The 102,647-nt window shown below is 68.4% G+C and carries 102 protein-coding genes and 1 pseudogene; 40 read left to right on the top strand and 63 right to left on the bottom strand.

Annotated elements, in window-relative coordinates; translation table 11 throughout:
- Together AC1DF3_RS24870 and AC1DF3_RS24865 are read right to left on the bottom strand one after the other, a co-directional pair.
- Window positions 1-530 (bottom strand): tripartite tricarboxylate transporter permease (locus AC1DF3_RS24870; protein ID WP_478141176.1); only part of this gene is annotated, 530 nt, incomplete at its 3' end.
- Between the two features lie 2 nt (window positions 531-532).
- Complete coding sequence (locus AC1DF3_RS24865; RefSeq protein WP_286527107.1) at window positions 533-955, bottom strand: tripartite tricarboxylate transporter TctB family protein; 423 nt, start codon at window positions 953-955, stop codon at window positions 533-535.
- A gap of 196 nt (window positions 956-1,151) precedes the next feature.
- Here AC1DF3_RS24865 and gltS point away from each other — a divergent pair, with 196 nt between their 5' ends.
- Genes gltS through AC1DF3_RS24840 form a run of 5 tightly spaced genes read left to right on the top strand, consistent with a single transcriptional unit; the run spans window position 1,152 to window position 6,440 of the window.
- A complete protein-coding gene (gltS, locus tag AC1DF3_RS24860) occupies window positions 1,152-2,366 on the top strand; it encodes a sodium/glutamate symporter (protein ID WP_286536392.1) in 1,215 nt (404 codons plus the stop codon).
- Between the two features lie 53 nt (window positions 2,367-2,419).
- The gene (locus tag AC1DF3_RS24855) at window positions 2,420-3,085 is read left to right on the top strand and encodes a DUF3348 domain-containing protein (protein WP_286536391.1); all 666 of its coding nucleotides are present in this window, start codon (window positions 2,420-2,422) and stop codon (window positions 3,083-3,085) included.
- Window positions 3,086-3,101: 16 nt separating this feature from the next.
- Window positions 3,102-5,192 (top strand): DUF802 domain-containing protein, encoded by a 2,091-nt coding sequence (locus AC1DF3_RS24850; protein ID WP_478141175.1) that lies wholly within the window; start codon window positions 3,102-3,104, stop codon window positions 5,190-5,192.
- A gap of 23 nt (window positions 5,193-5,215) precedes the next feature.
- Window positions 5,216-5,839, top strand: a complete 624-nt coding sequence (locus AC1DF3_RS24845; RefSeq protein ID WP_478141177.1) for an OmpA family protein — start codon at window positions 5,216-5,218, stop codon at window positions 5,837-5,839.
- Window positions 5,832-6,440, top strand: a complete 609-nt coding sequence (locus AC1DF3_RS24840; RefSeq protein ID WP_286536389.1) for a DUF2894 domain-containing protein — start codon at window positions 5,832-5,834, stop codon at window positions 6,438-6,440. Before AC1DF3_RS24845 ends, AC1DF3_RS24840 begins: the two co-directional genes overlap by 8 nt.
- A 9-nt stretch (window positions 6,441-6,449) precedes the next feature.
- On the opposite strand, the gene AC1DF3_RS24835 is transcribed toward AC1DF3_RS24840, so the two are convergent.
- The 8 genes and pseudogenes from AC1DF3_RS24835 to AC1DF3_RS24800 all read right to left on the bottom strand — a co-directional run bounded on the left by AC1DF3_RS24835 (window position 6,450) and on the right by AC1DF3_RS24800 (window position 13,020).
- On the bottom strand, window positions 6,450-6,776 hold the full coding sequence (locus tag AC1DF3_RS24835) for a GYD domain-containing protein (protein WP_478141174.1): 327 nt from the start codon (window positions 6,774-6,776) through the stop codon (window positions 6,450-6,452).
- Window positions 6,777-6,927: 151 nt separating this feature from the next.
- Window positions 6,928-7,077, bottom strand: a complete 150-nt coding sequence (locus AC1DF3_RS24830; RefSeq protein WP_286536386.1) for a hypothetical protein — start codon at window positions 7,075-7,077, stop codon at window positions 6,928-6,930.
- Between the two features lie 26 nt (window positions 7,078-7,103).
- The gene (locus tag AC1DF3_RS24825; protein ID WP_478141173.1) at window positions 7,104-7,715 is read right to left on the bottom strand and encodes a methyltransferase domain-containing protein; all 612 of its coding nucleotides are present in this window, start codon (window positions 7,713-7,715) and stop codon (window positions 7,104-7,106) included.
- Window position 7,716: 1 nt separating this feature from the next.
- Window positions 7,717-7,983: a hypothetical protein gene (locus AC1DF3_RS24820; protein ID WP_478141172.1), complete on the bottom strand. Its 267-nt coding sequence runs from the start codon at window positions 7,981-7,983 to the stop codon at window positions 7,717-7,719.
- A complete protein-coding gene (locus AC1DF3_RS24815; RefSeq protein WP_478141171.1) occupies window positions 7,968-8,750 on the bottom strand; it encodes an enoyl-CoA hydratase/isomerase family protein in 783 nt (260 codons plus the stop codon). Before AC1DF3_RS24815 ends, AC1DF3_RS24820 begins: the two co-directional genes overlap by 16 nt.
- A gap of 511 nt (window positions 8,751-9,261) precedes the next feature.
- Window positions 9,262-11,265 (bottom strand): acetyl/propionyl/methylcrotonyl-CoA carboxylase subunit alpha, encoded by a 2,004-nt coding sequence (locus AC1DF3_RS24810; RefSeq protein ID WP_478141170.1) that lies wholly within the window; start codon window positions 11,263-11,265, stop codon window positions 9,262-9,264.
- Window positions 11,266-11,279: 14 nt separating this feature from the next.
- Window positions 11,280-11,390 (bottom strand): annotated as a pseudogene (locus AC1DF3_RS24805) (acyl-CoA dehydrogenase family protein); the annotation flags it as partial.
- Window positions 11,391-11,400: 10 nt separating this feature from the next.
- Window positions 11,401-13,020 carry an acyl-CoA carboxylase subunit beta gene (locus tag AC1DF3_RS24800; protein WP_478141169.1) on the bottom strand — a complete coding sequence of 540 codons (1,620 nt, stop codon included), beginning with the start codon at window positions 13,018-13,020 and terminating at the stop codon, window positions 11,401-11,403.
- Window positions 13,021-13,363: 343 nt separating this feature from the next.
- Here AC1DF3_RS24800 and AC1DF3_RS24795 point away from each other — a divergent pair, with 343 nt between their 5' ends.
- Complete coding sequence (locus AC1DF3_RS24795) at window positions 13,364-13,636, top strand: type II toxin-antitoxin system Phd/YefM family antitoxin (protein ID WP_478141168.1); 273 nt, start codon at window positions 13,364-13,366, stop codon at window positions 13,634-13,636.
- Entirely contained in the window at window positions 13,633-14,004 is a 372-nt protein-coding gene (locus AC1DF3_RS24790; RefSeq protein ID WP_478141167.1) for a type II toxin-antitoxin system RelE/ParE family toxin, read from the top strand. Before AC1DF3_RS24795 ends, AC1DF3_RS24790 begins: the two co-directional genes overlap by 4 nt.
- A gap of 245 nt (window positions 14,005-14,249) precedes the next feature.
- Here the strand turns inward: AC1DF3_RS24790 and AC1DF3_RS24785 are convergent, their stop codons facing one another.
- Window positions 14,250-15,425 carry an acyl-CoA dehydrogenase family protein gene (locus tag AC1DF3_RS24785; protein ID WP_478141166.1) on the bottom strand — a complete coding sequence of 392 codons (1,176 nt, stop codon included), beginning with the start codon at window positions 15,423-15,425 and terminating at the stop codon, window positions 14,250-14,252.
- Between the two features lie 156 nt (window positions 15,426-15,581).
- Between AC1DF3_RS24785 and relB the strand changes: the two genes are divergently transcribed.
- From relB to AC1DF3_RS24765, 4 genes are all read left to right on the top strand, one after another.
- Window positions 15,582-15,809 carry a type II toxin-antitoxin system RelB family antitoxin gene (relB, locus tag AC1DF3_RS24780; RefSeq protein ID WP_286537933.1) on the top strand — a complete coding sequence of 76 codons (228 nt, stop codon included), beginning with the start codon at window positions 15,582-15,584 and terminating at the stop codon, window positions 15,807-15,809.
- On the top strand, window positions 15,793-16,062 hold the full coding sequence (locus AC1DF3_RS24775) for a type II toxin-antitoxin system RelE family toxin (protein ID WP_286537932.1): 270 nt from the start codon (window positions 15,793-15,795) through the stop codon (window positions 16,060-16,062). Before relB ends, AC1DF3_RS24775 begins: the two co-directional genes overlap by 17 nt.
- Window positions 16,063-16,112: 50 nt before the next feature.
- Entirely contained in the window at window positions 16,113-16,661 is a 549-nt protein-coding gene (locus tag AC1DF3_RS24770; protein WP_286537931.1) for a hypothetical protein, read from the top strand.
- Between the two features lie 235 nt (window positions 16,662-16,896).
- Window positions 16,897-17,187 (top strand): hypothetical protein, encoded by a 291-nt coding sequence (locus AC1DF3_RS24765; RefSeq protein WP_286537930.1) that lies wholly within the window; start codon window positions 16,897-16,899, stop codon window positions 17,185-17,187.
- Window positions 17,188-17,193: 6 nt separating this feature from the next.
- Here the strand turns inward: AC1DF3_RS24765 and AC1DF3_RS24760 are convergent, their stop codons facing one another.
- Window positions 17,194-17,754 carry a DUF2889 domain-containing protein gene (locus AC1DF3_RS24760; protein WP_286537929.1) on the bottom strand — a complete coding sequence of 187 codons (561 nt, stop codon included), beginning with the start codon at window positions 17,752-17,754 and terminating at the stop codon, window positions 17,194-17,196.
- A gap of 152 nt (window positions 17,755-17,906) precedes the next feature.
- Between AC1DF3_RS24760 and AC1DF3_RS24755 the strand changes: the two genes are divergently transcribed.
- The 10 genes from AC1DF3_RS24755 to AC1DF3_RS24710 all read left to right on the top strand — a co-directional run bounded on the left by AC1DF3_RS24755 (window position 17,907) and on the right by AC1DF3_RS24710 (window position 30,835).
- The gene (locus AC1DF3_RS24755) at window positions 17,907-19,718 is read left to right on the top strand and encodes an acyclic terpene utilization AtuA family protein (protein WP_478141165.1); all 1,812 of its coding nucleotides are present in this window, start codon (window positions 17,907-17,909) and stop codon (window positions 19,716-19,718) included.
- A gap of 119 nt (window positions 19,719-19,837) precedes the next feature.
- Complete coding sequence (locus AC1DF3_RS24750) at window positions 19,838-22,000, top strand: thiamine pyrophosphate-dependent enzyme (RefSeq protein WP_478141164.1); 2,163 nt, start codon at window positions 19,838-19,840, stop codon at window positions 21,998-22,000.
- Window positions 21,997-23,562, top strand: a complete 1,566-nt coding sequence (locus AC1DF3_RS24745) for an indolepyruvate oxidoreductase subunit beta family protein (RefSeq protein WP_478141163.1) — start codon at window positions 21,997-21,999, stop codon at window positions 23,560-23,562. Before AC1DF3_RS24750 ends, AC1DF3_RS24745 begins: the two co-directional genes overlap by 4 nt.
- Window positions 23,563-23,603: 41 nt before the next feature.
- Window positions 23,604-24,785, top strand: coding sequence for an ABC transporter substrate-binding protein (locus AC1DF3_RS24740; protein WP_478141162.1), 1,182 nt, complete (start codon window positions 23,604-23,606; stop codon window positions 24,783-24,785).
- A gap of 31 nt (window positions 24,786-24,816) precedes the next feature.
- A complete protein-coding gene (locus AC1DF3_RS24735; protein WP_478141161.1) occupies window positions 24,817-25,995 on the top strand; it encodes an alpha-hydroxy acid oxidase in 1,179 nt (392 codons plus the stop codon).
- On the top strand, window positions 25,988-26,860 hold the full coding sequence (locus AC1DF3_RS24730; protein ID WP_478141160.1) for a branched-chain amino acid ABC transporter permease: 873 nt from the start codon (window positions 25,988-25,990) through the stop codon (window positions 26,858-26,860). Before AC1DF3_RS24735 ends, AC1DF3_RS24730 begins: the two co-directional genes overlap by 8 nt.
- Complete coding sequence (locus AC1DF3_RS24725) at window positions 26,857-27,789, top strand: branched-chain amino acid ABC transporter permease (protein WP_301813601.1); 933 nt, start codon at window positions 26,857-26,859, stop codon at window positions 27,787-27,789. Before AC1DF3_RS24730 ends, AC1DF3_RS24725 begins: the two co-directional genes overlap by 4 nt.
- A 311-nt stretch (window positions 27,790-28,100) precedes the next feature.
- Window positions 28,101-28,871 (top strand): ABC transporter ATP-binding protein, encoded by a 771-nt coding sequence (locus AC1DF3_RS24720; RefSeq protein ID WP_286537915.1) that lies wholly within the window; start codon window positions 28,101-28,103, stop codon window positions 28,869-28,871.
- On the top strand, window positions 28,868-29,587 hold the full coding sequence (locus AC1DF3_RS24715) for an ABC transporter ATP-binding protein (RefSeq protein WP_286537913.1): 720 nt from the start codon (window positions 28,868-28,870) through the stop codon (window positions 29,585-29,587). Before AC1DF3_RS24720 ends, AC1DF3_RS24715 begins: the two co-directional genes overlap by 4 nt.
- A 144-nt stretch (window positions 29,588-29,731) precedes the next feature.
- Window positions 29,732-30,835 (top strand): enolase C-terminal domain-like protein, encoded by a 1,104-nt coding sequence (locus tag AC1DF3_RS24710; protein WP_286537912.1) that lies wholly within the window; start codon window positions 29,732-29,734, stop codon window positions 30,833-30,835.
- Here the strand turns inward: AC1DF3_RS24710 and AC1DF3_RS24705 are convergent.
- From AC1DF3_RS24705 to iaaH, 6 genes are read right to left on the bottom strand one after another with little or no spacing between them, the layout of a single operon-like run.
- The gene (locus AC1DF3_RS24705) at window positions 30,822-31,718 is read right to left on the bottom strand and encodes a LysR family transcriptional regulator (protein WP_286537911.1); all 897 of its coding nucleotides are present in this window, start codon (window positions 31,716-31,718) and stop codon (window positions 30,822-30,824) included. The genes AC1DF3_RS24710 and AC1DF3_RS24705 overlap by 14 nt on opposite strands.
- A 37-nt stretch (window positions 31,719-31,755) precedes the next feature.
- Window positions 31,756-32,451, bottom strand: coding sequence for an ABC transporter ATP-binding protein (locus AC1DF3_RS24700; protein ID WP_286537909.1), 696 nt, complete (start codon window positions 32,449-32,451; stop codon window positions 31,756-31,758).
- The gene (locus AC1DF3_RS24695) at window positions 32,448-34,238 is read right to left on the bottom strand and encodes a branched-chain amino acid ABC transporter ATP-binding protein/permease (protein ID WP_478141159.1); all 1,791 of its coding nucleotides are present in this window, start codon (window positions 34,236-34,238) and stop codon (window positions 32,448-32,450) included. The genes AC1DF3_RS24700 and AC1DF3_RS24695 overlap by 4 nt, the downstream gene beginning before the upstream one ends.
- Window positions 34,225-35,079 carry a branched-chain amino acid ABC transporter permease gene (locus tag AC1DF3_RS24690; protein WP_286537907.1) on the bottom strand — a complete coding sequence of 285 codons (855 nt, stop codon included), beginning with the start codon at window positions 35,077-35,079 and terminating at the stop codon, window positions 34,225-34,227. Before AC1DF3_RS24690 ends, AC1DF3_RS24695 begins: the two co-directional genes overlap by 14 nt.
- A gap of 7 nt (window positions 35,080-35,086) precedes the next feature.
- A complete protein-coding gene (locus AC1DF3_RS24685) occupies window positions 35,087-36,235 on the bottom strand; it encodes a substrate-binding domain-containing protein (RefSeq protein ID WP_286527035.1) in 1,149 nt (382 codons plus the stop codon).
- A gap of 43 nt (window positions 36,236-36,278) precedes the next feature.
- The gene (iaaH, locus tag AC1DF3_RS24680) at window positions 36,279-37,685 is read right to left on the bottom strand and encodes an indoleacetamide hydrolase (protein ID WP_478141158.1); all 1,407 of its coding nucleotides are present in this window, start codon (window positions 37,683-37,685) and stop codon (window positions 36,279-36,281) included.
- Between the two features lie 162 nt (window positions 37,686-37,847).
- Here iaaH and AC1DF3_RS24675 point away from each other — a divergent pair, with 162 nt between their 5' ends.
- A complete protein-coding gene (locus AC1DF3_RS24675) occupies window positions 37,848-38,636 on the top strand; it encodes a helix-turn-helix transcriptional regulator (protein ID WP_286537902.1) in 789 nt (262 codons plus the stop codon).
- Between the two features lie 17 nt (window positions 38,637-38,653).
- Here AC1DF3_RS24675 and AC1DF3_RS24670 read toward each other — a convergent pair whose 3' ends face one another.
- Entirely contained in the window at window positions 38,654-38,953 is a 300-nt protein-coding gene (locus AC1DF3_RS24670) for a hypothetical protein (RefSeq protein WP_286537900.1), read from the bottom strand.
- A gap of 223 nt (window positions 38,954-39,176) precedes the next feature.
- On the opposite strand from AC1DF3_RS24670, the gene AC1DF3_RS24665 reads away from it, so the two are divergent.
- On the top strand, window positions 39,177-40,709 hold the full coding sequence (locus AC1DF3_RS24665; RefSeq protein WP_478141157.1) for an alpha/beta hydrolase family protein: 1,533 nt from the start codon (window positions 39,177-39,179) through the stop codon (window positions 40,707-40,709).
- A gap of 39 nt (window positions 40,710-40,748) precedes the next feature.
- Here AC1DF3_RS24665 and AC1DF3_RS24660 read toward each other — a convergent pair whose 3' ends face one another.
- Window positions 40,749-41,633 carry a LysR family transcriptional regulator gene (locus tag AC1DF3_RS24660; RefSeq protein WP_286537897.1) on the bottom strand — a complete coding sequence of 295 codons (885 nt, stop codon included), beginning with the start codon at window positions 41,631-41,633 and terminating at the stop codon, window positions 40,749-40,751.
- A 144-nt stretch (window positions 41,634-41,777) separates the two neighbouring features.
- Between AC1DF3_RS24660 and AC1DF3_RS24655 the strand changes: the two genes are divergently transcribed.
- Together AC1DF3_RS24655 and AC1DF3_RS24650 are read left to right on the top strand one after the other, a co-directional pair.
- The gene (locus AC1DF3_RS24655) at window positions 41,778-42,755 is read left to right on the top strand and encodes a tripartite tricarboxylate transporter substrate binding protein (RefSeq protein ID WP_286527026.1); all 978 of its coding nucleotides are present in this window, start codon (window positions 41,778-41,780) and stop codon (window positions 42,753-42,755) included.
- A gap of 7 nt (window positions 42,756-42,762) precedes the next feature.
- On the top strand, window positions 42,763-43,938 hold the full coding sequence (locus AC1DF3_RS24650; RefSeq protein ID WP_478141156.1) for a M20 aminoacylase family protein: 1,176 nt from the start codon (window positions 42,763-42,765) through the stop codon (window positions 43,936-43,938).
- A 23-nt stretch (window positions 43,939-43,961) separates the two neighbouring features.
- Here AC1DF3_RS24650 and AC1DF3_RS24645 read toward each other — a convergent pair whose 3' ends face one another.
- Genes AC1DF3_RS24645 through AC1DF3_RS24635 form a run of 3 tightly spaced genes read right to left on the bottom strand, consistent with a single transcriptional unit; the run spans window position 43,962 to window position 47,276 of the window.
- Entirely contained in the window at window positions 43,962-45,293 is a 1,332-nt protein-coding gene (locus AC1DF3_RS24645) for an MFS transporter (protein WP_478141155.1), read from the bottom strand.
- 48 nt (window positions 45,294-45,341) lie between these two features.
- Window positions 45,342-46,457, bottom strand: a complete 1,116-nt coding sequence (locus AC1DF3_RS24640) for a M14 family metallopeptidase (protein ID WP_478141154.1) — start codon at window positions 46,455-46,457, stop codon at window positions 45,342-45,344.
- A 24-nt stretch (window positions 46,458-46,481) separates the two neighbouring features.
- Window positions 46,482-47,276 carry a gamma-glutamyl-gamma-aminobutyrate hydrolase family protein gene (locus tag AC1DF3_RS24635; RefSeq protein WP_478141153.1) on the bottom strand — a complete coding sequence of 265 codons (795 nt, stop codon included), beginning with the start codon at window positions 47,274-47,276 and terminating at the stop codon, window positions 46,482-46,484.
- Between AC1DF3_RS24635 and AC1DF3_RS24630 the strand changes: the two genes are divergently transcribed.
- Complete coding sequence (locus AC1DF3_RS24630) at window positions 47,275-48,357, top strand: LysR family transcriptional regulator (protein ID WP_478141152.1); 1,083 nt, start codon at window positions 47,275-47,277, stop codon at window positions 48,355-48,357. The two genes, AC1DF3_RS24635 and AC1DF3_RS24630, sit on opposite strands and share 2 nt — an antisense overlap.
- A gap of 19 nt (window positions 48,358-48,376) precedes the next feature.
- Here the strand turns inward: AC1DF3_RS24630 and AC1DF3_RS24625 are convergent, their stop codons facing one another.
- The 26 genes from AC1DF3_RS24625 to fliE form a co-directional block, all read right to left on the bottom strand.
- The gene (locus AC1DF3_RS24625; protein WP_478141151.1) at window positions 48,377-49,744 is read right to left on the bottom strand and encodes a hypothetical protein; all 1,368 of its coding nucleotides are present in this window, start codon (window positions 49,742-49,744) and stop codon (window positions 48,377-48,379) included.
- 117 nt (window positions 49,745-49,861) lie between these two features.
- Window positions 49,862-50,965 (bottom strand): porin, encoded by a 1,104-nt coding sequence (locus AC1DF3_RS24620; protein WP_478141150.1) that lies wholly within the window; start codon window positions 50,963-50,965, stop codon window positions 49,862-49,864.
- 83 nt (window positions 50,966-51,048) lie between these two features.
- Window positions 51,049-51,783 (bottom strand): RNA polymerase sigma factor FliA, encoded by a 735-nt coding sequence (locus AC1DF3_RS24615; RefSeq protein ID WP_286537886.1) that lies wholly within the window; start codon window positions 51,781-51,783, stop codon window positions 51,049-51,051.
- Between the two features lie 41 nt (window positions 51,784-51,824).
- Window positions 51,825-52,706: a MinD/ParA family ATP-binding protein gene (locus AC1DF3_RS24610; protein ID WP_478141149.1), complete on the bottom strand. Its 882-nt coding sequence runs from the start codon at window positions 52,704-52,706 to the stop codon at window positions 51,825-51,827.
- A gap of 10 nt (window positions 52,707-52,716) precedes the next feature.
- Complete coding sequence (gene flhF, locus AC1DF3_RS24605; RefSeq protein ID WP_478141148.1) at window positions 52,717-55,218, bottom strand: flagellar biosynthesis protein FlhF; 2,502 nt, start codon at window positions 55,216-55,218, stop codon at window positions 52,717-52,719.
- Between the two features lie 2 nt (window positions 55,219-55,220).
- Window positions 55,221-57,317, bottom strand: coding sequence for a flagellar biosynthesis protein FlhA (gene flhA / locus AC1DF3_RS24600; protein ID WP_286537882.1), 2,097 nt, complete (start codon window positions 57,315-57,317; stop codon window positions 55,221-55,223).
- Window positions 57,314-58,453, bottom strand: coding sequence for a flagellar biosynthesis protein FlhB (gene flhB / locus AC1DF3_RS24595; RefSeq protein WP_478141147.1), 1,140 nt, complete (start codon window positions 58,451-58,453; stop codon window positions 57,314-57,316). The genes flhA and flhB overlap by 4 nt, the downstream gene beginning before the upstream one ends.
- Window positions 58,454-58,572: 119 nt before the next feature.
- Window positions 58,573-59,214 (bottom strand): protein phosphatase CheZ, encoded by a 642-nt coding sequence (gene cheZ / locus AC1DF3_RS24590; protein WP_286537879.1) that lies wholly within the window; start codon window positions 59,212-59,214, stop codon window positions 58,573-58,575.
- Window positions 59,215-59,218: 4 nt separating this feature from the next.
- Window positions 59,219-59,608, bottom strand: coding sequence for a chemotaxis response regulator CheY (cheY, locus tag AC1DF3_RS24585; RefSeq protein ID WP_286371658.1), 390 nt, complete (start codon window positions 59,606-59,608; stop codon window positions 59,219-59,221).
- Between the two features lie 30 nt (window positions 59,609-59,638).
- On the bottom strand, window positions 59,639-60,724 hold the full coding sequence (locus tag AC1DF3_RS24580; RefSeq protein WP_478141146.1) for a protein-glutamate methylesterase/protein-glutamine glutaminase: 1,086 nt from the start codon (window positions 60,722-60,724) through the stop codon (window positions 59,639-59,641).
- Window positions 60,721-61,380, bottom strand: coding sequence for a chemoreceptor glutamine deamidase CheD (gene cheD, locus AC1DF3_RS24575; RefSeq protein WP_286537878.1), 660 nt, complete (start codon window positions 61,378-61,380; stop codon window positions 60,721-60,723). The genes AC1DF3_RS24580 and cheD overlap by 4 nt, the downstream gene beginning before the upstream one ends.
- The gene (locus AC1DF3_RS24570) at window positions 61,377-62,246 is read right to left on the bottom strand and encodes a CheR family methyltransferase (RefSeq protein ID WP_286537877.1); all 870 of its coding nucleotides are present in this window, start codon (window positions 62,244-62,246) and stop codon (window positions 61,377-61,379) included. Before AC1DF3_RS24570 ends, cheD begins: the two co-directional genes overlap by 4 nt.
- A gap of 60 nt (window positions 62,247-62,306) precedes the next feature.
- Window positions 62,307-63,644 (bottom strand): EAL and HDOD domain-containing protein, encoded by a 1,338-nt coding sequence (locus tag AC1DF3_RS24565; protein ID WP_478141145.1) that lies wholly within the window; start codon window positions 63,642-63,644, stop codon window positions 62,307-62,309.
- Window positions 63,645-63,719: 75 nt separating this feature from the next.
- Complete coding sequence (gene cheA, locus AC1DF3_RS24560; protein ID WP_478141144.1) at window positions 63,720-65,756, bottom strand: chemotaxis protein CheA; 2,037 nt, start codon at window positions 65,754-65,756, stop codon at window positions 63,720-63,722.
- Window positions 65,757-65,808: 52 nt separating this feature from the next.
- Window positions 65,809-66,753: a flagellar motor protein MotB gene (motB, locus tag AC1DF3_RS24555; protein WP_478141143.1), complete on the bottom strand. Its 945-nt coding sequence runs from the start codon at window positions 66,751-66,753 to the stop codon at window positions 65,809-65,811.
- Window positions 66,754-66,770: 17 nt separating this feature from the next.
- A complete protein-coding gene (motA, locus tag AC1DF3_RS24550) occupies window positions 66,771-67,631 on the bottom strand; it encodes a flagellar motor stator protein MotA (protein ID WP_286503669.1) in 861 nt (286 codons plus the stop codon).
- Between the two features lie 66 nt (window positions 67,632-67,697).
- A complete protein-coding gene (flhC, locus tag AC1DF3_RS24545) occupies window positions 67,698-68,306 on the bottom strand; it encodes a flagellar transcriptional regulator FlhC (protein WP_478141142.1) in 609 nt (202 codons plus the stop codon).
- A complete protein-coding gene (flhD, locus tag AC1DF3_RS24540) occupies window positions 68,303-68,650 on the bottom strand; it encodes a flagellar transcriptional regulator FlhD (protein ID WP_286504516.1) in 348 nt (115 codons plus the stop codon). The genes flhC and flhD overlap by 4 nt, the downstream gene beginning before the upstream one ends.
- Window positions 68,651-68,974: 324 nt before the next feature.
- Window positions 68,975-69,268, bottom strand: coding sequence for an EscU/YscU/HrcU family type III secretion system export apparatus switch protein (locus AC1DF3_RS24535; RefSeq protein WP_478141141.1), 294 nt, complete (start codon window positions 69,266-69,268; stop codon window positions 68,975-68,977).
- Window positions 69,265-70,554 (bottom strand): flagellar hook-length control protein FliK, encoded by a 1,290-nt coding sequence (fliK, locus tag AC1DF3_RS24530; protein WP_478141140.1) that lies wholly within the window; start codon window positions 70,552-70,554, stop codon window positions 69,265-69,267. The genes AC1DF3_RS24535 and fliK overlap by 4 nt, the downstream gene beginning before the upstream one ends.
- 18 nt (window positions 70,555-70,572) lie before the next feature.
- Complete coding sequence (locus AC1DF3_RS24525; protein WP_286537863.1) at window positions 70,573-70,905, bottom strand: flagellar protein FliT; 333 nt, start codon at window positions 70,903-70,905, stop codon at window positions 70,573-70,575.
- 29 nt (window positions 70,906-70,934) lie between these two features.
- Complete coding sequence (gene fliS / locus AC1DF3_RS24520; protein ID WP_286537862.1) at window positions 70,935-71,357, bottom strand: flagellar export chaperone FliS; 423 nt, start codon at window positions 71,355-71,357, stop codon at window positions 70,935-70,937.
- A gap of 21 nt (window positions 71,358-71,378) precedes the next feature.
- Window positions 71,379-72,827, bottom strand: a complete 1,449-nt coding sequence (gene fliD, locus AC1DF3_RS24515; RefSeq protein WP_478141139.1) for a flagellar filament capping protein FliD — start codon at window positions 72,825-72,827, stop codon at window positions 71,379-71,381.
- A gap of 40 nt (window positions 72,828-72,867) precedes the next feature.
- Window positions 72,868-73,209 carry a flagellar protein FlaG gene (locus AC1DF3_RS24510; RefSeq protein WP_478141138.1) on the bottom strand — a complete coding sequence of 114 codons (342 nt, stop codon included), beginning with the start codon at window positions 73,207-73,209 and terminating at the stop codon, window positions 72,868-72,870.
- A 150-nt stretch (window positions 73,210-73,359) separates the two neighbouring features.
- Window positions 73,360-75,006 (bottom strand): flagellin N-terminal helical domain-containing protein, encoded by a 1,647-nt coding sequence (locus AC1DF3_RS24505; RefSeq protein ID WP_478141137.1) that lies wholly within the window; start codon window positions 75,004-75,006, stop codon window positions 73,360-73,362.
- 172 nt (window positions 75,007-75,178) lie between these two features.
- On the bottom strand, window positions 75,179-75,496 hold the full coding sequence (gene fliE, locus AC1DF3_RS24500) for a flagellar hook-basal body complex protein FliE (protein WP_478141136.1): 318 nt from the start codon (window positions 75,494-75,496) through the stop codon (window positions 75,179-75,181).
- On the opposite strand from fliE, the gene AC1DF3_RS24495 reads away from it, so the two are divergent.
- The 14 genes from AC1DF3_RS24495 (at window position 75,480) to fliR (ending at window position 87,278) form a co-directional block, all read left to right on the top strand.
- Window positions 75,480-75,779: a hypothetical protein gene (locus AC1DF3_RS24495; RefSeq protein WP_478141135.1), complete on the top strand. Its 300-nt coding sequence runs from the start codon at window positions 75,480-75,482 to the stop codon at window positions 75,777-75,779. The two genes, fliE and AC1DF3_RS24495, sit on opposite strands and share 17 nt — an antisense overlap.
- A complete protein-coding gene (fliF, locus tag AC1DF3_RS24490; protein ID WP_478141134.1) occupies window positions 75,776-77,515 on the top strand; it encodes a flagellar basal-body MS-ring/collar protein FliF in 1,740 nt (579 codons plus the stop codon). The genes AC1DF3_RS24495 and fliF overlap by 4 nt, the downstream gene beginning before the upstream one ends.
- Window positions 77,505-78,503 carry a flagellar motor switch protein FliG gene (fliG, locus tag AC1DF3_RS24485; protein WP_286526989.1) on the top strand — a complete coding sequence of 333 codons (999 nt, stop codon included), beginning with the start codon at window positions 77,505-77,507 and terminating at the stop codon, window positions 78,501-78,503. The genes fliF and fliG overlap by 11 nt, the downstream gene beginning before the upstream one ends.
- Complete coding sequence (gene fliH, locus AC1DF3_RS24480; RefSeq protein WP_478141133.1) at window positions 78,490-79,308, top strand: flagellar assembly protein FliH; 819 nt, start codon at window positions 78,490-78,492, stop codon at window positions 79,306-79,308. The genes fliG and fliH overlap by 14 nt, the downstream gene beginning before the upstream one ends.
- A 152-nt stretch (window positions 79,309-79,460) precedes the next feature.
- Window positions 79,461-80,891 carry a flagellar protein export ATPase FliI gene (gene fliI / locus AC1DF3_RS24475; protein ID WP_286537854.1) on the top strand — a complete coding sequence of 477 codons (1,431 nt, stop codon included), beginning with the start codon at window positions 79,461-79,463 and terminating at the stop codon, window positions 80,889-80,891.
- A gap of 16 nt (window positions 80,892-80,907) precedes the next feature.
- On the top strand, window positions 80,908-81,363 hold the full coding sequence (gene fliJ, locus AC1DF3_RS24470) for a flagellar export protein FliJ (protein WP_301813654.1): 456 nt from the start codon (window positions 80,908-80,910) through the stop codon (window positions 81,361-81,363).
- A 20-nt stretch (window positions 81,364-81,383) separates the two neighbouring features.
- The gene (locus AC1DF3_RS24465) at window positions 81,384-82,745 is read left to right on the top strand and encodes a flagellar hook-length control protein FliK (RefSeq protein ID WP_478141132.1); all 1,362 of its coding nucleotides are present in this window, start codon (window positions 81,384-81,386) and stop codon (window positions 82,743-82,745) included.
- 234 nt (window positions 82,746-82,979) lie between these two features.
- Window positions 82,980-83,465, top strand: coding sequence for a flagellar basal body-associated protein FliL (gene fliL, locus AC1DF3_RS24460; RefSeq protein ID WP_286537851.1), 486 nt, complete (start codon window positions 82,980-82,982; stop codon window positions 83,463-83,465).
- Window positions 83,466-83,486: 21 nt separating this feature from the next.
- A complete protein-coding gene (gene fliM / locus AC1DF3_RS24455) occupies window positions 83,487-84,488 on the top strand; it encodes a flagellar motor switch protein FliM (RefSeq protein WP_286537850.1) in 1,002 nt (333 codons plus the stop codon).
- Window positions 84,481-84,915 (top strand): flagellar motor switch protein FliN, encoded by a 435-nt coding sequence (gene fliN, locus AC1DF3_RS24450; protein WP_286537849.1) that lies wholly within the window; start codon window positions 84,481-84,483, stop codon window positions 84,913-84,915. The genes fliM and fliN overlap by 8 nt, the downstream gene beginning before the upstream one ends.
- 55 nt (window positions 84,916-84,970) lie before the next feature.
- Entirely contained in the window at window positions 84,971-85,384 is a 414-nt protein-coding gene (gene fliO, locus AC1DF3_RS24445) for a flagellar biosynthetic protein FliO (RefSeq protein WP_286537848.1), read from the top strand.
- Window positions 85,385-85,443: 59 nt separating this feature from the next.
- The gene (fliP, locus tag AC1DF3_RS24440; RefSeq protein WP_286527148.1) at window positions 85,444-86,136 is read left to right on the top strand and encodes a flagellar type III secretion system pore protein FliP; all 693 of its coding nucleotides are present in this window, start codon (window positions 85,444-85,446) and stop codon (window positions 86,134-86,136) included.
- Between the two features lie 10 nt (window positions 86,137-86,146).
- Window positions 86,147-86,416, top strand: coding sequence for a flagellar biosynthesis protein FliQ (fliQ, locus tag AC1DF3_RS24435; protein WP_286537847.1), 270 nt, complete (start codon window positions 86,147-86,149; stop codon window positions 86,414-86,416).
- Between the two features lie 67 nt (window positions 86,417-86,483).
- Complete coding sequence (gene fliR, locus AC1DF3_RS24430) at window positions 86,484-87,278, top strand: flagellar biosynthetic protein FliR (RefSeq protein WP_478141131.1); 795 nt, start codon at window positions 86,484-86,486, stop codon at window positions 87,276-87,278.
- Between the two features lie 48 nt (window positions 87,279-87,326).
- Here fliR and AC1DF3_RS24425 read toward each other — a convergent pair whose 3' ends face one another.
- From AC1DF3_RS24425 to AC1DF3_RS24360, 14 genes are all read right to left on the bottom strand, one after another.
- Window positions 87,327-88,109 carry an FkbM family methyltransferase gene (locus tag AC1DF3_RS24425; protein WP_478141130.1) on the bottom strand — a complete coding sequence of 261 codons (783 nt, stop codon included), beginning with the start codon at window positions 88,107-88,109 and terminating at the stop codon, window positions 87,327-87,329.
- Window positions 88,106-88,993, bottom strand: a complete 888-nt coding sequence (locus AC1DF3_RS24420; RefSeq protein ID WP_478141129.1) for a phytanoyl-CoA dioxygenase family protein — start codon at window positions 88,991-88,993, stop codon at window positions 88,106-88,108. The genes AC1DF3_RS24425 and AC1DF3_RS24420 overlap by 4 nt, the downstream gene beginning before the upstream one ends.
- Before the next feature lie 38 nt (window positions 88,994-89,031).
- The gene (locus AC1DF3_RS24415; protein WP_478141128.1) at window positions 89,032-89,739 is read right to left on the bottom strand and encodes a phytanoyl-CoA dioxygenase family protein; all 708 of its coding nucleotides are present in this window, start codon (window positions 89,737-89,739) and stop codon (window positions 89,032-89,034) included.
- A 12-nt stretch (window positions 89,740-89,751) separates the two neighbouring features.
- On the bottom strand, window positions 89,752-90,702 hold the full coding sequence (locus AC1DF3_RS24410) for a glycoside hydrolase family protein (protein ID WP_478141127.1): 951 nt from the start codon (window positions 90,700-90,702) through the stop codon (window positions 89,752-89,754).
- A gap of 8 nt (window positions 90,703-90,710) precedes the next feature.
- Complete coding sequence (locus AC1DF3_RS24405; protein WP_478141126.1) at window positions 90,711-91,370, bottom strand: acetyltransferase; 660 nt, start codon at window positions 91,368-91,370, stop codon at window positions 90,711-90,713.
- Complete coding sequence (locus tag AC1DF3_RS24400) at window positions 91,355-92,002, bottom strand: class I SAM-dependent methyltransferase (protein WP_478141125.1); 648 nt, start codon at window positions 92,000-92,002, stop codon at window positions 91,355-91,357. The genes AC1DF3_RS24405 and AC1DF3_RS24400 overlap by 16 nt, the downstream gene beginning before the upstream one ends.
- A complete protein-coding gene (locus AC1DF3_RS24395) occupies window positions 91,999-92,709 on the bottom strand; it encodes a WbqC family protein (protein WP_478141124.1) in 711 nt (236 codons plus the stop codon). Before AC1DF3_RS24395 ends, AC1DF3_RS24400 begins: the two co-directional genes overlap by 4 nt.
- Before the next feature lie 11 nt (window positions 92,710-92,720).
- The gene (locus AC1DF3_RS24390) at window positions 92,721-93,884 is read right to left on the bottom strand and encodes a DegT/DnrJ/EryC1/StrS family aminotransferase (RefSeq protein ID WP_478141123.1); all 1,164 of its coding nucleotides are present in this window, start codon (window positions 93,882-93,884) and stop codon (window positions 92,721-92,723) included.
- The gene (locus AC1DF3_RS24385) at window positions 93,881-96,409 is read right to left on the bottom strand and encodes a tetratricopeptide repeat protein (RefSeq protein WP_478141122.1); all 2,529 of its coding nucleotides are present in this window, start codon (window positions 96,407-96,409) and stop codon (window positions 93,881-93,883) included. Before AC1DF3_RS24385 ends, AC1DF3_RS24390 begins: the two co-directional genes overlap by 4 nt.
- Before the next feature lie 174 nt (window positions 96,410-96,583).
- The gene (locus AC1DF3_RS24380; RefSeq protein ID WP_478141121.1) at window positions 96,584-97,657 is read right to left on the bottom strand and encodes a TAXI family TRAP transporter solute-binding subunit; all 1,074 of its coding nucleotides are present in this window, start codon (window positions 97,655-97,657) and stop codon (window positions 96,584-96,586) included.
- 64 nt (window positions 97,658-97,721) lie between these two features.
- Window positions 97,722-98,543 (bottom strand): hypothetical protein, encoded by an 822-nt coding sequence (locus AC1DF3_RS24375; protein WP_478141120.1) that lies wholly within the window; start codon window positions 98,541-98,543, stop codon window positions 97,722-97,724.
- 204 nt (window positions 98,544-98,747) lie between these two features.
- The gene (gene flgL / locus AC1DF3_RS24370; protein ID WP_286537843.1) at window positions 98,748-99,959 is read right to left on the bottom strand and encodes a flagellar hook-associated protein FlgL; all 1,212 of its coding nucleotides are present in this window, start codon (window positions 99,957-99,959) and stop codon (window positions 98,748-98,750) included.
- A gap of 34 nt (window positions 99,960-99,993) precedes the next feature.
- Window positions 99,994-101,958 (bottom strand): flagellar hook-associated protein FlgK, encoded by a 1,965-nt coding sequence (gene flgK / locus AC1DF3_RS24365; RefSeq protein WP_478141119.1) that lies wholly within the window; start codon window positions 101,956-101,958, stop codon window positions 99,994-99,996.
- An 83-nt stretch (window positions 101,959-102,041) separates the two neighbouring features.
- Window positions 102,042-102,647 (bottom strand): methyl-accepting chemotaxis protein (locus AC1DF3_RS24360; RefSeq protein ID WP_478141118.1); only part of this gene is annotated, 606 nt, incomplete at its 5' end.

The raw sequence follows: 102,647 nt of genomic DNA, 5'->3' as shown, positions 1-102,647 counted from the left end.
AGCACGCCGATCATGCACATGGCCAGCCCGTTGAGCAGGCTGCCGGTGGTGACGAAGCTCACGCACACGAAGCCGACCAGCATCATGGCGACGTAGTCGGCGGGCCCGAACAGGAAGGCCACCTCGCCCAGCATGGGCGCCAGGAAGGTCAGCACCAGGATGGCGACTGTGCCGCCGATGAAGCTGGAGAAGCCCGCCGTGAACAGCGCCAGGCCGGTCTGACCCTTGAGCGTCATCGCATAGCCGTCGATACAGGCCACGATACTGCTGGCGTGCGGGATCTTCATCGTGATCGCGCTCACGCTGTCGCCGTACTGCGCCCCGTAGTAGATGCCGGCCAGCATGATGAGCGCACCGGTGGTCGGGATCGAATAGGTCAGCGGCAGCAGCAGGCTGATGGTGGCCAGCGGCCCCAGGCCGGGCAGCAGGCCGACCAGCGTGCCCACCGTGCAGCCGATGGCGCAGTACATCAGGTTCGAGAGGGTCAGGGCGTGGGAAAACCCAAACGCCAGGTTGTTCAAGGCATCCATGGTCAGTAGAGCGGCAGGTTCAGGCCGAGAAGTTTCTGGAGAGCCAGGGCCATCGCGACCAGCCCGAGGGACACCTTGACGTTGCGCACCCACGAATAACCGGAACTGCTGGCCAAGGCGGAGAAGAACACCATGAAGACGATCCCGGCGATCATGTTCACGTAGGTCGAGATCAGCGCCAGGCCGCAGAGGCTGCCCAGGATGATCGCGATGTTCCTGAAGTTGATGCTGAGCCGCACGCGCTCGACGAAGAACGAGCGGACCACGGTCGCCGCGCCGATCACGAGCAGGATGCCGCTCACCATGGCGGGAAACAATCCCGGCCCCGCGCGGCTGAAGTCACCAATGGGATATCGCAGCGCCTGCAGGCCGAAGGCCAGCGAGATCGCCACGAGGAACAGGCCTCGGACTAGATTTCTATTCATACGCGCAAGATGGTTTGTTTCCGGTCGTGAAAGCGGCCCGCTGCCGGACCGCCTTCCGCCCCATGCAGGGTTGCTGGGACAACCCGATGTTGTTTCCTGCTCGCTGATCGGAATCTGACGCCCGGGTGAGGGGAATTACGTAACCGGGCCGTTATGCTCTGGCCGGCGCCCCCTCCCCATCACCGGAACCACCGCCTTGCTGCAACACGACCTGCACCTCGACGCCTACGTCAGCTTCACGCTGGCGATCCTGTTGTTGTTCGTCGGCAAGGCCTGCACTCGCCGCTTCGAGCTGCTGCGCCGCTACAGCATTCCCGAGCCGGTCATCGGCGGGCTGGTCAGCATCGTGGTGGTCAGCACGCTCTACCTGGTGCTCGGGCTCAAGGTGGACTTCCAGCTCGGGGTGCGCGACGTGCTGCTGCTCTATTTCTTCGCCGCCATCGGGCTCGGCTCCGACGTACGGACCTTGCGCCAGGGCGGCCGGCCGCTGGTGATCCTGGTCGCGCTGGCCACCGGCTTCATGGTGCTGCAGAACCTGGCCGGCATGGCGGTGGCCAGCGGCTTCGGGCTCGACCGCCGCGCCGGGCTGCTGACCGGCTCGGTGTCGCTCACCGGCGGCGTCGGCACGACGCTGGCCTGGGCGCCGCATTTCGTGCAGCTGGGCATCGCCAACGCCGAGGCCATCGGCCTGGCCAGCAACATGGCGGGCCTGATCTCGGCCTGCGCGATCGGCGGCCCGATCGCCGCCTGGCTGATGCGCCGACACCGGCTCAAGTCGTCGGCCGAAGCGGCGCTGCCGGCCGGCGCCCACTACGAGGACGAGAACCGCAGCCGCCTGGACTACAACAGCGTGCTGCTGGCGCTGCTCTGGCTCAACCTGGCGCTGATCCTGGGCCGCATCGTCAGCGACGCCATCGCGCTGACCCGCCTGCGGCTGCCGGGCTTCGTCGGCGCCCTGATCGCCGGCATCGTGCTGCGCAACGTCAGCGCGCTGTTCACCAAGCAGAAGGGCCAGCTGTGGCACTGGGAGCGCATGCAGGCCGGCGTGGCGCTGCTCTCGGACATCTGCCTCGGCGTCTTCCTGACCATGGCCCTGATGGGGCTGCAGCTGTGGCAGATGCATGGCGTGGCGGTCTTCGTGCTGACGGCCGTGTCGCTGCAGATCCTGATGGCGATCGCCTTCGCCGTGTTCGTGGTCTTTCTCTGCATGGGGCGCGACTACGAGGCGGCGGTGGTCTCGGCCGGCTTCGGCGGCATCGCGCTCGGCTCCACCGCCACGGCCATCGCCAACATGAGCGCCGTGACCCGCGAACACGGCGCCGCGCCGCGCGCCTTCATCGTGGTGCCGCTGGTCTGCGGCTTCTTCATCGACCTGGTCAACGCCGTCGTCATCGGGCTCATGGCGGGCTGATGTGGGGACCCGCTTTGCGGGCACCGATGTAAAATCGGCGGTTTTTCCAGTAGGTGCAAGTGTCAAGGCGCACAGGTTTCACCGACTCGGCGCTGGTTCGCTTGCTCGCTCGACTGACCGACATCACGCATCCCGAATCCCGCCAGGGCTTCGCGGACCGCTTGAGTCAGTGGTTCGGCTGGACCGACGCGATTTCGCTCTCGGCGGCGCTGGATGGCAGTCCGGCGGCGACGCCAAGGCGCGCGCGCGGCCCGGCCGACGCCGAACGACCCGAAGTCGATGGCGTGCGGGCGGCATTGGCGAAAGCCATCGCCGAACGCGGCGCCTTTGCGTCCGACTTCGCATCGCACCGTCGACGCTACCTCGCCCGGCAACAGGCCATGGAGACCGCCATCGGTCCCCTGCGCGGCCGGCTGCGCGCCAAGCTCGCGTCCGCGTCGCCCGAGATGGCCCGGCTGGCCGCGCTGGACGTGGTCATGGAGCAGGTGCTCGGGTCGCAGGAGCACCGCCTGCTGGCGACCGTGCCCGGGCTGCTCGAAAAGCACTTCGAGCGCCTGCGCCAGGCGGCCGAGCGGCCGGCCGACGAAAGCGACGGCGGCGCCGCACCCGGCGCCTGGCTGGACGTTTTCTGCCGCGACATGCAGGGCGTGCTGCTGGCCGAACTGGATATTCGATTGCAACCGATCGAAGGGCTGCTCGACGCCCTTCGCAAGAGCTGACCGCTGACAGGCCTTCATGACCAGATTTCTTCACTACGCCGCCTTCTTCGTCGGCCTCGCCGCCGTGTGCTGGGTGGGTGCCGGCTACATCGGCTCGAACCCGCTGGCGCTGGCGATCACGCTGCTGATCGGCGCCTTCTATGTGATCGGCGCGCTGGAGCTGCGCCGCTACCACCAGGCCACCGCCACCCTGGCGAACGCCGTGGCGGGCCTGTCGGCGCCGCCGGCGAGCCTGGGGCCGTGGCTGGACACGCTCCACCCTTCGCTGCAGAACGCGGTGCGCCTGCGGGTCGAAGGCGAACGCGCCGCCCTGCCCGGCCCGGCCCTGACGCCCTACCTCACGGGCCTGCTGGTGCTGCTCGGCATGCTCGGCACCTTCCTCGGCATGGTGGTGACCCTGAGCGGCACCGGGACGGCGCTGGAGAGTGCGTCGGACCTGCAGGCCATCCGCTCCTCGCTGGCGGCCCCGGTGAAGGGCCTGGGACTGGCCTTCGGCACCTCGCTCGCGGGTGTGGCGGCGTCGGCGATGCTGGGCCTCCTGTCTGCCTTGTGCCGCCGCGACCGGCTGCAGGCCGGCCAGCGGCTCGACACGCGGATCGCGACCAGCCTGCGGGTCTTCTCGCAGGTCCATCAGCGCGAGCAATCCTTCCAGCTGCTGCAGCGGCAGAGCGAGGCGATGCCCCAGCTGGTCGACCGGCTGCAGGCCATGATGGCGACGATGGAGCGCCAGAGCCAGGCCCTGCATGAACGGCTCGCCGCCAGCCAGGACACATTCCACGGCAAGGCCGAGACCGCCTATGCCGGCCTCGCCGCCACGGTCGGCCGCTCGCTGGAGCAGAGCCTGATCGAAAGCGCGCGCGCCGCCAGCGCCACGATCCAGCCGGTGGTCGAGGCCACCATGGCCGGGATCGCCCGCGAGGCGGCCGCGCTGCACCAGACGGTCGAGCACAGCGTGCAGCGGCAGCTCGACGGGCTGTCGACCCGTTTCGAGGCCAGCACCGCCACCGTGGCCGAACTCTGGCAGGGCGCACTCGCCGGGCAGCAGCGCACCAGCGAGGCGCAGTCCCAAGACCTGCGCGCTGCGCTCGACCGCTTCGCCCAGACCTTCGAACAACGCTCGGCCGCGCTCGTCAACAGCGTCTCCGGCCGGCTGGAAAGCACGGTCGGCCAGTTGTCGGAGGGCTGGAGCGGCGCCCTGGCGCAACAGCAGCGCGTGAGCGAAAAGCTGTCGGACGACACGCAGGGCGCGCTCGCAGCGGCGTCGGCCACCTTCGAGCAGCACGCGGCTTCGCTGCTGGGCACGGTCGCCCAGGCGCATGCAGGGCTGCAGGCGGAGATCGCCTCGCGCGACCAGCAGCGGCTCGCGGCCTGGACCCAGGCGCTGGAGGCCATGGCCGCCGCGCTGCAGCAGGAATGGCAGCAGGCCGGCGCCCGCAGCGAGCACCAGCAGCAGGCCATCTGCCGGACCCTGGCCGAGACCGCGCGCGAGATCTCGGCGCAGACCGAAGCGCACGCGAAGGGCACGATCGCCGAGATCGCCGGGCTCATGCAGACCGCCGCCGAAGCCCCTCGCGCCGCCGCCGAAGTGATCGCCGAGCTGCGCCAGAAGCTGTCCGACAGCATGGCGCGCGACAACGCGATGCTCGACGAACGCAGCCGCATCCTGGCGACGCTCGACACGCTGCTGGGTGCGGTGAACCATGCGTCCACCGAACAGCGCGGCGCGATCGACGCCCTGGTCGCCACCTCGGCCGACCTGCTGGAGCGCGTCGGCACGCGCTTCGCCGAAACGGTCGACGCCGAAGCCGGCAAGATGGCCGGCGTCGCCGCCCAGGTCACCGGCAGCGCGGTCGAGGTGGCGAGCCTGGGCGAGGCCTTCGGCGCCGGGGTGCAGCTGTTCAGCCAGTCGAACGACAAGCTGGCGTCCCACCTGCAGCGCGTCGAAGGCGCGCTCAGCAAGTCGATCGCACGCAGCGACGAGCAGCTGGAGTACTACGTGGCACAGGCGCGCGAGGTCATCGACCTGAGCATCATGTCGCAGAAGCAGATCGTCGAAGACCTGCAGCGCATCGCCAGCCAGCGCGCCACCGAAGGCAGCGAAGCGTGACGACCGAAGAGCTCGACGGCGGCATGGAGCCGACGGTGCCGGTGTGGGCCGTCTTCGGCGACCTGATGTCGGGGCTGCTGGGCGCCTTCGTGCTGATCCTGGTCTGCGTGCTCGGCATGCAGATCGATCTCGCGAGCCAGCTCGAAGCCGAGGTCAAGCAGCGGCAGGAAGCCGCGCAACGGCTGCAGACGCTCGAACAGGCCCTGGCCGGCCCCCTGGCCGCTGGCCGCGTGACGTTGAACAACGGGCGCATCGGCATCAGCGGCAGCGTGCTGTTCGCCTTCAACTCGGCCGAGCTGCAGCCCGAGGGCCGGCAGCTGCTGCGCAGCCTGACCGCCCCGCTGGCCGCCTACCTGCGGGCCCGCGACGAGATCCTGATGGTGAGCGGCTTCACCGACGACCGCCAGATGCGCGACGGTGCGCGCCGCTTCGCCGACAACTGGGAGCTGTCGGCCCAGCGCTCCCTGACGGTGACACGGGCGCTGATCGAAGAAGGCCTGCCCTCTTCCTCGGTGTTCGCCGCGGCCTTCGGCTCCGAGCAGGCGGTGGCGTCGAACGCCGATGCCGATGGCCGGTCGAAAAACCGCCGCGTCGAGATGTCGCCCACGCCGAGGCCGTCCAACGCGCAGGCCCGACCCCGTGGCTAGCGACAGCGAAGCCGGCGCCCGGATCGCCGCCTGGCGCGAAAGCGGCGACCACCGCTTCGATCCCGTGCGCTTCCATTTCATCGAGGCGCTGGCCGGACGCTCGGCCGCCCACGACGGCGAGGCGCGCCGCCTCCTCGACGACCGTGTCGCCAGGCTGGTGGCGGACTATGGCGCGGCGCTGGCAGCCGCCCAAGCTGCCGACGGCGACGCGGCGCCGCCGACCGCGAAGCTGCCGGCAGGCCGTGGCCCGCTCGCGCTGCTGGTCGAGCAGGTGGCCCGGCAGGCAACGTCCGCGGGCGACGGCCCGGCGGCCGGCGAGTTGAAGACGCTCGGCTACTTCCGCGGCACCTGGGCGAAGCTCAGCGCCGAGCGGCGGCTGACGCAGTCGCTGGCCAAGATGCCGGAAAACGCCGGTCCCCTCAACTCGCACCATCTCGTGCATCGATCGCTGACCCTGATGCGCGACCTGTCGCCCGAGTACCTCAACCGGTTCATGGCGTATGTCGACACCCTGCTGTGGCTCGAGCAGGCGGGCGCCGGCGCCGCCACGGCGGCACCGGAGAGCCCCAGGAAGGCCGCCCGGGGCAAGACGGCGGGTTGACCGCCGGGCTCAGCCCTTGGGCGCGGGATAGGCCAGCTTGCCGGCGCTGCCCAGCACCTCCATCGTCTCGGCCACGGTGAAGAGCTGCGAGGTCTTGAGGGTGCGGATATGGCCCGCGAGCTCGACCGCGACGATGGCGGTGGCCGCCACCTTGGCGTCGGGCGCCTCGTAGACGATGAAGCCATCGTAGTCGCCCGCCATGTAGTACATGCTGAGCAATTTGCCGCCCAGCTTTTCCATCAGCGCCTTGACCGGCACGCTGCGGTCCTCGGGGTTCTTCGCCAGCTTCTGCCAGCCTTCGGTGTTGTAGCTGAAGCACGTCATGTAGGTCGGCATACGCGTCTCCATTTCCTTGAAATCGAGGCGGAAGCGAGACCGGTCGGAACGGCCGGGCGAACCAGCGCCCCGTCTGGTCCGGAGGGCTCTTGTACTCCGTCAGGCGGGAAATGCAATGGCCTGCGCGAGGACGGACAACGCCGGGCAAGGGTCAGGCGGCCGCCGCTCCCGCCGCTTCCAGCGCCGGCTTGACGCGCTTGGCCTTGAACGCCTGCAGCACCTGCGGCGTGTGGTACGGGTGGCTGCTCTCGCGCACCTCGTCGTAGCAGGCGTTCTCGACCGGGTAGACATGCTGCTGCATGAAGTCTTCGACGCGGGTGTCCTTGCTCAGAGGCGTGTCAGGGCCAGCGCGAGTTCGTGGGCGCCCAGCGGGTGGCCGACGCGCGCGTAGGGCGGCTTGGGCCAGGACCAGCGCGATGACGGAAACAGCGCCCGCATGGCGTGGATGTCGCAGTGGTACGGCGGCCCGGTCACGAAGCCGTCGGGCGCACCCGCCGCGGGGGCCTGCATGAAGAGCGCCAGCAGCCGGCCGCCGGGCTTCAGCCAGGCATGCAGCTGCGCCGCATAGGCGGTCCAGTGGTCGGGATGCAGCGCACACAGGCAGGTCTGCTCGTAGACCGCATCGACCGGCGCCGTCGGCGACCACTGCAGCACGTCGGTCTGCAGCACCTGGGCCTGCAGGCCGCGCTCGGCCAGATGCTGCTTGCTGCGATCGACCGCCGCCGCAGCGTAGTCCAGGCCGGTGACGGCGACACCGGCCGCCGCCAACTCTGCCACTTCCCAGCCGCTGCCGCAGCCGGGCACCAGCACGGTGCTCCCGGCCGTGAAGACACCCTCGTCGCGCCAGCGCAGCAGCTGCGGGCTGGCGGCGCCGCGGTCCCACGGCGTGGTGCCGGTCTCGAAGCGGGCTTGCCAGAAGGCTGCGTCGGGGCCGGCCATGTCAGGTGCCCTCGTTCGCGGGCGTGCGCAGCCTGACCTTGAGCAACTTGCGGGTCGGATTGCGCGGCAGCGCATCCACGAGCCTCAGTTCCCGTGGCAGCGTGTAGATCACCGGCACGTGCTCCTCGCCCGCGACCAGCGTGTGGATGCTGGCGTCGCCGATGTTCCAGACCAGTTCGGGGTCGCTCAGGCGAAAGTTGAGCGGCACGAAGACGCCGACCGCACGGGCGCTGCGGTCGATGGGCGCGCCGATCAGCGCCCGGTCCACGTCGGCCTCCGCTTTTCGTTGAAGGAGGCCAGGCCTTCCTTGGCGTCCTCGGTCATCGCGAGCAGCGCGATCTGGCTCTCGGTGTAGGCGATGCCTTCGTCGAAGGACATGGCTTCGAGGGCGCGCATCGCGTATTTGCCGCGGCGGATCGCGGTCGGGGACTTGTTGGCGAGACGGTCGATCAGCCACTGGGTCTTGGCGTCGAGTTCGGCGGCCGGCACCACGTGGTTGAGCAGGCCGTTGGCCTGGGCTTCGGCGGCGTCGAAGGGTTCGCCCGACAGGCACCATTCGCGCACCGTGCGGCGCGGCGCGATGCGCTGCAGCAGGCTCAGCACCTGCATCGGGAACAGCCCGATCTTGACCTCGGGCAGGCCGAACTGCACATGATCGGCGGCGATCGCCATGTCGGTCATGCAGAGCAGGCCGATTCCGCCGGCCATGCAGACGCCATTGATGCGCGCGATGCTCGGCAAGGTCGAATCCTGCGCCTCGCGCAGCATGTCGGCGTAGTCGATGTTGGGCCGCGACAGGTCGAAGGCGAAGCCCGCGCCGGGCTGCAGGTCGCCTCCGGCGCAGAAGGCCTTGTCGCCGGCGGCCGTGAGCACGATCACGCGCACCTCGGGGTCGGCATGGGCACGGCGGTAGCCCTCGCGGATGCCTTCGATCACGTCCTTGTTGATCGCGTTGCGCTTGTCGGGGCGGTTGATGGTGATCCAGAAGGCTCTGTCTCGCTTCTCGTGAAGCACTGACGGGTTGGGTTCGCTCATCGATGTCTCCTTGATTCTTGTTGCGGACGTTGGCGGCGATGGCGAGCGGTATGCGCCGGGCCGGCCGACGTCACCGGCCCTTCGGGCTTCCCTGCGCTGCTCGCGGTACGCGGGGTCCGCGCAAACTCGCTTCGCTCAAACACGCGCGGCCCTTTTTCCGCGCACCGCTGCGCTGCTCGGCGGTGCCTCAACGGCCGACCCGGCGCATGCCGCCCACCATCGCTGACACGTCGGGGTTGCATCGGCGTTGGAGACGACACGGATCTTTGATCACCCCCTGAGCCCGGCATGCGGTGCGGGACGGGCGATCCCCTCTGCGCCGCTGAGCAGCGCAGCCTTTCGCGGATAAGGGCTCGCGACTGTTTGAGTGGAGCGCAGCGGAGCGAGTTTGAGCGAGACCCCGCGAAAGGCGAGCAGCGCAAGGGAGCCCGAAGGGCCGGCGCAGTGGGGTCGCTCGGCCCGCACCGCTTGCCGGGCGCCTTTCCATGGGAGAACAGCATCACCATCGGGATCACGCAGGCCCAGTCACGAGCACTTCGATCTCAGCCACCACCCGGCTGGCCGCCACCTGCTCCCCGTTCGACACATGCACCGCCGTCAACCGCCCGGCGACGGGCGCCGCATGCACGTGCTCCATCTTCATCGCCTCCAGCGTGACGATCGGCTGCCCCGCCTCCACCATGTCGCCGACCGCCGCGAGCACCGCGACGACACGGCCGTTCATGGAGGCGCGAAGTTTTCCGTCGCCACCCGATTCGCCTTGCCTTGCCGAGGCGGCGCGGGTCTTGTCCTCGACGCGCAGCGCCAGGCCGCGGTACTGCAGCAGCAGGGTCGCACCGTCGCGGAACCAGGTCGCGTGCTCCTGAAGGCCATCGCAGACGAAGCGGACCGTGTCGGAGCCGAGTGCGACCACATCGATCGCGAAACTGCGCTCCCCGAGCGCGACCTCGAAGCGGTGCTGGCGCGGCAAGGTCACGCTCGCGTTCTGCGCCTTGCCGCCGATGTCGAAGCGCAGCGAGATCGGCAGGTTGTGCGACAGGCGCCGGCCCGCCGCGCGCTGCCGGCGCTCGCCCGTGGTCTCGTAGAGCAGCACGGCCGCCAGCGCCGCGGCACGCGCCTGCACGGCTTCATCGGGCGCCAGCAAGGCTTCCTGATGCTGGCCGATGAACGCGGTCGTGGCGCCGCCCGCGGCGAACACCGGATGCGCGAGGCAGCTGCGCAGGAAGGCCTGGTTGGTGGTCACGCCGAGCGCCACCGCGTCTTCCAGGCCAGCCGCGAGCTTGCGCCGCGCTTCGTCGCGGGTGCGGCCATGGCTGATGATCTTGGCGATCATCGAGTCGTAGTACGGCGGGATCTCGGCGCCCGAACGCAGCGCGTCCTCGACCCGCAGCTGGGCCGGCATCTTCCACAGCGCCACCGTTCCGCTCTGCGGCATAAAGCCCTGGTCGGCATCCTCGGCGCACAACCGAACCTCGATCGCATGGCCCTCGAAACGCACCTGCGCCTGGGTCAGCGGCAGGGCCTCGCCGGCCGCCACGCGCAGCTGCAGTTCGACCAGGTCGAGGCCGGTCACGGCCTCGGTTACCGGGTGCTCGACCTGCAGCCGCGTGTTCATCTCCATGAAATAGAAATTGCCTTCGCGGTCGAGCAGGAATTCGAGCGTGCCCGCACCTTCGTAGCGGATCGCCTTCACGGCCGCCACCGCCGTCGCGCCCATGCGTTCGCGCAGGGCCGCATCGACGGCGGGCGACGGCGCTTCCTCGATCAGCTTCTGGTGCCGGCGCTGCACCGAACAGTCGCGCTCGCCGAGATGGATCGCGTTGCCATGGCGGTCGGCGAAGATCTGGATCTCGATGTGGCGCGGCTCGACGATGGCGCGCTCGAGGATCACCTCCGGGTCGCCGAAGGCACTCTGCGCCTCGGACCTCGCGCTGCGCAGCAGCTCGGGAAATTCCTTCGCCGAAGGCACCAGCCGCATGCCGCGGCCGCCGCCGCCGGCGGTGGCCTTGATCATCACGGGGAAGCCGATGCGGGCGGCCTCCTCGGCCAGTCGGCTCTCGCTCTGGTCTTCGCCCTGGTAGCCCGGGATGCACGGCACGCCGGCCGCCTGCATCAGCGTCTTGGCGCCGGCCTTGTTGCCCATCGACACGATGGCTTCAGCCGAAGGGCCGATGAAGACCAGCCCCGCGTCCTTGCAAGCCTGCGCGAAGTCCTCGTTCTCGGCCAGGAAGCCGTAGCCCGGATGCACCGCGTCGGCGCCGCTGAGCTTCGCGGCTTCGACGATGGCCGGGATGCGCAGGTAGGACTGGGCCGGCAGCGGCTCCCCGATGCAGACCGCCTGGTCGGCCTCCTGCACATGGCGGGCGCCGGCATCGGCGGTGGAATACACGGCCACCGTGCGGTAGCCCATGGCGCGCGCGCTGCGGATCACGCGCAGCGCGATCTCGCCGCGGTTGGCGACCAAGATCTTGCGGAATGGCGTGACGTGATGAGTTGGAACAGTCTTTGCAGTCATGACAGTGAATTCGGAGCCGGGAAAATCTCGTCGCGCGCCCACTGGTCGACATGGGGATTGATCTCCTTGTCGATGAAGCGGTTCAGCGTGTCGCGCAGGGCCTCGTGTTCGGGGGTGAGCTGCATGCCGTGAACCTCAGGGACGGGCGACCGAGAACTGCATCTTCTGCGGCTCGCGCAGCTCGGCCTCGCGGCAGATCGACAGCACCTTGGACAGCACGGCGCGGGTGTCGCGCGGGTCGATCACGCCGTCGTCGAGCAGGCGCGCGCTGGTCGTGAAGACGCTCATCTGGCTGTCGAAGCGGTCGATGATGCGGCGCTCCAGATCGTCGAGCTTGGCCTGGTCTACCTCGCCCTTTCGCTTCATTGCGGCCTCTGTCACGATGACCATGGTCTTGGCGGCCTGCTCGCCGCCCATCACGGCCGTCTTGGCATTCGGCCACGAGAAGCAGAAGCGCGGATGGAAGCCGCGGCCGCACATGCCGTAGTTGCCGGCGCCGAAGGAGGCGCCGCAATAGATGGTGATCTGCGGCACCGTGGCGTTGGTCACGGCCTGGATCATCTTGGAGCCGTGCTTGATGATGCCGGCCTCCTCGTAGTCTCGCCCGACCATGAAGCCGGTCGTGTTGTTGAGGTAGAGGATCGGCGTCTTCGACTGGCAGCAGGCCTGGATGAAATGCGTTGCCTTGGCGGCGCCGGCCGGGTCGATCGGGCCGTTGTTGGTGATGATGCCCAGCGGCAGTCCTTCGATCTTGATGTGGCCGACAACGGTGGCCCCGCCGTAGTTCTCGCCGAATTCGAGGAACTCGGAGTCGTCGGCGATGCGGGCTATGACCTGCTTCATGTCGACCGGACGCTTGTGGTCCATCGGCATGATGCCCAGCAGCTCCTCGGCGTCGTAGCGCGGCGGCTTGAAGCGGCGCGGCGCCTCGGCCGGCACATCGCGGTTCCAGTCGATGCTGGCCATGATCTCGCGGGCGATGCGGATCGCGTCGCGGTCGTCCTCGGCCAGGTAGTCGCCCAGGCCCGAGATCGAGGTGTGCATCACGGCGCCGCCGAGTTCCTCCTCGGTCGCGATCTCGCCGGTGGCGGCCTTGAGCAGCGGCGGGCCGGCCAGGAAGGCCCGCGAGCGGCCCCGCACCATCACGATGTAGTCCGACAGCCCGGTCTGGTAGGCTCCACCCGCCGTGGACGAGCCGTGCGTCACGGTGAGCACCGGCAGCCCGGCGGCCGAGATGCGCGCGATATTGCGGAACAGGTTGCCGCCGGTCACGAACTCCTCGACCTTGTAGGTCATGAGGTTGGCGCCCGCGCTCTCGACCAGCTGGATGTAGGGCAGCTTGTTCTCCAGCGCCAGCTCCTGCATGCGCAGCTGCTTGGGGATGCCCATCGGCTGCAGCGCCCCGGCGTCGATGCCCGAGTCGGAGGCGTTGATCATCACGCGCACCCCCGAGACCCAGCCGATGCCGCCGATCACGCCACCGCCCGGCACGCTCTTCTCGAGGTCGGGGTTGTCGAGGCCCAGCCCCGCCAGCGAAGAGATCTCGAGAAAGGGCGTGCCCGGGTCGAGCAGCAGCGACAGGCGCTCGCGCGGCAGCAGCTGGCCGCGCTTCTCGAAGCGCTCGCGCGACCTGGCCGAAGTGGCGACGCTGCGCCGCTCGTAGCCGTGGACGCGCTCGATCAGCGCGAGCATGCCGTCGCGGTTGGCCTGGAAGGCCTCGCTGCCGGGGGAAATGGTCGATTCGATGGTTGCCATGTGCGCTGTGCCCGTCGCGCTGGAGCGGGTCGATGGTGTGTGTCCGGCAAGCTTAGGCATCGGCCACGGCGAGGTCTTGCGCAAACTCGCTGTGCACGCGGCCCGCCCCGGACCGTCATTCAGCGCAACCACTTCCTGGAGCCGGCGCAGATCGCCGACCAGCTCCAGGCGCTGGACGCCCGGGTGGTTGTCACCCCTCGCCCGCCGAGGCGCCGGCGCTGTGAGCCAAGCTGGGGCCGGTGCTGGCCGGACTGCCTGGCCTGCGCGAGATGCTGTGGGTCGGCGCCGCTGCCGGTGGTCTGAATTTAGTCCATAATCAGTCTTGCCGCGCCAGGATCCAACCATGAAATTTTCTACGCAGGTCAAGCCAATCAGCTACCTCAAGAGCCATGCAGCGGAGATCGTCAAAGACCTCTCGCAGAGCCGTGAGCCCATGCTCATCACACAGAACGGCGAAGCGAAGCTGGTGGTCATGGATGTCCAGTCTTATGAAGAGCATGAAGAGACACTTGCTCTCTTGAAGCTCCTGGCACTGGGCAACCGCGAGATCGAGCAAGGCCAGTTCAGGCCGGCAGTCGAAGTCTTCGAAGAGATGGACAAGGACGACCTTCAGTGAGGGTCGTCCTCCTCGAGTCCGCGGAGGCCGACTTGAAGGACTTGAAGATCTACATCGTCAGAAACTTCGGCAAGGACGTCTGGCTTGCGAGCTACGGACAGATCAAGGAATCCGTGGCGATGATCCAAGACCATCCAAAGGCAGGCAGGATTCCGCCCGAGCTGGAAAGCCTCAACATCGCGCAGTACCGGCAAGTCCTCTCCGGGATGAACAGGATCATCTACGAACTGAGGGACGACTCAGCGTACATTCACATCGTCTGCGACACGAGGAGAGACCTGCGGGGACTTCTCATGAAGAGGCTTGTCAGCCCTGTTGACACCGCTCCGACGCCGAGCGGGTCGATTCGACGGTTACCGAAAAACTGATCGCGAAGGCTTGGACGTTGAAACGTCCAAGTGCCTGCACAGTGCGCACCGGCGGGCAGCGGTCTCACCCCCGCGACGCCACCCGCAGCTTCGGATTCAGCCCCGCGGGCCCATACGAGCGCTTGCTGCGCCGGAACCCACGGCCGACCCATGTCCTGCTCGAAGCGGCAGAGGTCGGCGAGTTCGCGGTACTCGGCGCGCAGGTCGTCGGCGGTGTCTTTCATCGTGCTTCCTGCTTCGTGGTCTCAAAGGCCGAGCTGCCGCGCCGCGAGGTCCTTCATGACCTCCTCGGAGCCGCCGCCGATCATCATCACCTTGACCTCGCGGTAGATGCGCTCGCTCTGCGTGCCGCGCATGAAGCCCATGCCGCCAAGCAGCTGCACCGCCTGGTCGGCGCAGAACTGCATCGCCTGCGTGGCCTGCACCTTGGCCAGGCAGACGCGCGCCACCAGGCGCGCCGGATCGGCCAGCTTGTGCTCGATGCGGTAGGCCAGGTCGTAGACCAGCGTGCGCGATGCATCGATGYGCATGGTCATGTCCATCAGCTTGTGGCGCACCACCTGGCGCTCGGACAGGGGCATGCCGAAGGAGACGCGCTGGCGCGTCCAGTCGACCGCTTCCTTCAGGCAGACCTCGGCAAAACCGCAGGCCAGCGCCGACATGAACAGACGCTCGGTGTTGAAGTTGTTCATGAAGGTCTTGAAGCCCTTGTTCTCGATCCCGACCAGGTTGGCGACCGGCACCCGGCAGTCGTCGAARCGCAGGTGCGCGGTGTCGGAGCTCCACCACCCCATCTTCTTGAGCGCGGTCCGCGTGAGGCCGGGCGTGTCGCCGTCGATCAGCAGCACCGAGATGCCGCCCGCACCCTCGATGGCCGGATCGGTGCGCACCGCGGTGGTGATGAAGTCGGCCCGCATGCCCGAGGTGATGAAGGTCTTCTCGCCGTTGACGACATAGTGATCGCCGTCGCGCACCGCGGTGGTCTTGAGCGCCGCCACGTCGGAACCGCCCGAGGGCTCGGTGACCGCCAGCGCCGCGATCTTCTCGCCGGCCAGCACCGGCGGAATGACCCGCTGCTTGAGCGCCTCGCTGCCCGCGTGCAGGATCGGCGGCAGTGCGATGCTGTGCGAGTTCAGCGAGGCCTGCAGCCCGCCCCCGCCGCAGCGCGCGAACTCCTCCGCCACGATCAGCTGGAAGAAGACGTCGGCCGGCGTGCCACCGTAGGCCTCCGGGTAGCCCAGGCCCTGCACGCCGAGCTCGGCGGCGCGCGCGTACAGTTCGCGCGGGAAGGTCTCGGCCTCGTCCCACTCGGCGACGAAGGGCGTGATCTCGCGCGAGATGAATTCGCGCAGGGTGGCGCGAAACTGTTCGTGCTCGGGCGTGAAATAGAAGGGCAGCGGCGGTGCCTCGAGGAATTCCATGGTGTCTCCTGTCTGGCATGAGGCTAGCGGCGCGGACGGGAATGGTCTTGCGCCGACTGGCTGCGAGACCGTACCGGAGCCCTCCTGCGTAAGCGACGCGGCCAGGATTCAGGCGAAATGGATACAATGAATACACGTATTCAAAGGAGCCTGGCCATGGCCACTTCGATCCGCCTCGACCCGGCGCTGGAAAGCCGGCTCGATTTTCTGGCTTCGCAAACGGGCCGGACCAAAGCCTTCTATCTGCGCGAATTGGTGGAAAGAGGATTGTCCGACCTCGAAGACTACTACCTGGCAGCGGCCACCCTCGAGCGCGTGCGCAAGGGCGAAGAGAAGGTTCACAGCGCGCAAGCGGTGAGGACGAAGCTTGGCCTGGACCATTGACTACACCGACACCGCGCTCAAGCAGTTGCGCAAGCTCGACAAGCAGACTGCCCGACGCATCGTCGACTCCATGGACGAGCGCATCGCAGGCCAGCAGGATCCGCGTGCTGCCGGCAAGGCACTGACGGGGCCGTTGCTCGGCGCCTTCTGGCGCTACCGGGTCGGCGACTGCAGGGTGATCTGCGATATCCAGGACCAACAAATTCGCATCCTGGTCGTCGAGGTCGGCGACCGAAAAGACCTATATCGATAGCGAAAAGCAAACGCAATGGCGAGAACCAAGACTTCGGCCAGGTGGCCCTCATGACGCTCGACACCAGCTTGGCCGTCGTGCTCGGCGTGGCCGTCGGCGCCCTCGCCGGCATCGTGGGCGGTGCGCTCGCGGCCTGGCGCCAGTCGAAGCTGGCGCTGGAGAAATGGTCGCGCTCGCGCGAAGACCAGCATCGCCGCGACACGCGGGAGGCGGTGGCGACCGTGGCCCGAACGCTGGCCTCCACCGCCCATTCGATGATGTGGGCCACCTTCAAGGTCCTGACCTCGGGCAAGGCGAGCCGCGAGGCGCTCGCGTCCTTCGAGGTCGAGTTCCACGGCGAGGTGGCGACCCTGGTCGGCGCCCAGATGCAGCTCGCGGCGCTCGACCACGCGCTCTATGCCAGGGTCACGCCCTACATCGGCCAGGTGATCGCCCTGGGCGGCAACACCTATGCGGCGCTGCGGGCGTCGATGGAGAAGGACCTCGACGCCGAGGACCGGCTGCGCAGCTGCAACCAGGAGGCGCTGGACCTGATCCGGGACGTGCCCATCAAGGTGGCCGGCCTGCTGGCCCCGCCGGAGCCCGCGGCGGCAGGCTAAAGAACGAGCGCCTGCGGCCGATATCCATGCAGCGGGCATCGGTGCCGACCCCGCAGGTGTCGCATCCATGACGACGGCCGATCGGACAACCCGAGACTTTCCTCACGCGCAGGCGATGTTTTGGCGCGCGGGAATGCACTTCGGCGGCCTTTTCAGCCACGCTTAAGGATCGACGAAGAGACTGGTTCCGAGGCAAAGGAAAAGTCCCTTGCCCCACCGAAAAGGATCGAACTTCATGAAGCCTTCCGCCGCCGCCCCCAAGCCCCTGACCCCGTCGCAGATCAAGCTCGTGCTCGAGCTGCTCGAGCTGCGGCAGCTGGCACCGAAGGAGACCGCCGCGAAGTTCGATCGGCTGGCCCGGGGCAAGACCTTTTCCGAAGCCCAGCAGGAGGCGATCGAGATCCTCTTCGCGCTCGAGGAAGACGAGATCCCCGACGCCCTGTTCGACTTCGCGGACGACGAGGCCCGCGACATCGTTCGCGACGGCCTGGCGCACGAGGCGCGACTCACCTTCGTGCGGGCCTGACCCGCTTCAGGACGACGGCTCGTCCTCGCCCTTCGCGCGGTACCAGGTCGGATAGAACTTGGCCACCTGCGGCCCGTCGGTGGCCAATGCGTGGCAGCCGTCGAGCTGGAAGGGCTTCTGGGTCTGCGAGACCGCGAGGTCGGCGCCCGCCAGCGTCTGCAGCACGCCGGTGGCCATGGTCCGCAGCAGCTCCGACATGTGGGTGCAGCCGCGCACGCCGCCGAACAGCCGCACGGCGGCGCGGTTGAAGCCAGGCCCCACACGCAATCCGACCAGCGCCGCATAGTCGGGCGCGATCCTGCCGCAGACCTCGTCGAACGGCGCCGCGTCGGTGGCGGCCACCGCATCGACGATCAACGCGGTGGCATCGACCGTGAGCCGCAACCACATCGAATGGATCGGCGCCCCGCCGCGGCGCTCGCCGCCCGGAAAGCGGAAGTCGTGGGCGCGCACGTCCTCGAGGTGGCCATCGACATCCCAGAGGCCATCGGCACGGCGATGGCCACGGATGGTGATGGTGCGGGCGTGCACCTCGGTGCGTTCGGCGGAAGAAGGCGGCAATGGCATGGCAGGAGCGTCGATGATGCCATCGACGGGAGGCGCCCGTCTTGCGCCCAATGGCTGCGCCTCGTCAGCGAGTTGGCGCAAGCCTCGGGCGGAGCGGCTGGCTAAGCTCCTGCTCCAGCGACACCCCGTCGACACCGAGGAGCGAGACCGCCATGACCACCCCCCCGACCCCGAAGAAAACCGTCCGCATCGGAGGCGCCTCCGGCTTCTGGGGCGACAGCATGGTGGCGGCGCCGCAGCTCGTGAAGCTCGGCCGGCTCGACTACCTCGTGTTCGACTTCCTGGCCGAGACCACGATGTCGATCCTGGCCTCGGCCCGGGCCAAGAAACCCGAACTCGGCTATGCCACCGACTTCGTCGACATCGCGATGAAATCCGTGCTGGCCGAGGTCAAGCGCCAGGGCGTCAAGGTGGTGAGCAATGCCGGCGGCATCAACCCCCACGGCTGCGCCGCCGCGCTGCAGGCGCTGGCCGATGCCGAGGGCGTGGCGCTGCGCATCGCGGTGGTCGAAGGCGACGACGTCAGCACGCAGATGCCGCAGCTGCGCGAGGCTGGCACGCGCGACATGTTCACCGGCGAGGCCCTGCCCGAGAAGGTGCTGAGCGCCAACGCCTACCTGGGCGCGCTGCCGATCGCGGCTGCGCTGGCGGCTGGCGCCGACGTCGTCATCACCGGGCGCTGCGTCGACAGCGCGGTCACGCTCGGGCCGCTGATGCACGAGTTCGGCTGGCAGCCCGGCGACCACGACCTGCTGGCCTCGGGCAGCCTCGCGGGCCACATCATCGAATGCGGCTGCCAGGCCACCGGCGGGCTGCACACCGACTGGGAAGACATCCCCGACTGGGCCCACATGGGCTACCCGATCGTCGAATGCCATGCCGACGGCAGCTTCGTCGTCACCAAGCCCGAGGGCACCGGCGGCAAGGTGATCCGCGCCAACGTGGCCGAGCAGCTGCTCTACGAGATCGGCGACCCCGGGGCCTACCTGCTGCCCGACGTCAGCTGCGATTTCCGCGAGGTCGTGATCGAGCAGCTCGGCGCCGACCGCGTGCGGGTGGGCCCGGCACGCGGACGCGCGCCCTCCCCCAGCTACAAGGTCTCGGCCACCCAGCTCGACGGCTTCCGCTGCGCCGGCAGCATGGTCTTCGTCGGCATCGACGCCGAAAAGAAGGCGGTGCGCACGGCCGAAGCGATCATCGAACGCACCGGCGAGATCCTGCAGCAGATGGGCCTGCCACCCTTCACCTCGACCTACGTCGAAGTGATCGGCTCCGAATGGCTGTACGGCCCGCACGCGCGCACACGGCAAGTGCGCGAGGTCACGATGCGGGTGGTCGCCAATCATCCGCAGAAGGCGGCGCTGGCGATGTTCGCGCGCGAGATCGCGCCGTCGGGCACCTCGTGGGCACCGGGCACGACCAGCCCCGGCGGCGGACGGCCGGCGGTGTCGCCGCTGATCAAGCCCTTCGCGTTCACGCTGGCCAAGGCCGCGGTGCCGGTGGCCTTCGTGCTCGGGGGCGAACGGCATGCGGTGGAGATCCCTGCCGATGTCGACGGCGCGGCGGCCTCGCCGGCCACCGAGCCACCGCCCTTCGAGGAAGACGGCGGCGAGCAGGTCGAGGTCCGCCTCATCGAACTCGCCTGGGCCCGCAGCGGCGACAAGGGCAACCTGTCGAACATCGGCCTGGTCGCGCGCCGGCCGGAGTGGCTGCCGCTGCTGTGGTCGCGCGTCACGCCGCAGTTCGTGGGGGACTACTTCGCCCACCTGGTGCACGGCAAGGTCGAACGCTTCCACCTGCCCGGCATCGCATCGATGAACCTGCTGCTGCACGATGCGCTCGATGGCGGCGGCCCGTCGTCGATGCGCATGGACCCGCTGGGCAAGGGCATGGCGCAGATGCTGCTGGATGCGACGGTGCAGGTGCCGCGGCGCGTGGCGGAGGCGGCGCGCGCGGCGCGGTGAGCCTGAACGGCTCATCGAGCTCATCTATATGTAACGCAGGCTGCATCGATTGGATAATTAAGACTCCGCTCCTATTCTTCGTCCGCCAGCCAACAAGCCAGCCACGGAGACACGAAGAGATGGAGCGATCATTCGCCGAAGAAGTCAAACGCCTTTCGCTGGGCGCCGACGAGGTATTCCACGGCGAGGGCATCCTCGCCGTCACCAAGGCGCTGCTGCAGTCGGGCGTCAGCTACATCGGCGGCTACCAGGGCGCGCCGGTCTCGCACCTGATCGATGTGCTGGGCGATGCCCGCGAGATGCTCGACGAGCTCGGCATCTACTTCGAGAACAGCGCCTCCGAGGCCGGCGCGGCCGCGATGCTCGGCGCCTCGATCAACTACCCGGTGCGCGGCGCCGTGACCTGGAAGTCCACCGTCGGCACCAACGTCGCCTCCGACGCGCTGTCGAACCTGGCCTCGGCCGGCGTCAAGGGCGGCGCGCTGGTGATCCTCGGCGAGGACTACGGCGAAGGCTCCAGCATCATCCAGGAGCGCACCCACGCCTTCGCGATGAAATCGCAGATGTGGCTGATGGACCCACGGCCCAACCTGACCTCGATCGTCAACGCGGTGGAGCGCAGCTTCGAGCTGTCGGAGGCCAGCCAGACGCCCGTGATGCTGCAGCTGCGCATCCGCGCCTGCCACGTGCACGGCACATTCGTGTGCAAGGACAATCGCGCGCCTGCGGTGTCGACCCGCGACCTCATCGAGCGGCCGGTGTTCGACTTCGGCACCATCAACCTGCCGCCCTCGATCTACGCCCAGGAGCGCATGAAGATCGAATCGCGCTGGCCGGCGGCGCTGGACTTCATCCGCCGCGAGGGCCTCAACGAGCGCTTCGGCGGCGACTGCGGCGACATCGGCCTGGTGCTGCCGGGCGGCCTCTACAACGGCACCTTGAGGGCGCTGCAGCAGCTGGGCCTGGCCGACGCCTTCGGCAACAGCCGCATCCCGCTGCAGGTCCTCAACGTGGTGTACCCGCTGGTGCCCGACGAGCTGGTGGATTTCTGCGCCGGAAAGCGCGCGGTGCTGCTGATCGAGGAAGGCCAGCCCAACTACATCGAGGATGCGCTGCACGCGATCCTGCGGCGCGCCGGCAGCGACACCACGCTGCACGGCAAGGACATCTTCCCGATGGCCGGCGAGTACACCGGTGAAGTGCTGGTGCGCGCGCTGGCCGAGTTCGTGCGGCGCTCGGCGCCCGAGGCGCTCGCGGCCGAGGGCGTGGCGCGGGTCGGCGCGGCCGCGGCGCCGCTGGCGACACTCAAGCCGCAGGCGATCGAAGCCCTCGGCATGCCGGTCCCGAACCGGCCGCCGGGCTTCTGCATCGGCTGCCCCGAGCGGCCGGTGTTCGCGGCCATCAAGCTGATCCAGAAGGACCTGGGCGCGATCCACGTCAGCGCCGACATCGGCTGCCACACCTTCGGCACCTTGCCGCCCTTCAACGTGGGCAGCACGGTGCTCGGCTACGGCCTCGGTCTCGCGAGCTCCTCGGGAGTCGGGCCGCTGATGGGCAACCGGGTCGTCAGCATCATGGGCGACGGCGGCTTCTGGCACAACGGATTCACCAGCGGCATCGTGAACGCGGTCTACAACGCGCAGGATTCGGTGCTGGTGATCCTCAAGAACGGCTACACCTCGGCCACCGGCACGCAGGCGATCCCGTCGTCGCCGACCCAGCCGGCGGCCAAGCCGCTGACGCTGGACATCGAGGCCGCGCTCAAGGGCGTCGGCGTGGGCTGGGTGCGCAAGGTGCCCAGCTACAACGTCGGCCGCATGCGCGAGACGCTCAACGAGGCTATGACGACCGCCGAGGGCGGGCTCAAGGTCATCATCGCCGACGGCGAATGCCAGCTCGAGCGCCAGCGCCGCATCAAGCCGGTCAATGCCGCGAAGCTCAAGCGCGGCGAGCGCGTGGTGCGCACCCGCTTCGGCATCGACGACGATGTCTGCACCGGCGACCACTCGTGCATCCGCTTGTCGGGCTGCCCGTCGCTCACAGTCAAGCCGAACCCGAGCCCGCTGCGCACCGACCCGGTGGCGACGGTCAACCAGGGCTGCGTCGGCTGCGGCCTGTGCGGCGAGAACGCCCATGCCGCGATCCTCTGCCCGTCCTTCTACAAGGCCGAGATCGTGCAGAACGCCGGCACCTGGGAGCGGCTGCTGCACCGGCTGCGCAATGGCGTGATCGGGATGATGGCCGGCAAGGCGCGCAACGACTTCGAGGCGGTGGCGGCATGAGCGATTCGACTTTCCCTGGCGCCGGCCAGGGCCCGCGCATCGTCACCGTGCTGGTGGCCGCGATGGGCGGCGAAGGCGGCGGCGTGCTGGCCGACTGGCTGATCTCGGCCGCGGCCGCGCAGGACTTCCCGGTGCAGAGCACCTCGGTGCCGGGTGTGGCGCAGCGCACCGGCGCGACCAACTACTACATCGAGATCTATCCGGTGGCGCGTGCGGAGCTGGCCGGCGCGCAACCGGTGTTCTCGCTGACGCCGAACCCGGGCGACGTCGACATCGTCGCGGCCTCCGAACTGGTGGAAGCCGGGCGCGTGCTGCAAGGCGGCTTCGTGCATCCGCGCCGCACCACGCTGGTGGCCTCGCTGCACCGCGAGTACGCGGTGTCCGAGAAGACCGCGATGGGCGACGGCCGCTACGAAGGCCAGCGGGTGGTCGAGGCGGCGCAGCAACTCGCCCTGCGTGCCTTCCTGTTCGACATGCGCTCGCTGGCCTGGAAGCACGGCACGGTGATCAACACCGTGATGTTCGGCGCCATGGCCGCGAGCGGCGCGCTGCCCTTCTCGCGCGAAGCCTGCGAGCAGGCGATCCGCGCATCGGGCAAGGCGGTCGAGGCCAGCCTGAAGGGCTTCGCGGCCGGCTTCGAGCATGTGGCGGGCCGGGGCGCGCCGGCATCACAAGCGCAAGACGCCGAAGCCAGGGCGTCGATCGATGCCCGCGTGCGGGCGCTGCCCGAGCCGCTGCGCGCGATCGTCGGCAGCGGACTGCGGCAGGTGGCCGACTACCAGGACGCGCGCTACGCCGACCTCTACCTGTCGCGCGTCGAAGCGCTGCGCGAAATCGAATGCACCACCGGGGGCGACTTCCCGGTGACGCGCGAGACCGCGCGCTACCTCGCGCTCTGGATGAGCTATGAGGACGTGATCCGGGTGGCCGACCTCAAGACCCGCAGCGACCGCCTGCAGCGCGTGCGCCAGGAAGTCGGCGCCAAGGCCGGCGAGCCGCTGCGGCTGACCGAATACCTCAAGCCGGGTCTCGACGAGATCTGCTCGGTGCTGCCGACGCCGGCCGCGCACTGGCTGCGCCGCCGTCTGGGCCACAAGGCGCACAAGCTCAATGTAGGCCTGCACATGCGCACCGACACCGTGCTCGGCTTCGCCATGCTGTGCGGCCTGCGCGCGCTGCGGCCGCTGCGCCGCCGCACCTCGCGCTACGCAGCCGAGCAGGCCATGATCGAGCGCTGGCTCGATGCCGTCCGCCGCGCACTCGCGATCAGCCCGCGCCTGGGCTACGAGCTCGCGCTGTGCGGCAACCTCGTGAAGGGCTACGGCGAGACCAGCGAACGCGGCCACCGCAACCTGGCGGCCCTGCTCGACGACATCCAGCCGGCGCTCGCGCGCGCGCCGCAGGACCCTTCGCTCGACGACGCGGCGGCGCGCGTGCGCTCGGCGCGCGCGGCAGCCCTGGACGACCCCGAAGGCCGCACGCTGGCACGCGCGCTGGGACTCGCGCCGCCGGAGCCGAAGTCCCATCCGATCCGCATCGTCCGCCGCAAGCCCGCCGGCTGAACGCCCCCGTTTTCACTCAAGCAAGAACCACAGGAGACAAGATGAACCTCGAAGCCCAACGCACCGCCCGTTTCCGCATCGGCCGCCGCGCCGCCACCGCCTGGCTGGCCGGCGCCGCGCTGCTGCCCTTGGCGAGCGGCGCGCTGGCCGCCGACCCGATCAAGATCGGCGCGGTGGTCTCCGCCACCGGCCCGGCCTCGTTCCTGGGCGATCCGCAGCAGAAGACGCTCGAGATGTACGTGAAGAAGATCAACGACGGCGGCGGCGTGCTCGGCCGCAAGCTCGAACTGGTGCTCTACGACGATGCCAGCGACGCCAACAAGGCCAACGCCTTCACGCGCCGCCTGATCATGCAGGACGAGGTCGACGTCATCCTCGGCGCATCGACCACCGGCTCCACGATGGCGATGGCGCCGCAGGCCGAGGCGGCCAAGGTGCCGCTGGTCTCGCTGGCCGCCGCCTCGGTGATCGTCGAGCCGGTCAAGCCCTACGTGTTCAAGATGCCGCACTCCGACCGCATGGCGGCGCAGAAGGTGCTCGCCGAGATGAAGACGCGCGGCTTCACGCAGTTCGCGCTGCTGTCGGACACCGGCGGCTTCGGCAAGTCGGGCCGCACCGAGACGCTCAAGCTGGCCGAGGCCATGGGCATGAAGTCGGTCGAGGACCAGACCTACGGCGAGAAGGACACCGACATCACGCCGCAGCTGACGAAGATCAAGTCCTCGCCGGCACAGGCGATCCTGGTCTTCGGCACCGGCCAGGCGCCGGCCATCGTCGCGCGCAACTACCAGCAGCTGGCGATGAAGCAGCCGCTCTACACCACCCATGGGCAGGCCTCGACCGAGTTCATCCGGATCGCGGGCAAGTCGTCCGAAGGCATCCGCATGCCTTCGCCCGCGCTGCTGATCGCGTCCGCGCTGCCGGCTGCCGATCCGCAGAAGAAGGTCAGCGTCGACTACGCCAAGGAGTTCGAGACCCAGGCCAAGATGGACGTGTCGACCTTCGGCGGCTATGCGCACGACGCGCTGTTCATGGTGGTGGACGCGGTCAAGCGCGCCGGCGGCACCGACAAGCAGAAGCTGCGCGACGCCATCGAGGCGACCAGCGGCTTCGTCGGTGTGAGCGGCATCTACAAGATGTCGCCGACCGACCACATGGGCCTGGACGTGTCGGCCTTCCGGATGGTGGAAGTCCAGGGAGGCGCGTTCAAGGAAGTTCGTTGAGCCGGCGGCCGCCCCGGCCCCGGAGCAACGCATGAACTTGAACACCCACGACCACCGGCGCCACGCCGCCCGGCGCCTGCCGCGCTTCGTCTTCGACTATGTCGATGGCGGCGCGGAAGACGAACGCTGCCTGCGGCGCAACGGCGACGACCTGGCCGCGCTGCACCTGCTGCCCCAGGTGCTGCGCGACACGCGCAACGCAGACACCTCGGTCACGGTCTTCGGCCAGCGCTGGACCATGCCGGCGGGCATCGCGCCGATCGGCTTCTCCGGCCTGGTACGGCCGCACAGCGACCTGCTGCTGGCGCGTGCGGCGGCGGCCGAAGGCGTTCCCTTCGTGCTGTCGACCGCCTCCAACGACCGGCTCGAAGCGGTGCGCGCGGCCGGGCTCGAACGCAACCCGCAGGCCCAGCAGTGGCTGCAGCTCTACGTGATGTCCGATCGCGCGATCGCCGAGCAGCTGGTGCGGCGCGCCCGCAGCGCCGGCTTCGGCGCGCTGGTGCTGACGGTCGACGTGGCGGTCAGCGGGATGCGCGAACGCGACGTGCGCAACGGCTTCAAGCTGCCGTTCCGGTTCACGCCTTCGACCCTGATCGACCTGGCGCGCCATCCGGCCTGGTCGCTGTCGATGGCGCGGCAGGGCCGCTCGCCCTCCTTCGTGAACCTGAGCGAATCGGAAGGCGGCGGCCAATCGGCGCAGCTGCAGGCCGCGCTGCTTTCGCGCGCGATGGACCGCACGCTGGCCTGGGAACAGATGGACTGGCTGCGCCGTCTGTGGGACGGTCCGCTGCTGCTCAAGGGCGTGCTCCATCCGGCCGATGCCGAGCGCGCGGCGCGCAGCGGCATCGACGGCATCGTGGTGTCGAACCACGGCGGCCGGCAGCTCGACGCGGCGCCCTCCACCATCTCGGTGCTGCCGCGCATCGTCGATGCGGTGGCGGGCCGCATGCCGGTGTTCGTCGACAGCGGCTTCCGCCGCGGCAGCGACGTCATCAAGGCGCTGGCCTGCGGCGCCACCGCGGCCTTCGTCGGACGGGCCGCGGTCTGGGGCGTGGCCAGCGGCGCCGAGGCCGGCTGCCGCAGCGTGCTCGCGACCCTGCGCGATGAGGTCGCGCGCACCCAGATCCTGATCGGCGCCGACAGCACCGCCGACGTCTGCGCCGGCCACCTGGCGGCGCGTTCCATCCTTCCGGGAGGCAGCCTTGTCTGACTTCATGCAGTTCGTCTTCTCGGGGCTGACCACCGGCGCGATCTACGCGCTGGCGGCCCTGGGCTTCTCGCTGATCTACAACGCCAGCGGCGTGATCAACTTCGCCCAGGGCGACTTCCTGATGCTGGGCGGCATGGTCACGGCCGCGCTGCTGGCCCACCAGATGCCGTACGGCCTGGCGATGGTCGGCGGCGTGGCCGCCACGGTCATCGTCGGCCTGCTGCTGTACCGGCTGGCGATCCGGCCGGCCGGCGAAGCCAGCGTGGTGTCGCTGATCATCATCACGATCGGCGCCTCGATCTTCGTCCAGGGCGTGGTGCAGATCGTGCTCGGCAAGAACCAGCAGACGCTGCCGCCCTTCAGCGGCGACCGCGCGCTGCAGATCATGGGCGCCTACGTGCTGCCGCAGAGCCTGTGGGTGCTGGGCACGGCCGCCGTGCTGGTGGTGCTGTGCTTCGGCTTCTTCCGCTTCACGATGGTCGGCAAGGCGATGCTGGCGGTGGCGGCCAACGCGCTGGCGGCGCGCGCGGTCGGCATTCCGACGGCACGGGTTCTGCAGCTGTCCTTCGGCCTGTCGGCGCTGCTCGGCGCGGTGGCCGGCGTGGTGGCGGCACCGGTCACCACCACGGTCTACGACATCGGCCTGATGCTCGGCATGAAGGGCTTCGTCGCGGCCACGCTCGGCGGCCTCGGCAGCGGACTCGGCGCGGTGGTCGGCGGCCTGATCGTCGGCCTGCTAGAGGCGCTGGTGGCCGGCTACATCTCGTCGGCCTACAAGGACGCCGTGCCTTTCGTGATGATCGTCGTGATCCTGCTGGTCATGCCGCACGGGCTGTTCGGCGCCAAGACCTCGGACCGCGTATGAAGGCCCTGTTCCGCCCTTCCCTGCTGGCGCTGGCCCTGGTGCTGGCGCTGCTCCCTTTCGCCTTGCCGAACAACTACGTGGTCGACATCGCGGTGCGCATCGCGCTGGCCGCGATCGCGGCCATCGGGCTCAACCTGCTGATGGGCTTCGCCGGCCAGATCAGCATCGGCCACGCGGCCTTCGTCGCCATCGGCGCCTATGTCAGCGGCATCGTCACCGCGCGCTTCGGCTGGCCGCCGCTGGCCGCCATCGGTGGCGCCGCGGTCGGCGCCGCCGTGGTGGCCTGGCTGATCGCCAAGCCCATCCTGCGCCTGAAGGGCCACTCGCTGACCATGGCCACGCTGGGCCTGGGCGTGATCGTCAACATCGTGCTGATCAACGAGGTCGACTGGACCGGCGGGCCCGACGGCATGCCGGTGCCGCCGCTGGAGGTGGCCGGCTTCGCCTTCGCCAAGGTGCGGCACTGGTATGCGCTGGCGGCGGTGCTGCTGTGGCTGTCGGTGCTGCTGTCGCTCAACCTGTACCAATCGCCGGCCGGCCGCGCGCTGCGCGGGCTCAACGGCTCCGAGGTCGCGGCCCGCGTGATGGGTGTGGACGTGGCGCGCTTCAAGGTCCGGGCCTTCGTCGCCTCGGCCGTGTTCGCGGCGGCCTCGGGCAGCCTGACGGCGCACTACCTCGGCTTCATCAGTCCCTCGATCGCGGCCTTCACGCATTCGGTGGAACTGGCCACGATGGTGGTGCTCGGCGGCATGGCCTCGACCTTCGGCGCCGTGCTGGGCGCTGCGCTGATGACCGCGCTGCCCCAATTGCTGGGCGGTTTGCACGGTTATGAGATGGTGTTCTTCGGATTGGTGTTGATGCTGACGATGATCTTCCTGCCGAAGGGGCTGGTGCCTTCGATCGCGCTCAAGTTGAGAAGGAAGGGCTGAGATGAAGCTTCTTCGATGCGAGGTGGGGCGGGCTCACGCCGACGGCGTACTCTGCTCCGCGAATGTCCCCCGCCCTTCGGGCTCCTCCTTTATTTCGCTGCGCAGAGCACACCATCGGCGTGAGCCGTCACGGCGGTGGTTCATCTCCGGCCAGCGCCACACGGCGTTTCCCGTGCCGAGGGCACCGGGTGGCCCCCGCAGCGAAGTAAAGGAGGAGGCGAAGCCGGGGGACATGAGCGGAGGGGGCCACCCGGTGCCCTCGGCACGCGCCCCGAACATGACCCCGCACCCGCACCCGAACAAGAGCTGACATGCTAGAAGTCAAGAACCTCTCCAAGTCCTTCGGCGGCGTGCACGCGATGCAGGACGTGAGCTTCACGGTGCGCGGCGGCTCGGTGCACTCCGTGATCGGCCCCAACGGCGCCGGCAAGACCACGCTGTTCAATCTGATCAGCGGCGTCTACGAACCCACGCGCGGCGAGATCCTGCTCGACGGCGAAAGCGTCGGCGGCCGTGCGCCCGACGCCTTGGCGCGCCGCGGCATGAGCCGGACCTTCCAGAACCTGCAGGTCTGCATGAACATGACGGCCTGCGAGAACGTCATGCTCGGCGCCCACCTGCACAGCCGCAGTTCGCTGCTGGGCGGCATGCTGGGCGCCACCCGCCGCGCCGACGCGGCGCTGCGCGAGGAGGCGCTGCGGCTGATCGACTATGTCGGCGTCGGACACCATGCGCATGCCCACGCGACCCAGCTCTCATTCGGGCTGCTCAAGCGGCTCGAGATCGCACGGGCGCTCGCCAGCAAGCCGCGCATCCTGCTGCTGGACGAGCCCGCGGCCGGTCTCAACGACACCGAGACCCACGAGATCACCGAGCTCATCCGCAGCATCGCGGCCTCGGGCATCACGGTGCTGCTGGTGGAACACGACATGAAGCTGGTGATGAACATCTCCGACCACATCCTGGTGCTCGACTACGGCCGCAAGCTGGCCGAGGGCAGCGCCGCCGAGGTGCGGGCCAATCCACAGGTGATCGCGGCCTACCTGGGCACCGAGGCAGTGGCCGAGGAGGCTTTGGCATGAGCAGCAGCGAAGGCGCCAACGTGCTGGAGGTGCGCGGCCTGGTTGCCGGCTACGGGCGCATCGAGGCCCTGCACGGCATCGACCTGGCCGTCGGCAAGGGCCAGCTGGTGGCGCTGGTCGGCGCCAACGGCGCCGGCAAGACCACGCTGCTGCGCGCGGTCTCGGGCCTCATCAAGGCCAGCGGCAGCGTCCGCCTGTTCGGCCGCGAGATCGTGCGCGACAGCGCGGACGCGCGCGTGCGCGCAGGGCTGTCGCAGGTGCTCGAGGGCCGGCAGGTCTTCGGCCCGATGTCGGTGCAGGACAACCTGCTGCTGGGCGGCTACACCCGCCCCGAGCGCCGCGACGAAAGGCTAGCCGCCATGTACGCGCTGTTCCCGGTGCTGAAGGAAAAGCGCCTGCTGGCCGCCGGTACGCTGTCGGGCGGCCAGCAGCAGATGCTGGCGATCGCCCGTGCGCTGATGAGCGAACCCAAGGTGCTGCTGCTCGACGAGCCGTCGATGGGCCTGGCGCCGCTGCTGGTGCGCGAGATCTTCGCGGTCATCGCGCGGCTCAAGGCCGAGGGCATCCCGATCCTGCTGGTGGAACAGAATGCGCATGCGGCGCTGTCGGTGGCCGACGTCGGCTACGTGCTGGAGACCGGCCGCATCGCGCTCGGCGGGCCGGCCGGCGAGCTGCTGCGGGACGAGCGGATCAAGGCCGCGTATCTGGGACTGTGAGGAGACATATGAAGACCTTGCGGGACAGACCAAGAAACTGCGCAGCAGTTTTTGCTCTGTCCTCGACTTCCTGAGACCTTGCGGGACAGACCAACAAACTGCGCAGCAGTTTTTGCTCTGTCCTCAACTGACTAGAGGCATGCCATGAACCACCGGACAGACCCCTCGATCCTGATCGCCGCGGTCCACGCCCGCGCCGTCAACGTCCCCCTCGAATACCCGGTCCGCACCAGCGTCGGCGTGATCGCCACCGCGCCGCTGGTGCTGATCGACCTCCACGCCAGCGACGGCAGCGTCGGCCGCGCCTACCTCTTCACCTACACGCCGCTGGCGCTCGAAGCCACCCGGCAGATGGTGACGGCGCTCGGCGAGGTCTTGAAAGGCCAGCCGCTGGCGCCCTTCGACCTCGACCGGCTGCTGGTCCAGCGCCTGCGGCTGCTCGGGCGCACCGGCCTCGCGGGCATGGCCTGCGCCGGCCTCGACATGGCCGCCTGGGACGCGCTGGCCGTGGCGCGCGGCCTGCCGCTGGTCGAACTGCTGGGCGGCCGACGCCGGCCGATCGCGGCCTACGACAGCCACAGCCTGGACGGCGTCGAACTGGGCGTGCAGCGCGCCGAGCGCGCCGTCGCGCAGGGCTTCGGCGCCATCAAGACCAAGGTCGGCTACGCCACGCTGGCCGAAGACCTGCGCGTGGTGCGCGCGCTGCGCCAGGCCATCGGCGACGACACCCAGCTGCTGGTCGACTACAACCAGGGCCTGGCCGGGCCCGAGGCGGTGCGCCGCATCCACGCGCTGGAAGGCGAAGGCATCGGCTGGGTCGAAGAGCCGACCTTGCAGGAAGACTACGCGGGCCACGCGCGCATCCGCGCGCAGGTGCGGCTGCCGATCCAGATGGGCGAGAACTGGTGCGGACCCGACGAGATGGCCAAAGCGCTGGAGGCCGGCGCCTGCGACCTGGTGATGCCCGACGCGATGAAGATCGGCGGCGTGACCGGCTGGCTGCGCGCGGCGACGCTGGCACAGGCCCGTGGCCTGCCGATGTCCAGCCACATCTTCCAGGAAGTCAGCGTGCACCTGCTGGCGGTCACGCCGACCTGCCACCTGCTCGAACGCATGGACCTGGCGGGCCCGGTGCTGGCCGAGCCGCTGGCCTTCGAGAACGGCAGCGCCATCGCGCCGCCGCAGCCGGGCACCGGCATCGCCTGGAACGAAGACGCGGTGAGCCGCTTCGAAGTCAGAGCTTGCTGAGGGTCTGGACGGTCTCGTCGATCAGCCAGCGGTTCGCGGCGCCGTACTCGTGCCGCACATGCCAGTACGCCTGGACCTGGAAGTCGGGCAGTTCGACCGGCAGGGCCAGCGCCTTCAGGCCGCCCTGCGAGACGTAGAGCTCGGCGACCCGCGAAGGCAGCAGCACCAGCAGGTCGCTCTGCGACAGCAGCGGCGGCAGCACCGTGAACTGCGGCACCCGGGCGACGATGTTGCGGTTGACGCCACGCTGGGCCAGCGCCTCGTCGACCAGGAAGTGGCCGGTGCGCGGCGACGACACCATCACGTGCCGCGCCGCGGCGAACTCTTTCAGGCTCATCGTGTCGCCGATGCTTGGATGGGCGGAGGACATCAGGCACACGTAGTGCTCGCGAAAGAGCAGCGCGCTGCGGATCTGCGGCGACAGCGCGGGGATGTGGCCGATCGCAAGATCGATCCGTCCGGCTGCGAGGTCTTCCCCGACGGATTCGGCGATCTGCATGATGTCGATCTCGATGCGCGGCGCCGACTCCTGGAAGCGGCGCAACAGCGGCGGCACGAAGTACAGCACGCCGATGTCGGACATCGCGAGCCGGAAGCGCCGGGTCGACAGCGCCGGATCGAACAGGCGCTGCTGCTCCAGCGTGCTCTCGACCGTGGCCAGCGCGTCGCGGAAGCGCTCGAACAACTGCTCGGCCAGGCCGGTCGGCACCAGCCCCGCTGCGCCGCGCGAGAACAACCGGTCGGCATAGACCTCGCGCATCTTGGCCAGGCCGTAGCTGATGGTCGGCTGCGTGACGTCGAGCCGCTCGGCCGCCTGCGTGACGCTGCGGGTCTCGTAGATGGCGACGAAGACGCGGATGAGGTTGAGGTCCAGGTGGGTCATGCTTTCTGTGTTCTTTTGCCTGGGACGGCGCGCGGCATCAGACCATCAGATGGGCCTCCAGCGCTGCGCGACCGAATTCCGATGCCGCCCCTTTCAGCAGGCATTCGCCGTGATCGATCGCCATCAGGTCGTCGGCCACCGCGAGCAGGAACTCCAGATTCTGCTCGACGATCACGAACCCGGCGCCTTCGGCCTTGCGGGCCCGCAACAGCGCCGCCATGCGCTCGATGTTCTCGGGCTGGACGCCTTCGGTCGGCTCGTCGAGGAGGCTGAGCGCGGCGCGCAGGCCCATGGTGCGCGTGAAGGACAGCAGCTTGCGCTCGCCGCCGCTCAGCGAGCCGGCTCGCTGCGCCATCCGCTCGCCCAGGCGCGGGAAGGCCTGCAGGCAGGCCGCGTAGCGCTGCGGGTCGCGGTCGTCGAGGTGCAGCCACAGGTTCTCCTGCACGCTGAGGTCGCCGAACACCACGTCCTCCTGCGGCGCGTAGGCCATGCCGCGCGCCAGGCGCTGGTGCGGCGCCACCTGCGAAAGGTCATGCCCGCCGAGCGTCATCGTGCCTTCGCGCAGCGGCAGGAAGCCGGCCAGCGCGCGCATCAGCGTGGTCTTGCCGACGCCGTTGCGCCCGAGCACGCCGAGCACCCGGCCGGGGCCCGCGCTGCCGCTCAGGCCCCGCAGCACCATGGTGTCGCCGTAGCCGCACACCAGTGCTTCGAAGTTCAGCAGCCCGCCGTTCATTTCCGCGCCCCCGCATACACCGCCCGCACCGCCGGATCGCCCTGGATCTCGGCCAGCGTCCCCTGGGCCAGCAGCCGGCCCTGGTGCAGCACGTAGACGTCGCCGCCGATCGCGGCCACGGCGCTGATGTCGTGCTCGATCACCAGCGCGGCCGCACCCAGCCGGTTGATGACGGTCTTGATGGCATCGATCATGTGGTGGGTCTCGGCGGGAGACAGGCCGGCGCAGGGCTCGTCGAGCAGCACCAGGCGGGGTTGCGGCAGCACGGTCATCACGAACTCCAGCGCCTGGCGGTGGCCCTGCGAGAGGCTGCCCGCACGGGTGGCGAGCTGCTCGCGCAGCGCCGGGAACAGGTCGAGCAGTTCGTCCCGCAGCGGACTGCGCCAGCCCAGCGGCGCCCGCGCCAGCGACGCCGCCGGGCCGAGCCGTCCGGCCCACAGCGCCACGTCCAGGTTCTGGCTCACGCTGAGCTCGGAGAACACCGACGGAATCTGCAGCTTGCGCCCGACGCCGCGCCGCGCCACCCGCCAGGCGGTCGCGCCCGAGATGTCGGCGCCGTCGAGCAGGATGCGCCCCGAACGCAACGGCAGCCGGCCGGTCATGACATTGAAGGCCGAGGTCTTGCCGGCGCCGTTCGGGCCGATCACGCAGCGCAGACCGGGGCCGTCGAGCGCCAGCGACAGGCCATCGAGAATCCGGACGCCGCCCTGCGCGGCATGGACCTGCTCGAAGGCCAGCCCGATGCGCGCGTCCGGTGCGTGCCGCGCAGGCGCGTCGGTGGCCGGCACGCCAGGCGCCGCGGCGGGCCCGCGCCGCCACAACGGCCGGCCCAGCCCCGCCAGCCCTTCGGGCAGGAAGCGCACCACCACGATGAAGATCGCACCCACCGCGACCTCCCAATAGGCGAAATGGTCACGCAGCTCCGACGAGGCATAGCCGATGAACACGGCGCCCAGCAGCGCCCCGAGCGGGCTGGCCTTGCCGCCGACCGCGGCCCAGATCACGAACTCGGTCGACAGCACGAAGCCCATGGTCAGCGGCGTCACGATGCCCTGGTGCAGCGCGAACAGCGCGCCCGCGGCGGCGGCCAGCAGCGCCGAGAAGCCGAAGGCGAAGGCCTTGATGCGGTCGGTCGCATAACCGAAGAGCTGCAGCCGGTCTTCGTTCTGCGCCACCGCGCTCCACAGCATGCCCAGCGGCCGCCGCAGCACCAGGCCCAGCAAGGCGGTGCTGCCGACCGCGCAGGCGGCGACCACCCAGTAGAAGCTGCTGTAGCGCTCGGTGCCCGGCAGCTCGGGGATGTCGGCCATGCCGTTGAAGCCGCCGGTGACCGCGCTCCATTGCTGCGCCGCCAGGAAGCCCAGCATCGTCATCGCCAGCGTGATGAGCGAGAAGAAGGGGCCGCTGCGATGGCTGCGCGCGAACACCAGCCGCGCCGTGACATAGGCGACGACCGCGGGCAGCAGCAGCGCCAGCGGCAGCGCCAAATACCAGAGCGGCTGCTGCTGCGCCGCCTTCAGCGTGCCGCCCGCCAGGTAGGCGCCGAGGCCGAAGAACAGCGCATGCCCGAGCGGCAGGAAGCCCAGCCGGCCCCAGCACAGCGCCACCCCTTGGGTCGCGATGCCGTAGACCAGGAACAGCGCGATCTGGTAGGCGACGAAGTCGTTGCTGGCGAAGGGCAGCACCACCAGGGCGGCGCCCAGCCACAGCGCTTCGCTGCCCGGCAGGCGCCAGCGCCGGGCCGGCCGGCGCAGGGCCGCGCCGGGAGTGTGTTCAACGGCGTCCAAGGAGTCCATTCGGCTTCAGCCAGAGAAAGAGGATCGAAAGGATCAGCACCACCGCGTAGCCGCTGGTCTGGCCGGCGATGCTGCTGACCAACGACTGGCTGCCGCCGATCACGCCGACGCCGCCGGCAAAGCCGCCCAGCGTGCCGAGGCCGCCGACCACCAGCACGAAGAAGGCGTCGAGCAGGTAGTCGACGCCGATGCCGGGCTCGATGCGCACCAGCGGCGCCAGCAGCACGCCCGCTGCGCCCGCCAGCACCACGCCGATGACGAAGGTCTGCGAGGCCAGGCGGCGGGTGTCGATGCCGAGCGCCTGGGCCAGCATCGGGTTGCCGGTCATCGCCCGCACGCGCAGGCCCATGACGCTGCGCCGGTACCAGAAGGCCAGCCCGAGCATCAGCAGGACCGCGAAGGCGATCAGCGCCAGCCGGTAGCCGGGGTACTGCAGGCCGGCCAGCGTGACCGGTGTCGCCAGGCTGCTTTCGACGTTGCGGTAGCCGCGGCCGTAGATCGCCTCGACCAGCTTGCGCAGCACCATCGCCAGGCCCCAGGTCGCCAGCAGGGTGTCGAAAGGCCGGGCATAGAGCGGGCGGATCAGCCAGCGCTCGACCACCCAGCCCAGCAGGCCGCAGACGACGATCGCCAGCGGCATCGCGGTGGCGATCGGCCAGCCCCAGGCCTGCACCGTGACCACCGCATAGGCGCCCAGCATCACGAACTCGCCATGCGCCATGTTCATGACGCCGAGCAGGCCGAACACCACCGCCAGGCCCAGCGTCGTGAGCGCCAGGGTCGAGAGTTCGTAGGCCAGGTTCAGCGCATGCAGCAGCCAGCTGGTGTCCATCTCGGCGCTACACCTTGCAGGTCTGGCCCGACGCGATGCGCGGGAAGGTCTTGACGACCCGGAAGCCCTTGTCGTCGACGTCCGCCAGGTAGATGTCCTGCTCGACGTGCCGCGCATGCATGGTCACGGCGCCGCGCGGGCCGTTGTAGCTTGCGCCCTCGCTGGCCGGGTCCATCTTGGCGACCTCGAGCGACTTGGCCTTGGCGCTGATCGCGTCCAGCATCAGGAAGCCTTCGTACACCGATTCGGCCAGGCCGTTGAGGGCCGGCGCCTGGGCGCCGAACTTCTTGAAGTAGGCCTCCGAGAAAGCCTTGGCCGCCGGGGTCTGGATGTTGGCGAAATAGCCCGCGCTCGAATAGAGGTTGCGCGCGTTCGCCGCGCCGATGCCGGCCAGCGTGTTCTCCTCGATCAGCGTGCCGAGGCGGATCGCCTTGTCCGCCAGGCCGAAGCTCGCGAAGGCCTTGTTGAAGCCGACCGAGGCGCCGCCCACCAGCGACACCAGCACCGCGTCGGCGCCGCTGTCGCGGATCCGGGCCAGGCTCGAATCGAAGTTGTCGACCGTGAACGGCAGGTATTCGTCGCCCACCACCTGGGCGCCGGTCTGGGTGATGTAGCCCTTGGCGGCGGCATTGGTGTTGCGGCCCCAGATGTAGTCGTTGCCGATCATGTACCACTTCTTCGGCTTGCGTTCCGAGGCCAGCCACGGGATCACGGGCGCCAGCTGCTGGGCCGGCGTCTCGCCGTTGACGTAGGTGCCCTTGGCGCATTCGCCGCCCTCGTAGACCGGTGTGTAGAAGTACGGCACCTGGCCCTTGAAGAGCCCCACCAGCGCGCCGCGCACCGCACTGTCGTGCATGCCGATCACCACCTGCGCGCCCGAGCCCTTCCACAGCTTGAGCGCCGCCTGCGAGGCCTCGGCGGGCGGCAGCCCGGCGTCGCCGACCAGCAGGTTGATGTTGCGGCCCAGCACGCCGCCCTTCGCATTCAGGGTCTGCACCGCGAGTTCGGCGCAGGCCTTGGCGGAAGGGCCGAACAGGCCCGCGGGTCCGCTCAGCGGCAGCATCACGGCCACGTTCAGTGCCGACTGCGCGCGCACGCCGGCGCTGCCGAGGGCCGCGGCAGCCGCGGCGCCATGAAGAAAGGTACGACGATCCATGAGAACTCCTCTGTTGTGATCGGGGGTGGTGCCTGCTGCGCCTTCAGCGCAGCCAGGGGGCGGAGGGCTCTATGGGCAGGATGGCCTCGATCGCCGCGGCGACCGCCAGCAGCCGGCGGTCGCTGCCGGCCGGGCCGTCGAGCGCCAGCCCGACCGGCAGGCCCGCAGCCAGCCCGGCCGGCAGCGTGACACCAGGGATGCCGGCGTTGCTGCCCGGGTCGGTGTTGCGGATGAAGGTCGGGAAGGTCGGGCAGCGCTGGCCGTTGAACAGCACCGTCTCGTCGTCGCCGACCGGCGCCGCTGTCAGGGGCGTGGTCGGCAGCAGCAGGGCCTGCACGCCCGAGGCGGCGAAGGCATCGGCATAGAGCGCCTGCAGTTTCACGCGCGCCAGCAGGGCTTCGCGGTAGGCGGCCTCGGGCACCGCGCCGCCGGCCAGCAGGGGCCGCGCGATGGCGGCGACGTCGGGGCTGCCGATGCCGTCGACGAGCTGCTGGAGGTCGATGCCGCGGCCGGCCTCGTGCAAATAGCGGCCCATGTCGCGCACGAATTCGAACAGCGCGATCGGGAATCCGGCCGCCCCGTTGAGTTCGGACAGCCCCGGCAGCGCCACCTCGACGAACTGCACGCCGGCCGCGCGCAGGCGCTCGACGGCGGCGTCCGCCACGGCCTGCACGCCGGGCTCGAGCGTCTCCCAGAACGGCGCCCGCGGCAGGCCCAGCCGCAGCCCCGCGAGCGCCACCGGGCCCAGCGGCGCGCCGCCATCGGCCAGCACGCCGTCGAGCAGCGCGCAGTCGGCAACGCTGCGGGCAATCGGGCCGGCGGTGTCGCGGGTCGTGGAGATCGGCGCGATCCCCTGCCCCGGCACCCGCCCCACCGTCGGCCGCAGGCCGACCACGCCGCACAGGGCGGCCGGCACGCGCACCGAGCCGCCGGTGTCGGTGCCGATCGCGGCCGGCACCAGGCCGGCGGCCACCACCACGCCCGAGCCGCCGCTGCTGCCGCCCGGAATCCGCGACGGGTCCCAGGGATTGCGCGCCGCGCCCGTCACGCTGTTGTTGGTCGTGATGCCGAAGGCCAGCTCGTGCATGCTGGTCTTGCCGGCCACCATCGCACCGGCTGCGCGCAGGCGGCGCACCACTTCGGCGTCGCGGGCCGGATGCAGGCCGTGCAGGGCGCCGGTGCCGGCGCCGCTGGGCAGCCCGACGGCGTCGATGTTGTCCTTGAGCGCCACCGGCACGCCGAGCAGCGGAAGGTCCTCGCCCGCCGCGATGCGGGCATCGGCGGCCCGGGCCTGGGCCCGCAGCGCCTCGGCGTCGAAGGCGACGTAGCCGTTGAGCGCGGCATGGGCTTCGGTGCGGGCGATCAGGGCGTCGGCGACCGTCACGCTGGTGACGGCGCCCGCCTGGAGTTGGCGCCGCAGTTCGGCGACACCGAGTTGTGTGAGCTTCATGGCCTGTTCCTTGGTCGTGTCGGCGAATGCTAGGAACCGGGGGCCCCCCACGCACCTATCACGATTGATAGGGGGCCTACGGGTCGGCACCGATACCGGTCGGCGCGCAGCGGGCTAGCATGGCCGACCGCCCCTTTGCACGGTCTTTGCTTTACCCACGCCATGTATCTCGCCACGGCACAGACCCGCGCGCTCGGAGACGTCATGCGTCTGCTGGCCGAGGCTACCGACCCCGATGCCCTGCGCGGCGACCTCGCGCTGCCCATGCTCGACCTGCTGCGGGCCGACACCTACGTCTCGATGACCTGGGACAAGGCAGCCCGGCGCTTCGACCGTGCGAAGGCGCTCAACATGTCGCTCGAGAACTTGCGCAGCTGGGACGAGTACTACCGCTTCGTCGATCCGCTCACCTTCCCGATGATGGAGCGCCGCCATCCGACGCTCGCGACCCAGATCCTGTGCCAGAGCGACCTGGCGCGGACCGAGTTCTTCAACGACTTCCTGGCCCGCGACCACATGCACTGGGGCGTCAACGTCTATGTCTTCGCGCATGGCGAATGCACCGGCGACATGCGGATCTGGCGGCGGCGCGAGCGCGGCAACTTCGACAACAACGAGATCGAGGCGCTGCGCCTGGTCGAGCCCGCCTTCGCGGCCGCGCTGGCGCGCTTCCAGTGGGAGGCCGACCCGCTGCTGTCGCCGCAGGCCCGCGAGAGCGTCACCGAGCTGCTGCAGCGGCGCTCGGCCCTGAGCCAGCGCGAAGCCGAAGCCGCCGCGCTGGTGCTCTCGGGCTGCCCCGACAAGCTGATCGCCAAGCGCATGGCGGTCGGGCTGCCGACCGTGCGCTTCCATCTGGCCAACGCCTTCCGCAAGCTGCGGGTCGAGAACCGGACCCAGCTCGCGGCCCGGGCCCAGGCGCTGGTCAACGACCCGTTCGTGGCATCGAACTGAGGCTGCAGGCGGGCCGGCTAGCGCTCGCTCTTGCCGGCCTTCGAGGCCCGTCCGTCCCAGGCAAACGAGACGCCGACCAGCAGCGCCACCCAGACCACACCCGAGAACAGCGCGCCGCCCCAGTGCGTGCCACTGCTGCAGTCGAGCTCGAAGTAGCGCCCCAGCGCGCTGTTGCCGTCGGGAATCAGCATCGCCAGCTTGGCGGGCAGGAAGAAGACGAACTGGAGCCAAGCCATCAAGGTCGACAGCATGGAGCCGCCGGACGCCATCTCCGTCGCCGCCTCCAGCCGCTTGCACTGGTCAATGAATATCGCCACCTGGAGCCTCCGCGCCGACCATGGCGCCACCGGATTCTGACCCGGATGCGCCTGTCGCCAATGTGATAGTGGCCGCGGGTAACTCCGCAGGGTCGTGCCGGCGCGCACCCCTACGCTCCGACCGCCGGTGATGTCGCTCGGTCCAGGTCGAAGGCGCGCCGGCGTTTCGTGTCCCCCCGTGTTTGCCAACAAATCAACCAAGAAATCCCGGAGACAAATCCCCATGCAACCCAGTCGTGTCCAGTTCCTGGCCTTGGCCACCACCTTGAGCCTCGCCGCTTGCGGCGGTGGCGGCAATTCCGTCCCGTTCATCGCGGCGGCGCCCGCGCCGGCCCCGGCGGCCGCGGCGGCTGCCGCTGCACCCGCCCCCGCACCCGCGCCCGTGGCGGAAGAAAAGCGCGAGCAGGACAACCGCAACAGCTTCGTGCCCGCGGACCCGAGCGCGACCACCTTCACGGCGATGGCGGCCGACCCGGCCGACACGGTCGACAACAGCACCACCAGCCGCTGGGCCGGCGTGCTGGGCGGTGCCGCCTACCGGGTCGAAGTGCCCGCCAACTGGAACGGCAAGCTCGTCATGTACGCCCACGGCTACGCCGGCACCGGCAACGCGCTGGGCGTGAACAATCCGTCGATCCGCCGCTACCTGATCCAGAACGGCTACGCCTGGGCCGCATCCAGCTACAGCAAGAACTACTACGACGTGCGGGTCGGCGTCGAGGACACCAACGCGCTGGCGCTGGAGTTCAACAAGATCGCCGCTGCCGCCGGCCGCACGCTGGCGGCGCCCAGCAAGATCTTCATCACGGGCCACTCGATGGGCGGCCACATCACGGCCGCGGCGATCGAGGACGAGGCCTACGCCACCGCCAACCACAAGGTCAAGTACAACGGCGCGGTGCCGATGTGCGGCGTGGTCGGCGACACCGAGCTGTTCGACTACTTCGCCGCGGCGCAGGTCACGGCGCAGGCACTGGCCGGGGTGCCGAAGTATCCGTTCATCAACTGGTCGGACATCTCGGCGCAGGTGACGGGCGCGCTGTTCACCAGCATGGCCACGCCGCTCGGCCTGACGCCGACCGGCGTCAAGTACGCCAAGGTGATCCAGAACCTCACCGGCGGCCCGCGGCCGATATTCGACCTCGGCCTCGCCTACGGCGGCTCGTTCCCGGCCGTGTGGGGCGTGTTCGGCGGCGACGGCACGATCACCGGCATCCTGAACAAGAGCGTGATCGACACCAACCGCTTCACCTACACCGTCGATGGCGATGCGGCGACCTCGAACCAGATCAACGCCTCGGTGCTCAAGCTCACGGCCGTGGCCGACGCCAACCGGCTGCGCACCGACGGCCTGCGCTGGATTCCCAAGGCCAACGGCGATTTCAAGATCCCGGTCGTGACGCTGCACACGCTGGGCGACCTCTACGTGCCCTTCAGCATGGAGCAGATCTACCAGAAGCGCGTCGCCGCCAAGGGCAACAGCGGCTGGCTGGTGCAGCGGGCCATCCGCGGCGCCACCCACTGCGACTTCACGGTGGCCGAGCAGGTCGCCGCCTTCGACGCCATGATCAAGTGGGAAGGCGGCGGACCCAAGCCCGCAGGCGACGACGTGGTCACGCCGGCGACCGTGGCCGCAGCGACCTATGGCTGTGCCTTCACCAACAACACCATCACCGCCGACGACGGCGGTGCGACATCGAACACTGCCAAGCTGCGCGCCTTCATCGCCGGCAATGGCGGCGCCTGCCCTCCCTGATCGGCCGAGACGGCTCGGCGCCCCCCGGCGCCGCGCCGCTCAGTCGTGCAGCAACTCCTGCATGAGCGCGCGCACGATCGCCAGCCCCGGCGCCTCCGTGCGCCGGCGCAGCGTGACCAGCCCGAAGCGCGCGCTGCGTTCCATCGGCGGGTTCATCCTGAGTTCGACCAGGTCGGGCGCCGCTGCCCGGATCGCCAGCAGCACCGCATCGGTCTGCCGCGCCACCTCGACCAGGCTGGCGACCTCCTCGCACTGCAAGGTCACGCACTGCGCCGGATGGGCCTCGGGCCCGTAGGTCTCGATCAGGCTGCGCGCCACCTCGTCGCTCAGCGGCGTCGAGGCGATCGGATAGCGCTGCACCGCCTCGAAATCCACGCCGCTGCGCCGGCGCGCCAGCGGATGGCCGCGCCGGCACATGAAGACCCCGCGCATCTCGCGCAGCATGCTGACCTCGAGGTCGGCACCGGGCGCCAGCGAGCGGGCATCGAGCACCAGCGCATCGAGCGTGCGGGCGCGCAAGGCCTGCGCCAGCAGCTCGGTGCCGCCGCGCGCCACCACCACCCGCACCTTCGGATGGTGGGTCGCCATGTGCATCAGCAGCGGCGTCATCAGCATGGCGCCCGGCCCCGAGCCCATGCCGATGCGGATCGCGCCGCCCTGCCCTTCGCGCATCTGGCGGCCGCTGTCGCGCAGCTCGCCGGCCTCGGACACCAGCTGGCGGGCCCGCAGCACCACGTCGCGGCCGAAAGGCGTGAGCTCGCTGCGGCGGCCGATCCGGTCGAACAGCGGCATGCCGAGTTCGTCCTCGAGCGCGCGGATGCTGCGGCTGAAGGCCGGCTGCGTGATGCACATCGCCTGCGCCGACTTGCTGAACGAACCGCTTTCGGCCAGCGCGAGCAGGTGCCTGAGCTGGACCAATGTCATCGGGCGGCTCCGCGGAATGCATGCATTGAAGTAATCATTTGGCGGACAACAATGCATTGGATGTTCTCACGCGGCGCTCCTACGATGCAAGCGCGTCCCCGCTCCGAGGGACGGCCCCACAGCCCAAACGTCATCAGGAACCCCATGAAGACCTTCTTCCAACGTTCGATCGCCGGCCTGCTGCTGCTGGCCGCAGGCGCCGCGTTCTCCCAGAACTACCCGAGCAAGCCGATCAGCCTGATGGTGCCGTACCCCGCGGGCGGCCCTTCGGATGCCGCGGCCCGGATCTTCACCGCGCCGCTGGGCAAGGAGCTGGGCCAGCAGGTGATCGTCGACAACCTCGGCGGCGTGTCCGGCGCGCTGGCGGCGCAGAAGGTGCTCGCGGCGCCCGCCGACGGCTACTACCTGTTCCAGGGCTCCCCCAACGAGGTCATCCTGGCACCGCTGGCCAACGCCGCGGTCAAGCTCAAGGCCGAGGACTTCCGCCTTGTCCATCCGGTGACCGACGCCGTGATGGTGGTGGTCGCGCGCAAGGACCTCCCGGCCAACAACATCGACGAACTGATCGCGCTGGCGCGCAAGAACGCCGACAAGCCGCTGACCTACGGCAGCGTGGGCATCGGTTCGCTCTACCACCTGATCCTCGAGGACGTCCAGAAACGCACCGGCATCCAGCTGATCCATGCGCCGTACAAGGGCAACGCGCCGCTGCTGACCGACATCGGCGGCGGCCAGGTCGACTTCGCGGTGCTGGTCTACAGCGCCGGCATGGGCGCGATGGCCGACCAGGGCCGGCTCAAGGTGATCGGCCAGCTCGGCGCCCAGCGCTCGGAGCTCTTGAAGAACGTGCCCACGGTCAGCGAAGGCAAGGAACTGAAGGATTTCGCGTTCCAGATCTGGAGCGGGTTCATGGTGCCGAAGAACACGCCCGAAGACGTGGTGCAGCGCCTGCACAAGGCCATCGGCGCCACCTTGAAGGACCCTGGCGTGCGCGCGCAGCTGGCGGCCCAGACCCAGTTGGCAGCGCCGCCGATGACGCTGGCCGAGGCGGCCAAGTTTTACGAAGCCGAGACCGCGCGCTATCGTGCGATCGCCAAGTCGATCAACCTGCAACCGCAATGAGGCCCCGATGAGCGCACTCCTCGATCACATGCACAGCCAGTCGGATGAATTCATCGGGCTGCGGCGCGACATCCACCACCACCCCGAGCTCGCCTTCGACGAGCACCGCACCTCGGCCCTGGTGGCCGAGAAGCTGCAGGCCTGGGGCTACGAGGTCGAGCGCGGGCTCGGCGGCACCGGCGTCGTCGGCCGGCTGGTGCGCGGTGACGGACGACGACGCCTCGGCCTGCGAGCCGACATGGACGCCCTGCCGATCGACGAGGCCACCGGGCTCGGCTATGCCAGCTGCAATGCCGGCGTGATGCATGCGTGCGGCCACGACGGCCACACCGCGATGCTGCTGGCCGCGGCGCGCCATCTCGCCGAGCGGGGCCGATTCTCGGGCACGCTGAACCTGATCTTCCAGCCGGCCGAGGAAGGCGGCGGCGGCGCGGTCAAGATGATGGAGGACGGCCTGTTCGACAAGTACCCGTGCGACGCCATCTTCGCGATGCACAACATGCCGGGCATGCCGCAGGGCCGCCTGGTGCTGCGCGAGGGCCCGACGATGGCTTCGTCGGACTACGCCACGGTCACCCTCACGGGCGTCGGCGGCCATGGCGCGATGCCGCACCGGGCGGCCGACCCCGTGGTCGCCGCGGCCAGCATCGTGATGGCGCTGCAGACCGTGGTGTCGCGCAACGTCGATCCGCTGCAGATGGCGGTGGTCACGGTCGGCGCGATCCATGCCGGCAAGGCCAACAACGTGATCCCGCAGCAGGCCACGCTGGAGATCAGCATCCGCGCACTCGACCGCGAGGTGCGGGCCACGCTCGAACGGCGCGTGAAGGCACTGATCGCCGCGCAGGCCGAGAGCTTCGGCGTCAGGGCGCAAGTCGAATGGCGGCCGGGCTATGCGGTGCTCGTCAACACGCCCGAAGAGACCGCCTTCGCGCGCGAAGTGGCGCTGGAGCTGGTGGGTGCCGACCAGGTCACGCTGCAGGGCCCGGCGCTGCCGGGCAGCGAGGACTTCGCCTTCATGCTCGAGAAGCTGCCGGGCAGCTACCTGTTCATCGGCAATGGCGATGGCGACAGTGCCGGCGCCTGCATGGTGCACAACCCGGGCTACGACTTCAACGACGACAACGTGGCGATCGGCTCGGCCTACTGGGCGCTGCTGACCGAGCGCTTCCTGGCGGCCTGACGAAATCGCCCGACCGACAGCCGCTACTTCGTCACATCGACATCGCGCGACTCGGGCAGCATCCACATGGCGACCACGCTGATCGCGCACATCGCAACCACGTAGTAGGCCGGGGCCATCGGATTTCGCGTCACGGCGATCAGCCAGGTCACGACGAACTGGGTGGTGCCGCCGAACACCGAGGTGCCGATCGCGTAGACCAGCGACAGGCCCGTGCTTCGCACCGCGATGGGCAGGAGTTCCGGAACGGTCACCAGCCCCGCGGCGCCGAACATCGCCGTCAGCGCAGCCAGGATCGCGGACACCACCAGCAACGTGGTGGCGCCGGGTGCACCCGACAGCCACATGAACAGCGGCACGATCGACAGCATCAGAACGATGCGGGGCAGCTGGTTGGTGACCTTTCTGCCGTAGCGGTCGCACAGGAGGCCACCGACCAGGGCGAAGGCAAACGTCATGACGCCGCCCATCAGCACGCTGCCCTGCGCCAGCGCCGGCGGCAGCTTCAGCACCTGGACCGCGTAGGTGACCATGTAGTTGCCGACCTGCGACGCCACCGCCGTCGCTGCCGTGAGCAGCACGCCCAGCACCAGCACACGGCGGTGCTTGCTGAACACCGAGCCGACGATCTGCGCGCCGGTGCGTTCCCCGCTGCCTTCGTGGGTTTCGGGAAGGCTGCGGCGGATGTAGAGCGCGATGGGAATGAGCACCAGGCTGAACAGGAACGGCACGCGCCAGCCCCACGACGAGAGCTGCTCCTGCGTGAGCACCAGTGACAGCGCCACGCCGAAGGTCCCGCCCACCGCGACGGCAAGCCCCTGGCTGGCGATCTGCCAGCTCGAATAGAAACCGCGCCGTCCTGGCGGCGCCGCTTCGAGCAGCAGCGCGGTGGCCGGCCCGACCTCGCCACCGAGCGCCAGGCCCTGCAGCAGGCGGCAGAACACGACGATCACCGGTGCGGCGATGCCGATGCTCGCATAGCTGGGCGTCGCGGCCAGGCCCAGCGTGCCGACGGTGATCAGCGCCACCGTCAGGATCATGGCCGGCTTGCGCCCGGCCCGGTCGGCGAAGGCGCCGATCAACACGCCGCCCAGCGGCCGCGTGAAGAATCCGACCCCGAACGTGGCTACCGCCACCAGCAAGCTGCCGAACTCCCCGCTGACCGGGAAGAAGGTGCGGCCGATGTAGACGGCGAAGTAGGCGTAGATGACGAAGTCGTAGAACTCGAGGGCATTGCCCGCGACGGCGGCAGCGACCGCCTTGCGGCTGATGGCGGTCTTGGCGACGGGCTGCGCGCTGCGCGCAGCCGTGGCGGCCTGGGGCAGGCCGGCGGGATTCAGGGTGGACGCGTTCATGGGGTGTTCCGTGGTTCGTTCGGGGTCGAGATCGAGAACGGACGCGCGTCAGGCCAGCATGGCCTGGGACGCGTCTTCCTGCAAACCTTCGAGCGCGCTCAGGCAGGCTTGCGAAGCCTGTTGCCATACCGCGAGCTTCCAGTCGGCGGCGTCGGGATAGAACGCATCCTTGAGCGCCTGCTTGATGGCGGCGGACCGGGCCGCGTCGATGTCGCCGTGCCGGTGCAGCCAATGCTCGGCACGCAAGGCGCCGGTGACACGCTCGCTCGGCCAGGTGCCGTACTCCAGGCATATGCCCATGTGCTGCGCGCCCCGGCACTCCTCGGTGATCGCGGTCTGGATCGGTCCGGTCAGCGGAATGCTGGTCGAGGTGCCGGTCGTGACCGAGGTCAGTTCGCCCCACCACCGCTCGGCCCGCGCGAGCACGGCCGGGTCGTCGTCGAAGCTCGCGAAGATGCGCTCGCCGACGCCGTAGGCGCCGAGACCGGTGTGGATGTCGATCGAGGCCAGTTGGCGCACCTTCGGCGCGTGACGCTTCAGGATGCGGTGGAAGGTGTCGTTGCTCCAAGTCGGCCGATGGCCCCCGAAGAACATGCCGTCGGCGAAGCCGTGCTGGCCCAGGCTCATGGCCCGTTGCAGGCCGCGCGCGCCATGCCGATCGCGGTATGCCGCGAGCGCGGCTTCGACCTCGGCCTCCGGCGGCCAGGCGGCCGGCAGCAGGAGTTCGTGGATCTCCGCATAGCCGGGATTGACCGGCAAGGGCTTGGCGAAGTCGACGAAGTTCCGGTTGAGGTCGACGTTCTCCGGCGTGACGCGACGCAGATGCGAGAAGCCGAAGGGATTGATCGCATGGACGTGCAGCACTGCCGTGTCGCGCAAGGCATCGGCGCCCTGGTGGGCAGCCAGCAGCATCCCGGTCTGGACTGCCGATCCGCAGAAGCCCTCGACGCCATGGACGCCGCTGATCACCAGCAGCATCCTCGATGCATCGGCCGGGCCGTCGAGGACGACGTCCGTGGCCAGCGTTTCGCCGTCGGCGCCGACGAGTTCCAGTTCATGGGACTCGACCGGCAGGCCGCGCCGCGCGGCGGCGCTCAGGAATTTCTCCCGTGCTTCGGCATAGCTGTGGCTGAAGAGCCCGTCGATCCAGGCATTGTTTTCCATATGTCTCCGTCAGTTCGTTGTGGGTCAGGGGGATGGGGCGAGGCGCTGCTGCTGTCGCAGCCGGCAGGCGTCGCCGAAGGCCTCGAAGATGGCGCGCGCGAACGCGCTGTCGCCGGTGCGCATCTCGGGATGCCACTGCACGGCCAGCGTGAACTGGGCGGCGTCCGCGATGGAGAAGGCTTCGACCAGTCCGTCGGGCGCCCTGGCCTCGACCCGCAAGCCGGCGCCCAGTCGGTCGATGCCCTGGTGGTGCAGCGAATTCACCCGGGTCCGGGTACTGCCGGCCAATCGGGCCAGCAGGCCGCCTTCGACGAGGTGGAGGTCGTGGCTATCGTCGTACCAGCGCTCGATCGGGCGATCGTGATCGCCCTCGCGGTGGTCGAGCCTGCCGATCTGCTCGTGCACGGCGGGCTCCAGCGTGCCGCCCCAGGCGACATTGATCTCCTGGAAGCCGCGGCACACGGCCAGCACGGGCACGCCGGCCGAGACCAGCGCCGGCAGCAGCGGCAGGATGGCGGCATCGCGGTCATGGTCGAGCAGCATCTCGCGGTGCGGCAGCGGCAGGCCATAGCGCGCCGGCGCCACATTGGAAGGGCTGCCGGTGAGGACGATGCCATCGATCGTCGCCGCCAGCGTGGCGGCCAGCTGTCCGCCCGCCACGGCGGGCAGCACCAGCGGAAGCGCGCGCGAGACTTCGCCGACGGCGTGAACGTAGCCRTGCAGGGCGGCATGCGCCGGATGGCCGTGGCGCTCAACCCGGTCGGACGAGATGACGACGACGGGTCGCAGGCTGGCGGACGGATGGGGAAGGTTTTTCATGGCGAATGGCTGGGCTGCTGAAGGCAGTCTAGGAATTCGCCGAGCTTGCGTAAATTGCATAATATTCAGCTTCAACTTGCAGGATCTGCAAGCCAAGGCTGAAATGAACATCCGGCAACTGAGGCATTTCCTGGCCGTCATCGACCTCGGCTCGCTGAGCGCCGCCGCCGAGGCGGTGCACCTGAGCCAACCTGCGCTGTCGCGCAGCCTGCGGGCGCTCGAGAACGTCCTGCGGGTGCCGCTGTTCGACCGGCAGGACCGGCGCTTGCGCCCGACGCCCTATGCCCTCGCCTACGTGGAGCGCGCGCGGCGCATCGTGTTCGACGACAACGAAGGGGCGCGCTCCCTGGCGCTCATGCGCGAAGGCGAACTCGGATCGCTGGCGCTCGGCATGGGCTCGTCGATCGCCAGGTTTCTGCTCGCGCCACTGATGCTGGAGATGCTCGACAAGGCGCCGGGGCTGCGTGTCAGCGCCATGGTCCAGAGCACCGACGTGCTGCACGAGGCCTTGCGGAAGGAGCGGCTCGATTTTTTCATCGGCGACGTCCGCATCGCCCGGCGCGAGCGCGACATGGTGACCGAGCCGATCTACCCGTGCACCTTCGGCTGGTTCGCCCGCGCGGCGCATCCGCTCTCGGCCAGGCGCAACGTGACGATGGCCGATCTTGCTGCCTATCCGCTCATTGCCGCGGGCTATGCCGACGAATCCGTCGAGCGCAGGATCGCGGACCTGTATGGCCTCGGCATGCCGATCAGCGACCACTTCGCGCTCAGCACCAGCGATCTCGGCACCGTCCACGCGCTGCTGGCATCCAGCGATGCCGTCACGCCATCGACCGCCATCGCCGTGCTCGATCCGCTGAAGGCCGGCGTCGTGGTTCCGATCGACGTGACGCCGCGGCTCGACCTGGACTTGACGCTCGGAATCGTCCATCGTGCCGGCCGCACGCTGGTGCCCGCAGCTGCGCGGGCGTTCGACTTCATCCGCGCGAGCTTTGCGAATGCGGCCGGCGAGCTCGCGCGCCTGGAGGCAAGGCCAGGCCGCGGCGGGCGAGGCGATCGAGCGCGGCGAATACGCTGAAGCAGCCGCTTGCGCGGCCTCAGTCCATCAAGCTGAGCTGCAGATAGCCGTTGGTGCCATGCGCGGGATCGTTGGCGCCGATGATGGCGAAGAGCTTGGCGCCCTGCATGGCGAAGTAGGTCGCGCCGGTGGTCGTGTTGGGCAGCAGGCGCATTCCTCTCGGTTGGCTGGTGCCCATCGGATAGAAGGTGTTGAAGGTCTGGACCACGCTGCCATCGGTCGCCACGCCGTTGCGCGTCGACGTGTTGTTGGCCGCAACCTGTACGCGGCCCCACGAGCCCGGCGTGGCAGAACCATAGCCGGTGCCGGCAGGCCAGGCCGTGCCCTCGGGCACGCCGATCCGGAACACGGCGGTGCGCGGGTCGCTCGCGGACTTGCCCGCGATCAGGAAGATCTTCTGGTCGCCAATGCGCGCGAGCGCGATGTTGGCGGTGTTCGAAGGCGTAGCCGCTTCGGTCATGGTCCACATGCCACTCGCGCTGCCGGGGGAGATCAGCCAGGTCTGCTGGTCAGCGGGCTGGCAGAGCTCGATCCGGGAGATGTTGGCGTCGTTGCAGCGCACCAGCTTCGTTCCCCCTGCCGAGATCTCGAACTGCGAGATGTCGGAGGTCTGGATCGTCGGGCCGACGTCGATGCCGAAGCGGTTGTAGACGCCATCGAGCGCCGCCTGCTGCGTTTCGAGCGCCCGCGAGGCCAAGAAGGGCTGGATCGCGAAGGCCTCGTTCGCCGACTGGGTCACGGCGAAGGGGAATGCGCCGATCACGGTGTCCTGGTTGAGATGAAAGCGCGCCGTGTTCGCCGCCGTGGCAATCCGGGCGGACTGGAACACATAGGTGCCAGCCTCATTCGCATCCGCGGCAAAGCTGCCGCTGACGACGGCATTGTTGCTGTCGGTCCAGCTGTAGGCGCCGGTGTCGAAGTTGAGCGCGAGGGTCTGCCGGCTGCCGTTGGTGGCGAAGGCCTTGTAGCTTCCGTTGCGCGCATCGCCGCCCGACACGGCGAACTGCAGCGACCTGGTGCTTGACGCATCGGCGCTTGCCGACGCGGTCACCGTGTAGGTGGCCGCCGAGGCGGTCTCGTTGACCAGCTGCGCGCTCCATTGGGTGGGCGTGCTGGCCAGGGCGTTGGCGGTGATGCCGGCCGGCGCACTGCTGCTGGTCCAGGAGACGTTCTGGCTCGGCGTGATCTCCACCTTGTCGCCGGGCTTCACGGCGTACAGGTCCGCGCTCTGGGCCGTCGCGGCCTGCCCGTTGATCTTCACCGAGGTGGTCAAGGCCGGCTTGGCGGCAAAGCCCGCCAGGCCTCCGCCGCCGCCGCCTCCACCGCCGCCACACGATGCCAAAGCCACCGCAGCCAGGATGCCTGCGGCAAGGTTCCACTTTCTCATTCGCTGGTCTCCACCAAGTTGTGTTGTTGTGTTTTCGAATGAAACACACTGTAACAAATTCTTGATGGCAAGCGCTGGCTGGCGGCCCCCCCGCCGCCCGGACGGAACCAGCCCCGATCAGAAGCTGTGGCGCAACCCGAGGTCGTACCCGTTCGAACTGCGGTCGGGCGCCGTGATCGAGCCGTTCAGGCCGACCGCCGAGCCGCCGCTGTTGCTCAGGTGCGAGTAGGTCGCATAGGCCACCGAGCGCTTCGAGAAACTGTAGACATAGCCCAGGGACAGCTTGCGCGCCGCCGGATCGCCGATGGCATCGGTGCCGTAGCGCGACCAGGCGAACTTGATCTGGTCGATGCCGACCGGCACGATGAAGCCGACCGCATAGCCGGTCGCGGTGACGGGCTGGAAGCTCTCGACCTTGTCGCGGTAGTAGCCGGCCGAGACCTCGACGATCTGGAAGTCGTAGCTGGCGCCGACATTGGTCGATCGGATGTCGCCGTTGGTCGGGGTCTGCTGGTAGTCGGTGAGGGCCGTCGCGACCGCGATCCCGAAGGGGCCCGAGCGCCAGCCCACGCGGCCGCTGAAGCCGGTGCCGTCGTCGGCGCCCGGCGTGTGCTTCTGGTTCTCGCCCATGAAGTACTGCACTTCGCCGAAGAAGCCGCCCAGGCCCGGCGGCAGGAAATAGCCCACCATGTTCGAGGCCCGGGGCGAAGTCGGCCCGGCGATCGAGCCGGCCTGCGGCTGGATCGTGCCGACGCCGTTGTTGTCGAAGGGATCGACGTCGGTGCGGTTGCGGTAGTGGGCCGTGAAATCGCGGCCCAGCCGCAGCTCGCCCCAGAGATCGAACAGGCTGATCGTGGAGCGACGGTTGAAGCTCAAGGCGTCGGCCGAGGTGACACCGCTCGCCTGGTTGTTGGTGTTGCCCGCGACCCCGGTGCCGGTGTCCAGACTGACGCCCGCTTCGAGCCAGAAGCCCGCCCCCAGGCCGCCGCCCAGATCCTCGATGCCGCGAAAGCCGAGGCGCGAGGCGGTGTTGCCGCTGCTGATCAGCTGGGTCTTGGTGGCGATGCTGCCGCTGCCGTAGGCCACCGCCGCGTCGGCCACGCCGAACAGCGTGACGCTGCTGCCGGTGACCGGGCCCTGCACCTGGCTCGTCTGGGCGAAGGCCGCTCCCGAGGCGCACAAGGCACTCCCCGCGATGGCCGCAAGACTGGCTCTGTTCATTGGGCTGCTCCTCTGCGCATTGCGCACCCGCTCCGCCGGCGATGATAGACGAGCGATGCGCACCGGAGGCGACGATTTCGCGCCTAGAGGATGTCCTTCAGCCGGGCCCGCAGCCGGCTGATCGCCTGGCTGTGCAGCTGGCAGACCCGGCTCTGGCTCACTTCGAGGATGGCGCCGATCTCGCGCAGGTTCAGCTCCTCCTCGTAGTACAGGTTGAGCAGCAGCTGGTCGCGCTCGGGCAGCGCCGAGATGGCATCGATCAGCTGGTGGCGGAAGCCGCTCTCCATCAGCTGCTCGAGCGGGTCGTCGCTCGCGCCCTGGCCCTTGCGCGCCTGTTGCGCATGCAGGTCGAGGAAGGGGTTCTCGGCCTCGCCCTTGGCGAAGTCCTCGACATAGACCAGCTGGCAGCCCTGGATCTCCTGCAGCAGCGACTGGTAGGCCTCGAGGTCGATCTTCATCTCCTTCGCGATCTCCCCTTCGGTGGGCGCCCGGCCGAGCCGGTGCTCGAGCGCATGGACCGCCTTCTCGACCGCCCGCGCCGACTGGCGCAGCCCGCGAGAGCCCCAGTCGCTCGCGCGCAGCTCGTCGAGCATGGCGCCACGGATGCGCTGGCTCACGAAGGTCTCGAACTGCGCGCCCTTGTTGTCCTGGTAGCGGCTCGATGCGTCCAGCAGGCCCAGCATGCCGGCCTGGATCAGGTCGTCGAGCTCGACGCTCGCGGGCAGCTTGGCGATCATCTGCAGCGCGATGCGCCGGACCAGCGGCTGGTGCTGCGCCAGCAGGTGAGACTTCTCAATGGTGCCCTGTGCGGTGTACACGTGCGCTCCTTCGTTGCATGTCGGTTGTTCGGTTCGCCGGCTCAGGCGATGGCGAAGCGCGCCGCGGCCATCGCACGGCCCCGCGGCAGCTCGACCCGCGGCCCGTGCGATGGCGGCGCCACGGCGCGGGCGGGACGGGCCGCGGGCGCACGCGTGCGCCAGGGCCAGCCGCCCATGTCGACCGCGACGCGGCGGAAGTCGACCGCCGCCGCGCTGGCCGGGAAGGCCTCGACCACGCTCTGGCGCAGCCGGCGGGCGTCCGCCAGATGCGGATCGGCGCGCACCCACCCGGCCGCTTCCAGCGACACCGCGAGGTAGCGGCTGCCGGTGCTCGCGAGGTTGGTGGTGATCTGCTGCGCCTCCTCGGGCCCGGCCACGCCGTCGACCAGGAAGCGCAGCTGCTTCAGTCCATGCGCATAGTGCAGGCGCTTGATGCCCGCGTACGCCGAAGTGATCGACGCGGCGTTCGGCTGCAGCACCAGCAGCAGCTCGTCGGCTGCCTGGGCCAGCGCCGACAGCCGGCCTTCGCCGTCGATCCGGGCGGCGATCAGCACCACGCCGCCGCGGCACAGCAGGCGCGGATCGATCTCGGCATGCCGGTCGCCGAGCGGCGCCGGCAGCACGCCGACACCGCAGCCGGCCCGGGCGATCGCGCCCTCGCAGGTCAGCCGCCGGTCGGCCACGTCGGCCAGGTCGCCGAGCGGATCGATCGCCCAGGCGGCGCAAATCGCCGCTGCCGTCCCGCCGTGTTCGTCGAGCACCAGCACGTCCCTGCCCTGCTGGACAAGGGCCGCGCCGAGGTTCATGGCGGCCTCCGTGGCGCCGCCGCCCGGGCCCATGGCCGCGACCGCGACGACGCGCGTGGGCGTATGGGCCAGCAGGCGCCGCAATCCGTCGGCCTGATCTGCAACCAGCTTGGTCATGTGCGGCTCCTCAACCTTGCGGCGCCAGCACCCGGGCCGGCTGCGTCGGCGCGGTGGACTCGGTGCCCAGGGCCTCGAGCAGCATGAAGAGCTTGCCCACGCCGACATACAGCGCGTTGCCGGTCAGCGGCCGGCTCGAGCGCGCCGGGCGGCCCGAGAGCTGGTTCAGCAGCACCCGCGTGCGGTCGGCCCACTCGCCCCTGGCCTGCAGCAGCCGCCACACGGTGGTGCCGACCTGGCCGGCGATCAGCAGCCGCTTCATCATGTCCGGATCGCCCAGTTCGCCCATGCCGCCGATCAGCTGCACGCCCTGGCGCAGCAGGCGGAAGCAGGGATCGGCCTCCGCCGCCCAGCCCTGCCATTGCGCGAGCTGCTGCGCGCTCACCTCGCTGCCGAGGTTCGACAGCAGGTAGCTCTGGGCCAGGATCTTCTGGCCGCGTGCATCGAGGACGCGGGTGACGACGCAGCGCAGCAGCGGCAGCGACTGGCGGTCGATCGTCGCCGAGGCGCCGAGGCGCAGCAGCACCTCGGCCTGTGCCTCGCATTGCAGCGCCGGCTTGCCGCGGAAGCTCACGGGGCGCGCCGGGCCGAATTCGAGGCCGAGCCGGGCCAGCTTGCCCGGCGCTTCGGTCACGGGGTCGATCACCGCCGTCGCGCCGGGCGCGCGCGCCAGCCAGCGCTGGCCCTGGGCCTGCCACTCGACCATCGACTCGGGCATCGGCAGGCGCGGCAGCACGTGCACCAGCGTGCGGCCGAGCGACTGTTGGCGCAACCACTGGACCTGGCGCAGCCCCGGCTTGCGCCGCGTCTCCGCGCCCCCGGCCACCGCCGCCGTCGACAGCCACTGGTTGGGCGCCGCCAGCGGCAGGCCGCTGCGATCCGACAGCAGCAAGCTGCCCTGGCATTCGTAGGCGTCGCCGCCCTCGTCGGATCGCAGGCCGACCTGGCCCGAGAGCGCCAGCACGTGCGTCTCGCAGCCGGCTGCGACCTCGCTGCGCGCCTGCACCATCAGGTCCTCCAGCACGGCCTTCTGGCCAACCGCCTCGTCACCCGCGTTGCGCCACAGCCGGCGTGCGCCCTCGAAGCCGATCTGGGCACCGGCCAGCGCGCCGGCCGCGGTCGCCAGTTCCTGGGCATCGTGCGCCATGGCGCGGATCAGGTTCTGGTATTGCAGCCGCAGCCGCTCGGCCTCGGCCTGCGCCTGCACGACCTGGGCCGACGGCGCCGCGCCCGCGGCGTCGTCCTGCATGTCGGCCTCGGCCGGCACGAACAGGGGGTTGTGGCGGCGCGGCTGGAACACGCTGTCGACCAGCTGCGCGCGGTCCGCCAGCATGAGGTTCTCGGGCACCTTCTGCCCGCTGGAGATGTAGTGCACCGGCAGCCGGTGGCGGATGACGGTGTCGATCAGCGCGCCGGGATGGGTGGCCTCGTCGACCTTGGTGAAGATGCAGCCCGCCAGCTCGTTGCCGCCACCGCCGTTGCGATAGGCATGCACCACCTCGTTGAGGGTGTCGCCGTGGCTGGTGGCGTTGAGCAGCAGCAGCCGCTTGACCGGGCGGTGGCTGTTGCACAGCATCGCGATCTGGTCCGACACCGAGCGGTCGCGCTGGCTCATGCCGACCGTGTCGATCAGCACCATGTGCTTGTCGCGCAGGTCCTGCAGCACCAGGTGCAGGTCGGCCGCATCCTTGACCGCGAACACCGGCACGTCGAGGATCTGGCCGTAGATGCGCAGCTGCTCGTAGGCGCCGATGCGGTAGCTGTCGGTGGTCACCAGGGCCAGCTTGTCGGCACCGAAGCGCATCACGCAGCGCGCCGCCAGCTTGGCGGTGGTGGTGGTCTTGCCGACCCCGGTCGGGCCCATGAGCGCATACACGCCGCCTTGCGCGAGCAGGGCGTCCTCGTCCTCGTGCACCGGCACCGCGCGAATCAGTTCGGCACGCGCGAAGGCCATGCCTTCGGCATAGCTCTGGCCGGTCGGGAGCTTCTCGAGCATGGCCTTCGACAGCTTGGCGCTGAAGCCGGCACCGAGCAAGGTGCGCAGCAGGCGGCCGCGCACCGGGTCCTGGCGCTGGCGGTCGTTCCAGACCACGCTGGCGAGCTGCTCCTCGAGCATGCCGCGCATCGAATGGAGCTCGTTCATGACCATGTCGGCCGGTGCGGGCGCAGCGGCGGGCGCGCGGGCCACGGGGGCGGCGGGCGCCGGCGCGACGGCCGGGGCGGCCACGGGCATCGCCATCGCCGGCAGCGCCGGCATTGCCGGGGCGACCGGCATCACCGGGGCGACCGGCGCTGCCGGCAGCGGCGCCCTGACAGGCACGACCGGCGCGGCACTCGCCACCGCCTGCGTCATCTCGCCTTCGACCATGGCGACGATCTCGACGCCCTCGGGTGTCGCGCGATGGTTCAGCACGATGGCTTCGGCACCGAGTGCCTCGCGGACCAGGCGCAGGGCTTCGCGGCTGGTCGCCGCGACGAATTTGCGGGCCGTGGTCCGCACGTCTGTAGACATGTTCAAACTCTTCCTCCGATGGTGGCGGTGATCTTGATGTTGCGAGAGTCAGGGATCTCCGCATGGGAGAGCACCTTGAGTTGCGGCAGGCTGCGGCGCAGGAAGCGCGACAGCAGCACGCGCAATGCGTGTTGGACGACCAGCACCGGCGCCAGGCCCATCTGCTCCTGGCGCACGATGGCGGCCTGCGCCTGGCGCAGCAGGTTGTCGGCCAGGCCGGGCTCGATGCCGCTGCTGCTGGTCATGGCCTGCTGCAGCACGCTGTCGAGCGAGCCGTCGAGCCCGATCACCTGCAGCTCGGCATCGCCCGGGAACAGCTGCTGCGTGATCGCGCGGCCCAGGGCCAGGCGGACCAGCGTCGTGAGTTCGGTCGCGTCCTTGACGGTCGGCGCATGCTCGGCCAGCACGTCGAGGATGGTGCGCATGTCACGGATCGGCACCTCTTCCCCGAGCAGGTTCTGCAGCACCTTGTGCAGCGTGCTCAGCGAGATCAGCTTCGGCACCAGGTCCTCGGTCAGCTTCGGCGCCGTCTTGGCGATCTGGTCGAGCAGCTGCTGCACTTCCTGGCGGCCCAGCAGCTCGGCGGCATGGGTCTGGATCAGGTGGTTGAGGTGGGTCGCCATCACGGTGCAGGCATCGACCACCGTGTAGCCGTGGATCTGCGCCTGCTGGCGCAGGTTGCCGTCGATCCACACCGCCGGCAGGCCGAAGGCCGGGTCCTGGGTCGGCGTGCCGGGCAGGCTGCCCGTGACCTGTCCCGGGTTGATCGCCATCCACTGGTTCGGGAAGGCCTCGCCGCGCCCGATCTCCACCCCCTTCAGGCTGATGACATAGGTGTTCGGCTTGATCTCGAGGTTGTCGCGGATGTGAACCACCGGCACCAGGAAGCCGATCTCCTGCGCGATCTTCTTGCGGATGCTCTTGATGCGGCCGAGCAGCTCGCCCTGCTGCGACTGGTCGACCAGCGGGATCAGCCGGTAGCCGACCTCCATGCCGAGCGGATCGACCAGCGCGATGTCGTCCCAGCTGGCTTCGGCCGCCTCGGGGGCTGCCGGCAGCGCGGCCTGGGCCGCGGCGGCGGCTTTTTCGGCCGCCTGCTTCGGCTTGCGCTTGAGCAGGTTGTGGCCGAGCCAGGCGAGGCCGCCGGCGATGAGCAGGAAAGCCAGGTTCGGCATGCCCGGGATCAGGCCCATCAGGCCGATGATGCCGGCGGTCAGGAACAGCACCTGCGGGTTGGAGAACAGCTGGCCCGTGAGCTGGCTGCCGACGTCCTCGTCGGTGGTCACGCGCGAGACGATCACGCCGGCCGCGGTCGAGATCACCAGCGCCGGGATCTGCGCCACCAGGCCGTCGCCGATCGCCAGCAGCGTGTAGGTCTTGCCGGCGGTCGAGAAGTCGAGCCCGTGCTGCGCCACGCCGACCACCAGGCCGCCGATGATGTTGATGACCATGATCAGCAAGCCCGCAACCGCGTCGCCGCGCACGAACTTGCTGGCGCCGTCCATCGAGCCGTAGAAGTCGGCCTCCTGCGCGACTTCGGTGCGGCGCTTGCGGGCGATGTCCTCGCCGATCAGCCCGGCGTTGAGGTCGGCGTCGATCGCCATCTGCTTGCCGGGCATGGCGTCGAGCATGAAGCGCGCGCCGACCTCGGCGATCCGGCCCGCACCCTTGGTGATCACCATGAAGTTGATCAGCACCAGGATGATGAAGACCATCACGCCGACCGCGAAGTTGCCGCCGACCAGGAAGTGGCCGAAGGCCTCGATCACCTTGCCGGCGGCATCGGGGCCGGTGTGGCCGTGCATCAGCACCACGCGGGTGGAGGCCACGTTGAGCGACAGCCGCAGCAGGGTCGAGAACAGCAGCACGGCGGGGAAGGCGGCGAAGTCGAGCGCCTTCATGGTGTACATGCTGACCAGCAGCACCATCACCGACAGCGCGATGTTGAAGGTGAACAGCAGGTCGAGCAGGAAGGCCGGCAGCGGCAGCACCATCATGCTCAGGATCATGATGATGAGAATCGGCCCGGCCAGTCCCTTGAACTGGTTGCCGGAGAAGAACTGCGTCGGCAGACGCATCAGGTTGGTCATCGCGTTCATACGGGCACGGTGTATTGAAGTTCGTCAGGAACGGCGACGTCGGTCGGCATGCGCGGCGCCTCGCCGCCTTCGGATTTCCAGCGCTTGAGCTGATAGACCCAGGCCAGCACCTCGGCCACGGCGGTGTAGAGGCCCGAGGGAATCTCGTCGCCCAGGCGGGTGTGCTTGTAGAGCGCCCGCGTGAGCGGCGGCGCCTCGAGGATCGCGACCTTGTTGTCGGCCGCGATCTCGCGGATGCGCTGCGCCACCAGGTCGGTGCCCTTGGCCACCACGCGCGGGGCGCGCATGGCGCCGTCGATGTACTTCAGCGCGACCGCGAAATGGGTCGGGTTGGTGACCACGATGTCCGCCTTCGGCACCTCGGCCATCATCCGGCGCTTGGCGATCGCCTGCTGCTGGCGGCGGATCTGGGCCTTGATGTGCGGGTCGCCTTCGCTTTCCTTGTGCTCCTGGCGCACGTCCTCGCGCGACATGCGCAGTTTCTTGTAGTAGGTCCAGAGCTGCCAGGGCACGTCGACCAGCGCCACCAGCACCAGCGCCGCCGCGATCAGGGCGCAGCTGCGCCCGACCAGCATGATGGTGTGCGGCAAGGCGGTCGACTCGGGCTGGCCGAGCAGCGCCATGACGTGCTCGAGGTCATCCATGATGACCAGGTAGGCGACGCCGCCGATCAGCAGCGACTTGGCGAGTGCCTTGATCAGCTCGGCCAGCGACTGGGTCGAGAACATGCGCGCGATTCCGGCCAGCGGGTCGAGCTTGCCGAAGTTCGGCGAGACCGCCTTGCCCGACAGCAGCCAGCCGCCGAGCATCATCGGCGCCACCACCGCGGCCACCACCATCATGGCGAACAGGGGGGCCATCGCCAGCAAGGTCTGCATCACCATCCAGGCGGTGCGGGCCAGCATCTGCTGGGGCTCGTAGGCGATGCCGCGCTCGAACTGCAGGCCGCGGCGCAAGGCGGCGCTGAGGGTGGCGCCGAGCGACTCGGCGGTGAACCAGAGCCCGCCGATGGCCGTCGACAGCATCACCAGCGTGGTCAGCTCGCGGGAGCGGGCCACATTGCCTTCCTCGCGCGCCTTTTCGAGGCGCCGCTCGGAGGCGGGTTCCGTTTTTTCGAGATCGCTTTCCTCAGCCATTCATGCTCCTGGAGCAGCAGGCGAGAAACGCCTGCACATGACTGATTATTCGATTCGGAGGGCCGGAACAATCGCCCGATCAAGAGCGCAATCGCCCTCCTTCTCGCTCGATCGAGGCCTCAGAAGCCAAGGCTCTCCAGCAGATCGTCGACCTGCGACTGGTCGGCCACCGCATCGGGATTGCCGGGCACGATCTGCGGGCCGTTCTGCAGGCTGTTGCTGACGATCTCCTGCCGCTTCTCGGCCGGCGAGTTGTCGATCAGCACCTGCAGCAGCTGGGTCTCGACGTCGTTGACCACTTCCATCATCTTCTTGATGACCTGGCCCGTCAGGTCCTGAAAGTCCTGCGCCATCAGGATTTCCATCAGCTGCGAGTTGATGGCATTGGTCTTCTGCGGCACGTCCTGCAGGAAGCCGCGCGTGTCCATCACGAGCTCGCGCGCATGGTCGAGCTCGATCGGGTCGGCGAACCACTCGTCCCAGCGCTTGCTCAGGCCCTTGGCGTCGCTCGCCAGCCCCTCCTGCAGCGGCTGCGCGACATCGATGGCATTGAGCGCGCGATGGGCCGCCCGCTCGGTGGTCGCGGCGACGTAGGCCAGCCGGTCGCGCGCATCGGGAATGGCCTGCGCCGCCTTGGCGACTTCCTTGTCGAGGCCCAGCTCGCGCAGTCCTTCGCGCAACTGACGCGTCAACTGCCCGATGCGGCCCAGCAACTCTTCAGCGGTGTTCCCTTGTTCGGCGTCGAACGCGTTCTTGCTCATGGCCTCACCCCTTCGCCAGTTTTTCGAAGATCTTGGTGATCTTCTCTTCGAGCGTGGCGGCCGTGAAAGGCTTGACCACATAGCCGTTCGCGCCGGCCTGGGCCGCCGCGACGATGTTTTCCTTCTTGGCTTCGGCCGTGACCATCAGCACCGGCAGCTTGCCCAACTCGGGATCGGCGCGAATGTTCTGCAGCATGGTCAGGCCGTCCATGTTGGGCATGTTCCAGTCCGACACCACGAAGCCGAAACTGCCGCCGCGCAGTTTCTCGAGGCCGGCGGCGCCGTCCTCCGCTTCATCGACGTTGAGGAACTCGAGCTCCTTCAACAGGTTGCGCACGATGCGGCGCATGGTCGGGAAGTCATCCACGACCAGGATCTTGATGCTCTTGTCAATCACGTTTCTCTCCACTCAAACAGTTCGTTGTCAAACCCGATTCGTGCGCGCACCGAAGGTGCGCAGGTGCGCCAGCACGCGGCGCGCCATCTCGCCCAGCGGCGCCACCTCGTCGGCCGCGCCGATCGCGATGGCTTCCTTCGGCATACCGAAGACGACGCAGCTCGCCTCGTCCTGGGCGAAGGTGTGGGCGCCGGCGCGCTTCATGCGCAGCAGCCCCTCGGCGCCGTCCTTGCCCATGCCGGTGAGGATCATTCCGATCGCGTTCTTGCCGGCATGCCTGGCGGCCGAGTCGAACAGCACGTCGATCGAAGGGCGGTGCCGGTTCACCGGCGGCTCCTGGTCGAGATGCGCCACATAGTTGGCGCCGCTGCGGCCGAGCGACAGGTGGAAGCCACCCGGCGCGATGTAGGCATAGCCCGGCAGCACCCGCTCGCCGTGCTCGGCTTCCTTGACCGTGATGCGGCACAGGCCGTCGAGCCGCTGGGCGAAGGACTTGGTGAAGCCCGAGGGCATGTGCTGCGCGATCAGGATTGCGGGACTGTCCGGCGGCAGCGGCTGCAGCACCTCGCGGATCGCCTCGGTGCCGCCGGTGGAGGCGCCGATGATGATCAGCTTCTCGGTGCTCAGCAACGGGCTGCGCAGCAGTGCCTCGGGCGCGTGCTCGCCCGCCGGCCGGGCCGACGCGGCATGCCGCGACGGCAGCAGCCGTGCACTGGCGGCGGTGCGGATCTTGGCGGCGATCAGCTCGGTGTAGTTGAGCAGGCCGTCGCGCACGCCCAGCCGCGGCTTGGTCACGAAGTCGATCGCGCCCAGTTCGAGCGCGCGCAGCGCGATCTCCGACCCGCGCTCGGTCAGCGACGACACCATCACCACCGGCATCGGCCGCAGCCGCATCAGCTTCTCGAGGAACTCGAGGCCGTCCATGCGCGGCATCTCGACGTCCAGCGTCAGCACGTCTGGGTTGGTGACCTTGATGAGGTCGCGCCCCACCAGCGGATCGGCGGCCGTTCCCACCACCGTCATGTCCGGCTGGCTGTTGATGATTTCGGTCATCACGCTGCGTATCAACGCCGAGTCGTCGACGCACAGCACCTTGATCTTGTTCGCGCTCACCAGCTTCCTTTGCTTCTGGCCCACGGCGGGCTCTCGCCGACCGGGCCGTTGGTTTTGCGCAGGTCGAGCGCCGGTCGCGGCAGGGCCATGCGCAGCAGCTCGCCCTCCTCGCGCTGGATCGCCTGCACGTCGTTCTGCCCCCGCAGCTTGCGCACCACCGCCTTGCCGCTCGCCGGCATGAAGCAGACGCGGCGCGCATGCTGGCCGCGCAGGTCCTGGGCCGCGACGCTGATGCGTTCGGACTTGAGGTAGCGCAGCACGAAATCGGCATTGCGGTCGCCGATGTTGAGGGTCGTCATGTTGGCCAGCACCGCGGCGCCGCCGAACACCTTGGCCTGCAGCCGCTCGCGCCGGGCGCCGGAGCGGATCAACTCGCGGATCAGCACGTCCATCGCGTAGGCGCCGTAGCGCATCGACTCGGTGGCGTCGCGGGCGACCGAGTCGCCCTCCTCCGGCAGCATGAAGTGGTTCATGCCGGCGACGCCGTTGTCGGTGTCGAGGATGCAGGCCGACACGCACGACCCCAGCACCGTGGTCAGCACCGTGTCGGTGGTGGTCACGAAGTACTCGGAAGGCAGCAGCTTGACTGCCATGCTGCCGACGTCGCGGTCGAAATAGTGATGGTTGGCCAGCGACCCCGGCACGACAGCATTCATGGCACCCCTGCCTTGCCCTTTGCGCGCGCCAGCTCGTACACCGTCTGCCCGAGCGGCCTGAAGGTCTGGTTGACCAGCGAGGCGTTCTCCGAATGGCCCGCGAACAGCAGGCCGTTGGTCTTCAGCAGCGGCGCGAAGCGGTCGAGCACCTTCTTCTGCGTCGGCTTGTCGAAATAGATCATCACGTTGCGGCAGAAGATCGCATCCAGCGGCTCCTTGACCGACCAGGACGGGTCGAGCAGGTTGAGGCGCGAGAACTTCACCAACTGCGCGACCTCGGGGCGGATGCGCACCTTGCCGGCATTCGACCCGGTGCCCTTGTTGAAGAAGCGGCGCAGCCGCTCGGGCGACAGCGCCTTGACCTGATCGGCGGTGAAGACGCCCGCCTGGGCCTTGGCCAGCACCGCGGTGTCGATGTCGGTCGAGATCACCCGGGCCGCGTTGGCCTTGTCGCCCAGCGCCTCGATCAGCGTGATCGCGATCGAATAGGGCTCCTCGCCGGTCGAGGCCGCCGAGCACCAGATCGTGACCGGCTCCCTGGCCTTGCGCACGTGCTCGGCCAGCACCGGGAAGTGGTGCGCCTCGCGGAAGAACGACGTCAGGTTGGTGGTCAGCGAATTGATGAACGACTGCCACTCGTCGCCGTCCTGGCGCGACTCCAGCAACTCGAGGTAGGAGGAGAACTCCGGCAGCCGCAGCTCGCGCAGCCGGCGCGACAGGCGGCTGTAGACCATCTGCCGCTTCTGCTCGCCCAGCGCGATCCCGGCCCGCCGATGGATCATCGCGCGGACCTTCGAGAAATCGCTGTCGGTGAAGAGAAATTCGGTGCTCACGGTGGACGTCGGTGCCTGGGTCTCAATGTACATAGCGAGCTTCTTTTCCAATGGTTCGATCAACGGGACAAATACCTTGCTGCTCGCGCTGCATCAGCTTGCGTCGTGGGCGTCGGCTTCCTGGGACCAGACCATCGCCGCCAGGTGCGCTGCGTTGACCTGGCCCGATCCCACGAACAGGGCCTCCGACAGCCGGGCGGCCTGGGCGGCGTCGGTTTCGCAGGCCTCCGCCAGCGCGAGGAAGGGCGCATAGACGCCTTCGCGCGCCAGGATCGCCTGCTGCACCGACCCCGCGAGCTGCACCTTGGCGAGCACCTCCGTCATCGGCACGCCGAGCAGTTGGTCGATCAAGGAGAACATGCCGACCACGAAGAGGTTGTCGGCCTCGCCGGGCGGCAGCATCCCCTGGCCCATCAGCTCGACGAAGCGGCCGCGCGTGATCGCCTTCTTGGTCATGAACGGCGCCGCGGCCCGGTTGCTGGTGGCCAGCAGCACGGACAGCCAGCGGAACAGCGGCGCGTAGCCCAGCATCGCCACCGCGTGGCGCAGGGAATGGATCTCGACACCCGCGCCGATGGCGGGCGAATTGATGTGACGCAGCAGCCGGTAGGTCAGGGCCGCGTCGCGCTTGAGCGCCGATTCGATGCTGCGCACGTTCTCGTTGCGCTGGATCATGTGCATCAGCCGCACGATCATCACCGACTCGGGCTGCAGTGCATCGCCGCCCTCCTTCACCGGCGGGTGCGCGAGCGCGCCGTCGACGAAGATGTCGACCCGCAGGTCGGCGCAGGCCCCGGCCTGGGCCCAGGTGTCGATGCGCGTGGCGATCAGCTGCACCGGCGCCCGGCCTTGCTGCTCCTCGGCGCGCACCCGCGCCACGCGCTCGGGGTCGCCGTCACCGACGTCGAGGTGCGTGATGATCTCGCGCAGCTCCGGATCGGCCGGCAGGCCGTCGGCATCCTTCAGCATGAAGCCGAAGCCCTGCTCGCGCAGGAAGAGCAGCATCGAGCGCGTGTCGACATCGCTCAGGTCGCCCAGGCCCATGCACAGCACCACGTTCTCCGGCGGCAGCGACTGCAGCTCGGCCAGGAACAGCCCGTCGACCGTGACGTCGAGGAACAGCACCAGCCGCCCGAGCCGCCAGCCGGTGCGCGGCGGATTCAAGTGCCGGGTGATGTTGTCGAGGAGCGCGATGAACTGGCTGGACGCATCGGGCATCGGCRCGGCGCCCGGCGTCGCGAGCCAGGCCATGCGATAGCCCTTGACCCGCTGCTGCGGGTCGAGCTGGAGTGCATGGCGCACGTAGCCGCTTGCCTCGCGCGGCCCGCCGAGCTCGTCCACCGGCTCCTCGCGGGCTTGCTCCGGCATGCCGGCGTCGCCCTTGCGGTTCGCGGCGGCCGCGCCCGAGGTTCGAAAGAAGTCAAAGCGCATGGCAGATGGCTCCGTATGAGGGTCGAGTCAAGCGTTCGGCGCGATGCAATGTCCGCGGCATGGCGTACGCAGGGCTCAAGCAGCAACCGCCGCCGGCCTGGCGGCGCCCGCCAGCGCCGCGGCGCTGGCCGCCTGTGCGCGCTGGATGCGCGGCATGGCGGCAACGTCGATGATGAAGGCCACGCTGCCGTCACCCAGGATCGTCGCGGCCGAGATGCCCGGCACCTTGCGGTAGTTGGTCTCGAGGTTCTTCACCACCACCTGGTGCTGGCCCAGCAGTTCGTCGACCAGCAGCGCGAAGCGCGCGTCGTCGGCCTGGACGATCACCAGGATGCCCTGGGTCGGGTCGACCTGCGCGCCCGCCACGTCGAAGACCCGGTGCAGCTCGATCAGCGGCAGGTACTCGCCGCGCACCTTGATCACGTGGCCGTCGGCGGTGATCGAATGCAGATGCTCGGCCAGCGGCTGCAGCGACTCGATCACGTAGCTCAGCGGCAGGATGTAGGCCTCGCTGCCGACCTTGACCGACATGCCGTTCAAGATCGCCAGGGTCAGCGGCAGCACGATGCGGGTGGTGGTGCCGTGGCCGCCGCGCGACTGGATCTCGACGTGGCCGCCCATCTCCTGGATGTTGCGCTTGACCACGTCCATGCCGACGCCGCGGCCCGAGATGTCCGTGACCTGCTCCGCGGTCGAGAAGCCCGGCGCAAAAATGAGCTGCCAGACTTCCTCGTCGGGGATCGTCTCGCTCACCGCCAGGCCCTGCTGCATCGCCTTGGCCAGGATCTTCTCGCGGTTCAGGCCGGCGCCGTCGTCGCTGACCTCGATCACGATGTTGCCGCCATGGTGCTGCGCCGACAGCAGCAGCTGGCCGGTGGCTTCCTTGCCCTTGGCGAGCCGGATGTCGGGCGTCTCGATGCCGTGGTCGAGGCTGTTGCGCACCAGGTGCGTGAGCGGGTCGATGATCCGTTCGATCAGGCCCTTGTCGAGCTCGGTCTCCTTGCCGAAGGTATCGAGCCGAACCTGCTTGCCGAGCTTGGCGCTGACGTCGCGGATCACCCGCGGGAAGCGGCTGAACACATAGTCCATCGGCATCATGCGGATCGACATCACCGACTCCTGCATGTCGCGCGCGTTGCGCTCCAGGTGGCCGAGGCCGCTCAGGAAGCGCTCGTAGACGACCGGGTCGAGCATCGTGGCGGCCTGGGTCAGCATCGACTGCGTGATCACCAGTTCGCCCACCAGGTTGATGAGCTGGTCGACCTTCTCGACATCGACGCGGATCGAGCTCGACTCCTTGGCGGCGGCCGCGGGCGCTGCGGCCGGTGCCGCCGAGGCCGGCCCGGCGGCCTTGGCGGCCGGCTCGGCTGCGGGGGCTGCGGCCGGTGCGGCTGCCGGCGCGGCCGCGGCTTGCGCCTCGGGCATTTCGCGCGAGATGTCGATCTGCGACTCGTCGATCACGAAGCAGCAGACGGCGATGATGTCGTCCGGGTCGCAGGTGGTTTCCAGCATCACCGTGAACTGGTCGTTGCTGCGGGTGCGGGAGCTCAGCGTGCCGAGGTTGGCGAGTTCGCCGGCGAGCAGTTCGCATTCGCTGTCCGACAGGCGGGCGAAGCGGATGCGCAGGGCGCCGGTCGATGCGGTCGCGGCCGCAGGCGCGGGCGCGGCGGCGGCCACCGTAACCGGCGCCGCAGCGGGTGCGGGTGCAGGCGCCGCGGCGCCCTCGCCGTTCTCCCGCGCGAGTTGCTGCAGCACGCCGCAGATGTGCGCGACACGTTCGGCTTCAGGCTCTTTGCCCGCCTGGTAGGCAGTGAGTTGTTCTTGCAAGGCGTCCTTCGTTTCCAAAAAGGCATCGATCATCGGACCGCTCAGGCGCAACTGGCCATGGCGTGCCCGGTCCAAAAGGGTCTCCAGCACGTGCGTCGTCTCGGTCAGCGCGGTGAAGCCGAAGGTGGCCGCACCGCCCTTGATCGAATGGGCCGCACGAAAGATCGCGTTGAGCTGCTCGCTGTCCGGCGAGTCGACGTCGAGCTCGAGGAGCAGTTGCTCCATCTGCGCCAGAAGCTCGATCGCTTCGACAAAGAAGGCTTGGGAAAACTGGCTGAGGTCCATCTGTGTGTTCCGGTGCCGGCGCTGCAAACACCGGCGTTGGGTCTGTCGTTGGTTACTGCGTCGGGCTGGTGGGATTGAAGGATGTCGGCTTCATCTCGCTGCTGGCGCCGGCGGTGCCGGAGGCGCCCGGGGTACCGGTCTTCAGCGCGCTGGCGCGCACCGCGGCACCGTCGCCGCTGTTCTCGCGCTCGATGCGTTCCTGGGTCTGGCGATTCAGCAGGATGATGCTGATGCGGCGATTGATCGGATTGCGCGGATCGGCGTTGTCCAGGTGCATGCTGTCGGACAGGCCGACCACGCGCAGCACCTTCGACTCCGACATGCCGCCGGTCACCAGTTCGCGCCGCGAGGCATTGGCGCGGTCGGCCGACAGCTCCCAATTGCCGTAGGCCTTGTCGCCATTGGTGTAGACGATGGCATCGGTGTGCCCCGACAAGGTCATCTTGTTCGGCAGTTCGTTGAGCTTCGGCCCGAGCTCGCGCAGGATGGCCCGCATGTGCGGCACCACGCGCGCGCTGGCGAGGTCGAACATCGGGCGGTTGTCGCTGTCGACCAGCTGCAGCCGAAGGCCTTCGGTGGTGATGTCGATCAGGATCTGCGAGCGGAACTGCTTGAAGACCGGGCTGTTCTCGATCAGCGTGTCGAGCTTCTGCTTCATGTCGGCCAGCCGCTGGGCGTCGAGCTCTTCCTCGCTCGGGTCGGCCTTCTTGACCTCGCCCTCGGTCGCCATCACGTCGGCGCCGCCGCCCGGGATCATGCTGCTGCTGAGGCTGCTTTTCTCGCCGCCCGCGAGCGCCACCTTGAGCGGCATGCGAAAGTGCTCGGCGATGCCGGCGCGCTGCTTCGGGGTCGAGATCGCCAACAGCCACATGACCAGGAAGAAGGCCATCATGGCGGTCATGAAGTCGGCGTAGGCGATCTTCCAGGCGCCGCCGTGGTGGCCGCCCCCATGGGCGACGACCCGCTTGATGACGACGCGGTGCTTCTCAGCGCTCATGGTTGCGGTCCCGGAACTCAGCGTGCCTTGACTTCCCGAACATGGTCATCCAGTTCGGTGAAGGAAGGACGTTCGGTCGAGAACAGCACCTTGCGGCCGAACTCGACGGCCAGCTGGGGTGCGTAGCCGTTCAGGCTGGCCAGCAGCGTGACCTTGGCGCACTGGTAGATCTTCATGGCTTCCTCGACCTTCTGGCCGATCAGCGAAGCCAGCGGCGCGACGAAGCCGTAGGCCAGCAGCACGCCCAGGAAGGTGCCGACCAGCGCGTGCGCGATCAGCGCGCCCATCTCGTCGGGCGGCAGGTTGGCCGAGGCCAGCGCATGGACCACGCCCATCACGGCGGCCACGATGCCCAGCGCCGGCAGCGCATCGGCCACGCCGGCCAGGCTGTGCTGCGGCACCGCGGCCTCATGGCGGATGGTCTCGATCTCGTGGTCCATCAGGGCCTCGATCTCGAACGGGTCGGTGTTGCCGCTGATGACCAGGCGCAGGTAGTCGCAGAGAAACTCCATCAGCTCGTGGTCGGCCATGAGCGCCGGGTAGCGCCCGAAGATCTCGCTCTCGGCCGGATTTTCGACGTCGTTCTCGAGCTTCATCATGCCGTCCTTGCGGGCCTTGGCGAGCAGCTCGTACAGCAGGGCCAGCAGGTCCATGTAGAGCTGCCGGTTGTGCTTGGACGAACGCAGCAGCAGCGGCAGTTCCTTCATGGTCGCCTTGATCGTCTTGCCGTTGTTGCCGGCGATGAAGGCGCCGAGCGCGGAGCCGCCGATCATCAGCAACTCGACCGGCTGGAACAGGACGCCGAAATGCCCGCCCATGAGGGCGTAGCCGCCGAAAACGGCCCCTATGACTACCAGGTATCCAACCAGCACGAGCACGCGCGTCCCCTTTTGCCCGCAGGCATCAAATCAAGAAATTGCCGAATAAGCGAAAAACTGCCGTTTTCAATGAACTCCGTTGGCGCCCAACGCGGAATGCACTGCCAGAATCGGAGCCGCCGCAACTTGAGGCGCCTTGACCGGCTCGTCGATCCGTTTCGGACCCCGCACCTTGCCGGCGCGCGACGGCGGGCGGCACAGCACGCAGACATAGCCATGCTTGTGGTCATGCGCGTGCGCAACGAAATTCCCGCCGCAACGGCTGCAGGCACTGAGTTGCAGCATGTCGCTGTCGAAAAAGCGGACCATCGTGTAGGCACGCGTGAAATCCAGCACGATTTCGCCGCCATGGGCCTCGATCTGCTCCGAATAAAGGCGGTAGGCCTTGATCAGCGCCTGCAGCCTGGGCTCATTGGCTTCGTGCAGCATGAAGCGGTACATGTTGTAGAACATCGACGAATGGATATTGGCCAGCCATGTCATGTACCAGTCGGTCGAAAACGGCAACAGCCCTTTTGGCGGCGAGACGCCCTTGAGTTCCTTGTACAGGCGAATTAGCCGTTCACGGCTCAATTCGACTTCCGCTTCCAGGAATTGAAGGCGGGCACCGAGCTCGATCAATTCGACCGCCAGCCGGACCTGCCGGACTTCGCCGAGGACGCTTTTCGAGCTCATGCCAGTGCGTCCGTGTCGCGGGGCTGGAGCTGGCGGGCGGCCATCAGGATCGACATGTGGGCCTGCTGGAGCGTGGTGTCCTTGCCTTCGCCGAACACCGCGAACATCGGGTGGTCGTCGAGCCTGAAGCTGCAGAGCAGGAAATTGGATGTCGCCAATTTGACAATCTGCGTCAAGGACATGTTGGCCAGCAAATCGGCCAATTCACGACCGACGCCGAGGCGGTACATTGCCGCGGCGCGATCCTGCTTGGCCAGCTTTTGAGCGAGCAGCATATAGGCCAGGTTAATGTCGCCGATCTCTTTCGAGATGTCGCCATTATTTACGCCGCCATCGATATCCATTTCCACTCTGCACTCCATTCAATCAAGTCTGCAGTCTATACACAATTTCTAACAAATTCACCACCCTAAGAGCACTCATTCCGAAAAGTGAGACTTATCTGACGTACTGTCGGAGTCGGCTTACAGACGGTCTGTTTTCCCAATGAAAAGTAGTTCAAACTACTTACGGAATAATAGGCGACCGCGTGCAATTGGGTGATTAAAAAGTATTAAAAATTCAATTGAACTACAAAGTACTAATCATTAAAGCTCGCGAAAATCCAATGAAGATTCATTGATACTGAAACAAAACGTATCATTTAGAAAACATCGGCGATGCCATCGTCATGCCTGCGGGGCCCCGGCGATATCCGCCCGGGCTTCGAGTTCGTGGATCCAGGCCATGACCTCGGCCACGGCGCGATAGAGCTGCGGCGGGATCTGCTGGTCGAGGTCGACCTGCATCAGCAGCTTGACCAGGCCCGCCGAGGCATGGACATAAAGGCCGTTCCGCCGGGCTTCGCGCATGATCGATTCGGCCACCACGCCATAGCCCTTGGCCACGACCACCGGTGCCCGGTTCTTGTCGGCATGCGACAGCGCCACCGCGCTGTGCCGGTCGTCCATGGGCGTGCTCACGACGCACCTCCTGCCGGCGCCATCGGCGCCACCTGCAGCTCCTGCATGCGCAGGCCGGCGGCTTCCATCCGCTGCACCAGCGTGCCGCCGTCGGCGCGCAGGGTCGCCACCGTGCCGGCCTCGCTGGCGGCCAGCCGGGCCTGCACGCCAGGGCCGGCCAGGCTCAGCCGGAGGTCGACCTGGCCGAGCCGGGGCAGGCTCATGGCGACCGTGGTCGACCATCGCTGCGGCGGGTCGTCGCCCGATCCTTCGTCCGACGGGTCGGCGGCTTCCTTCTCGACCGTCCAGTTCATCGCCACGCCCGGCCAGGCCTCGCCGCTCCAGCGGAACACCGCCGTGGCGAGCAAGTCGAGTTGCTGATGCACCAGGTTCACGGCCTGGGGATGAATCACTTCGCCCAGCGGGACCGCGGCCTTGGGAGCGAACGCGGCCGCGTGGTGAGAGGCACCGGCTTCCTCCACCCGCTCGGCCGCCGGTGCATCCGCTGCCGGCACCGAGGCTGTCGCCTCGCCGCGTCCATAGGCCGCCTGCAGCCGGGCGGCGTCGGGCGTCGGCGCCGGGCCGGCTTCCGGCGCGGTGTTGTCGACGGCGGCAGCTGCCGTGCTCACCAGTGCGGGGCCGGGCGCTGGCGCGGCGCCGTTGCCGGCAGCCGCGGCGACCACGGGCTGGGCGCTGCGCGGCAAGGCGCCGGCTTCATCCAGCGTCGGCTCGGCGACGGCACGCACGGCTTCTTCGGCAGCGGGCGCGCCCTCGCCGGATGCGGCGGCAGGCGCCGGCTCGGCGGCGCGTTGCGCCGCCAGCGGCGTCGCCCAGCGCGCCTGCGGCTCCTGCATCAGCTGGACCAGCGGACGCGCGCCGGCAGCGAACTCGAGCAGGTGGGATTCGTAGAACAAGCCGCTCTGGGCCACGGTCTGCGCCAGCGCGCCGGCCAGCGCCGGCGCCGAGGGTGGCTGTCGTGAGGGCCATGCGGGTGCGGCGCCACGCACCGGACCCGCATCCGATTCGAGGTCGGCCAGCACCGCGCTGATGACGCGCGCCGCCACCGACAGCTCCGCCTCGGGCGCTGGCCGCGCCGAGGCGGCCGGCGGCAGGCCGGACGGTCCGCCCGGCAGTACCCGGTCGAGCGCAGCCTTCGAAGGCAGGCGAACGTCGTTCTCGACCTTCAGCACCTCCGACACCGCGCCGGGCGCACCGATCCGGGTCTCGGCCTTGATCGCGAGCACGTCCAGACGCGGCGAAGCCTTGACGGCCAGCAGCGCATCGATGAGTCCGGTGAGTCCGCTCATGGCCAGTTCCCTCGCGTCTCAGTGCGGCGGCCCGTAGGCCTTGCCCAGGTTGCGCTGCTGATGCAGGTAACCCATGCGGGAGAGCAGTTGTTCGATCTGCGGCTTGACCAGCCCGCAGACCTCGTCCTGGTCGAGGCGGATGCGCTCGATCAGGCGCAGCGCCTCCTCGAACTGGCTCGGTTCCAGCGTTTCGAGCGGCACCAGCACCTTGAGTCGTTCGACGATCGCGGCGCATTTCTCCTCGAGCGCCGGCAGTTGGCCCCACTCCTTGGCGCGGGCCAGTTCAGCCATGAGCGCTACGCCCGAGGCCAGTTGCCCGTAGCAATGCACGACTTCACTCCTGGTCGCCATGGTGTTCCCTTTTGTTCTTTTGTTGCCGGTCAGTCGCGCGCCGGGCCGGCGTCGATCTCGCGCCATGCCGACGCGATGCTCTCGAGCAGCGTGTCGGCTTCGTCGAGCGCCTGCGTGTCGTTGCGCAGGTTGGCTTGCAGCAGCCGCTGGATGATGTAGCCGTAGAGGGCCGACAGGTTGGCCACCAGGGCCTCGCCTTCGGGGCCCGCGGCCTTGGCGTCGAGCACCGCCCGGAGGCCGTTGTCGACGATGTCGACCGCCTTGGAGATCGCCTGGCCCTTGGGACCGATGTCGCCGGTCGACATGTGGTGGCGGGCCATGCCGATGGTCGACCTGGCACCGTCGAACAGCATGCAGATCAGCTGGTGCGGCGAGGCGCTCATGGCGCCGGTTTCGACGCCGACGCGCGCATACGCGCCGGCGCCGGTCCTGAAGGTGTGGGGGGTGTACATCGTCGACTTCCGGGAAGGGCGTTACTTGCTGCTGGAGCTCATCGCATCGAACTGCTGCTTCAGGTAGCTCAAGGTGCTGTTCATGCTGTTGACCAGCACGTCGAGCTGGTTGAATTGCTTGCGGTAGCGCGCCACCGTGTCGTCGACCCGGGTCTGCATCGCGTCGTACTGCTTGTCGAGCTCCTTGATCGTCTCCGTGACGCCGTCCGAGGCCACCTTGAGCGAGCCGCCGGTGCTGTTGAGGTCGGTCACCAGGGCGTCGATCTGCTTGCCGTAGCCCGATGTGCTGCCGGTGGCGCTGGCGAACAGGTTCGCGACGCCTTCCAGGTTGCTGCCGAGCGCCTTGTCGAGCTTGGTCGAGTCGACCGCCAGCGTGCCGTCCTTCTGGAAGCTGACGCCGATCTCGGTCAGCACCTTGAAGCCGTCGGTGCCGCCGGCCTGCGGCGTCGTGAGCGCCTGGCGGATGCGGGTCTGGAGGTTGCGCAGCGTCGAGTCGCCCATCAGCGCGGCGCCGGTCTTGGTGTCGGCGTCATAGGCGGTCAAGGTGGTAGCCGTGCTCTGCAGGCTGTTGTAGGCCTTGACGAAATCGTTGATCGCGCTCGTCACCGAACTGGTGTTGGCCTTCATCGACAGGCCGGTGGTGCCGGTGTTCACCAGCGTCAGCGTGCTGCCCTGGATCGCTTCCTTGACCGTGTTGCTGGCGCTGGTGATCGCGATCCCGTTGACCGTGAGCTTGGCGTTCTGCGCCGCCACGGTCTGCTTCAGGTTCTGGGTGCCGGCCGGGTCGTTGCCCAGCAGGTTCTGCAGCGCCGCATCGCCGTCCACCGAGATCCGCATGCTCGAAGCTTCGCCGGTCTGGGTCGACACCAGCACCAGCCGATTGGGCGTGCCGCTGCCGTCGTTGACGATGCTGGCCGTGACACCGGCATCGGCGCCGTTGATCGCGTCGCGGATGCCCGCCAGCGTGTTGTTGCTGGGGTCGATCGTGATCGGCTTGGCGACGCGCGAGGCGTCGGCGGCGAAAGTGGCGCCGCTGTACTGGCCGGTGGCCGGGTCCAGGGTGCCGCCGGTGATGGTGCCGAAGTCGATCGTGATCTTGCCATTGCCGATTGCGGTCGTGGTGCTCGCCTGCCCGGCCGCGATCGCCGACTGCGACTGCGCCAGCTGCGACACCGTGATGCTGTAGTTGCCGGCCGAGCTGGCGTCGGTGGACGAGGCGGCCAGGATGCCGCTCACGGTCGGGGTGCCGGTGACCGACTGGAACAGCGCCGGGTCCGACAGCTTCTTGGCGGCGGTCTGCAGCACGCTGAGCGCGCTCTGCACCGTGCCATAGGCCGACAGCTTGCTGGTGTAGCTCTTCGCCTTCGCATCGAGGGCCACCAGCGGCTGGCTTTCCGCCGTCTGCAGCTGCGTGAGAAGGGTGGCCAGGTCGAGGTTGGAGCCGACGCCCAGGCTGGTGATCGTTGCCATCTTGTTGCTTTCCTGTATTACGTTTGAAGAGGGACCCGCCTCAGGCCTGCTGGCTCACCAGCATCCCGGGCGCCTTGCCCATGACCTTCGCGATGCGAACCACTTCTTCGGTCGGGATCTGGCGGATCACCACGCCGTTGGTCTGGTCGACCACCTTGACGATGACCTTGTCGGTGTCCTTGTCGATCTCGAACTGCAGGCTGACCGAACGCATCTCGAGCGAGGCGTTGACGGCCTGCACCGCGGTCTCGACCTGCGCCGGCGTCGCTTCCTCGACCGGCTCCGCCGCCTCGTCCGCGGCCGCAGCACCCGCGGCGCGGCCGACGAGCAGTTGCGTCCATGGGCTGTCCTTCGCGGGAATCGGGGCAAGCGGGTTCGACATCTTCTCCACCTTGGTTGCGGGGTTCGCTGTGCTCTGCGGCCTTGCCATCGCGCATGGCCGCAGAGCACAGCGCAGGCCGCGAGGCCTGGCGCCGCCAGGACCTTCCCTTGCGGGAGGGGCCTGGCATTCCTTTCGTTAACGGCTAGTTGATCAACGCAGGAGGGACAGCACGCCTTGCGTGGTCTGGTTGGCCTGCGACAGCACCGAGGTACCGGCTTGCTGCAGGATCTGGGCGCGCGTCATGTTCGACACTTCCACCGCGTAGTCCGCGTCTTCGATGCGCGAGCGCGACGACGACAGGTTGGTGATGGTGGTGCCGAGGTTGGCGATCGTCGAGTCGAAACGGTTCTGCACCGCACCCAGCGAGGAGCGCAGCTTGTCGACCTTCGACAGGGCGGCGTCGATGGCCTTGAGCGGGTCGGCCGTCGCGGTGGTGTTGCTGACCGCGTTGGTGGTCAGCTTGCCGACCTTGGCCGAGTCCGCGTAGACGATGTTCGCCTTGCTGTCGGTCACGACGCCGTTCTGCTGCATCGTGATCGTCTCGGACGTGGCCGTTCCGAGCGCGCCGCTGATGTCGACGAATTGCGCGCCACCGTTCGTGACGGCACCCGAGGTGGCCACGCTGTACGCGGCGGTGCCGCCGGTGGCGCCGTCGATGTCGATCGTGGCGACGGCCGCGAAGGTGTTGACCAGCGCATTGACCGTCGAGGCAGCTGCAGGCTCGCCCTTGACGTTCATCGTGCCGGCCGTGGCCGTGGCGGTGAACACGGTGCCCGTGTTGTTCAGCTTGATCGTGTCGCCGGCAGTCGCCATCTTGGCGGTCAACGACGCGACGGTGGCAGCAGCGGCCGTGCCGCCGTTGTCGGTCGGCGTCAGGTTGCCGTTGGTGGCGTCGACGAACAGCGCAGAGCCGTCAGCCGCGGTGATGCCGCCGGAGCTGTCGATCTTGATGTCGGTGGACTTGCCGCCGAGAGTCACGGTAGCCGAGTAGCTCTGGCCGGCCGGCGGCTTCAGCGAATTCGTCAGCGCGGCGCCGCTGCGGCCCGTTTCGGCGACCGTATAGCTCTTCGATGCGGCGCTGTAGGTGTAAGTCGCGGTGCCGACCGCGACAGTGCCGCCGTCCTGCATCTTGCCGAGCACGTCGTTGGCGGTGGCAGCGGTAGTGCCCTTCGTGTAGGCGGTGGCGCCGTTGGTCGTCGCGCCCTTGTTCCAGCCAGCGACCAGCAGGTCCGACTCGGTCGCGGTCTTGTTGGCAGAGCCCTTGCCGTTGATGTTGAAGCCGTCGAGACCGAGCGTCTTCGAGCTGATTTCCTGCAGGTCGATGTCGATGGTTTCGCCATCGTTGGCACCGACTTGCACCGTCAGCTTGCCAGCGTCGGCCGAGAGCACCTTCACGCCGTTGAACTGGGTCTGTTGCGAGACGCGGTTGATTTCGTCGAGGCGCTGCGTGATTTCACCCTGGATCGAGTCCAGGTCGCTCTGCGAGTTGGTGCCGGTGGCGGCTTGCACCGACAGTTCGCGAACGCGCTGCAGGTTGTTGTTCACTTCGGTCAGCGCGCCTTCGGTCGTTTGAGCGATCGAGATGCCGTCGTTGGCGTTGCGCGATGCTTGCGTCAGGCCCTTGATGTTGGCCGTGAAGCGGTTCGCGATGGCCTGGCCGGCGGCGTCGTCCTTCGCGCTGTTGATGCGCATGCCGGACGACAGACGCTCGATCGCGGTGTTCAGCGACGATTGCGACTTGTTGAGGTTGTTCTGCGTGAGCAGCGAGAGACTGTTGGTATTGATGACTGACGTCATGCTCGACTCCTGTTTACAAAGGTTGTGGACTACTTCCGGCCTCTGGCCGTAACGTTGGACCCTCTCTCACCGTGAGACTCAGGCCACCGTTGGTTCAGTTATCGGCACACCCTTTGAAACATTTAGGGGCCCGGCTCAAATAATCGCGAGCCCTCTTCACAACCTCTGCGGCTCAAGCCGGCAGGTTCATGACCTCTTGATATGCGCTCACCAGCCGGTTGCGCACCTGCAGCCCGGTCTGGAACGCGACGTTGGCCTTCTGCAGGTCGACCATGACGTCGTTCAGGGCGATGCCCGGCTTGCCCAGTTCGAAGGATTCGGCCTGGCCGTAGGCCTTGGTCTGGGCGCCGCTGATGTTGTCCAGCGAGCGCTTGAGTTCGGCCGCGAAGCCGCCCCCGTCGGTGGGCGCGGCGGCGGCGGGCGAGAACCCGGCCTGCACGGCGGTGGCCCGCATCTGCTGCAGGACGGATTCGATGGCGGTGATCGACATGGCTTTCCTTTGTTTACTTTGGTGTTGCTATAGAAGCGCCCAGGCGCTCCGTCGTCCTTTCAGCGTAGCAAGGGAAGACCCCGATAAAAGCGGCCAACAGACGGCTAAACCCACCGCTGTTCGGTCCATCGAATTTGTTACGGCTGCTCACAATCAACCGCGAAACGACAAGCCCGCTGACGACTTCACGGCCTACGGCATGACCTCTGAACAACAAACCCTCTCTCTCTGCATGACCACGCACCGTCCCGGCGCACCGGCCATGGCGGGGATCCGACAATGAGTGCGACCGCCCCCGCGATCCCGGCGCCCGCAGCCTCCTCGCTGCCGCCGATGCTCGAGCGCCTGCGGGCCCAGCCCAAGCTGCCGATCGTCATCGGCGCCGCCGTGCTGGTGACCGCCGTGGCCGCGTTCACGCTGATGAACCGCGGCCCTGACTACAAGGTGCTCTACACCAACGTCTCGGACCGCGACGGCGGCGCGATCATCGCGTCGCTGCAGCAGATGAACGTGCCCTACAAGTTCGCCGAGGGCGGCGGCGCGATCCTGATCGCCGGCGACAAGGTGCCCGAGGTCCGGCTCAAGCTCGCGGCCCAGGGCCTGCCCAAGGCCGGCGGCGTCGGCTTCGAACTGATGGACAACCAGAAGTTCGGCACCAGCCAGTTCGCCGAGCAGGTCAACTACCAGCGCGCGCTCGAAGGCGAGCTCGCGCGCTCGATCGAATCGGTCGGCACGGTGGAGTCGGCGCGGGTCCACCTGGCGCTGCCCAAGCCCTCGCTGTTCGTGCGCGAGCAGAAGAAGCCCTCGGCCTCGGTGGTGCTGACCTTGCAGCGCGGCCGCAGCATCGACGAGGGCCAGGTCAGCGCCATCGTCCACATGATCTCCAGCAGCGTGCCGGAACTCGACCCCAAGAGCGTCACGGTGGTCGACCAGCGCGGCAACCTGCTGTCGGCGGCCAACAGCAGCGCCCGCGGCCTGGACGTGAGCCAGCTCAAGTACGTGCAGGAGATCGAGCAGGGCTACATCCGCCGCATCGAGGCCATCCTGCAGCCGATCGTCGGCGCCAACAACGTGCGCGCCCAGGTCGCGGCCGACATCGACTTCTCGGTGATGGAGCACACCGACGAGAAGTACAAGCCCAACCAGGAGCCCGGCAAGGCCGCGATGCGCAGCCAGCAGTCGAGCGAGTCGAACCAGCAGGGCGGCACGCCGCCCGGCGGCGTCCCCGGGGCGCTGTCGAACCAGCCGCCGGGCACCCCGAGCGCGCCGATCACCACCGCCCCCCGGCCCGGAACGCCGGGCGCCCCGGCGGCGGCGCCAGGCGGCGCGAACGCGGCGAGCACGACCACCTCGGTGGCGACCGGGCCGAGCAGCACGCGCAAGGACGTCACGACGAACTACGAGCTCGACCGCTCGATCCGCCACGTGCAGCAAGGTGCCGGCGGCGTCAAGCGGCTGTCGGTGGCGGTGGTGGTGAACTACAAGGACACGACCGACGGCGCCGGCAAGAGCAGCCAGCGGGCGCTGACCCCGGTCGAGATCGAGCAGATCCGCAACCTGGCGCGCGAGGCGATGGGCTTCAGCCAGGACCGCGGCGATTCGCTCAACGTGGTGAACAGCGCCTTCGCGGACGACAACAAGGAACCGACCGCTGCCGCCGTGCCGTTCTGGCGCGACCGCGACAACCTCGATCTCGGCAAGACCCTCGGCCAGTACCTGCTGCTCGCCTTCCTGGCCCTGTTCGCCTGGTTCGCGGTGCTGCGGCCCCTGCTGCGCAAGCACCTCGCGCCGCCCCCCGCTCCGGCACCGGCCATGGTCGAACCCGGCGCCGACGGCGAAGCCGCCGGCGACCCGCCGGCCGAGTCCGACGAACCGGCGATCTCGGCCGAAGAGGCCCTGCGCCAGCGCGAGGCCCTGCGTCACAAGGTCGACCTCGACTATGCCCATCAACTCGCCGAGCAGGATCCGAAGCTGGTCGCCACGCTGATCCAGCACTGGATGAACACCCATGATCAGTGAAACCGGAACCCGCAAGAGCGCCATCCTGTTGATGGCCCTCGGTGAAGACCGCGCCGCCGCGGCGCTGGCGCACCTCGCCACCAGCGAGGTGCAGACCCTCGGCCTCGCGATGGCGAAGCTCGCCTCGGTCTCCAAGAACGAGCTGAACACGGTGCTGTCCGAGTTCCGCCACGAGACCGAGCAGCTGTCGGCGCTGCACCTGGGCTCGAGCAGCTACATCCGCGCCGTGCTCAAGAAGGCGCTCGGCGACGACCGCGCCAGCAACCTGCTGGAAGACATCCTGCAGAACGACGAGCCGCACAGCGGCATCGAGCGGCTGAACCAGCTCGAGGCCAGCGAAGTGGCCGAGCTGATCCGCGACGAGCATCCGCAGATCCTGGCGACCGTGCTGATCCACCTGGACCGCATGAAGGCCTCGGAGGTGCTCGAGAAGCTGCCGACCCGACTGCGCCACGACGTCATCATGCGGGTGGCCACCTTCGGCGGCGTGCAGCCTTCGGCGCTCCACGAACTGACCGACGTGCTGACCGAGATGCTCTCGGGCCAGGGCCTGAAGCGCAGCCGCCTGGGCGGCGTGCGGACCGCGGCCGAGATCGTCAACTTGATGAACAGCACGCAGGAAGAGGAAGCGATCGCCCATGTGCGCGAGCACGACGAGGCGCTGGCGCAGCGGATCATCGACGAGATGTTCGTGTTCGAGAACCTGCTGAGCCTGGAAGACCGCAGCATCCAGCGCCTGCTCAAGGACATCGAATCCGACTCGCTCATCATCGCGCTCAAGGGCGCACCGCAGGAGCTGCGCGACAAGTTCCTGGCCAACATGTCGCAGCGCGCCGCCGAGACGCTGCGCGAGGACATGGAGCTCAGCGGACCGGTGCGCGTCTCGCAGGTCGAGACCGAACAGAAGGCGATCCTGCAGGTCGCGCGCCGCCTCGCGGAAGCCGGCGAAATCGTGATTGCTGCGCCAGGCACCGATGACTTCGTCTAAGTACCCCTCCGCCGCAGCCCCGTCGCCCTTCGGCACCCGGGCGCGCATGGCCACCGCCTACGCGCCGCCGGTGCGCAGCGCGGCGAGCACGAAGCCGGCCAAGCCGTTGCTGTCCGCCTGGCAGCGCTGGGAGATGGACACGCTGGACGACCCTGCCCCGCGCCCTGCCCCGGGCCCTGCCGGCCGCGGCAGCGTGGCGCCGGCCGTCGAGGCACCGCCGTCGGTGGCGCTGCTGCATGCCGCCGAGCTGGTGAGCCTGCGCCGCGAGGCCCGCAGCGCCGGCGACGCCGAAGGCCGGCGCGAAGGCCACGCCAAGGGCCATGCCGAAGGCTACGCACAGGGCCGCACCGAGGGGCTGGCGGCCGGCCTGGCCGCGGCCAGCGCACATGCCGAGCAACTGCGCGCGCTGGCCGCCAGCTTGCCCGCGGCGCTGCGGCGCGCCGACAGCGAACTGGCCGACGCGGTGCTCACGCTGGCGCTCGACGTCGCGCGCCAGGTGGTGCACCGCACCCTGCGCGCCGAGCCCGAATGGGTGCTGCCGATGGTGCAGGACCTGCTGCACACCGAACCGGCGCTGCAGGGCGAGCCGCGCCTGCTGCTGCATCCGGACGACGTCGCGCTGGTGCGCAACAGCCTGGGCAACGAGCTGCAGGCCGCCGGCTGGCAGGTCCGACCCGACGAGACGATGACCCGCGGCGGCTGCCGCGTGCAATCGGCCACCGGCGAGATGGACGCCAGCCTCGAAACCCGCTGGAAGAGCGTCACCGCGGCCCTGCACCGCGACGTCGACGCCCAGGACGTCTGAAATGAAACACCCCCCGAAGCGCCTGCGGCGCCTCCCCCCTCGAGGGGGGCGATACCAGCGGCCCGGCAAAGCCGGTTCCGCGGTATCCCTGGCACTTGGCTGCGCCAGTTTCGTGGGTCGCGGGCCGCGCACTGCGCGATGGAGCAACTAGGATGTCACCCCTTCTGCAAGACGACGCACCCGCGGCCGCCAATCCCCACCTGAAGTCCTGGCTGAGCACGCTCGCGCAGGCCCGCAGCGACGTCAGCCAGTGCGCGATGACGGCCCATTCGGGCCGCCTGACGCGCGCCGTCGGCCTGGTGCTGGAGGCCGTCGGCCTGCAGCTGCCGGTCGGCAGCGACTGCCTGATCGAACTGCCGCCCGGCCATCCGCAACGCCATGCCGAAGCCGAAGTGGTCGGCTTCGCGGGCGACCGGCTGTTCCTGATGCCGCAGACCGAAGTGGCCGGGCTGGTGCCCGGGGCCAAGGTGTTTCCGCGCAGCGGCGCGCCCGGCTCGGGCCTGGCCGGCGAGGCCCACACCAAGCGGCTGCCGGTCGGCGAGGGCATGCTCGGCCGCGTGGTCGATGCCGTGGGCCGGCCGCTCGACGGCCTGGGTCCGCTCGACATCAGCCGCAAGGTGCCGCTGTCGTCGCCGCCGATCAATCCGCTCACGCGGGCGCCGATCGACTCGGTGCTGGACGTCGGCGTGCGCGCCATCAACTCGATGCTCACGGTCGGCCGCGGCCAGCGCATGGGCCTGTTCGCCGGCTCGGGCGTCGGCAAGAGCGTGCTGCTGGGCATGATGGCCCGCTACACCAGCGCCGAGGTGATCGTGGTCGGCCTGATCGGCGAGCGCGGCCGCGAAGTCAAGGACTTCATCGAGAACACGCTCGGCGAGGAAGGCCTGGCGCGGGCGGTGGTGGTCGCCGCGCCGGCCGACAACTCGCCGCTGCTGCGGCTTCAGGGTGCCGCCTACGCGACCTGCCTGGCCGAGTACTTCCGCGACCTCGGCAAGGACGTGCTGCTGATCATGGACTCGCTCACGCGCTATGCGATGGCGCAGCGCGAGATCGCGCTGGCGGTCGGCGAGCCGCCGGCCACCAAGGGCTATCCGCCCTCGGTGTTCGCGAAGCTGCCGGCACTGGTCGAGCGCGCCGGCAACGGTGCCCGGGATGCCGACGGGCGCGGCGGCTCGATCACCGCTTTCTACACGGTGCTCTCGGAAGGCGACGACCAGCAGGACCCGATCGCCGACTCGGCCCGCGCCATCCTCGACGGCCACGTGGTGCTGTCGCGCACGCTGGCCGAAGCCGGGCACTACCCGGCGATCGACATCGAGGCCTCGATCAGCCGCGCGATGACCGCGCTGATCCCGCCCTCGCAGTTCGACACCGTGCGCCGCTTCAAGCAGATGCTGTCGCGCTACCAGCGCAACCGCGACCTGATCAGCGTCGGCGCCTACGCCCCAGGCCACGACCTGCAGCTGGACCAGGCGATCGCGATGTATCCGCGCATCGAGGCCTTCCTGCAGCAGTCGATGGAAGAGCCCACCGACTACCCGACGTCGATCGCGCGCATGACGAAGCTGTTCGAACCCACCTGACGAAGGAAGGACACCGATGGCCCAGAAACTCCCGCTCGACACGCTGACCGATCTCGCCCGGACCCAGACCGACGATGCCGCGCGCCGCCTCGGCGCCTTGCAGGGCGCCCGGCTCGGGGCCGGCCAGAAGCTCGAGCTGCTGCTGCAGTACCGCCAGGACTACTACGACCAGCTGCACCAGCTCATGAACAAGGGCCTGCCGACCGCGCAGTGGCGCAACTTCCAGGCCTTCCTCGGCACCCTCGACGGCGCCATCGAGCAGCAGCGCGCGATCGTGGCCCAGGCCGAGAGCCGGCTGGACCACGGCCGCAGCGACTGGCAGCACCACAAGCGCCGCCTCAACTCCTTCGACACCCTGGCGGAGCGCGTGCGGCGCCAGGAAATGCTGGCGCAGGCCAAGCGCGAGCAACGCGACAGCGACGAACGCGCAGCCCGGAAGTTCTTCGACCGCGCCGCCCATCCGACCCTTTGAAATCCCGACCGGATTCGCCCATGCCCACACTCATTTCGCCCTCCGTCAATCTCGCCAGCCCCCAAGCCTCGCAGGCCGGGCCCCGTGGCCGCGGTGCCGAGGAGCCCGACGGCCGCAGCTTCGGCGCCATGCTCGACCGCTCGCGCGCCGCCGGCGGCACCCGGTCGGCGGCCGCGGCCGATGCCGCACCCGAGGCCACCGCAACGCGGCGGCCGGGCCGCGACGGCGAGCGCAAGAGCGAACTCAGCGCCGCCGACGTGCTGGCCATGCTGGCACCGCTGGCCGCGCCGATCGCGGCGCCGATCGTCGGCACCCCAGCCGAAGGCCGCCCGGTCGCCGGCAACGCGGCGTCCGCCGCCACCGACACCGCCCTCGCCGGCGTGCCGCCTGACGGCGCCGCAACGAACACGTCGGCCAGCCCAATGACCGCCGCCGACGCCGCGGCCGCCTCGCAGGCCGAAGGCGCCGAAGCGGCGGCGCTGGCTCCGGCCGCCGACGCGCAGGCGAAGGCCGATGCCCCGCCCGCCGGCCATGCGGCGAAGACCGCCGGCGCGATCGATCCGGCCACCCGCACCGCCCTGTCGCCACCGACCGCCGATGCGGCGGAGGCTGCCGCGCCACCGGCCACCACCCCGGTGACCTCCTCGTTCGTGCCGCCGGTGGCTGGCGCCAAGGCCGCGACGCCGGGCGCTGGTGATGCCGCGGCGGCAGCCGCCGCGGCACCCACCGACACGCCCAGGACCGCCGCGGTCCAGGCCGCCGCCAGCGCCGCGACCGCGACCGCCGTCGCGGCCGAGCCCAAGGCCGCCGAGCCGCTCGACGCCGACGCGCAATCGAGCGCGCCGACGCTGCAGCCGGTCGCCTCGGCGCTGCCGGCCGCGGCCGACCGTGCCGCTGCCACCTCGAACGCCACGCCCGTGCTGTCGGTCGCGCCGCCCGTGGGCAGCCACGAATGGGGTCCCGCAATCGGCCAGCAGATGATCCGGATGAGCGCCAGCGGCCACCAGGTGGCCGAGCTCAACCTCAACCCGGCCGGCCTCGGCCCGCTCAAGGTCACGCTGACGATGGGCGACAACCAGGCCCAGGCGACGTTCGTCTCGGCGCACGAAGGCGTGCGCAAGGCGGTCGAGGCCGCCCTGCCCCAGCTGCGCACGACCTTGGCCGACCAGGGCATCAGCCTGGGCCACACCTCGGTCGGCGCCGAAAGCCGCCAGCCCTCGCCGCAAGGCGGGTTCGCCCAGCAGAACCCGGGACGGTCGTCCGGCCAGCCGGCCTACCCCGGTGCCGGACAGGGCGTCGACGCAGCCTCCGCCGCCCCGCAGCCCGTGGGCCCGGCCCGTGCCTTGCGGGCGGCCAATGTCGGCCTGGACACCTTTGCCTGAGACTTCCTGAGACCTTGCGGGACAGACCAAGAAACTGCGCAGCAGTTTTTGCTCTGTCCTCAACTGACTGAGACCTTGCGGGACAGACCAACAAACTGCGCAGCAGTTTTTGCTCTGTCCTCAACTGATCAAAAGGCAATGAACGGATCTGAAGCGCTTTTCCCTCCCTGATCGACCGTTCGCCAAGCCTTCAGTTCGCAAAGAATAGACCGAACAAGTTAATCGAACTTCACCATGGCCACCTCACCCAACGCTCCCACCGCCGCCGCGCCTCGCTCCTCGAAGCTGCTGATCGGCCTCCTGATCGGGGTCAGCCTGCTGGCCGCCGGCGCGGTCGCCTACGTCTTCCTCGGCCCCAAGGCCGCCGCAGCGCACCAGGCCGAAGCCGCCAAGCCGGCACCCGAAAAGCCGATCTTCGTGGCACTGGAACCGTTCACCGTCAACCTGCAGGGTGAAGGCCGCGCCAAGTTCCTGCACGTCGGCATGGCGCTCAAGGTGCGCGGCGAACCGTCGAAGGCGCAGATCACCGAGTTCATGCCCGAGCTGCGCAGCCGGACCCTGATGCTGCTGTCGAACCGGACCGCCGACTCGCTGGTCTCGCCCGACGACAAGGCCAAGCTGGCCGAGGAGATCCGCACCGAGCTGAACCGGCCGCTCAACGCCGATCTGCCCGAGCAGGGCATCACCAGCGTCGCCTTCAACACCTTCGTGGTGCAGTGACCCCCAGCAGGCGAGCCACTCATGGCCTATGAACAAGTCCTCTCGCAGGACGAGGTCGATGCCCTGCTGCAAGGCGTCACCGGCGGCAGCGTCGACCAGACCTCGAAGCCGGCCAAGCCCTCGGATGGCCTGCCGGCCTACGACCTCGGCGCGCCCGACCGGGTCGTGCGCAGCCGCATGCACACGCTGGAGGTCATCAACGAACGCTTCGCGCGCGGCCTGCGCAGCGCGCTGCTGAACTTCATGCGCCGCAGCCCCGACATCTCGGTCGGGCCGGTGCAGATCCAGCAGTACGCCGAGTTCGTGCGCCACCTGCCGGTGCCGGCCAACATCAACATGATGCACATGAAGCCGCTGCGGGGCACAGCGCTCTTCGTGTTCGATCCGAAGCTGGTCTTCCTGGTGGTCGACAACCTCTTCGGCAGCGACGGCCGCTATCACGTGCGGGTCGAGGGGCGCGACTTCACGCGCACCGAGCAGCGCATCATCAAGCGCCTGCTCGATCTCTCGCTGCAGTGCTACGGCGAGGCCTGGCAGCCGGTCTACCCGCTCGACTTCGACTACGTGCGGGCCGAGATGCACGGCAAGCTGGCCAACATCGTGGCGCCCAACGAGGTGGTGGTCAACACCACGCTGCAGATCGAGTTCGGCCCGATCGGCGGCTTCCTGCACGTGTGCATCCCCTACTCGATGATCGAGCCGATCCGCGACCTGCTGTCGAACCCGATCCAGGACGAAGTCGAGATCGACAAGCGCTGGGTCAAGCAGATGTCCAGGCAGATGCAGGCCGCCGACGTCGAGCTGACCGCGGACTTCGTGAAGATGTCCTCGACCATCGGCGAGGTGCTCAAGCTCCAGGTCGGCGACGTGCTGCCGATCGAGCTGCCGTCCTCCGTCATCGCCCGGGTCGACGGCGTGCCGGTGATGGAGTGCGGCTTCGGCACCTCGAACGAGCGCTACGCCCTGCGCGTGCAAAACATGATCTCCCACCAAGACAGCGATGTGAAGAACGACCATGACTGACAACATTTCCTCCGCCAGCGACGCGGACGACTGGGCCAGCGCGCTGGCCGAGCAGACCGCCGCCACGCCCGCCCCACCGGCAGCCGAACCCGTGCCGGCGCCCGCCGCGGCTCAGGTCTTCCAGCAGATCCAGGAGCCGGCGGCCGCCGCCAGCGTCTCCGCCGTGGACATCGCGCGCGTGATGGACGTACCGGTGCAGCTGACCGCCGAGATCGGCCGCACGCGCATCACCATCAAGAGCCTGCTGCAGCTGTCGCAAGGCTCGGTGGTCGAGCTCGACGGCCTGGCCGGCCAGCCGCTCGACGTGCTGATCAACGGCTACCTGATCGCCCAGGGCGAAGTGGTGGTCGTCAACGACAAGTACGGCATTCGGCTGACCGACATCATCACGCCGTCGGAGCGGATGCAGAAGCTGGCCCGGTCATGAGCCGCACGGCCGCTCCGAAGGCGAACGCCGCAGCGCGAAGCGCGGAGGCTTTCCAATGACGCTCCCGACGGTGCCCTCCCACGCGGTCGAGATGGCGCCGGCAGTCGGTGCCTCGGGCCTGCTGCAGGCCGGCCTCGGCATGCTGGTGGTGCTCGGCCTGATCTTCGGTTGCGCCTGGCTGGCGCGCCGCTTCGGGCTGCAGCGCTTCGGCGGCGGCGGCCAGGTGGTCAAGGTCGTGTCCAGCGCCAGCGTCGGCCAGCGCGAACGCGTGGTGGTGGTCGAGGTCGCGGGCACCTGGCTGGTGCTGGGCGTGACGGCGAGCCAGGTCAACACCTTGCATTCGCTGCCCGCGCAGGCGGTGGCCGGCGCCGCCGCCGAACCGGTTTCGATGGCCCGCAACCCGGTCGACCTGTTCGCGCAGAAGCTGCGTGAATCGCTGACCGGCAAGGCCCGTCCCGCGTCATGGTGAAAATGCCTCTTCGCCGGGGGCTGCAGGCCGGCCTGGTGCTGCTCGCGGCTGCGCTGCCGATGGCCGCCTGGACCCAGGGCCTGCCCGGGCTGATCAGCACGCCCGGCCCCGGCGGCAGCCAGACCTGGTCCCTCAGCGTCCAGACGCTGGTGCTGCTGACCTCGCTGTCCTTCCTGCCGGCCCTGCTGCTGTGCATGACCAGCTTCACGCGGATCCTGATCGTGCTGGGTTTGCTGCGCACCGCGATCGGCACCCAGTCGTCGCCGCCGAACCAGATCCTGGTCGGGCTGTCGCTGTTCCTGACCTTCTTCGTCATGTCGCCAGTCTTCGACAAGGTCTACACCGAGGCCTACAAGCCCTTTTCCGAGAACAAGATCAGCACCGACAAGGCCCTGGAACGCGGCATCGAGCCCTTCAAGGCCTTCATGCTGCGCCAGACCCGCGAGAACGACCTGGCGCTGTTCGCGAAGCTGGCCAAGGTGCCCGACATGCAGGGCCCCGAGGAAGTGCCGCTGCGCATCCTGCTGCCCTCCTTCGTGATCAGCGAACTGAAGACCGCCTTCCAGATCGGCTTCACCATCTTCATCCCGTTCCTGATCATCGACCTGGTGGTGGCGAGCGTGCTGATGTCGATGGGCATGATGATGGTGCCGCCGGCCAGCATCGCCCTGCCCTTCAAGCTGATGCTGTTCGTGCTGGCCGATGGCTGGCAACTGCTGATCGGCGCACTGGCGCAGAGCTTCTACACCTGAAAGAACCGACATGACCCCCGAAACCATCATGTCGATGGGCAACCAGGCGATCCAGGTGTCGCTCGCGCTCGGCGCCCCGCTGCTGCTGGTGGCGCTGGTCGTCGGCCTGGTCATCAGCATCTTCCAGGCGGCGACCCAGATCAACGAGGCCACGCTGTCCTTCATCCCGAAGCTGCTGGCGGTGTTCGCGACCATGGTCATCGCCGGCCCCTGGATGCTCGGCCAGATGCTGGACTACATCCGCACCTTGTTCATGAGCATCCCCCAACTGATCGGCTGAACGTGATTCCCACGCTCCTAACTTCGTGTGCCACCGCCCCCCGAGGGGGCGGCCCGGCGGCGGCCTGATGCCACCCGTCTTCGAAGTCACCTCGGCGCAACTCACCGCTTGGCTGGTGGGTTTCCTGTGGCCGTTCGTGCGGATGCTGGCGCTGGTCAGCACCGCGCCGATCTTCGGCGAGACATGGGTGGCGCGCCGGGTCAAGGTGGCGATCGCGGCGATGCTCGCGCTGGTGCTGGCGCCGACGCTGGGCCCTATGCCCGACGTGCCGGTGGTCTCCGCCGGCGGCGTCTGGATCATCATCCAGCAGGTGCTGGTCGGCGTCGCCATGGGCTTCACGATGCGCATGGTGTTCACCGCCGTGCTCGCCGCGGGCGAGTACATCGGCCTGCAGATGGGCCTGTCCTTCGCGTCCTTCTTCGACCCCATGAACGGCGGCGCCACGATGGTGGTGGCGCGGCTGCTGAACATGCTGGCGATGCTGATCTTCATCGCGGTCGACGGCCACCTGCTGATCATCGCCGCGCTGGCCGAGAGCTTCCAGGCCCTGCCGATCGCCGATGCGCCGCTGGCCGCGCAAGGCTGGATGGTGCTGGTCTCGGGCGCGAGCCAGATCTTCGCCAGCGGCATGATGCTCTCGCTGCCGCTGGTGACCGCCCTGCTGATCCTGAACCTGGCGATGGGCATCCTGAACCGAGCATCGCCCCAGTTCAGCATCTTCGCCGTGGGCTTCCCGCTGACGCTGCTGGCCGGGATCGGGATGCTGCAGCTTCTGACGCCGCACCTCGCGGTGTTCCTGGAGCCCCGATTCGCGCAGGGGCTGGAAGCGATGGTCCGGATGGCCCGGATGCTGCGTCCCTGAAGCCGTCGGCCCCGGTGACGGCCGAGGCGGACCTTCCGCCGCGACGACTCAGCGGGCGAAGATGCAGTTCCAGAGTCCCTCGTACTTCTGGACCTGGTGCTTCTCGATCATGGCGAAGCCGAGTTGGCGCAACGTGCCGGCGATCTCTTCGAGCTTCGCTTCGTCGATCTCGATGAAGACCTCCTTGCAGCCGCGCAGCGATTCCATGGCGCCCCTGATCGCGGCCATCTCGTGCCCGTCGACGTCGATCTTGACGTACTCGGGCCTCGGCAGACCCATCTGCTCGATCCAGCGGTCGAAATGCACCAGCTGGATCGCGTGGACGTGCTGCGGCGCAAAGGTGTCGCCGAACACCGCAACAGGCGCGCCGACGATCTTCTCGTGACTGCCGAGATCCATCTTGTGAATGTAGAGCTTGTCGGCCGAGAACCGATCCGACACCGCGACATTGAATGCCGAGATGTCGAACTCGACGCCGCGATTGAGAAAGGCGTTCCACGACAGCAGGAAGTAGTTGGACGGATCGGGTTCGATGGCGACCACCCTGAGCTTTCGTTTCGCCGCATAGAGCGCGAAGACGCCATTGCTGGCGCCGAAATCGTAGTAGACCGACGACGCGGGAATCCGGTCGATCCAGTCCAGCAGTTCGGGCTCGATGTGTTCGATGCCGGCCGCCATCCATAGCAGTCGCTTGCTGAGCGCCAGCCAGCGAAGGCTCAGGCCGCGCACTTCGGATTCGTGGCAGTAGTCCTCAGGATCGAAAGCCTCGGCACGCGCCAGGACATCCTGGGCGACGAGACTTTCGAGGGGGACTGGTTTCCAGGTTTTCATTGGTTGAGGCATCGGGAGAGTGATTCTTTGTGTGGCCGGACGGCCGGCGTGCGGGCCGCCCTGCCGCGATACGCCGCGACAGTGGGCTTGAGCTGCTCATGTCCGGTTTTCATGTCGCTGCGCTCGAGCTCGTCGCGGGGCGGCAGCGAGCAGTAGCCGAGAACGGCCTTCTCGTCGTCGGTCAGCACTTCGTAGATGGGTTCCGGCAAGGTCCCCGTGATGTCGAAGTTCTGCTTCATCCACCAGCGGACGAAGGTCGCGATCAGGGACCAGCGACTCGCGCCCGTCGAGTTGCCCAGCGCACCGTGCCAGATGCGACTGTCCCAGATCACGATGTCTCCGGCCCGCGTCTCCACCGGTATTGCGTCGGACATCGCGGACTGGTCCGCGTAGCGGTCGGACAGGTGCGACCCGGGCACGAGGACCGTGCAGCCGCGCTGCTGCGTCTGGTCTTCGAGGACGATCGCCACCTGGCAGGCGATACAGTGCTTGCCGCTGCTCGGCACGAACGAATCGATATGCAGCGGCATCGGCTTCGCGCCGCTGCTGCGGCCGGCAAGCGCCCGCAGGATGAAGTTCGGCTGATCCGCCGGAATCTGCCTGTACCAAGCATCGTTGAGCAGGCCGCTCAGGATTCGCATCAGCAGCGGATTGCCGGTGAACGCGCGGAAGAACCCGACATCCTCGCGCTGCAGGTTGTAGAGCGTGTCGTGGCCCCGGTTCAGGAACGGTTGATCGTCATCGCCGGCCTGAGGGCGGTTGGCATTCAGATCCCGCATGCTGGCCAGCAGCATGTCGACTTCCCCGGGCGCGATGCCGCCACGGATCACGCTGTAGCCTTCGTTGGCGAGCGCTCCGAGATGTGCTTGTGCGACCTGGTTCATGTGAGAGCCGTTTTGTTGCGTAGGGGTTGTGGGGACGGTCATTGGAGACCCGTCAGATAAATGTCGCGGTCGACGGCGGTCCGGTAGGCGCTGACGAAATTCCGCCGCTCCCATTGCGGGCATTCGATGTCGTCGAAGCGGCATGAAAGTGACAGTTTCCAGTCCGTCGAGGTCGACGTTCGCGTCTTGTGGACCAGAAACGGCGACATCAAGAGAATCTGGCCGGCCTCGATCTGCACATCCAGGTAGCCGGCGATTTCCTGTTCATGCAACACGTACCCCGCGTCGGTCTGCGCTCCGGGCCACAGGCCGCGCTGGTGACTGCCGGGCACGATGCGCAGTCCCGGCCCGTCCTCGCCGATATCGGTGATCGAGGTCCAGGCGATCACGCCGTTCGAGGACGTGCCCATGCTAGGCCAATCCTGGTGATACGGAAGCCCGTAGCCATTGCCGGTGGCATTGCTTGCCGTGTAGTGCGTGACGATCGGCCCGGTCTGGACCGGCTCGGCCAGGCCCGGGCAGCGTGTCAGCGCATCGACCATCGCCGGCGAGCAAAAGAAGCGCTTGATCTCGAGGTCTTCGGCGAGCAGCTTGATGATGTTCCGGTTGCGAACGGGATCCTCGGTGAAGCGGGTCGCCACTCGCCTTTCGAATCGGGCCCGCAGGGTGCCCATCCATTCGCGTGAACCCGGTGTCGAGACGATCGCAAAACCGAGCTCGCGAAAGTCCCCGGCGATGATTTTCATGGCGCACTCCATCTATTCTTCTCGAAAGCCTTCGGCGTACCCGAAGCCGCTCGCGCCGAATCCGTTGCCGTTGTAGAACATGAGCAATCGCTCATCGACAATCACCACCTCCGGGTACGCGACCATGAACGAATCCCAGCCTTCCGCGGCAACATCGATCCCCGCCTCGCTGTCCATCCTGGACCAGGCGATCCCGTCCGCCGACTCGGCGTACCCGATCCGATAGCTGGCTGCGGCGTCTTCCCGATACCCGCCCTGCTTTCGATACGCGTACCACATCCGCCATCTGTCGCCGTCCTTCCACACCGATGCCCGGACGATGCCCCCCTCGGCCTGGTCCGCATAGTCGATGGCGATCCGGCCTCGGCGCTTCCAGTGGATGCCATCGCGCGACTCCGCATACTTGAGGTGATAGCGTGGCTCGGCGACGCCGCCGACCAGATCCCAGCCGGTGCACGACAGATACCAGTTGCGCCAGATGCCGTTCTCGATGCGCACGCAGGTCGTTGCGCAGAAGTACGGCTCTTCGGCGCTGCGGTCCATGACCGGGCCTTCGAACAGCCGCCGGTAGCGGGTTCCGCCGTCCTCGCTGACGGCCAGTCCGACCGAGTTGTGATACGGCACCGTGTTGCGCACGTTCCAGCCGATGTAGTACAGATAGTGGACGCCGTCGTGCTCGACGACCGACGACGGCATCATTCCGCAATCATCGAAGGTGCCGGTGGCGCCGAGCTGCAGCACCGGTTGCGATTCGACGTGCAGGATGTCCGACGGGTCTTGGCTGCAGACGTCGAGTCGTGCGATCCAGCTGCGATTGTGCGCATCACGGCTGCTGAACATGATTCGCAGCGCGTTGTCCTTCACGCCCGCGACCGTCGGGATCTGCGCATGCGACTTCGCCCACGGCAGGCGGTCGTCAACCGCATAGACGAGCCCACGCTTCTCCCATCGAATGGCTGCCATCGTGCTTCCTAGAATTTCAGCCTGGTGCTGGGCATCTCGAGCCTGGTGGCCGGATTGCCTTTGTAGACCGACCATGGCTCGGTGTTCTTCATCACTGCGGCGGCCATCGCGACGAATGTTCCCTCGCCGATGCAGATGCCGTCCCGCAAGGTTGCATTGACCCCGAGGAAGCTGTGGGCGCCGATGTCGCAATGGCCGGACATGACGACGTGTGAAGTGATCGTCACGTGATCCTGAATCCGCCCATGGTGTCCGATATGGTTGCCGCTCCACAGGACGACGTTGTTCCCGATCCGTGTGAACGGCTGCAGCGTGTTGTCTTCGAGAATGAAGCAGTTCTCGCCAATCTCGTTGTTGAACGACGTCGCCCTGGAGCTGAGGTAGCTGACCATGCGGTAGCCCTTCGCCTTGATGTCGACGAAGACGCGCTCACGATCGCGATTCATGTGCTTCGGCGACATCGGCGCAAAGAAGCTGAAGTCCGCCGGCGGATGCGTGTGCTCGACGTCTTCGAAGGCGACCACCGGCACGCCTTTGAACCGCTCTCCCTCCGGCAAGTAGGCGCGGTTCACGCAAAAGGCAGCAACCCGATGCTCGGAGTCGTTCTCAAGGTAAAAGTGTGCGAGCTCGGCATAGTCCTGCATGCCGAAAATCACGACGTTGGCCATCCGCTGTGCTCCTTGTAGACATACACGGTGTACTCGTACAACCCATAGTCGTTTCTGACGACGTAGTGCCGCGAAAGCTTCTTCGCGATGAAATCGGTGAGCTGGTCGAGCGACACATGGAACAGGTCATCGCGTTCCCAATCGACCTGCTTGGACATCACGTTGAAAGCCATCCCGCAGCGCGTCTTCTCGAACACCACCGCAAGCATGCGCTGCAGATAGTCAAACATGTCGCTGAAGGACATCTCACGCTTTTCGGTGAATACGCCGTTCATGACGACGTAGTCGAACTCGCGCAGGCGCTCGGGTTCCGCGAGCAGGTCCAGGCACAGATACTCGTTCTGCGGATACTTCTTCCGGGACAGTTCGCAGAATGCGGACGATGCGTCCAGCCCTTCATACCGCAAGCCCTCCACGTCGTGCTCGAGCATGTACTGGTAGAGGTGCGACGCACCGCAGCCCAGATCCAGCAGCGTCTTCTCGGTGGTCGATGGCCTGATCAGGTCGAGCATCACCCCATAGCGCTTCGCCGCATCCGCTGCGTTCGGCCAGTCGACCCCGCGGTGGGAGTCGCCGAACTGCGCCAGGCAGTCCTCATAGTGGCGGATGATTGCCTGGTATTGACCGCTCACGACAGGACTCCGCCGTGAAGCTGCGCGTCGATGGAAGCCGCGTCGTTGTGCATCAGCACGTCGACCATCGACAGGCCGGGCATGAACCCCGCCCCCCCCTGCGCGTGAGGTTGCAGCGACGGCGTCAGGAACGCGAGCTTCAACCCTTTCTCTTCGAAGCATGCGCGGTCGTAGAGTTCGATGCCGCCGATCGAATTGACGTAGAGGTCGGCTTTTTCATGCAGACAGATGTCGATGATCCTGGCCTGTGCTCTCAGATCGGCGTTTCCATACCGCCGCGACGTCGCGATGATTTCTGTTTTCAGGCCGAGGTGATCGCGCAGGCAGTTCAAGCTGTGCAGCAGGTAGTCGGCAAGGTTTTCCGCCGGGTGCTGCACGACGCGTTCGATGAGCGGAAAGACCCGCTCGAATTGCGATGCGCGGGCATACGCCTGCCGGATCGACTTGACCATCCGGTCGCGCCAGGCTGTGTCGTTGCCGATGGCAATGTCGCAGATGCGCCGGTTCTGGCTGGCCTGGCGCAGCGGCACGGTCAACATGTGCGCCGCACCGTCGATGTCGATCCGGTTCCGGTTGATCCAGCCGCGATTGATGAAGTTGACATCGTCGTAGAGTACGAAGCTGTCGACTTTGGACATCAGCTGGAAGTAGCCGAGATACGGAAGAAAATAGGGTTGCATGATGGCCAACCGGCGTTCGGCTTGCATGATGGCCCGGTTCAGGCGAAGGCCTCTGCCATGGCTTTCGAGCTCGCCCGTGTCGCGCCCCAGGCCCCGATCAGCCCGGCGATCTCCTCCACCTGCGCATCCTGCAAGGCGGGATAGATCGGCAGGCAGAGCACCTGCTGGGCGGCGGCGGACGCGACCGGCAGGTTGTCGCGATGCGCCGAGGGCAGGTTCCTGTACATCGGGAAGTCCGAGATCAGCGGGTAGAAATATCGGCGGGCGTGGATGTGGTGGTCGCGCAGCTTCTGGTAGAGCGCATCGCGGCTCAGTGGGTACTCGGGGCCGACCAGGATCGGAAAGTAGGCATGGTTGGCCACCCGTTCGCCGCCATCCTCCGGGCAGCGGATTCCCCGCGTGCCCTTGAGCAGTTCGCGATAGAGCGCATCGATCTCTTCGCGGCGCGCGAGCGCCTGGTCGACGTGCTTGAGCTGCAGCAGCCCGAACGCGGCATTGACCTCGCTCATCTTGCCGTTGATCCCGGACGCGACCACCGTGACCTCTCCGACATGGCCGAAGTTCTTCAGCTGGTCGATGCGCAACTTGGTCTTGGCGTCGGGGCAGACGATCGCGCCGCCTTCGAACGTGTTGAAGACCTTGGTCGCATGAAAGCTCAGGACCGAGAGATCACCGTGCCTCAAGATGCTGCCGCCGGCGTCCTCGACGCCGAAGGCGTGCGCAGCGTCGTAGATGACCTTGAGATTGTAGTTGTCGGCGATGGTCTGGATGGCCTCGACGTCGCACCGATGTCCATACACGTGCACCGGCATGATCGCAGTCGTCTGCGGGGTGATGGCCGCTTCGATCCTGGCCGGATCGAGATTGAGCGTCAGCGGGTCGACGTCCGCGAACACCGGCTTGATGCCGTTCCAGAGCAGCGAGTGCGAAGTCGCCACGAACGAGTACGGCGTGGTGATGACCTCGCCCGTGATGCGCAGGGCCTGCAACGCCGTGACCAGCGCGAGGGTGCCGTTGGTGAACAGCGCCAGATGCTTGACTCCCAGGTAGTCGCAAAGGGCCTGCTCGAGCTGTTGATGGAACGGACCGCCGTTGGTCAGCGTCTTGCTGGCCCAGATCTCTTCCAGATAGGGGATGAATTCGTCCAGCGGCGGCAGGTAGGGCTGCGTCACATAGATCGGATCCGTGCGCGATGCCGTCATGCGCGGCCTCCCGGGTCGCGACTGGCGTCGAAGGACGCAGCGGGCAGGCCCGCGCACCAGCGGCGCCACATCGTGCGCAGGGCACGTTCCAGTGCGGCTGCGATCAGCGACGGCTGGCCGATGGCCGAGGCTGCCAGGCGACCGCGCAGGCTGGCGCGCAGTTGCGCCAGCTCGGGCAGGCGCTGGGCCAACGACGCGCCCTGCGCCTCGAATGCCGAGGCATCCTGCACCACGAATTCATCCAGGCCGACATGCCCGAGCACGCTGACGCCGGCGCGGCCGGCCATCGTGGCCCCAGCGAGCGTCAGCGTGGGCACACCCATCCACAGCGCATGCAAGGAGGTGGTCCCGCCGTTGTAGGGAAAGGTGTCCAGGCAGACATCGATCTGGTGGTGCAGCGCCAGGTAGTGCTCCATGGTGCAGCGCGGATGGAAGTCGAGTCGGCTGCGCTCGATGCCTTCGGCGTCGAACCAGCCGATCAGCGCCTCGTACTCCCCATGGCGCGGCAGTCCCGCCAGCACCATGCGCGACGTCGGCACGGCGCGCAGCAGCTGCGACCACAAGGCGACGACCTCCCGGCTGATCTTGTGCAGCCGGTTGAAGCTGCCGAAGGTCAGGTGCCCCGCGCGCAGCGCCGGCAGATCGTTGACCGGCGGCGCCTCGGCCGACGGTTGGAAGGGTGCGTTCGCCGGCAGGTACGCGAGCTTCTCCGTGAACTGGCTGTCGAATCGTCCGGGCGGCAAGATGAAGGGATCGGCCAGGTAGTAGTCCATGCTGTCGAGGCCGGTCGTCCCGGGATAGCCCATCCAGCTGACCTGCACCGGCGCCGGCCGGCGTGCGAAGACCGGCAGGCGGTTGTCGGCCGTGTGGCCCGAGAGGTCAATCAGGATGTCGATCCCGTCGGCGCGGATCTTCTCCGCCAGTTCGGCATCGCCCACCCCGCCGACCGTGTCCCAGTACCTCACATGCCCGCGCAGCCGTTGGCTCACGTGGTCTTCCGCCGCGCGCCGGGACGAATAGGCGTGCAGCACCAAGGAAGGTTCGCCGGCCAGATGCGCGAGCACCGGCTCGAGAAACGAAGCGACCGCATGGTTGTACAGGTCGCCCGAGACGAAGCCGATCTGCAGCGGCCGCTCGGGTTCGCGTGACCTGTCATGCGGCCTCCACGAGGCCCGCAGCGGTGTCTCGAAGCGCTCGCCAAAGCGGCGGTGCTCCGCGAACACGGCGTCTGCGTCCAGCGCCTGGCCATGGGTCAGGCAGAACAGCAGGGCACTGAGCGAATTGGTCTCGCCGGGCTGGATTTGCACGGCGCGGCGGAAACTGGCTTCGGCTTCGGCTTGCCGGCCTTGGGCACTGAGCGATGCGCCGAGGTTGGCAAACAGGTAGCCCAATGCCGGATTCGCCGCCACGGCGCGCCGGAACGCGGTTTCGGCGTCAGCCGAACGGTCCTGTTCCAGCAGCAGCAGGCCCAGCTGGTTGTGCCCGATGGCGCTTGCCGGATCGATGTCGAGTGCCTTCCGGTATTGCGCCTCGGCCTCCGCCAGCCGCCGCATGTTCTTGAGAACGCCGGCCAGCTCCAGATGGGCATCGACATAGGAGGGATCGATCTCCAAGGCGCGCCGGCAATGCAGCTCGGCCTCGAAGAGGCGCGCCTGGCCCTGCAGCATCCAACCCAGGGCGCAGTGCGCCTTGGCGTGCATCGGGTCGATCTCCAGAACCCGGCGGGCCGTGGCCTCGGCCTCGGCCTGGCGTCCGACGGCGGCCAGGGTCAGCCCCAGATTGAATTGCGCCTCGGCATCCTCAGGCAGCAGTCCTGCCGCCATCTCCATGGGCTGCAGCGCGCCTCGAAGGTCTCCTTCGGCGCAGATCGCCACGCCCAGCGCCTTCCAGGCCGCCGGATGCCGTGGAAAGCGCTGGGTCAACGAGCGAGCCAGCGCCTTGACCTTCTCATAGCGCTTCTGGGTGAAGTAGGTCGTCAGCTTGTCGAGTTCCCGCGGGCTCGGTTGCGGCGTGCGGCCGGAAGCACGCGGCGCGGCCTGGACCCGCGGCGCCGGCGCCACCGCGGCGGGCGCCTGGGTATCGCGAATCGAGCGGGCGATTCGCGTTCGGACTTCCAGCTGCCTGGCCAGTGCCTGCGCGAGTTCGCCCTGCAAGCCGCCCTGCAGGGCGGACTCCAGCATGTCCCGTGCGGCGTCGAGTTGATCGGCCTGCATCAGGGCATCGATGCAGCCGAGCTGGTAGTTCGGGTTGTCCGGCTGCGCCTTCAGGGCCGCCACGAAATGCGGCAGTGCTTCGCTCGCCTGCCCTGCACGCACCGCCAGCCGGCCCAGGCCGTAGTGCGCCTGGGCATGCTGCGGCAGGGCGTCCAGAATGCCGCGGTAGAGCGTCTCGGCGTGTTCCAGCTGGCCGCTCCGGTGGAAGTTCGTGGCCATTCGCAGCGATTCGTCCAGCGCGTGAGCCAAGGCGTCGACCACGGGCGTGTCGCCCGGACCGGCAAGTTGCTGAGATGAAGAAGATGCGTTCATCGATGAGAAAGGAGTTTTCGAGAACGCCGTAGGAGACGCCCGCTTGCCTGGATTGTTCGCGGTGGCGCCAGGAAGCAAAGCGCAGATCAGAAGGGAAAGAACCCCTCTGATCCGGCAACTGGCAGGAAGACGGCGGCCTGCAGCGGCGGCTGCGGCCCCGAGCGCGGGCCGGGCTCAGCGCCTGCAGATCCCCAACACCAGCTCCTGCTCGGTGCAGTTGCGCGGCAGAGGCGGCGGCGCCGTCGTCGCCGCTGCGCTGACGGCCGACCGGCGGGCGATGCAGTTGCGCATGCGCTTTTCCATCGGCCCGTAGTAGCGCCATCCCTGGCTCAGGGGCGGCAGCTCCAGGCGCACCTGCTTCCACTTGGGGTGGCCGTTGGCCTGCAGCTTGTCGAAGTTGGCGCAGAGGGAATCGGCAAAGCGGGTCAGCGCGCCGACCGTCGACTGCAGGCCGTAGTCATAGGTGACCAGGTAGGCCTTCACGGTCAGGGTGGGCACGTCGGCCTTGAGCCATGTCGAGTAGCTGGAGGCGCGGATCGCCGCCGGGAAGTAGGTCTTCTTCGCCCGCGCCGTCTCCGGCGCCGCGTCGTCGAGCTTCAGGATCTTGATGTAGTTGCGCGCCTCGGCCTTCATGTCCGTGAAAAGCTTGGCCGGCTGCCCGGCGACGATGATCGCGACATCGATCGACTTGTCGACCGTGAGCCTGGCCAGCGCCTCTTCATTGGTCAGGTACTGCGCGTTGGCAGGCGGCAGCGGCTCGCCGAACATCAGCTGGTAGAGCGTTCGCGAGGTGAGCGCGGTGCCGCTGCCCAGCGGGCCGACCCCGATCTTCTGGTTCTTGATCTCGTGGATGCTGTTGAGCGGCGAGTCGGCGCGGACGACGAAGTAGATCTCCTCGTCGTAGAGCGGCATGATCAGGCGCAGCGGCCGGATGATGTTGCCGGCCTCGGCGTTGCCGGCCTTCGCCTCGTCCAGGAAGGCCTGGTAGACATCGGACTGCACCAGCGCCAGCTTGACGCCCGGCTCGAAGCGCATGCGCTGGACGTTCTCGGCCGACCCCTTCGACTCGAGGACTTCGAGATCGATGTCGGCCGGGTCCGCGACCCAGGTCGCGAGGTCCCGGCCGATCTGGATGTACGTGCCGGTTTTCGATGCGGTGACGATCTTGTACTCCGCCCGGGGCGCCGCGGCCGCGCATGCGAGGAAGGCCATCCACAACAGCCCGATGGACAGGAATCTGATTGGCATGTTGGCTCCGTCGAAGGTTGATGACACTGCCAGGAGATGCCTGGCTCATTCTTGCGCGCACTCTCTAATTCTTCGAGCACAGGGCCAGCGCCGCCAGCGCCTCGCTGCACTCCTTGTCTTGCGGTCCGGCCGCACCGGCGGTCGGCGCAGGCGGGGACGCAACCGGCGCCTCCGGCCGCGCCGGGGCCGGGGCCGGGGCCGGGGCCGAAGGCGCAGCGGCCGGCGGCGCAGTGGCCTGCTCCAGCCGGATCGCCCTGGACGCCTTCAGCGAAACGTCAGGAAGGGGCTCCCCGCCGGCGGCCTGCGCCTGCGCTCGCTTGTCGAAGGCCTGCCACAGGGCCTGCACCGCCGGATCGTCCGAACGGTCGGCGTCCAGGCCCTCGAGCACCTGCTCGGCAGTGCCCAGGTCGCCGCGTTTCAGGGCGCCCTGGACTCGCTCGACGTCGTCCCTGAACGCACGCTCCCTGCTGGCCTCGTTCTCACCGTCGACATAGACGCGCTCGAGCCCCACGACGGCGAGCCCGGCCACGACCAGCGCGAGCGCAATGGCCGCCACCATGCGCTGGGGGGTCGCGAAGCGAGTCAGCCAGTTCGACTTGCCGCCGCCGCCGAGCACCTCCGTCTGCCAGAACGCGCCCGGCCGGACCATGCCGATCTCGGCGTCGGCCTCCTGCCCGGCCATGCCCGTGGGGCCGGGAATGTGGATGACTTCGTCCGCTTCCGGCTGAACCGTGTCCCTGAAGTCGATGACCATCGGGGCCGGCACCTCCTTGGCCACGGAGAGGCCGCGCCCGGGCACGGCCGGCGGCTCGGCATCGCCGGTATCGGCCGGCGCCAGCTGATCCTCGAAACAAAAGGGACAAAACCGGTTCCCCTTCTGCAGCATGGCAGCACAACGCCTGCAAGGCACCGAGAACGATGGATCCAGATCGGCCAGGTTCGCCATGGTTCAGGACAAGTTTCATGCTCGCGCCAGAATTGAGCGATGTAATGATTTTGTACCTACTTTAACGCCTAACCAAGCCCGTTGGAGCGGGCCGCCCCCGGAGGGACGAGGCCCGGGCGCGTCCGCCGCCCGGGCCGCTGTCGATCAAAGGTAGTTGAACAGCGAGATCGACGCCAGCTTGGCGAAGGTCATCTGGGTCGCCTGCAGCGAGGTTTGCCGCTGGTAGAACTCCGAGATCGCGCTGGCCGGGTCCAGGTCCTCGATCGAGGACATGTAGCTCTTGTCCATCAGCACGCGCGACGCGCCGCCGTCGTCGAGGGCGTCGACCTCGTTCATGCGCGAGCCCACCGAGGACAGAACGGTGAGCACGTTGTCGTGCGCGTTCGTGACCTTGACGTTGGCGGTGCTCAGCGCGTTCTGCAGCTTCGCCTGCGCCACCGCGCCGCCGCCTGTCAGCGGGGTGCGCAGCGCCGTGACCAGCTCGCCGATGGTCGCGAAGACGTCGGTGCCCGCGTTCTTGGCGGTCGTGACGTTGAAGGTGTCGCCGTCCGCCGGCGTACCCGTCATGCTGATCTGCAGCCCGCCGAAGGCGATCGGCGAGCCGGCCGTGAAGGCGCCGCTGGCGGCGACCACCGGGGGCGTGTCGTTGGTCGACACGGTGTAGTTCCCGGCCGCGAAGCTGATCGTGAAGTCCTTGCCGTAGTTGGCCGCGGTGGCATCGACCACGCTGACCGCGCCGAAGACGGCGGTGCCGGCGTTGGCCGCGGCGCCCGAGGTGACGTAGCCCGCGCCGCCCTGCACCGACTGGAACACGGTGCGGCCGTCGTCGGAGGTCGACAGCTGGCGCGCCACGTCGACCTGCATCAGACGCTGCCCCTGGTCGCCGATGTACTGCACGCCGCCGCCGGCCTGGGCCGCGAAGGGCGGGCTGGCGCTCTTGTAGCCGGCGAACAGGAACTGGCCGTTGCCGTCGTCGGAGTTCGCGATGCCCACCAGCTGGTCGAGATTGCTCTGGATCGCGGTCGCCAGCGAAGCGCGGTCGGCATCCGACAAGGTGCCGTTGCCGGCCTGCACGGTCAGGGTCTTGATGTTCTGCAGGATGACGGTGGTGCTGTCGAGCGCGGTTTCCTCGCGCTTGAGGGACAGGGTCGCGCGCTCGCGGCTGGTGGCGTACTGGGCCGACTCGGCCAGCGTCTGGGCGACGCCGAGAACCCGCGCCGCGCCCACCGGGTCGTCGCCGGCGGTCAGGAACTTGGTGCCCGCCGACAGGCGCTGCTGGACGTTGAAGAGGTTCTGCTGCTGCAGGCCCATCGCGAGGGTGTTCTGCTCGTAGAACGAACTGGTGCTGATACGCATCACGGCTCCTTGGATCTGGGTGGGGTCGGGGCGATCAGCTGCGGATGCCGAGGATCGCGTCGAAGATGGTCGAGGCGGTCTGGATGACCTTCGCATTGGCCTGGTACATCTGCTGGAACATCAGCAGGTTGGCGGTTTCCTCGTCCTGGTTGACGCCGGAGATCGACTGCTGGCTGGCCTTGATCTGGCTGGTCACGCTCTCCTGCGTCTTGGTCGCGACCTTGATCTCCATCGCCTTGTTGCCGACCTCGCTGACCAGCTGCGAGTAGGCGCCATTGAAGGTGGTGGTGCCGTTGCCCATCGTGGTCTGGCGCTGCAGGGCGCCCAGCAGCAGCGCGTTGCTGCCGTCCGACACGCCGCCCGAGTTCTTGCCGATGTTGAAGGTGTCGCCGTTGGCCGGCGTGCCGGTCATCRCCATGCTGAGGCCGTCGAAGCTGATCTGGGCGCCCGCCGTGTAGGGCACCGGGGCGCCGGCCGCGTAGGTGGTCGCGGTGCCGTTGGCCAGCGTCACGGTGACGGCGGAGGTGGCGGGAAATCCCGACAGCGCGCCGGTCGCGGAGTCGTAGCTCAGTGTCAGGTTGGCGGCCAGCGGGGTCGCCGGGTAGGTCGGGTCGACGGTCGCCTTGCCCAGCTTGCCGCTGCCCTGGTTGCCGGCGCCGTTGCCGGTCACGATCGGCGAGGCCGCCGCCACCTTGGCCGGGTCGAGCACCAGCACGTCCATGTCGCGCGCACCGGTGCGGGTGGGCTGCACCAGGAAGGAGTCGCCGGCCTGGGCCGTGCCGCTCGCCTGCGACAGGCTCACGCCGTCGAAGCTGATCGGGAAGCTCGTGAAAGTGCCCATCGACTGCTTGTCCGACAACCGGGTCACCGAGTAGTTCAGCGTGCCCGCCACGTTGCTGACCTGCACCGAATAGTCGCTGGTGCTGAGCTTGTTGGTGTCGGTCACGACACCCGACAGCACCATGTTGCCGGCGTTCTTCGCGTTCGAGAACACGCCGGGCGTGGCGGTGGTGAAGAAGTCGGTGCCCAGTGCACCGTTGAGGTCGACGCCCAGGCCGTGCTGCTCGTTGAAGGCGCCCGAGACCGCCATCGCCAGCCGGCCGATGGCGTTCTGGGCCGGGATCAGGGTCTGGGTGCGGAAGTTCATCAGGCCGCCCAGCGAGCCGCCGGTGATGACGTCGCTGCCGAGCTCCGACACGTTGCCGGCGATGCCCACCAGCGCCACCGTGGTGCGGGTCGGGTCGGCGGCCGAGGGCACCGCCTTCATGGTCGCGGCCTGGTCGCCGGTCACCAGCGACTGGCCGTTGCCCATGAACACGTTGTACTTGCCGTTGTCCTGCTCGAGCACCTTGACGTCGACGATCTGGCTCAGGTCGCTGACCAGCTGGTCGCGCTGGTCCAGCAGGTCGTTCGGCGGCTGGCCGCCAGCGACGGCGGTCATCATGCTGATCTGCTGGTTGAGGCTGGCGATCTTGCTCGAGTAGGTGTTGATCTGCGAGACGCTGCCCGAGATCTGGTCGTTGACCGACCCGTTCAGGTCGCTCAGGTACTGGTCGGTCGCGCGGAACTTGTTCGACAGCGACTGCGCCGAGCTGATGAGCTGCTGCCGCGCGGCCGAGTCGGCCGGGGTGTTGGCGACGCCCTGCACCGCGGTGAAGAAGGTCTGCATCAGCACGCTGATGCCGGAGGTCTTGTCGGCCAGCAGCGAGTCGATGCGGTTGATCTCGGTGCCGTAGGAATTCAAGGCCGCCGAGGAGGATTGGGCCGTGGCGAGCTGCGCGGTCAGGTAACGGTCGTAGCTGCGGCTGATCGTGGTGACGCCGGCGCCGGTGCCGACATAGCCCGAGCCGGTGGCGACCGCCGCGTTGGTGGCGACTTCCGCGACCTGCCGGCTGTAGCCGGTGGTGTAGACGTTGGCCGTGTTGTGGGCCGTCGTCATCAGCGAGGTTCGCGCGACATTGAGGCCGCTCAGACCCGTGAAGAACAAGTTTCCTGACATGGGATCGATTACCTGGTTGGGTGTGGGTGGGTGTTGCTTGCGGCATCGCCGCTGCAATGCCTTCAGGGTCTATATCGGCAGCTTCAACCGAAAGTTGAAGGCTGAACAGCGCCTGACTCCCGAAGCTTGAACACCCCCACCACCTCGGACAGGCCGCCGGCCTGGCCCTGCAGCGACTGAGCGGCCGCCGCGGCCTCTTCGACCAGTGCCGCGTTCTGCTGCGTCACCTGGTCCATCTGCGTGATCGCCTGGTTGATCTGCTCGATCCCCGAGGTCTGCTCCTGGCTGGCCGCCGTGATCTCGCCCATGATGTCGGTCACACGCTTGACGCTGCCCACGATCTCTTCCATCGTGTGACCCGCCTCGGCCACCAGCGCGCTGCCCACGCCCACCTTGCCCACCGAATCGTCGATCAGGCCCTTGATCTCCTTGGCCGCCGCCGCCGAGCGCTGCGCCAGGCTGCGTACTTCCGACGCCACCACCGCGAAACCGCGGCCCTGCTCGCCGGCGCGTGCGGCTTCCACCGCCGCGTTCAACGCCAGGATGTTGGTCTGGAACGCGATGCCGTCGATCACGCCGATGATGTCCACGATCTTCTTCGACGATGCGTTGATCGACGCCATCGTGTCCACCACCTGGCTCACGACCTCGCCGCCCTTCACCGCCACCTCGGAGGCCGAGGCCGCGAG

Source organism: Variovorax sp. 10N432 (assembly GCF_056394465.1).
The sequence above is the reverse complement of the archived record's forward strand: the minus strand, read 5'-3'. Positions and strand labels throughout refer to the sequence as shown.

What these genes read in the sequence shown, in the direction of transcription:
- AC1DF3_RS24865 (WP_286527107.1), bottom strand. Translation starts at nt 955, where the DNA reads ATGAATAGAAATCTAGTCCGAGGCCTGTTCCTCGTGGCGATCTCGCTG.
- AC1DF3_RS24850 (WP_478141175.1), top strand. Translation starts at nt 3,102, where the DNA reads ATGACCAGATTTCTTCACTACGCCGCCTTCTTCGTCGGCCTCGCCGCC.
- AC1DF3_RS24845 (WP_478141177.1), top strand. Translation starts at nt 5,216, where the DNA reads ATGGAGCCGACGGTGCCGGTGTGGGCCGTCTTCGGCGACCTGATGTCG.
- AC1DF3_RS24835 (WP_478141174.1), bottom strand. Translation starts at nt 6,776, where the DNA reads ATGCCGACCTACATGACGTGCTTCAGCTACAACACCGAAGGCTGGCAG.
- AC1DF3_RS24830 (WP_286536386.1), bottom strand. Translation starts at nt 7,077, where the DNA reads ATGCAGCAGCATGTCTACCCGGTCGAGAACGCCTGCTACGACGAGGTG.
- AC1DF3_RS24825 (WP_478141173.1), bottom strand. Translation starts at nt 7,715, where the DNA reads ATGGCCGGCCCCGACGCAGCCTTCTGGCAAGCCCGCTTCGAGACCGGC.
- AC1DF3_RS24815 (WP_478141171.1), bottom strand. Translation starts at nt 8,750, where the DNA reads ATGAGCGAACCCAACCCGTCAGTGCTTCACGAGAAGCGAGACAGAGCC.
- AC1DF3_RS24810 (WP_478141170.1), bottom strand. Translation starts at nt 11,265, where the DNA reads ATGACTGCAAAGACTGTTCCAACTCATCACGTCACGCCATTCCGCAAG.
- AC1DF3_RS24800 (WP_478141169.1), bottom strand. Translation starts at nt 13,020, where the DNA reads ATGGCAACCATCGAATCGACCATTTCCCCCGGCAGCGAGGCCTTCCAG.
- AC1DF3_RS24795 (WP_478141168.1), top strand. Translation starts at nt 13,364, where the DNA reads ATGAAATTTTCTACGCAGGTCAAGCCAATCAGCTACCTCAAGAGCCAT.
- relB (WP_286537933.1), top strand. Translation starts at nt 15,582, where the DNA reads ATGGCCACTTCGATCCGCCTCGACCCGGCGCTGGAAAGCCGGCTCGAT.
- AC1DF3_RS24770 (WP_286537931.1), top strand. Translation starts at nt 16,113, where the DNA reads ATGACGCTCGACACCAGCTTGGCCGTCGTGCTCGGCGTGGCCGTCGGC.
- AC1DF3_RS24765 (WP_286537930.1), top strand. Translation starts at nt 16,897, where the DNA reads ATGAAGCCTTCCGCCGCCGCCCCCAAGCCCCTGACCCCGTCGCAGATC.
- AC1DF3_RS24760 (WP_286537929.1), bottom strand. Translation starts at nt 17,754, where the DNA reads ATGCCATTGCCGCCTTCTTCCGCCGAACGCACCGAGGTGCACGCCCGC.
- AC1DF3_RS24755 (WP_478141165.1), top strand. Translation starts at nt 17,907, where the DNA reads ATGACCACCCCCCCGACCCCGAAGAAAACCGTCCGCATCGGAGGCGCC.
- AC1DF3_RS24750 (WP_478141164.1), top strand. Translation starts at nt 19,838, where the DNA reads ATGGAGCGATCATTCGCCGAAGAAGTCAAACGCCTTTCGCTGGGCGCC.
- AC1DF3_RS24745 (WP_478141163.1), top strand. Translation starts at nt 21,997, where the DNA reads ATGAGCGATTCGACTTTCCCTGGCGCCGGCCAGGGCCCGCGCATCGTC.
- AC1DF3_RS24740 (WP_478141162.1), top strand. Translation starts at nt 23,604, where the DNA reads ATGAACCTCGAAGCCCAACGCACCGCCCGTTTCCGCATCGGCCGCCGC.
- AC1DF3_RS24735 (WP_478141161.1), top strand. Translation starts at nt 24,817, where the DNA reads ATGAACTTGAACACCCACGACCACCGGCGCCACGCCGCCCGGCGCCTG.
- AC1DF3_RS24725 (WP_301813601.1), top strand. Translation starts at nt 26,857, where the DNA reads ATGAAGGCCCTGTTCCGCCCTTCCCTGCTGGCGCTGGCCCTGGTGCTG.
- AC1DF3_RS24720 (WP_286537915.1), top strand. Translation starts at nt 28,101, where the DNA reads ATGCTAGAAGTCAAGAACCTCTCCAAGTCCTTCGGCGGCGTGCACGCG.
- AC1DF3_RS24715 (WP_286537913.1), top strand. Translation starts at nt 28,868, where the DNA reads ATGAGCAGCAGCGAAGGCGCCAACGTGCTGGAGGTGCGCGGCCTGGTT.
- AC1DF3_RS24710 (WP_286537912.1), top strand. Translation starts at nt 29,732, where the DNA reads ATGAACCACCGGACAGACCCCTCGATCCTGATCGCCGCGGTCCACGCC.
- AC1DF3_RS24705 (WP_286537911.1), bottom strand. Translation starts at nt 31,718, where the DNA reads ATGACCCACCTGGACCTCAACCTCATCCGCGTCTTCGTCGCCATCTAC.
- AC1DF3_RS24700 (WP_286537909.1), bottom strand. Translation starts at nt 32,451, where the DNA reads ATGAACGGCGGGCTGCTGAACTTCGAAGCACTGGTGTGCGGCTACGGC.
- AC1DF3_RS24690 (WP_286537907.1), bottom strand. Translation starts at nt 35,079, where the DNA reads ATGGACACCAGCTGGCTGCTGCATGCGCTGAACCTGGCCTACGAACTC.
- AC1DF3_RS24685 (WP_286527035.1), bottom strand. Translation starts at nt 36,235, where the DNA reads ATGGATCGTCGTACCTTTCTTCATGGCGCCGCGGCTGCCGCGGCCCTC.
- iaaH (WP_478141158.1), bottom strand. Translation starts at nt 37,685, where the DNA reads ATGAAGCTCACACAACTCGGTGTCGCCGAACTGCGGCGCCAACTCCAG.
- AC1DF3_RS24675 (WP_286537902.1), top strand. Translation starts at nt 37,848, where the DNA reads ATGTATCTCGCCACGGCACAGACCCGCGCGCTCGGAGACGTCATGCGT.
- AC1DF3_RS24665 (WP_478141157.1), top strand. Translation starts at nt 39,177, where the DNA reads ATGCAACCCAGTCGTGTCCAGTTCCTGGCCTTGGCCACCACCTTGAGC.
- AC1DF3_RS24660 (WP_286537897.1), bottom strand. Translation starts at nt 41,633, where the DNA reads ATGACATTGGTCCAGCTCAGGCACCTGCTCGCGCTGGCCGAAAGCGGT.
- AC1DF3_RS24655 (WP_286527026.1), top strand. Translation starts at nt 41,778, where the DNA reads ATGAAGACCTTCTTCCAACGTTCGATCGCCGGCCTGCTGCTGCTGGCC.
- AC1DF3_RS24650 (WP_478141156.1), top strand. Translation starts at nt 42,763, where the DNA reads ATGAGCGCACTCCTCGATCACATGCACAGCCAGTCGGATGAATTCATC.
- AC1DF3_RS24645 (WP_478141155.1), bottom strand. Translation starts at nt 45,293, where the DNA reads ATGAACGCGTCCACCCTGAATCCCGCCGGCCTGCCCCAGGCCGCCACG.
- AC1DF3_RS24640 (WP_478141154.1), bottom strand. Translation starts at nt 46,457, where the DNA reads ATGGAAAACAATGCCTGGATCGACGGGCTCTTCAGCCACAGCTATGCC.
- AC1DF3_RS24630 (WP_478141152.1), top strand. Translation starts at nt 47,275, where the DNA reads ATGGCGAATGGCTGGGCTGCTGAAGGCAGTCTAGGAATTCGCCGAGCT.
- AC1DF3_RS24625 (WP_478141151.1), bottom strand. Translation starts at nt 49,744, where the DNA reads ATGAGAAAGTGGAACCTTGCCGCAGGCATCCTGGCTGCGGTGGCTTTG.
- AC1DF3_RS24620 (WP_478141150.1), bottom strand. Translation starts at nt 50,965, where the DNA reads ATGAACAGAGCCAGTCTTGCGGCCATCGCGGGGAGTGCCTTGTGCGCC.
- AC1DF3_RS24610 (WP_478141149.1), bottom strand. Translation starts at nt 52,706, where the DNA reads ATGACCAAGCTGGTTGCAGATCAGGCCGACGGATTGCGGCGCCTGCTG.
- flhF (WP_478141148.1), bottom strand. Translation starts at nt 55,218, where the DNA reads ATGTCTACAGACGTGCGGACCACGGCCCGCAAATTCGTCGCGGCGACC.
- flhA (WP_286537882.1), bottom strand. Translation starts at nt 57,317, where the DNA reads ATGAACGCGATGACCAACCTGATGCGTCTGCCGACGCAGTTCTTCTCC.
- flhB (WP_478141147.1), bottom strand. Translation starts at nt 58,453, where the DNA reads ATGGCTGAGGAAAGCGATCTCGAAAAAACGGAACCCGCCTCCGAGCGG.
- cheZ (WP_286537879.1), bottom strand. Translation starts at nt 59,214, where the DNA reads ATGAGCAAGAACGCGTTCGACGCCGAACAAGGGAACACCGCTGAAGAG.
- cheD (WP_286537878.1), bottom strand. Translation starts at nt 61,380, where the DNA reads ATGAATGCTGTCGTGCCGGGGTCGCTGGCCAACCATCACTATTTCGAC.
- AC1DF3_RS24570 (WP_286537877.1), bottom strand. Translation starts at nt 62,246, where the DNA reads ATGTACATTGAGACCCAGGCACCGACGTCCACCGTGAGCACCGAATTT.
- cheA (WP_478141144.1), bottom strand. Translation starts at nt 65,756, where the DNA reads ATGGACCTCAGCCAGTTTTCCCAAGCCTTCTTTGTCGAAGCGATCGAG.
- motB (WP_478141143.1), bottom strand. Translation starts at nt 66,753, where the DNA reads ATGAGCGCTGAGAAGCACCGCGTCGTCATCAAGCGGGTCGTCGCCCAT.
- flhC (WP_478141142.1), bottom strand. Translation starts at nt 68,306, where the DNA reads ATGAGCTCGAAAAGCGTCCTCGGCGAAGTCCGGCAGGTCCGGCTGGCG.
- flhD (WP_286504516.1), bottom strand. Translation starts at nt 68,650, where the DNA reads ATGGATATCGATGGCGGCGTAAATAATGGCGACATCTCGAAAGAGATC.
- fliK (WP_478141140.1), bottom strand. Translation starts at nt 70,554, where the DNA reads ATGAGCGGACTCACCGGACTCATCGATGCGCTGCTGGCCGTCAAGGCT.
- AC1DF3_RS24525 (WP_286537863.1), bottom strand. Translation starts at nt 70,905, where the DNA reads ATGGCGACCAGGAGTGAAGTCGTGCATTGCTACGGGCAACTGGCCTCG.
- fliS (WP_286537862.1), bottom strand. Translation starts at nt 71,357, where the DNA reads ATGTACACCCCCCACACCTTCAGGACCGGCGCCGGCGCGTATGCGCGC.
- fliD (WP_478141139.1), bottom strand. Translation starts at nt 72,827, where the DNA reads ATGGCAACGATCACCAGCCTGGGCGTCGGCTCCAACCTCGACCTGGCC.
- AC1DF3_RS24510 (WP_478141138.1), bottom strand. Translation starts at nt 73,209, where the DNA reads ATGTCGAACCCGCTTGCCCCGATTCCCGCGAAGGACAGCCCATGGACG.
- AC1DF3_RS24505 (WP_478141137.1), bottom strand. Translation starts at nt 75,006, where the DNA reads ATGACGTCAGTCATCAATACCAACAGTCTCTCGCTGCTCACGCAGAAC.
- AC1DF3_RS24495 (WP_478141135.1), top strand. Translation starts at nt 75,480, where the DNA reads ATGGCGGTGATCGACATGGCTTTCCTTTGTTTACTTTGGTGTTGCTAT.
- fliE (WP_478141136.1), bottom strand. Translation starts at nt 75,496, where the DNA reads ATGTCGATCACCGCCATCGAATCCGTCCTGCAGCAGATGCGGGCCACC.
- fliF (WP_478141134.1), top strand. Translation starts at nt 75,776, where the DNA reads ATGAGTGCGACCGCCCCCGCGATCCCGGCGCCCGCAGCCTCCTCGCTG.
- fliG (WP_286526989.1), top strand. Translation starts at nt 77,505, where the DNA reads ATGATCAGTGAAACCGGAACCCGCAAGAGCGCCATCCTGTTGATGGCC.
- fliH (WP_478141133.1), top strand. Translation starts at nt 78,490, where the DNA reads ATGACTTCGTCTAAGTACCCCTCCGCCGCAGCCCCGTCGCCCTTCGGC.
- fliI (WP_286537854.1), top strand. Translation starts at nt 79,461, where the DNA reads ATGTCACCCCTTCTGCAAGACGACGCACCCGCGGCCGCCAATCCCCAC.
- fliJ (WP_301813654.1), top strand. Translation starts at nt 80,908, where the DNA reads ATGGCCCAGAAACTCCCGCTCGACACGCTGACCGATCTCGCCCGGACC.
- AC1DF3_RS24465 (WP_478141132.1), top strand. Translation starts at nt 81,384, where the DNA reads ATGCCCACACTCATTTCGCCCTCCGTCAATCTCGCCAGCCCCCAAGCC.
- fliL (WP_286537851.1), top strand. Translation starts at nt 82,980, where the DNA reads ATGGCCACCTCACCCAACGCTCCCACCGCCGCCGCGCCTCGCTCCTCG.
- fliM (WP_286537850.1), top strand. Translation starts at nt 83,487, where the DNA reads ATGGCCTATGAACAAGTCCTCTCGCAGGACGAGGTCGATGCCCTGCTG.
- fliN (WP_286537849.1), top strand. Translation starts at nt 84,481, where the DNA reads ATGACTGACAACATTTCCTCCGCCAGCGACGCGGACGACTGGGCCAGC.
- fliO (WP_286537848.1), top strand. Translation starts at nt 84,971, where the DNA reads ATGACGCTCCCGACGGTGCCCTCCCACGCGGTCGAGATGGCGCCGGCA.
- fliP (WP_286527148.1), top strand. Translation starts at nt 85,444, where the DNA reads ATGGCCGCCTGGACCCAGGGCCTGCCCGGGCTGATCAGCACGCCCGGC.
- fliQ (WP_286537847.1), top strand. Translation starts at nt 86,147, where the DNA reads ATGACCCCCGAAACCATCATGTCGATGGGCAACCAGGCGATCCAGGTG.
- fliR (WP_478141131.1), top strand. Translation starts at nt 86,484, where the DNA reads ATGCCACCCGTCTTCGAAGTCACCTCGGCGCAACTCACCGCTTGGCTG.
- AC1DF3_RS24425 (WP_478141130.1), bottom strand. Translation starts at nt 88,109, where the DNA reads ATGAAAACCTGGAAACCAGTCCCCCTCGAAAGTCTCGTCGCCCAGGAT.
- AC1DF3_RS24420 (WP_478141129.1), bottom strand. Translation starts at nt 88,993, where the DNA reads ATGAACCAGGTCGCACAAGCACATCTCGGAGCGCTCGCCAACGAAGGC.
- AC1DF3_RS24415 (WP_478141128.1), bottom strand. Translation starts at nt 89,739, where the DNA reads ATGAAAATCATCGCCGGGGACTTTCGCGAGCTCGGTTTTGCGATCGTC.
- AC1DF3_RS24410 (WP_478141127.1), bottom strand. Translation starts at nt 90,702, where the DNA reads ATGGCAGCCATTCGATGGGAGAAGCGTGGGCTCGTCTATGCGGTTGAC.
- AC1DF3_RS24405 (WP_478141126.1), bottom strand. Translation starts at nt 91,370, where the DNA reads ATGGCCAACGTCGTGATTTTCGGCATGCAGGACTATGCCGAGCTCGCA.
- AC1DF3_RS24395 (WP_478141124.1), bottom strand. Translation starts at nt 92,709, where the DNA reads ATGCAAGCCGAACGCCGGTTGGCCATCATGCAACCCTATTTTCTTCCG.
- AC1DF3_RS24390 (WP_478141123.1), bottom strand. Translation starts at nt 93,884, where the DNA reads ATGACGGCATCGCGCACGGATCCGATCTATGTGACGCAGCCCTACCTG.
- AC1DF3_RS24385 (WP_478141122.1), bottom strand. Translation starts at nt 96,409, where the DNA reads ATGAACGCATCTTCTTCATCTCAGCAACTTGCCGGTCCGGGCGACACG.
- AC1DF3_RS24380 (WP_478141121.1), bottom strand. Translation starts at nt 97,657, where the DNA reads ATGCCAATCAGATTCCTGTCCATCGGGCTGTTGTGGATGGCCTTCCTC.
- AC1DF3_RS24375 (WP_478141120.1), bottom strand. Translation starts at nt 98,543, where the DNA reads ATGCTGCAGAAGGGGAACCGGTTTTGTCCCTTTTGTTTCGAGGATCAG.
- flgL (WP_286537843.1), bottom strand. Translation starts at nt 99,959, where the DNA reads ATGCGTATCAGCACCAGTTCGTTCTACGAGCAGAACACCCTCGCGATG.